This is a genomic window from Streptomyces iranensis, from assembly GCF_017874715.1.
GTDB lineage: Bacteria > Actinomycetota > Actinomycetes > Streptomycetales > Streptomycetaceae > Streptomyces > Streptomyces iranensis.
Genome location: NZ_JAGGLR010000001.1, coordinates 400,963 through 515,181, shown reverse-complemented (window position 1 = coordinate 515,181; position 114,219 = coordinate 400,963). Strand labels below are relative to the sequence as shown.

The 114,219-nt window shown below is 71.9% G+C and carries 91 protein-coding genes and 3 pseudogenes (2 of these 94 cut by a window edge); 46 read left to right on the top strand and 48 right to left on the bottom strand.

What is annotated here, in order from left to right:
* The 4 genes from J2Z30_RS02270 to J2Z30_RS02255 all read left to right on the top strand — a co-directional run.
* Positions 1-764 carry the 3' portion of a carbohydrate ABC transporter permease gene (locus tag J2Z30_RS02270; protein ID WP_044576543.1) on the top strand. Its footprint begins 184 nt before the window's first position, so the window shows 764 of its 948 coding nt (coding positions 185-948); its start codon lies beyond the left edge, outside the window; it ends in the stop codon at positions 762-764.
* The gene (locus J2Z30_RS02265; RefSeq protein WP_245387436.1) at positions 761-1,789 is read left to right on the top strand and encodes a carbohydrate ABC transporter permease; all 1,029 of its coding nucleotides are present in this window, start codon (positions 761-763) and stop codon (positions 1,787-1,789) included. Before J2Z30_RS02270 ends, J2Z30_RS02265 begins: the two co-directional genes overlap by 4 nt.
* A 47-nt stretch (positions 1,790-1,836) precedes the next feature.
* Positions 1,837-2,574: an NADPH-dependent F420 reductase gene (gene npdG, locus J2Z30_RS02260; RefSeq protein WP_044582051.1), complete on the top strand. Its 738-nt coding sequence runs from the start codon at positions 1,837-1,839 to the stop codon at positions 2,572-2,574.
* 136 nt (positions 2,575-2,710) lie between these two features.
* A complete protein-coding gene (locus J2Z30_RS02255; protein ID WP_044576546.1) occupies positions 2,711-2,920 on the top strand; it encodes a hypothetical protein in 210 nt (69 codons plus the stop codon).
* A 306-nt stretch (positions 2,921-3,226) separates the two neighbouring features.
* On the opposite strand, the gene J2Z30_RS02250 is transcribed toward J2Z30_RS02255, so the two are convergent.
* A complete protein-coding gene (locus J2Z30_RS02250; RefSeq protein WP_044576549.1) occupies positions 3,227-4,024 on the bottom strand; it encodes a site-2 protease family protein in 798 nt (265 codons plus the stop codon).
* A gap of 247 nt (positions 4,025-4,271) precedes the next feature.
* On the opposite strand from J2Z30_RS02250, the gene J2Z30_RS02245 reads away from it, so the two are divergent.
* A complete protein-coding gene (locus J2Z30_RS02245; protein WP_044576552.1) occupies positions 4,272-7,706 on the top strand; it encodes an AfsR/SARP family transcriptional regulator in 3,435 nt (1,144 codons plus the stop codon).
* A 133-nt stretch (positions 7,707-7,839) separates the two neighbouring features.
* Here J2Z30_RS02245 and J2Z30_RS02240 read toward each other — a convergent pair whose 3' ends face one another.
* The 3 genes from J2Z30_RS02240 to panB form a co-directional block, all read right to left on the bottom strand.
* A complete protein-coding gene (locus J2Z30_RS02240) occupies positions 7,840-8,664 on the bottom strand; it encodes an ABC transporter permease (protein ID WP_052701634.1) in 825 nt (274 codons plus the stop codon).
* Positions 8,661-9,674, bottom strand: a complete 1,014-nt coding sequence (locus J2Z30_RS02235; protein ID WP_044582053.1) for an ATP-binding cassette domain-containing protein — start codon at positions 9,672-9,674, stop codon at positions 8,661-8,663. The genes J2Z30_RS02240 and J2Z30_RS02235 overlap by 4 nt, the downstream gene beginning before the upstream one ends.
* A gap of 167 nt (positions 9,675-9,841) precedes the next feature.
* A complete protein-coding gene (gene panB, locus J2Z30_RS02230) occupies positions 9,842-10,702 on the bottom strand; it encodes a 3-methyl-2-oxobutanoate hydroxymethyltransferase (RefSeq protein ID WP_044576555.1) in 861 nt (286 codons plus the stop codon).
* 281 nt (positions 10,703-10,983) lie between these two features.
* On the opposite strand from panB, the gene J2Z30_RS02225 reads away from it, so the two are divergent.
* The 4 genes from J2Z30_RS02225 (at position 10,984) to J2Z30_RS02210 (ending at position 15,807) form a co-directional block, all read left to right on the top strand.
* Positions 10,984-12,609 (top strand): MFS transporter, encoded by a 1,626-nt coding sequence (locus J2Z30_RS02225; protein ID WP_044576558.1) that lies wholly within the window; start codon positions 10,984-10,986, stop codon positions 12,607-12,609.
* Positions 12,606-13,214, top strand: a complete 609-nt coding sequence (locus tag J2Z30_RS02220; protein ID WP_044576561.1) for a TetR/AcrR family transcriptional regulator — start codon at positions 12,606-12,608, stop codon at positions 13,212-13,214. The genes J2Z30_RS02225 and J2Z30_RS02220 overlap by 4 nt, the downstream gene beginning before the upstream one ends.
* 177 nt (positions 13,215-13,391) lie before the next feature.
* Positions 13,392-14,417: an endonuclease/exonuclease/phosphatase family protein gene (locus J2Z30_RS02215; protein ID WP_044576564.1), complete on the top strand. Its 1,026-nt coding sequence runs from the start codon at positions 13,392-13,394 to the stop codon at positions 14,415-14,417.
* A 184-nt stretch (positions 14,418-14,601) separates the two neighbouring features.
* Positions 14,602-15,807, top strand: coding sequence for an MFS transporter (locus tag J2Z30_RS02210; protein ID WP_044576565.1), 1,206 nt, complete (start codon positions 14,602-14,604; stop codon positions 15,805-15,807).
* Between the two features lie 353 nt (positions 15,808-16,160).
* On the opposite strand, the gene J2Z30_RS02205 is transcribed toward J2Z30_RS02210, so the two are convergent.
* Entirely contained in the window at positions 16,161-17,915 is a 1,755-nt protein-coding gene (locus tag J2Z30_RS02205; RefSeq protein ID WP_044576568.1) for an NAD+ synthase, read from the bottom strand.
* A 78-nt stretch (positions 17,916-17,993) separates the two neighbouring features.
* Positions 17,994-19,700: a multicopper oxidase family protein gene (locus J2Z30_RS02200; RefSeq protein WP_044576572.1), complete on the bottom strand. Its 1,707-nt coding sequence runs from the start codon at positions 19,698-19,700 to the stop codon at positions 17,994-17,996.
* A gap of 428 nt (positions 19,701-20,128) precedes the next feature.
* On the opposite strand from J2Z30_RS02200, the gene glnA2 reads away from it, so the two are divergent.
* From glnA2 to J2Z30_RS02185, 3 genes are all read left to right on the top strand, one after another.
* Complete coding sequence (glnA2, locus tag J2Z30_RS02195) at positions 20,129-21,490, top strand: gamma-glutamylpolyamine synthetase GlnA2 (RefSeq protein WP_044576574.1); 1,362 nt, start codon at positions 20,129-20,131, stop codon at positions 21,488-21,490.
* Between the two features lie 89 nt (positions 21,491-21,579).
* Complete coding sequence (locus J2Z30_RS02190; protein WP_044576577.1) at positions 21,580-22,206, top strand: maleylpyruvate isomerase family mycothiol-dependent enzyme; 627 nt, start codon at positions 21,580-21,582, stop codon at positions 22,204-22,206.
* A gap of 118 nt (positions 22,207-22,324) precedes the next feature.
* The gene (locus J2Z30_RS02185; protein WP_044576580.1) at positions 22,325-25,546 is read left to right on the top strand and encodes a bifunctional [glutamine synthetase] adenylyltransferase/[glutamine synthetase]-adenylyl-L-tyrosine phosphorylase; all 3,222 of its coding nucleotides are present in this window, start codon (positions 22,325-22,327) and stop codon (positions 25,544-25,546) included.
* Positions 25,547-25,764: 218 nt separating this feature from the next.
* Here the strand turns inward: J2Z30_RS02185 and J2Z30_RS02180 are convergent, their stop codons facing one another.
* From J2Z30_RS02180 to J2Z30_RS02165, 4 genes are all read right to left on the bottom strand, one after another.
* Positions 25,765-26,979, bottom strand: coding sequence for a hypothetical protein (locus J2Z30_RS02180; RefSeq protein WP_044576583.1), 1,215 nt, complete (start codon positions 26,977-26,979; stop codon positions 25,765-25,767).
* Positions 26,976-28,082 (bottom strand): hypothetical protein, encoded by a 1,107-nt coding sequence (locus tag J2Z30_RS02175; RefSeq protein WP_052701635.1) that lies wholly within the window; start codon positions 28,080-28,082, stop codon positions 26,976-26,978. Before J2Z30_RS02175 ends, J2Z30_RS02180 begins: the two co-directional genes overlap by 4 nt.
* 93 nt (positions 28,083-28,175) lie before the next feature.
* Positions 28,176-28,322, bottom strand: a complete 147-nt coding sequence (locus J2Z30_RS02170; RefSeq protein WP_209468500.1) for a hypothetical protein — start codon at positions 28,320-28,322, stop codon at positions 28,176-28,178.
* A gap of 16 nt (positions 28,323-28,338) precedes the next feature.
* Positions 28,339-28,767 (bottom strand): ATP-binding protein, encoded by a 429-nt coding sequence (locus tag J2Z30_RS02165; protein ID WP_044576591.1) that lies wholly within the window; start codon positions 28,765-28,767, stop codon positions 28,339-28,341.
* A 179-nt stretch (positions 28,768-28,946) separates the two neighbouring features.
* On the opposite strand from J2Z30_RS02165, the gene J2Z30_RS02160 reads away from it, so the two are divergent.
* Positions 28,947-29,831 (top strand): helix-turn-helix domain-containing protein, encoded by an 885-nt coding sequence (locus tag J2Z30_RS02160; RefSeq protein ID WP_044576595.1) that lies wholly within the window; start codon positions 28,947-28,949, stop codon positions 29,829-29,831.
* 15 nt (positions 29,832-29,846) lie between these two features.
* Complete coding sequence (locus J2Z30_RS02155) at positions 29,847-30,050, top strand: DUF397 domain-containing protein (RefSeq protein WP_044576597.1); 204 nt, start codon at positions 29,847-29,849, stop codon at positions 30,048-30,050.
* Between the two features lie 408 nt (positions 30,051-30,458).
* Here the strand turns inward: J2Z30_RS02155 and J2Z30_RS02150 are convergent, their stop codons facing one another.
* Positions 30,459-31,163 carry an N-acyl homoserine lactonase family protein gene (locus J2Z30_RS02150; protein ID WP_044576600.1) on the bottom strand — a complete coding sequence of 235 codons (705 nt, stop codon included), beginning with the start codon at positions 31,161-31,163 and terminating at the stop codon, positions 30,459-30,461.
* 361 nt (positions 31,164-31,524) lie between these two features.
* Here J2Z30_RS02150 and J2Z30_RS02145 point away from each other — a divergent pair, with 361 nt between their 5' ends.
* Positions 31,525-32,130: an alpha/beta fold hydrolase gene (locus J2Z30_RS02145; protein ID WP_078956943.1), complete on the top strand. Its 606-nt coding sequence runs from the start codon at positions 31,525-31,527 to the stop codon at positions 32,128-32,130.
* Here J2Z30_RS02145 and J2Z30_RS02140 read toward each other — a convergent pair.
* Complete coding sequence (locus J2Z30_RS02140; RefSeq protein WP_245387435.1) at positions 32,120-32,731, bottom strand: TetR family transcriptional regulator; 612 nt, start codon at positions 32,729-32,731, stop codon at positions 32,120-32,122. The two genes, J2Z30_RS02145 and J2Z30_RS02140, sit on opposite strands and share 11 nt — an antisense overlap.
* Positions 32,732-32,807: 76 nt before the next feature.
* Here J2Z30_RS02140 and J2Z30_RS02135 point away from each other — a divergent pair, with 76 nt between their 5' ends.
* Entirely contained in the window at positions 32,808-33,650 is an 843-nt protein-coding gene (locus J2Z30_RS02135) for an SDR family NAD(P)-dependent oxidoreductase (protein WP_044576608.1), read from the top strand.
* Between the two features lie 21 nt (positions 33,651-33,671).
* On the opposite strand, the pseudogene J2Z30_RS02130 reads toward J2Z30_RS02135, so the two are convergent.
* A pseudogene (locus J2Z30_RS02130) lies at positions 33,672-34,389 on the bottom strand (helix-turn-helix transcriptional regulator); the annotation flags it as partial.
* Between J2Z30_RS02130 and J2Z30_RS02125 the strand changes: the two are divergent.
* Positions 34,376-34,807: pseudogene (locus J2Z30_RS02125) on the top strand (DinB family protein); the annotation flags it as partial. The pseudogenes J2Z30_RS02130 and J2Z30_RS02125 overlap by 14 nt on opposite strands.
* Positions 34,808-34,829: 22 nt before the next feature.
* On the opposite strand, the pseudogene J2Z30_RS49265 reads toward J2Z30_RS02125, so the two are convergent.
* Positions 34,830-35,052, bottom strand: a pseudogene (locus tag J2Z30_RS49265) (N-acyl homoserine lactonase family protein); the annotation flags it as partial.
* On the opposite strand from J2Z30_RS49265, the gene J2Z30_RS02120 reads away from it, so the two are divergent.
* Positions 35,002-35,205 carry a hypothetical protein gene (locus J2Z30_RS02120; protein ID WP_209468499.1) on the top strand — a complete coding sequence of 68 codons (204 nt, stop codon included), beginning with the start codon at positions 35,002-35,004 and terminating at the stop codon, positions 35,203-35,205. The pseudogene J2Z30_RS49265 and the gene J2Z30_RS02120 sit on opposite strands and share 51 nt — an antisense overlap.
* A gap of 63 nt (positions 35,206-35,268) precedes the next feature.
* Here J2Z30_RS02120 and J2Z30_RS02115 read toward each other — a convergent pair whose 3' ends face one another.
* From J2Z30_RS02115 to J2Z30_RS02090, 6 genes are all read right to left on the bottom strand, one after another.
* Entirely contained in the window at positions 35,269-35,928 is a 660-nt protein-coding gene (locus tag J2Z30_RS02115; protein WP_044576615.1) for a helix-turn-helix transcriptional regulator, read from the bottom strand.
* On the bottom strand, positions 35,925-37,085 hold the full coding sequence (locus tag J2Z30_RS02110; RefSeq protein WP_107073373.1) for a threonine synthase: 1,161 nt from the start codon (positions 37,083-37,085) through the stop codon (positions 35,925-35,927). The genes J2Z30_RS02115 and J2Z30_RS02110 overlap by 4 nt, the downstream gene beginning before the upstream one ends.
* Before the next feature lie 85 nt (positions 37,086-37,170).
* The gene (locus J2Z30_RS02105) at positions 37,171-38,091 is read right to left on the bottom strand and encodes an HAD family hydrolase (RefSeq protein WP_078956945.1); all 921 of its coding nucleotides are present in this window, start codon (positions 38,089-38,091) and stop codon (positions 37,171-37,173) included.
* A gap of 142 nt (positions 38,092-38,233) precedes the next feature.
* Entirely contained in the window at positions 38,234-39,082 is an 849-nt protein-coding gene (locus J2Z30_RS02100; RefSeq protein WP_044576618.1) for a phosphatase PAP2 family protein, read from the bottom strand.
* 384 nt (positions 39,083-39,466) lie between these two features.
* The gene (locus J2Z30_RS02095) at positions 39,467-40,516 is read right to left on the bottom strand and encodes a LacI family DNA-binding transcriptional regulator (protein ID WP_044576621.1); all 1,050 of its coding nucleotides are present in this window, start codon (positions 40,514-40,516) and stop codon (positions 39,467-39,469) included.
* A 25-nt stretch (positions 40,517-40,541) separates the two neighbouring features.
* On the bottom strand, positions 40,542-42,212 hold the full coding sequence (locus J2Z30_RS02090; RefSeq protein WP_044576624.1) for a glycoside hydrolase family 13 protein: 1,671 nt from the start codon (positions 42,210-42,212) through the stop codon (positions 40,542-40,544).
* A gap of 263 nt (positions 42,213-42,475) precedes the next feature.
* Between J2Z30_RS02090 and J2Z30_RS02085 the strand changes: the two genes are divergently transcribed.
* Genes J2Z30_RS02085 through J2Z30_RS02070 form a run of 4 tightly spaced genes read left to right on the top strand, consistent with a single transcriptional unit; the run spans position 42,476 to position 46,714 of the window.
* A complete protein-coding gene (locus J2Z30_RS02085) occupies positions 42,476-43,753 on the top strand; it encodes an extracellular solute-binding protein (RefSeq protein ID WP_044576627.1) in 1,278 nt (425 codons plus the stop codon).
* 11 nt (positions 43,754-43,764) lie between these two features.
* Positions 43,765-44,787 carry a carbohydrate ABC transporter permease gene (locus tag J2Z30_RS02080; RefSeq protein ID WP_078956947.1) on the top strand — a complete coding sequence of 341 codons (1,023 nt, stop codon included), beginning with the start codon at positions 43,765-43,767 and terminating at the stop codon, positions 44,785-44,787.
* Between the two features lie 2 nt (positions 44,788-44,789).
* Positions 44,790-45,620 (top strand): sugar ABC transporter permease, encoded by an 831-nt coding sequence (locus J2Z30_RS02075; RefSeq protein ID WP_044576630.1) that lies wholly within the window; start codon positions 44,790-44,792, stop codon positions 45,618-45,620.
* On the top strand, positions 45,617-46,714 hold the full coding sequence (locus J2Z30_RS02070) for a LacI family DNA-binding transcriptional regulator (protein WP_044576633.1): 1,098 nt from the start codon (positions 45,617-45,619) through the stop codon (positions 46,712-46,714). The genes J2Z30_RS02075 and J2Z30_RS02070 overlap by 4 nt, the downstream gene beginning before the upstream one ends.
* On the opposite strand, the gene J2Z30_RS02065 is transcribed toward J2Z30_RS02070, so the two are convergent.
* Positions 46,669-48,132, bottom strand: coding sequence for an AAA-type ATPase lid domain-containing protein (locus J2Z30_RS02065; protein ID WP_044576636.1), 1,464 nt, complete (start codon positions 48,130-48,132; stop codon positions 46,669-46,671). The two genes, J2Z30_RS02070 and J2Z30_RS02065, sit on opposite strands and share 46 nt — an antisense overlap.
* A 209-nt stretch (positions 48,133-48,341) precedes the next feature.
* Between J2Z30_RS02065 and J2Z30_RS02060 the strand changes: the two genes are divergently transcribed.
* The 4 genes from J2Z30_RS02060 to pulA all read left to right on the top strand — a co-directional run bounded on the left by J2Z30_RS02060 (position 48,342) and on the right by pulA (position 54,175).
* The gene (locus tag J2Z30_RS02060; RefSeq protein WP_044576639.1) at positions 48,342-49,367 is read left to right on the top strand and encodes an NAD(P)-dependent alcohol dehydrogenase; all 1,026 of its coding nucleotides are present in this window, start codon (positions 48,342-48,344) and stop codon (positions 49,365-49,367) included.
* A gap of 89 nt (positions 49,368-49,456) precedes the next feature.
* Positions 49,457-49,789, top strand: coding sequence for a putative quinol monooxygenase (locus tag J2Z30_RS02055; protein ID WP_044576642.1), 333 nt, complete (start codon positions 49,457-49,459; stop codon positions 49,787-49,789).
* A gap of 269 nt (positions 49,790-50,058) precedes the next feature.
* Positions 50,059-51,447: an alpha-amylase gene (locus tag J2Z30_RS02050; protein ID WP_044576646.1), complete on the top strand. Its 1,389-nt coding sequence runs from the start codon at positions 50,059-50,061 to the stop codon at positions 51,445-51,447.
* A gap of 43 nt (positions 51,448-51,490) precedes the next feature.
* On the top strand, positions 51,491-54,175 hold the full coding sequence (gene pulA, locus J2Z30_RS02045) for a pullulanase-type alpha-1,6-glucosidase (RefSeq protein ID WP_078956948.1): 2,685 nt from the start codon (positions 51,491-51,493) through the stop codon (positions 54,173-54,175).
* Between the two features lie 499 nt (positions 54,176-54,674).
* Here pulA and J2Z30_RS02040 read toward each other — a convergent pair whose 3' ends face one another.
* From J2Z30_RS02040 to J2Z30_RS02030, 3 genes are all read right to left on the bottom strand, one after another.
* Positions 54,675-56,615 carry a hypothetical protein gene (locus J2Z30_RS02040; RefSeq protein ID WP_044576649.1) on the bottom strand — a complete coding sequence of 647 codons (1,941 nt, stop codon included), beginning with the start codon at positions 56,613-56,615 and terminating at the stop codon, positions 54,675-54,677.
* 402 nt (positions 56,616-57,017) lie between these two features.
* The gene (locus tag J2Z30_RS02035) at positions 57,018-60,152 is read right to left on the bottom strand and encodes an alpha-N-acetylglucosaminidase (protein WP_044576652.1); all 3,135 of its coding nucleotides are present in this window, start codon (positions 60,150-60,152) and stop codon (positions 57,018-57,020) included.
* Between the two features lie 177 nt (positions 60,153-60,329).
* Positions 60,330-60,977, bottom strand: coding sequence for a LuxR C-terminal-related transcriptional regulator (locus J2Z30_RS02030; RefSeq protein ID WP_044576655.1), 648 nt, complete (start codon positions 60,975-60,977; stop codon positions 60,330-60,332).
* A 227-nt stretch (positions 60,978-61,204) separates the two neighbouring features.
* Between J2Z30_RS02030 and J2Z30_RS02025 the strand changes: the two genes are divergently transcribed.
* Positions 61,205-62,596, top strand: a complete 1,392-nt coding sequence (locus J2Z30_RS02025) for a PT domain-containing protein (protein ID WP_308279633.1) — start codon at positions 61,205-61,207, stop codon at positions 62,594-62,596.
* Positions 62,597-62,644: 48 nt separating this feature from the next.
* Here the strand turns inward: J2Z30_RS02025 and J2Z30_RS02020 are convergent, their stop codons facing one another.
* On the bottom strand, positions 62,645-63,925 hold the full coding sequence (locus J2Z30_RS02020; RefSeq protein WP_044576661.1) for a sensor histidine kinase: 1,281 nt from the start codon (positions 63,923-63,925) through the stop codon (positions 62,645-62,647).
* A gap of 238 nt (positions 63,926-64,163) precedes the next feature.
* Here J2Z30_RS02020 and J2Z30_RS02015 point away from each other — a divergent pair, with 238 nt between their 5' ends.
* Complete coding sequence (locus tag J2Z30_RS02015) at positions 64,164-66,359, top strand: MMPL family transporter (protein WP_044576663.1); 2,196 nt, start codon at positions 64,164-64,166, stop codon at positions 66,357-66,359.
* A 227-nt stretch (positions 66,360-66,586) separates the two neighbouring features.
* Here J2Z30_RS02015 and J2Z30_RS02010 read toward each other — a convergent pair whose 3' ends face one another.
* The gene (locus J2Z30_RS02010) at positions 66,587-67,165 is read right to left on the bottom strand and encodes a winged helix-turn-helix domain-containing protein (RefSeq protein ID WP_044576666.1); all 579 of its coding nucleotides are present in this window, start codon (positions 67,163-67,165) and stop codon (positions 66,587-66,589) included.
* 337 nt (positions 67,166-67,502) lie between these two features.
* Here J2Z30_RS02010 and J2Z30_RS02005 point away from each other — a divergent pair, with 337 nt between their 5' ends.
* Positions 67,503-67,874, top strand: a complete 372-nt coding sequence (locus J2Z30_RS02005; protein WP_044576669.1) for a 5-carboxymethyl-2-hydroxymuconate Delta-isomerase — start codon at positions 67,503-67,505, stop codon at positions 67,872-67,874.
* A 132-nt stretch (positions 67,875-68,006) separates the two neighbouring features.
* Complete coding sequence (locus tag J2Z30_RS02000) at positions 68,007-68,450, top strand: SPW repeat protein (RefSeq protein WP_044576671.1); 444 nt, start codon at positions 68,007-68,009, stop codon at positions 68,448-68,450.
* 161 nt (positions 68,451-68,611) lie between these two features.
* Here J2Z30_RS02000 and J2Z30_RS01995 read toward each other — a convergent pair whose 3' ends face one another.
* Positions 68,612-69,337: a DUF2848 domain-containing protein gene (locus tag J2Z30_RS01995; protein WP_044576674.1), complete on the bottom strand. Its 726-nt coding sequence runs from the start codon at positions 69,335-69,337 to the stop codon at positions 68,612-68,614.
* Between the two features lie 288 nt (positions 69,338-69,625).
* Between J2Z30_RS01995 and J2Z30_RS01990 the strand changes: the two genes are divergently transcribed.
* From J2Z30_RS01990 to J2Z30_RS01980, 3 genes are all read left to right on the top strand, one after another.
* On the top strand, positions 69,626-70,981 hold the full coding sequence (locus tag J2Z30_RS01990; protein WP_044576676.1) for an MFS transporter: 1,356 nt from the start codon (positions 69,626-69,628) through the stop codon (positions 70,979-70,981).
* Between the two features lie 222 nt (positions 70,982-71,203).
* The gene (locus tag J2Z30_RS01985) at positions 71,204-72,013 is read left to right on the top strand and encodes a carbon-nitrogen hydrolase family protein (protein ID WP_044576678.1); all 810 of its coding nucleotides are present in this window, start codon (positions 71,204-71,206) and stop codon (positions 72,011-72,013) included.
* Positions 72,010-72,417, top strand: coding sequence for a cupin domain-containing protein (locus J2Z30_RS01980; RefSeq protein WP_245387433.1), 408 nt, complete (start codon positions 72,010-72,012; stop codon positions 72,415-72,417). Before J2Z30_RS01985 ends, J2Z30_RS01980 begins: the two co-directional genes overlap by 4 nt.
* Before the next feature lie 144 nt (positions 72,418-72,561).
* Here J2Z30_RS01980 and J2Z30_RS01975 read toward each other — a convergent pair whose 3' ends face one another.
* From J2Z30_RS01975 to J2Z30_RS01965, 3 genes are read right to left on the bottom strand one after another with little or no spacing between them, the layout of a single operon-like run.
* Positions 72,562-73,194, bottom strand: a complete 633-nt coding sequence (locus J2Z30_RS01975) for a GntR family transcriptional regulator (protein ID WP_044576681.1) — start codon at positions 73,192-73,194, stop codon at positions 72,562-72,564.
* Between the two features lie 44 nt (positions 73,195-73,238).
* Positions 73,239-74,780: a carotenoid oxygenase family protein gene (locus J2Z30_RS01970; protein WP_078956949.1), complete on the bottom strand. Its 1,542-nt coding sequence runs from the start codon at positions 74,778-74,780 to the stop codon at positions 73,239-73,241.
* Positions 74,777-75,832, bottom strand: coding sequence for a medium chain dehydrogenase/reductase family protein (locus J2Z30_RS01965; protein ID WP_044576685.1), 1,056 nt, complete (start codon positions 75,830-75,832; stop codon positions 74,777-74,779). The genes J2Z30_RS01970 and J2Z30_RS01965 overlap by 4 nt, the downstream gene beginning before the upstream one ends.
* Before the next feature lie 120 nt (positions 75,833-75,952).
* On the opposite strand from J2Z30_RS01965, the gene J2Z30_RS01960 reads away from it, so the two are divergent.
* A complete protein-coding gene (locus J2Z30_RS01960; RefSeq protein WP_044576687.1) occupies positions 75,953-76,654 on the top strand; it encodes a TetR/AcrR family transcriptional regulator in 702 nt (233 codons plus the stop codon).
* Positions 76,655-76,737: 83 nt separating this feature from the next.
* Positions 76,738-77,250: an inorganic diphosphatase gene (locus J2Z30_RS01955; RefSeq protein ID WP_044576689.1), complete on the top strand. Its 513-nt coding sequence runs from the start codon at positions 76,738-76,740 to the stop codon at positions 77,248-77,250.
* 46 nt (positions 77,251-77,296) lie between these two features.
* Here the strand turns inward: J2Z30_RS01955 and J2Z30_RS01950 are convergent, their stop codons facing one another.
* Complete coding sequence (locus tag J2Z30_RS01950; protein ID WP_308279630.1) at positions 77,297-79,261, bottom strand: ABC transporter ATP-binding protein; 1,965 nt, start codon at positions 79,259-79,261, stop codon at positions 77,297-77,299.
* Between the two features lie 173 nt (positions 79,262-79,434).
* On the opposite strand from J2Z30_RS01950, the gene J2Z30_RS01945 reads away from it, so the two are divergent.
* The 5 genes from J2Z30_RS01945 (at position 79,435) to J2Z30_RS01925 (ending at position 85,669) form a co-directional block, all read left to right on the top strand.
* Positions 79,435-80,073 (top strand): LysE family translocator, encoded by a 639-nt coding sequence (locus J2Z30_RS01945; RefSeq protein WP_044582062.1) that lies wholly within the window; start codon positions 79,435-79,437, stop codon positions 80,071-80,073.
* A 6-nt stretch (positions 80,074-80,079) separates the two neighbouring features.
* On the top strand, positions 80,080-80,970 hold the full coding sequence (locus J2Z30_RS01940) for a GNAT family N-acetyltransferase (RefSeq protein ID WP_044576691.1): 891 nt from the start codon (positions 80,080-80,082) through the stop codon (positions 80,968-80,970).
* Between the two features lie 347 nt (positions 80,971-81,317).
* Positions 81,318-82,508, top strand: a complete 1,191-nt coding sequence (locus J2Z30_RS01935) for an Ig-like domain-containing protein (RefSeq protein WP_044576693.1) — start codon at positions 81,318-81,320, stop codon at positions 82,506-82,508.
* Between the two features lie 143 nt (positions 82,509-82,651).
* The gene (locus J2Z30_RS01930; RefSeq protein ID WP_044576695.1) at positions 82,652-84,028 is read left to right on the top strand and encodes a hypothetical protein; all 1,377 of its coding nucleotides are present in this window, start codon (positions 82,652-82,654) and stop codon (positions 84,026-84,028) included.
* A gap of 447 nt (positions 84,029-84,475) precedes the next feature.
* On the top strand, positions 84,476-85,669 hold the full coding sequence (locus J2Z30_RS01925) for an Ig-like domain-containing protein (RefSeq protein WP_044576696.1): 1,194 nt from the start codon (positions 84,476-84,478) through the stop codon (positions 85,667-85,669).
* Positions 85,670-85,738: 69 nt separating this feature from the next.
* On the opposite strand, the gene glnA is transcribed toward J2Z30_RS01925, so the two are convergent.
* Positions 85,739-87,148, bottom strand: coding sequence for a type I glutamate--ammonia ligase (glnA, locus tag J2Z30_RS01920; RefSeq protein WP_020871969.1), 1,410 nt, complete (start codon positions 87,146-87,148; stop codon positions 85,739-85,741).
* Positions 87,149-87,403: 255 nt separating this feature from the next.
* On the opposite strand from glnA, the gene J2Z30_RS01915 reads away from it, so the two are divergent.
* The gene (locus tag J2Z30_RS01915; protein ID WP_078956950.1) at positions 87,404-87,871 is read left to right on the top strand and encodes an RDD family protein; all 468 of its coding nucleotides are present in this window, start codon (positions 87,404-87,406) and stop codon (positions 87,869-87,871) included.
* 152 nt (positions 87,872-88,023) lie between these two features.
* Here J2Z30_RS01915 and J2Z30_RS01910 read toward each other — a convergent pair whose 3' ends face one another.
* From J2Z30_RS01910 to lipB, 4 genes are all read right to left on the bottom strand, one after another.
* Positions 88,024-88,704: a DUF4191 domain-containing protein gene (locus J2Z30_RS01910; protein ID WP_044576701.1), complete on the bottom strand. Its 681-nt coding sequence runs from the start codon at positions 88,702-88,704 to the stop codon at positions 88,024-88,026.
* Positions 88,705-88,714: 10 nt separating this feature from the next.
* Positions 88,715-88,912, bottom strand: coding sequence for an SCO2195 family GlnR-regulated protein (locus tag J2Z30_RS01905; RefSeq protein ID WP_044576703.1), 198 nt, complete (start codon positions 88,910-88,912; stop codon positions 88,715-88,717).
* Positions 88,913-89,166: 254 nt separating this feature from the next.
* On the bottom strand, positions 89,167-90,117 hold the full coding sequence (lipA, locus tag J2Z30_RS01900) for a lipoyl synthase (protein WP_044576704.1): 951 nt from the start codon (positions 90,115-90,117) through the stop codon (positions 89,167-89,169).
* Between the two features lie 191 nt (positions 90,118-90,308).
* A complete protein-coding gene (gene lipB, locus J2Z30_RS01895) occupies positions 90,309-91,133 on the bottom strand; it encodes a lipoyl(octanoyl) transferase LipB (RefSeq protein WP_209468497.1) in 825 nt (274 codons plus the stop codon).
* Between the two features lie 205 nt (positions 91,134-91,338).
* Here lipB and J2Z30_RS01890 point away from each other — a divergent pair, with 205 nt between their 5' ends.
* Positions 91,339-93,030, top strand: coding sequence for an NsdA family TPR-like regulatory protein (locus J2Z30_RS01890; protein WP_044576706.1), 1,692 nt, complete (start codon positions 91,339-91,341; stop codon positions 93,028-93,030).
* Positions 93,031-93,073: 43 nt separating this feature from the next.
* Here the strand turns inward: J2Z30_RS01890 and J2Z30_RS01885 are convergent, their stop codons facing one another.
* Positions 93,074-93,835, bottom strand: a complete 762-nt coding sequence (locus J2Z30_RS01885) for an ArsR/SmtB family transcription factor (RefSeq protein ID WP_044576707.1) — start codon at positions 93,833-93,835, stop codon at positions 93,074-93,076.
* Between the two features lie 256 nt (positions 93,836-94,091).
* Between J2Z30_RS01885 and J2Z30_RS01880 the strand changes: the two genes are divergently transcribed.
* Positions 94,092-95,534 (top strand): MFS transporter, encoded by a 1,443-nt coding sequence (locus J2Z30_RS01880; protein ID WP_078956951.1) that lies wholly within the window; start codon positions 94,092-94,094, stop codon positions 95,532-95,534.
* Positions 95,535-95,825: 291 nt separating this feature from the next.
* On the opposite strand, the gene J2Z30_RS01875 is transcribed toward J2Z30_RS01880, so the two are convergent.
* Positions 95,826-97,157 carry an NAD(P)/FAD-dependent oxidoreductase gene (locus J2Z30_RS01875; protein ID WP_044576709.1) on the bottom strand — a complete coding sequence of 444 codons (1,332 nt, stop codon included), beginning with the start codon at positions 97,155-97,157 and terminating at the stop codon, positions 95,826-95,828.
* A 259-nt stretch (positions 97,158-97,416) separates the two neighbouring features.
* Positions 97,417-98,307 (bottom strand): TIGR01777 family oxidoreductase, encoded by an 891-nt coding sequence (locus J2Z30_RS01870; RefSeq protein ID WP_044576711.1) that lies wholly within the window; start codon positions 98,305-98,307, stop codon positions 97,417-97,419.
* A gap of 67 nt (positions 98,308-98,374) precedes the next feature.
* Between J2Z30_RS01870 and J2Z30_RS01865 the strand changes: the two genes are divergently transcribed.
* Positions 98,375-98,914, top strand: a complete 540-nt coding sequence (locus J2Z30_RS01865) for a GNAT family N-acetyltransferase (RefSeq protein ID WP_044582065.1) — start codon at positions 98,375-98,377, stop codon at positions 98,912-98,914.
* Positions 98,915-98,941: 27 nt separating this feature from the next.
* On the opposite strand, the gene J2Z30_RS01860 is transcribed toward J2Z30_RS01865, so the two are convergent.
* On the bottom strand, positions 98,942-99,463 hold the full coding sequence (locus tag J2Z30_RS01860) for a DUF4240 domain-containing protein (RefSeq protein ID WP_078956952.1): 522 nt from the start codon (positions 99,461-99,463) through the stop codon (positions 98,942-98,944).
* Positions 99,464-99,667: 204 nt separating this feature from the next.
* Between J2Z30_RS01860 and J2Z30_RS01855 the strand changes: the two genes are divergently transcribed.
* Positions 99,668-100,594 carry an SDR family oxidoreductase gene (locus J2Z30_RS01855; protein WP_245387432.1) on the top strand — a complete coding sequence of 309 codons (927 nt, stop codon included), beginning with the start codon at positions 99,668-99,670 and terminating at the stop codon, positions 100,592-100,594.
* A 22-nt stretch (positions 100,595-100,616) separates the two neighbouring features.
* On the opposite strand, the gene J2Z30_RS01850 is transcribed toward J2Z30_RS01855, so the two are convergent.
* The 6 genes from J2Z30_RS01850 to J2Z30_RS01825 form a co-directional block, all read right to left on the bottom strand.
* Positions 100,617-101,582 carry a helix-turn-helix transcriptional regulator gene (locus J2Z30_RS01850; protein WP_044576715.1) on the bottom strand — a complete coding sequence of 322 codons (966 nt, stop codon included), beginning with the start codon at positions 101,580-101,582 and terminating at the stop codon, positions 100,617-100,619.
* Between the two features lie 186 nt (positions 101,583-101,768).
* Positions 101,769-104,444 (bottom strand): pyruvate dehydrogenase (acetyl-transferring), homodimeric type, encoded by a 2,676-nt coding sequence (gene aceE, locus J2Z30_RS01845; RefSeq protein WP_044576717.1) that lies wholly within the window; start codon positions 104,442-104,444, stop codon positions 101,769-101,771.
* A 91-nt stretch (positions 104,445-104,535) separates the two neighbouring features.
* Entirely contained in the window at positions 104,536-105,159 is a 624-nt protein-coding gene (locus J2Z30_RS01840) for a GntR family transcriptional regulator (RefSeq protein WP_044576720.1), read from the bottom strand.
* Between the two features lie 117 nt (positions 105,160-105,276).
* Complete coding sequence (sucB, locus tag J2Z30_RS01835; RefSeq protein ID WP_044576722.1) at positions 105,277-107,049, bottom strand: 2-oxoglutarate dehydrogenase, E2 component, dihydrolipoamide succinyltransferase; 1,773 nt, start codon at positions 107,047-107,049, stop codon at positions 105,277-105,279.
* A 51-nt stretch (positions 107,050-107,100) separates the two neighbouring features.
* The gene (gene lpdA / locus J2Z30_RS01830) at positions 107,101-108,489 is read right to left on the bottom strand and encodes a dihydrolipoyl dehydrogenase (protein WP_044576724.1); all 1,389 of its coding nucleotides are present in this window, start codon (positions 108,487-108,489) and stop codon (positions 107,101-107,103) included.
* Positions 108,490-108,937: 448 nt separating this feature from the next.
* Complete coding sequence (locus J2Z30_RS01825) at positions 108,938-110,476, bottom strand: leucyl aminopeptidase (protein ID WP_044576726.1); 1,539 nt, start codon at positions 110,474-110,476, stop codon at positions 108,938-108,940.
* 232 nt (positions 110,477-110,708) lie between these two features.
* Between J2Z30_RS01825 and J2Z30_RS01820 the strand changes: the two genes are divergently transcribed.
* Complete coding sequence (locus J2Z30_RS01820) at positions 110,709-111,680, top strand: adenosylcobinamide-GDP ribazoletransferase (RefSeq protein WP_078956953.1); 972 nt, start codon at positions 110,709-110,711, stop codon at positions 111,678-111,680.
* Between the two features lie 719 nt (positions 111,681-112,399).
* On the opposite strand, the gene cobT is transcribed toward J2Z30_RS01820, so the two are convergent.
* Positions 112,400-113,449, bottom strand: a complete 1,050-nt coding sequence (gene cobT, locus J2Z30_RS01815) for a nicotinate-nucleotide--dimethylbenzimidazole phosphoribosyltransferase (RefSeq protein WP_044576727.1) — start codon at positions 113,447-113,449, stop codon at positions 112,400-112,402.
* A 709-nt stretch (positions 113,450-114,158) separates the two neighbouring features.
* Positions 114,159-114,219, bottom strand: the end of a protein-coding gene (locus J2Z30_RS01810; protein ID WP_044576729.1) for a bifunctional adenosylcobinamide kinase/adenosylcobinamide-phosphate guanylyltransferase. 1,139 nt of this gene lie beyond the right edge of the window; only the last 61 of its 1,200 coding nucleotides appear in the window; its start codon lies off the right edge, out of view; its stop codon occupies positions 114,159-114,161.

The following is a 114,219-nucleotide window of genomic DNA, read 5'->3' as shown; positions in this document are numbered from 1 at the left end:
TCGGCGGGGAGACCAAGCAGGTGTGGGCGGGGCTGTCCAACTACGCCCACGCCCTGGAGGACGACCGGTTCACGGTGGGCTTCGGGCGGGTGCTGCTCTTCGGCGCCGTCCAGATCCCGGTGATGATCGCCTTCGCCACCGGGCTGGCGCTGCTGCTGGACGCGGCGTCCGCGCGCTGGGTCGGCTTCTTCCGGACCGCCTTCTTCCTGCCGTACGGGGTGCCCGGTGTGATCGCCTCGATCCTGTGGGGCTTCCTCTACGTCCCCGGGATCAGCCCGCTGGTGGAGATGGCCGATTCGATCGGCTGGAACGTGGACTTCCTGGGCCGCGGGGCGGTCCTGTGGTCCATTGCCAACATCGTCACCTGGCAGTTCACCGGCTACAACATGCTGGTGCTGATCGCCCAGCTCAAGGCCGTCCCCGGCGAGCTGTACGAGGCGGCGCGGATCGACGGGGCGAGCGCCTGGCAGGTGGCCCGGCACATCAAGCTCCCGCTGATCCGGCCCGCGCTCGTGCTCACCACCGTCTTCAGCCTCATCGGCACCCTCCAGCTCTTCGCCGAGCCGAAGGTGCTCAAACCGCTGAGCAACTCCATCGACTCCGGCTACACCCCCAATCTGGCCGCCTACAACGAGGCGTTCACCAGCAACAACCAGCACATCGCGGCGGCCGAGGCGGTGCTGCTCGCCCTCGTCGCCTGCGTGCTGTCCTTCGGCTTCCTGAGGCTCGTGGGACAGCGGGGGAAGGACGGCGAGAGCGGATGAGCGAGGCGAACGACCCGGCCGGCGGCGTGGTCGCGGGCGAGCCCGGGGGGCCCACGGATGGGCCCACGGATGGGCCCACGGATGGGGCCGCGCGCGGGGGGCCCGAGGCGGCCCCGCCCGGCGACCGGCCCGGCGACCGGCCCGGTGTGGGCCGCCGCCGCGCGGCGAAGGGCCGGGAGGGGCTGCGACCCCCCTTGCGACACCGGATCATCACCGCCTCGCTGCTCACCGTCGCCGCCCTCTACTTCCTGACCCCCGTCTACTGGCTCGTGGTCTCCTCCACCAAGTCCAGCAGCGATCTCTTCGGCACCTTCGGCTTCTGGTTCCACGATCCGCACCCGCTGGACTATCTGCACCGGGTGCTCACCTACGACGACGGCATCTACGTCCGGTGGTTCGCCAACAGCCTGATGTACGCGGGCGTCGGCGCGCTCGCCGCCACCCTGCTGTCGGCCGCGGCCGGCTACGCCCTGGCCAAGTACCGCTTCCCCGGCCGGGAAGGGATCTTCAACGTCATCCTGGCCGGAGTGCTGATCCCGGGCACGGCGCTCGCCCTCCCGCTGTATCTGCTCTTCAGCGAGGTCGGCCTGGCCAACACCTACTGGGCCGTGCTGATCCCCAGCGTGGTCAGCCCGTTCGGGGTCTATCTGTGCCGGATCTACGCGGCCGCCGCCGTGCCGGACTCCCTTCTGGAGGCGGCGCGGATCGACGGCGCGGGGGAGGCCCGGATCTTCTCCACACTGGGGCTGCGGCTGATGACCCCGGCGCTGGTGACCGTCTTCCTGTTCCAGTTCGTGCACATCTGGAACAACTTCTTTCTGCCGCTGGTCATGCTCTCCGACTCAGACCTCTATCCGATCCAGCTCGGTCTGACGTCCTGGCAGGGGTACGCGGACCGGCAGCCGGAGCTGTACCAGTACACGGTCGGTGGGGCCTTTCTGTCCGTTCTGCCGCTGATGGTGCTGATGGGCGTACTCCAGCGGTACTGGCGCACAGGGCTGACGGAGGGGAGTGTCAAAGCGTAAGAGACGTCACCATGAAGGTGGCCGCGGTGCGTGACAGGATCGCCGTCATGACAACTCCTGATGCCACGAACTCCGCGTCCGACGCCCCCGCGAAGAAGGCCCCCGCCAAGGACCCCTGGGACCTCCCCGATGTATCCGGCCTGACCGTCGGTGTCCTCGGCGGCACCGGCGACCAGGGCCGCGGTCTCGCCTACCGGCTGGCCAGGGCCGGCCAGAAGGTGATCATCGGCTCGCGCGCCGCCGAGCGCGCGCAGACCGCGGCGCGGGAGCTGGGCGGCGCGGAGCTCGGCATCGAGGGCGCGGACAACGCGGAGTGCTCGCGCCGCAGCGACATCGTGATCGTCGCGGTCCCGTGGGACGGCCACGCCAAGACGCTGGAGGGGCTGCGCGAGGAGCTCGGCGGCAAGCTGGTGATCGACTGCGTCAACCCGCTGGGCTTCGACAAGAAGGGCGCGTACGCGCTGCGGCCGGAGGAGGGCAGCGCCGCCGAGCAGGCCGCCGCCCTGCTGCCGGACTCCCGCGTCACCGCGGCCTTCCACCACCTCTCGGCCGTGCTGCTCCAGGACCCGGAGGTCGAGCAGATCGACACCGATGTGATGGTCCTGGGCGAGTCGCGCGCCGACACCGATGTGGTCCAGGCGCTCGCGGCCCGCATCCCGGGCATGCGCGGGGTCTTCGCGGGCCGGCTGCGCAACGCCCACCAGGTGGAGTCCCTGGTGGCCAATCTGATCTCGGTCAACCGCCGCTACAAGGCTCACGCGGGCCTGCGCGTCACGGACGTCTGAGGGCGGCCCCGCGGGCTTACGGACACCTGGGGGCCCGGGCTGCTTGGGCTGCCCACACCCGGGGCGCCCGGCCCCTCCGGCAGCGCATGGGGGACAATGGCGGGGAGTGACACACCCCCCGACAGGAGCCGACCCCATGCCCCGCCTCGCCCTCTACACCCTGGCCGTCTGCGTGCTCGCGATCGCCGCGGCCGTCGTGTCCTTCGCGCGGGGGAGCTGGCTCGGCATCGTCTGGATCCTGATCGCCGGTATCTCGTCCAACATGGCCTGGTACTACCTCCGCAAGGCCCGCGCCGAGCGCGCGGACCGCGCGGCCGACCGCGAGAGCACGGGCGCCGCGGGCTGAGGCCGCGGCCGCGGGCCGGAGGCCACGGGGGCGCCTGCGGCGGGCTGTCCCCCTCCCCGCCCCTTCCCACAACTGGGGCTCCGCCCCAGACCCCGCTCCTCAAGCTCCCTCAGCTACCGCTGGGAGGTGCCCCCTGGAGGGGCTGGAAGGCGGGGCCTCGCCCCAGACCCCGGGGCCCAGGGGCGAAGCCCCTGCGGGAACTCCACCGCGTGCGGGGGCTGGGGCGGAGCCCCCTGCCACGCGGCGGAGCCGCAAATCGATGCTGCGGGAAGGGGCGGGGCGGGGAACAGCCCGCCGCGGGCACCCCTAGGCGCGGAATCCGGTGATATCGGGCTCACCCTGCCAGAAGCGGAAGAACTCCTGCCCCCAGTAGGTGTCCCATTCCGATACGCCCAGCGCCCGCATCACCGTGTCGATCGCCTCGAAGAACGCCTGGTTGACCTCGGGTATCCACAGGATCCCGAAGACCGCGAGCAGCCCGAACGGCGCGTACGGCTCGACCTGGCGCCGGATGCGGTAGGAGAGCCACGGCTCGATCACCCCGTACCCGTCCAGGCCCGGCACCGGCAGGAAGTTCAGGATCGCCGCCGTGACCTGGAGCAGTGCCAGGAAGGCGAGCGCGTAGCGGAAGAGCTCCGGCACCCGGTCGGTGGCGCCGAGCCAGAACGGCGCGGTCAGCGCGGCCGCGAACAGCACATTCGTCAGCGGCCCGGCGGCCGAGATCAGGCTGTGCTTCCAGCGTCCCCGGATCCGGTGCCGCTCGATGAACACCGCCCCGCCCGGCAGCCCGATCCCGCCCATGATCACGAAGATCACGGGTAGCACGATGCTCAGCGCCACATGGGTGTACTTCAGCGGGTTGAGGGTCAGATAGCCCTTCGCGCCGATCGTCAGATCCCCGCCGTGCAGCGCGGTGCGCGCATGGGCGTACTCATGCAGACAGAGGGAGACGATCCACCCCGAGACGACGAACAGGAACACGGCGAAGCCGGGGCTCGCGGAGTACTCCGTCCACACGGCCCACGCGGACACGACCATGATCGCGAACAGACCGAGGAAGACGGGGCTGATACGCCGGTCACGGCGGCTGACTGCGGTGGTCATCGGGTGGGGCTCCATACGGGCTGGTGAGGGCTGAGGGGGAAACGACGGACAGTGTGCGTGGAGTTCCGGGCCGGTAGGACCAGATGTGAGCAGCGCCACGCGCCCGCGGACGCCCGTCCTCGACTCGTGACCGTTCCCGTGGCTCGTCACCGTTCCCGTGGCTCGTCACCGTCCCCCCGTCCCGTCACCGTCCCCGCGCGTCCGAGGCCGATGACCCGCCCGGCGGGTCATCCACCAGAATGGGCCCGTGCGCTACGGCATCCTCGGCACCACCCAGGCCCGCCACGACGACGGAACCCCCGTGGACGTCGGCGGGGCGCGGCTGCGCGCGCTGCTGGCGGCGCTCGCGCTGACGCCCGGACGGGCGCGGACCACCGGGGCGCTCATCGGGGAGATCTGGGACACCGATCCGCCCGCTGACGTGCACGGCGCGCTGCAGGCGCTGGTCGGGCGGTTGCGACGGGCGCTCGGCAAGGACGCCGTGGAGTCCGTTCCGGGCGGGTACCGGCTGAGCGCCGACCCCGACGACGTCGATCTGCACCGCTTCGAACGGCTCGCGGATGAGGGCGCCCGTGCCCTCGGCGACGGCGATCCGGCCAAGGCCGTCGATCTGCTCGACGCCGCCCTCGCGCTGTGGCGGGGGCCCGCGCTCAGCGATCTGACCGACGCCACCGCGCCCGCCGCCCGCGCCGAGGCGCGACGGCTGGACGCGCGGCGCGCCCGGCTCGCTGCCGACCTCGCCCTCGGCCGCGCCGACCACGCCCTCCCCACGCTCACCGGGCTCTGCGACGCCCACCCGCTGGACGAGCCGCTGCACGCGCTGCGCATCCGCGCCCTGCGGGACGTGGGGCGGGTGGCGGAGGCGCTGGCCGGGTACGAGGCGATCCGTACGGAGATCGCGGAGCGGCTGGGCGCCGATCCGGGGCCGGAGCTGCGGGCGCTCCACGCCGAGCTGCTGGCGGTGACCGGCGAGGATGCTCCCGGGCCGCCGAGCCCCGGTTCGCCGGAGCCCGTACCGGCCGCCTCCGCCCGCAGCGGCGGTGGCAATCTGCGGGCCAGGCTGACCAGCTTCGTCGGACGCGAGGCCGATCTGGCGGCGCTGCGCGGCGATCTGGCCGAGCACCGGCTGGTCACGCTCCTCGGGCCCGGCGGGGCCGGGAAGACGCGGCTGTCGCAGGAGGCCGCCGAGGCGGTCGCGCCCGGCTGGCCGGACGGGGTGTGGCTGGCCGAGCTCGCGCCCGTGGACGACCCCGAGACCGTGCCGGAGACGGTCCTCAGCGCGCTCGGGGCGCGCGAGACGGTCATCCTCGGCACGGCGGCCGAGGGGCTGCGCGCCGCCACCGACCCGGCCCTGCACGATCCGCGCGCCCGGCTCATCGAGCACTGCGCCCCGCGCCGGATGCTGATCGTGCTCGACAACTGCGAACACCTCGTGGCCGCCGCGGCCCACCTCGCCGAGGCCCTGCTCGCCCAGTGCCCCGGGGTCACCATCCTGGCCACCAGCCGCGAACCCCTCGCCGTCCCGGGCGAGTTGGTGCGTCCTGTGGAGCCGCTGCCCGACCCCGTCGCGCTGCGGCTGCTGCGGGACCGGGGTGCGGCGGCCCGGCCCGGGTTCCGTACCGAGGACGACCCGGCCGCGTGCGCCGAGATCTGCCGCCGCCTCGACGGGCTGCCGCTGGCGATCGAGCTGGCCGCCGCGCGGCTGCGGATGCTCACCCCACGGCAGCTCGCCGACCGGCTGGACGACCGCTTCCGCCTTCTGACCAGCGGCAGCCGTACGGCGCTGCCCCGTCAGCAGACCCTGCGCGCGGTCGTCGACTGGTCCTGGGGCCTGCTCGACGCCCCCGAACGCACCGTGCTCGCCCGGCTGTCCGTCTTCGCGGGCGGCTGCGGGCTGGCCGAGGCGGAGGCGGTGTGCGGAGACGTCGAGGAGCGCACCGAAGCCGTGGACCCTCGCGATGTGGCCGCCCTGCTCGGTTCCCTCATCGATAAATCGCTTGTCGTCACCGCGCCAGGAACGCCACCCGGGACGCCACCCGGAGCGGCACCAGGAACGCCACCCGAAACGGCACCCGAAACGGCACCAGGAACGCCACCCGGGACGGAGCCCGGGGCGGACGCGGAGATGCGCTACCGGCTGCTGGAGACCGTCGCCGAGTACGCGGCGGAGCGGCTGGACGAGTCCGGCGAGCGGGCCGCGGTCGAACGCCGCCATCTGGTCGCCTACCGGGAGCTGGCCCGTACCGCCGATCCGCTGCTGCGCGGCCCGGCGCAGCGCCACTGGCTCCTCCGGCTGGAGACCGAGCACGAGAATCTGCGCACCGCGCTGCGCCGGGCCGTGGCCGCCCGCGACGAGCAGGAGGCGCTGTGCCTGGTGCTCTCGCTCGGCTGGTTCTGGCATCTGCGCGGCCACCGCGTCGAAGGCCACCACTGGGCGACGGCCGCGGCCGAGCTCGGGCCGAGCCCCTTCGCGCCGCCCGCGCTGCCCGCGCCGCCGCTGTACGTCAGCTGTATCGCCGCCCCGCCGCCGATGGAGCCCGAGCTGCTGGAGGAGGCGCGGCGCGGGGTGCGGCTGTTCGCGCTGTCCACCATCGAGGGCGACCTCCAGGCCGTGGTGGGCGACGACACCCAGCGCGAGTTGGAGGGCATCGTCGCCGCCTACCGGCCGGGGCTGCCCCAGACCTGCCGTCTCCCGGGCGTCATGTGGTTCTTCGCGGTGGTCCTCAAGGGTGACTTCGCCCTGCTGCGGGGGATGGCCGACGAGGCGGTGCGCAGCTGCCGTGAGCTGGGCTACGCATGGGAGCTGGCGTTCAACCTCCAGCTGCGGGCCAGGGTCCACAACGAGCGGAGCGCCGAGCACGAGGGCGCGATACGCGACGCCGACGAGGCCCTGGAGATCTTCCGTCGGCTCGGTGACGTATGGGGCACGGCGGAGGCGCTGGCCGGCCGCGGCGAGACCCGGGAGCAGCGCGGCGAGGGCGCGGCCGCGGCCGCGGACTACCGTGCGGCGATCCGCTGCGCTCAGGAGCTCGGGGCCCATGAGCAGGTGCTGTTCCTCCGCTCCCGGCTGGCCGGGATCTTCGTGGAGCTGGGCGACGAGGAGGAGGCCGCCGAGGGCGAGCGGATCCTGCGCGAGGTGATCGGGCAGCGGCAGCACGTGGGCGCCGAGGCGCTGTCGTACGCCCGGATCCATCTGGCGCTGCGCTGCGGGTCCACGGGCCGCCTCGCGGAGGCACGGGCCATTCTCGTCACGTTGCACGGGGAGTTCGAGGGCCGGGCGCTGCGGCTGTTCGCGGGCATGGTGGAGGGGATGCTGGCCTGGCTCGACCTGCTGGAGGGACGGCCGGGCGAGGCCCTGGAGAACGTGCGCGGTGCGCTGGCGAAGTCCGTCGGCCGGATGACGGACCTCATGGCACCGCATATCCCGGTGGCCCAGCTGCTCACCGGGGCCGAGGCGCTGAGCGGCCTCGGCGGCGCCGAGCGGGCCGGGACCGCGGCGCGGCTGGTGGGGGCGTACGACGTGGTGCGCAAGGCGCAGTACTACCGGAGGTCCGCCGTCGAGCGGACGGGCCGGGAGCGCACCGTGGCCGCGGCGCGGGCCGAGCTCGGGGACGCGGCGTACGAGCGGGCCTACGCCGAGGGCACCGGGCTCACCCTGGAGGAGGCCACCGCGCTGCTCTGAGCGGGCCTGCCCGTGGCGCGGCGTACCGCGCTGCTCTGAGCGGCCCGCCCGGGGCCCGGCGTGCGGACATGACAGCTGGCCGGGCGCGTTCCCCGTAGGACGTGCCCGGCCGGTGGCTGGGGCCCGCGGACCGTCAGCTCGTCTTGATGCGGAACCTGCGCACCGCGAGCGGCGCCACGACCACCGTGAGGGCCACCGCCCAGCCCAGGGTCACCGTCACCGGTTCGGCCACCGGGCCATGGCCGCTGGTCAGCGCCCGTGCGGCGTCCGCGAGCCGGGACAGCGGGTTGTACTCGGTGAAGGACCGCAGCCACCCCGGCATGGTGGCGGTCGGGGCGAAGATGGAGGAGCCGAACTGGAGCGGCATCATCACCATGAAGCCCACCCCGCTGACCGCCTGCGGAGTGCTCAGCGACATCCCCAGCAGCATGAAGATCCAGGTCAGCGACGATCCGAAGAGCACGGACAGCGCCACCGCGGCCACCAGCTCCACGGGCCCGGTCTCGAGCTCGAAGCCCATGATGAAGCCCATGATCAGCAGGATGAGGGTGGACACCAGCATCCGGCCGGCCTCCACGATCAGCTTGGCGATCAGCACCGAGGAGCGGGCGATCGGCATGGTGCGGAAGCGGTCCATGACGCCCTTGCTGAAGTCGTCATTGACGCCGATGCCGATCGACATCGCGATGTTGAGCCCGCCCATCGCCATCAGACCGGGAATGAAGTAGTTGACGTACTCGGAGCGGTTGCCGCCCGTCATCGCGCCGCCGAAGACATAGGTGAACAGCAGCGCGAAGACGATTGGCTGGGCCAGGGCGTCGAACATCGCGAACGGTTCGTACCTGATCTGCATGACGTTGCGCCGCACCAGCGCGCCGATGTGGCGCAGATTGGCGCGGGGGCCGATCCGGCCGTCGCTCTTCCCCCGTACGGGCGCGGTCATCGTGGCCGTACTCACGCGGCGACCTCTTCCAGCTTCTTCTCGTCCTGCGGTGTGGACGCCTTCCGGCCGGTGATGGCCAGGAAGACCTCGTCCAGGCTGGGCAGTTGGGTGTGGATCCCGGAGATCGCGAAGCCGCGCGCACCGAGCAGACCGATCAGGGCGGTCAGCTGCTCATCGCTGGCGATGGGCACATTGACCTGGCCCTCCTCGACGTCGGCGATCGCGCCGCCGATGCCGTCGAGCCCCGCCTGGCTGATGGCGCCGACCATGCGGTGCAGCTCATTGGGGTCGGCCGGGCGGATCTGCAGGGTGCGGCCGCCGGTCTTGGCCTTGAGCTCGTGCACCCGGCCGTTGGCGATGACCCTGCCCCGGTCGATCACCGTCAGGTTGTCGGCGAGCTGCTCGGCCTCCTCCATGTACTGCGTGGTCAGCAGCACGGTGGCGCCGTCGGCGACCATCCGCCGGACCTCGTCCCACACCTCGTTGCGGGAGTGCGGGTCCAGACCGGTCGTGGGCTCGTCCAGATAGAGCACCGAGGGCCGGCCGATCATGGACGCGGCCAGGTCGAGCCGGCGGCGCATACCGCCGGAGTAGGTACGCACCCGCCGCTTGCCCGCCTCGGTGAGCGAGAACCGCTCGAGCATGGCGTCCGCCCGCCTCCGCGCCTCCTTGCGGGAGAGATCGAGCAGTCGCCCGATCATGTAGAGGTTCTCCCAGCCGGGGAGCTTCTCGTCGACCGAGGCGTACTGCCCGGTCAGCCCGATGGTGCGGCGCAGCTGCCGGGGCTGGCGCACCACGTCGTACCCGGCCACCACCGCGGTGCCGGCGTCCGGCACCAGCAGGGTGGACAGACACCGGACGACTGTCGTCTTACCGGCGCCATTGGGGCCCAGCACCCCCAGGACGGTGCCCTGCGGCACGTCCAGATCCACTCCGTCGACGGCTTTGGTGTCACCGAAGTGCTTGACCAGCCCCCGAACTTCGACGGCGTTGCCGTCCCTGATCCTGTGTTCCCGTCGCGTCATGCCGCCCACGGTGTCAGCCGTCACCGACAGACCACCGACAAGCGGCAGACAGCCCGCCGACGGGGGAAGATCGGCGGGCTGTCGTTGTACCGCGGTGGCTTGTGGGGCCTAAGCGCTCCGCTGGAAGTGCCGTGATGCGTCGTCGGCCGTCTGCTGCGCCGTCCTGCTCAGTGGAAGGAGTGCTCCTCGGCCGGGTAGGCCCCGCCGACGACGTCCTCCGCGAAGGCCCGCGCCGCGTCGCCCAGACCCTGGCGCAGCTGGGCGTACTGCTTGACGAAGCGCGGCACCCGGCCGTCGGTCATGCCCGCCATGTCCGTCCACACCAGCACCTGGGCGTCGCAGTCCGGACCGGCGCCGATGCCGACGGTGGCGATGTGCAGCGACCGCGTCACCTCGGCGGCCAGCTCGGCCGGGACCAGCTCCAGGACGACCGCGAAGGCGCCCGCGTCCTGGACCGCCTTGGCGTCCCGCAGCAGCTGCTGGGCCGCCTCCTCGCCGCGCCCCTGGACCGGGTAGCCGCCGTAGGCGTTGACGGACTGCGGGGTCAGGCCGATATGCGCCATGACCGGGATGCCGGACTGGACCAGCAGCTCGATCTGATGGGCGGAGCGCTCCCCGCCCTCCAGCTTCACCGCGCCCACGCCCGCCTCCTTGACCAGGCGGGTGGCGTTGCGCAGCGCCTGTACGGGGCCCTCCTGGTACGAGCCGAACGGCAGGTCGCCGACGACGAGGGCGCGCCGGGTGCCGCGGACCACGGCGGCGGACAGCAGCGCCATCTCGTCCATGGTGACGGGCACGGTGGACTCGTAGCCCAGATGGCAGTTGCCCATCGAGTCGCCGACCAGCAGCACCGGGATGCCCGCCTGGTCGAAGACGGACGCGGTCATCGCGTCGTAGGCGGTGAGCATCGGCCACTTCTCGGTGCGGCCCTTGGCGGCCGCGATGTCACGGACGGTGATGCGGCGGGAGCCCGTGCCCCCGTAGAGCGCCTTCTCGGACTGCTTTCGCGCAGGATCGACGTACGTCATCGCTACGGCTCCTGTTCATCATCTCGAGGCGCCCTGACGGCGTCCCCGGACCAACCCCATGCTGGCACGGCTCCTGCCGGGGCGAAAGTGGGCCCGGACCGCGCGGGCGGGTGGCCTTGGCCACCTTTCGCCCTTCCCCGGTTTTTCGCGCGCCTTTCCCCAGCCCTTCGCCAGCCAGCCAGCCAGCCCGCCCGCCCGTCCACGGCCGGTCGGTCCAAAGCCTCGCAAAGATTTTCCAATACGAGACGGTCTCGTATCGTAAGCCGCCTAGCCTGGGCGGCATGGCAAGCCCATCCAGCTCCCAGGGCGCCCCGGCCGGGTCCGGCGTCCCCGAGGCGATCCACCGCAGGCGCTGGGCGATCCTCGTCGTCCTGATGTTCAGCGTGCTGGTCGTCGTCCTCGACAACTCGATACTCAACGTGGCGATGAAGACCATCGCCTCGCCGAAGCCCACCGGTCTCGGCGCCACCCAGAGCCAGCTCGAGTGGGCGATCAACTCCTACACGCTGGTCTTCGCCGGGCTGCTGTTCACCGCGGGGATCCTCGGCGACCGGATCGGCCGTAAGAAGGTCCTGCTCGGCGGGATGGCGGTGTTCGGCATGGGCTCGGTGCTCGCCGCCTTCTCCGGATCGCCCGGTGAACTCATCGGCTTCCGGGCGCTCATGGGTCTTGGCGCCGCGTTCGTGATGCCCGCGACCCTGGCCATCCTGGTCAATGTCTTCGAACGCGAGGAGCAGGCCAAGGCGATCGGCATCTGGGTCGCCGCCGTGGGGCTGGCCATCGCCATCGGCCCGATCACCGGTGGACTGCTGCTCGAGCACTTCTGGTGGGGTTCGGTCTTCTTCGTCAATGTGCCGATCGTGATCGTCGGACTGATCGCGATGGTGGTGCTCGTCCCCGACTCCAGGGACCCCGCGCCCGGCCGGGTGGACCCGCCGGGCGTGCTGCTGTCCGTCGTCGGACTCGTCCTGCTGGTCTACGGCATCATCAAGGGCGGCCAGCTCGCCGACTTCACCGACGCCCAGGTGCTGGGCTCGATCGCCGCCGGGCTCGCCGTCCTGGGCCTGTTCGTGGTGCACGAGAAGCGCAGCGACCACCCGGCCATCGATATCGGCTACTTCCGCAACCCCGCCTTCTCCGCCGCCATCGCCGCCGTCGCCCTGGTCTTCTTCGCCCTCATGGGCGTGACCTTCTTCATGGTCTTCTACACCCAGAGCGTGCGCGGCTACAGCGCCCTCGAATCCGGGCTGCTGATCCTGCCGCTGGCCGTGGCGCAGCTGATCTTCGCCCCGCGGGCCCGGCTGGTCGTCGAGCGGTTCGGCGCCCGCGCGGTGTGCACCTGCGGGATGCTGCTGGTGGCCGCCGCCATGTCGGGATTCCTCCTGCTGGGCGTGGACACCCCGATCGTCGTGCTCGAGGTGCTGTTCTTCGCCCAGGGCACCGGGATGGCACATATCATGCCGCCGGTGACGACCGGGATCATGCAGGCGCTGCCGCGCCAGAAGGCCGGCTCCGGCTCGGCCCTCAACAACACCTTCCGGCAGGTCGGCGGCGCGCTCGGGGTCGCGGTGCTGGGCTCGGTGCTCTCCACCGCCTACCGCGACCGGATGCGGGACACCCTGGCCGCCGTGCCCGGACTGCCCGACTCCGTACAGCGCTCGGCGGGCGAGTCCGTCGAGGCCACCATGGGGGTCGCCGAGAAGCTCGGGCCCAGGGGCCAGGCGCTGGTGGGCCCGGCCCAGGACGCCTTCGTCCACGCCATGCACATCACCGCCCTCGGCTCGGCGGGCGTCGCCGTCCTCGGCGCGCTGGTCGTCCTGGCCTTCCTGCCCGGCAAGGAAGGCTCCGGCCAGGCCCCCGACGACGGGCGGCCGCATTCGCGGGAGGAGGCGTCGGCCGACCGATGACCGCACCGGAGAGCTCCGCGCCCAGGCTCCGTGGCCGCCCCCGCAGCCCCGCCGCCGACGCCGCGATCATCGAGGCCGCGCTGCGGCTGCTGGAGGAGGGCGCCTCGGTCGGCGGTCTTTCGATCGAGGGGATCGCCCGCGAGGCGGGGGTCGGCAAGGCCACCGTCTACCGCCGCTGGCCCGGTAAGGACGCGCTGATGCTCGATGTGCTGCGCTCCCTGGAGGAGCCCAGCCCCGAGCCGACCGGGGCCTCGGTGCGCGACGACCTCGTCGCCATCCTGGAGTTCATGCGCCGGCGCGGGCTCGCCAAGCGCAACTCCGCCCTGCTGCGCAGCGTCATCACCCAGATGCACGCGCACAAGGAGCTGTGGCGGGCCTACGACGAGAACGTCATAGCGGCCCGCCGCGCGAGCCTGCGCGCCGTGCTGCGGCGGGGCCGGGAGAGCGGTGAGATCCGCGCCGATATGGATCTGGAGCTGCTCGCCGACCTCTTCACCGGCCCGATGCTGGCCCGCGCCATGCTCCACGAGTGGAAGCAGCTGCCCGAGGGGCTGGCCGAACGGATCGTCGACACGGTCCTCGAAGGGGTCTCCCCACGCCGCTGAGCGGTTTGTGCCTGTTGTGTCACAACACCCCCTCCCGGGCCGGGATGTGGAACTCGGGGCCGTCGTCGCATCGTCCTCGGTCGGGGAGCACCCCAACCGGGGGCGTCAGGAAAAGCCCTGGTCATCACCTAGGGTCGTAGTCCAAGGCGCGGCAGTTGAGGCAGTGAGGGACAGCGAATGACGCAGGCGCATACGCAGGAGACGGGACAGCTCGGGGGCGCGCCCCAGCAATCGGGCTCCCGGATCGGCCGCCTGTTCGACCGGCTCCGGAACGATCGCGGCATCTGGCGGCGCGGACTGGTGCTGGCGGCGATCGCGGTCCTGCTCGCCCTGGTCATGATCTTCCACGCCGACATCCCCAACCGGGTGGGCAACCTCGGCTCGCTGCTGGAGACCTTCCTGCCCTGGCTGGGCGTGTTCCTTCCGGTGCTGCTGGTGCTCGGTCTGGTGCGGCGGTCGGCGAGCGCCGTGCTGGCGCTGGTGCTGCCCGTCGCCGTCTGGCTGAACCTCTTCGGCGGGCTGATGTTCTCCGACAAGTCCGGCAGCGGCGGTGAGCTGACCGTCGTCACCCACAACGTCAACGCGGAGAACGCCGATCCGACCGGCACCGCGAAGGACGTGGCCGCCTCGGGCGCCGATGTGGTGGCCCTGGAGGAGCTGACGGACTCGGCGGTGCCGACGTACGAACGGGCCCTGACCGGCACCTACCGCTACCACACCGTGCAGGGCACGGTGGGGCTGTGGAGCAAGTACCCGCTGTCCGGCACCAAGCCGGTGGACATCAAGCTGGGCTGGACGCGGGCACTGCGCACCACCGTCGCCACCCCGGGCGGTGAGGTCGGCGTCTATGTGGCGCATCTGCCCTCGGTGCGGGTGAAGTTCAACGCGGGCTTCACCGCCGGGCAGCGCGACGACAGCGCCGAGGCGCTGGGCCAGGCCATCGCCCGGGAGCCGCTGAACAAGGTGATCCTGCTCGGCGATCTGAACGGCACCATGAACGACCGCGCGCTCGCCCCCGTCACCGCGCAGATGCGGTCCGCCCAGGGCGCGGCGGGCGACGGCTTCGGCTTCAGCTGGCCCGCCTCGTTCCCGATGGCGCGGATCGACCAGATCATGGTGCGGGGGCTGGACCCGGTCTCGGCGTGGGCGCTGCCCAGGACCGGCAGCGATCACCTTCCGCTGGCGGCGTCGGTCGACTACTGAGCCTGCGCCCCAGGGTCGCCTGTGCCCCAGGGTCGTCGGGTGACATAGCTCACGGGGCACCCGGCGAGATCTTACGTGCCGTTCATCTTGGGGATCTCCTCGGGAACATTCTGCGTGAGAGACTTTGTTCAGCTAGAGAACATACGCATCCCCGCACGTTTCTCCTTCGTTTGAAAGGTCTCTCATGCCCCTGGCCCTGCTCGCCCTTGCTGTGAGCGCCTTCGGCATTGGTACTACCGAATTCGTGATGATGGGCCTGCTGCCCAACGTCGCGAATGATCTGGACACCTCGGTGCCCACGGCCGGATACCTCGTCTCCGCCTACGCCATCGGAGTCGTGGTGGGCGCTCCGCTGCTGACCGCCCTCGGTTCCCGTATCCCGCGCAAGCGGATGCTCGTGTTGCTCATGGCACTCTTCACGGTGGGCAACCTCGCCTCCGCCCTCGCCCCCAACTTCGGGCTGCTGATCGCGGGCCGGGTGCTCGCCGGGCTGCCCCACGGCGCGTTCTTCGGCGTCGGCGCGGTGGTCGCGGCGCGGCTGGTGACCGAGGACCGGCGGGCCCGCGCGGTCGCCACCATGTTCCTCGGGCTGACCATCGCCAACATCGTCGGCGTCCCCGTGGCCACCCTGCTCGGCCAGCACCTCGGCTGGCGCGCGACCTTCCTCGTCGTCGCCGCGATCGGCGTGGTCGCCATGGCCGCGCTCGCCCGGCTCGTTCCGCAGATCTCCCACGAGCAGCACGGCGGGCTGCGCCAGGAGCTCGGCGCGCTGCGCGACCGCCAGGTGCTGCTGGGGCTGCTCACCGCCGTCTTCGGCTTCGCCGGTGTCTTCGCCGTCTACAGCTACCTCGCCTCGATGATGACCGAGGTCACCGGGTTCGGTGAGTCCACGGTCACCCTGGTGCTGGCGCTGTTCGGCATCGGCATGACGCTGGGTGCCCTGGTCGCCGGTCCGCTCACCGACCGGGCGCTGCGGCCGACGCTCTACGGCTCGCTTGCGGCGCTGGCCGCCATGCTCGTGGCCTTCGACTTCACGGTGCATGTGAAGTGGGCGGCGCTGCTGTCGGTCGTAGTGCTGGGCGCGGTCGGCTTCATGACCACCACCCCGCTCCAGATGCTGGTGATGAACAAGGCCCAGCACGCCCCGACGCTGGCCTCCGCCTCCAACCACTCCGCGTTCAACCTGGCCAACGCCGGTGGCGCGTGGCTGGGCGGCGTCGCCATCGCGGCGGGCTGGGGCTGGACCTCCCCGACGCTGGTCGGTGCGGTGCTCGCGGTGATCGGCCTCGCGATCGCGCTGATCGCGGGGCTGACGGATCGGGCGTCGGCGAGTGGGTCGCGAGTTGTCGCGAGCAGTGAGTCGATGCCGCAGATGTCTGAGGTGGTCTGAGTTACGGGGGGTCGGTGGATCTTTCCCCTCCCCGCCCCTTCCCGTTACCTGGGGCTTCGCCCCTGGCACCCCAGGGGGCCCTGGAACTCCGGGGGTCCCTGGGGCGAAGCCCCTGTTCCGGGGGCTGGGGCGGAGCCCCAGTTTCGGGAAGGGGCGGGTAGGGGAGCAGCCCGCCGCAGGCGTCACGATCCGCCGGACCCAAGCGCTCCGCTGGAAGTGCCCTGAGCTGCCGTCGATCGACTGCGACGCCGTCGTGGCTGGTCGCGCAGTTCCCCGCGCCCCTTCGGGCGCCTCCGAACCGCAGTGCCTTGGCTACGCGGCGGAGCCGCACATCGACACCGGCCCCAGGAACCTCAGACGTGTTCCCGCCAGCGGTTGGTGATGGGCAGTCGGCGGTCCTTGCCGAAGCCCTTCGCGGAGATCTTCGTGCCCGGCGGGTACTGCCGGCGCTTGTACTCGGCGGTGTCCACCATCCGCAGGATCCGGGTCACCAGCGCGTCGTCGTAACCCGCCGCCACGATCTCGGTACGCCCCTGGTCACGGTCGACATACAGCTCCAGGATCCGGTCGAGGACGTCGTAGTCGGGGAGCGAGTCGGTGTCGACCTGGCCGGGGCGCAGCTCGGCGCTCGGCGGCTTGGTGATCGAGTTCTCGGGGATGGGCGGGGTCTGGCCCCGCTCCTCCGCCGCACGGTTACGCCAATTCGACAGCCGGAAGACGGAGGTCTTGTAGACGTCCTTGATCGGGCCGTACGCGCCGACCGAGTCCCCGTAGAGCGTGGAGTAGCCGCAGGCCAGCTCGGACTTGTTGCCCGGGGCGAGGACGATGTGGCCCTCCTGGTTGGAGATCGCCATCAGCATCGTGCCGCGCAGCCGCGACTGGAGGTTCTCCTCGGCCAGCCCGGTGAGGCCCAGGGAGCCCATATAGGCGTCGAACATCGGGGCGATCGGGACCGTGCGGAAGTTCAGCCCGGTGCGCCGCGCCAGCTCGGCGGCGTCGTCGATCGAGTGCTCGGAGGAGTAGCGCGAGGGCATCGCGACGCCGTACACGTTCTGCGCGCCGACCGCGTCACACGCGATGGCCGCGACGAGCGAGGAGTCGATTCCGCCGGAGAGCCCGATCAGCACACTGCGGAATCCGTTCTTCGCCGCATAGGCCCGCAGCCCCACGACCAGCGCCGTGTAGATCTCCTCGTCGTCCCCGAGCCGCTCGGCCTCGCCGCCCGCGAGCTCCGGCTCATAGCGGGGCAGCGGGTCGGCGGAGAGGGCGACGTGGTCGATGCGGAGCCCGTCGTCCACGACCCCCTCGGGGACCGAGCCCGGGTCGGCGGCGGGCAGATCGAGGTCGAGCAGCACACAGCCCTCGGCGAACTGCGGGGCCCGCGCGATGACTTCGCCGTCCCGGTCCACGACGATCGAGTCGCCGTCGAAGACGAGCTCGTCCTGGCCGCCGATCATGGCCAGGTACGCGGTGGTGCAGCCCGCCTCCTGGGCCCGCTTGCGCACCAGGTCCAGCCGGGTGTCGTCCTTCTCCCGCTCGTACGGCGAGGCGTTGATCGACAGCAGCAGCCCGGCCCCCGCCGAGCAGCTGGCCGGCACCCGGCCGCCGTCCTGCCACAGGTCCTCGCAGATGGCGAGCGCCACGTCGACACCGTGGACGCGGACCATGGGCAGGGTGTCGCCGGGCACGAAGTAGCGGAACTCGTCGAAGACGCCGTAGTTCGGCAGATGGTGCTTGGCGAAGGTCAGCACGACCGCGCCCCGGTGCAGCACGGCGCCCGCGTTCTGCGGCGACCCGGCGGGCTGGCCGTAGCGCCGGGCGCGCTCGCTGCGGTCGAGGTAGCCGACGACCACCGGCACCTCGCCCAGCCCCTCGGCGTTCAGCCGCTCGGCGAGCGAGTGCAGCGCGGCGCGCGACGCCTCGACGAAGGACGAGCGAAGCGCCAGGTCCTCGACGGGGTAGCCGGTCAGCACCATCTCGGGGAACGCCACCAGATGGGCGCCCTGCTCGGCGGAGTGCCGGGTCCAGTGGAGTATCGATTCGGTGTTGCCGTCGAGGTCGCCGACGGTCGAGTCGATCTGGTTCAGAGCGAGGCGAAGTTGAGGCACGCGCCCAGTGTAATCGTCTGTCTGACGCGATAGCCGGGGCCGGGGGTGTCTCCCTTCTCACGCCGGTCACGCCTGGCCTCACTTCTGGTAACCGAGGATGGTCATCATCCCGGACTCCGAGTGGTAGACGTTGTGGCAGTGGACCATCCACAGCCCCGGGTTGTCGGCGTCGAGGTCCACGTTCACCTTGTGGTGCGGCAGCAGGACCGTGGTGTCCTTACGGGGGCCGCCGTCCGGCAGCGCGAAGGTGTGGCCGTGCAGATGGACCGGATGCCACATGTCGGTGCCGTTGATGAACGAGATCCGCACCCGCTCGCCCTCCCGTACTGGATAGCGCTGCGAGGGGTCGTACGGCCGGCCGTTGATCGCCCAGTCCCAGCGCCGCATCGAGCCGGTGAGCCGCATCCGGATGATGCGGTCGGGCTCCTTGGGCGTCAGCCGGACGTCCTCCGCCGCCTTCAGCCGGTCCGCGGTGAGTAGCTCGCCGTCCAGCTCCTTGGGGCGCGGGAACTTCACCGGGCTCTTGCCACGGGTGCGCAGCACCGCCATCGCGGACCGCCCCTTGCCCTCGGCGATCACGGCGAGCGGGAAGACCCCGTCCTTGACGGTGACCAGCACGTCGTAGCGCTCGCCCATGCCCAGCAGCAGCGCGTCCGTCTTGGCCGGTACGACGGGGTAGCCGTCGGTGTGGGTGACAGTCATCCGGTGGCCGCCGAGGGCGACGCGGAAGGCGGTGTCGCCGCCCGCGTTGATGATGCGGATACGGACCCGGTCGCCGCGCTTGGCGCGGAAGACCTGCGGGGACTCGGGGCTGCGGCCGTTGACCAGGTAGTAGGGGTAGGTGACATCGCCCGCGTGGCCGCCCAGCAGCCGGCTCTCCATGGGCGCGGCCTTCTTCCGGGCGCCTTTGGTTTTGGCCTTGGGCTTGGGCGTGGGCTTGGCCGTGGGTGTGGCCTTGGCCGTAAGTGTGGCTTTGGCCTTGGCCGTCGCCGTGGGCTTCGCGGTGGCCTTGGCCCCGCGCTTGCCGTCGTCGCCCATCGAGTCGTCGTCCATCGCATGGCCGACCGCGCCGCCCTTGCCCGCGTTGAGCCGCTCGAACTCCTTGTCCGGGGTGCGGCCGCCCACCCCGTCGAGCCAGTCGTCCAGGACGACGACCCACTCCTTGTCGTACTTCAGCGGCTCCTTCGGATCTTCCACGATCAGCGGCGCGTACAGCCCCCGGTCCAGCTGGACGCCCGAGTGCGGATGGATCCAGTACGTGCCCGGGTAGAACGCGGTGAAGCGGTAGTCGAAGGCGGCGCCGGTCTTGATCGGCCGCTGGGTCACTCCGGGGACGCCGTCCATGTCGTTGCGCAGCCGGATGCCGTGCCAGTGCAGCGTGGTGGGCTGCGGCAGGTTGTTGGCGAGGGTGAGCGCGATCGTGTCGCCCGCCGTCACCCGGATCTCCCGGCCCGGCACCTGGTCCTCGTACGCCCAGGACGTCACCTTGCGGGCGCCGATGTCCAGGGTGGTCGCGGTGGCGGTGAGCCGGAAGGTGCGCACCGGGCCGGGGCCCCGTCGCCGCTCGGTCGCGGCGACCTCCGGGCCGTGGGGGGAGACGTACTGCGCCGGGGCGTCGTCCGCGGGCGCGCCGGGTCTGGCGGGGGCGCCCATCGCGTTGCCGTCCACGCCGTCGGGGCCTCCGGCGCGGGGGCGGGGGCCGGGGGAGCCGCAGGCGGCGAGCAGACCGCTGCCCGCGGCGGCGATGCCCGTGCCGAGCACGGCACGGCGAGTCTTTTCGTGCATGAGTCAGTACCCCAATGCTGATGTGTGCCGGATGCGTGAGGGTCGGCGCGTCCACCGCCCCGCCGGGAGGGCGGGCGGCCGACGCGCCGCTCTATGCGCCGCATCAGCGATCGGCTCTGGGGTGAGGGGCTTCTTTGCATCGCCGCCTCCCTCTGACCGTTCAGATCATCATCTGACCGTTTGATCATCGTGATAATCGGCACCCTACCCCCAAGGGGTATGGAGCCCCGGCAGGCGCCACGAAGGGGGCGGAACGGTCGGGTCCGGGACCGGCCGGGTGAAAGTACGATGCACTCATCGTGGTGAGGTGAGGGGAGACCGGGGCGACCGGACGAAACCTCCGTGAAATCCCGCCGCGTGATACTGGGGATGCGGAAGGTGCCCCGCGCCCGCGCAAAGAGCCGTTTGACCTGCAAGGATTGGGGACCATGGATAAGCAGCAGGAGTTCGTGCTCCGCACGCTGGAAGAGCGCGACATCCGGTTCGTGCGGCTCTGGTTCACCGATGTGCTCGGCTTCCTGAAGTCCGTGGCCGTCGCGCCGGCCGAACTCGAAGGCGCCTTCGACGAGGGCATCGGATTCGACGGCTCCGCGATCGAGGGCTTCGCCCGGGTCTACGAGTCCGACATGATCGCCAAGCCGGACCCGGGGACGTTCCAGATCCTGCCCTGGCGCGCCGAGGCCCCCGGGACCGCTCGGATGTTCTGCGACATCCTGATGCCGGACGGCTCCCCGTCCTTCGCCGATCCCCGCTTCGTCCTCAAGCGCATCCTCGCCAAGACCTCTGACCTCGGGTTCACCTTCTACACCCACCCCGAGATCGAGTTCTTCCTGCTCAAGCAGAAGCCGGTGGACGGCAGCCGCCCGGTGCCCGCCGACTCCTCGGGCTACTTCGACCACACCCCGCAGAACATCGGCATGGACTTCCGCCGCCAGGCGATCACCATGCTGGAATCGATGGGCATCTCGGTCGAGTTCTCCCACCACGAGGGTGCCCCCGGCCAGCAGGAGATCGACCTGCGCTACGCCGACGCGCTCTCCACCGCCGACAACATCATGACCTTCCGCCTGGTCATGAAGCAGGTCGCGCTGGAGCAGGGCGTGCAGGCCACCTTCATGCCGAAGCCCTTCTCGGAGTTCCCCGGCTCGGGCATGCACACCCACCTCTCCCTCTTCGAGGGCGACCGCAACGCCTTCTACGAGTCCGGCGCCGAGTTCCAGCTCTCCAAGGTGGGCCGCTCCTTCATCGCGGGGCTGCTGCGCCACGCGGGGGAGATCTCCGCCGTCACCAACCAGTGGGTCAACTCCTACAAGCGCATCTGGGGCGGCTCCAAGCGCACCGCCGGCGCGGGCGGCGAGGCCCCCTCCTACATCTGCTGGGGCCACAACAACCGCTCCGCCCTCGTCCGCGTCCCCCTCTACAAGCCCGGCAAGACCGGCTCCACCCGCGTCGAGGTCCGCTCCCTGGACACCGGCGCCAACCCCTACCTGGCCTACGCGGTCCTCCTCGCCGCCGGCCTCAAGGGCATCGAGGGCGGCTACGAACTCCCGGCCGGCGCCGACGACGACGTCTGGGCCCTCTCCGACGCCGAACGCCGCTCCCTCGGCATCGAGCCCCTCCCGCAGAACCTGGGCGAGGCGATCGACCTGATGGAGCGCAGCGAACTGGTCGCGGAGACGCTCGGGGAGCATGTCTTCGACTTCTTCCTGCGCAACAAGAAGCAGGAGTGGGAGGAGTACCGCTCCGAGGTGACGCCGTTCGAACTGCGGAAGAACCTGCCCGTCCTCTGACGTCTACCAGGCGTCCATAACGGTCGCTTCTGGCTGTGAGAAGCATGAGCTCTTGGACTTATGGCTGAACGGCCGAAACCCTTGAGCTCATGGATCTCATGGACATCAGGAGAGCGATCGCGGCCGAACGCCGTGAGCTGGCGGCGGTGTTGGACGGGCTGACGGACGAGCAGTGGGAGGCGCCCAGTCTGTGTGCGGGGTGGCGGGTGCGGGAGGTGGCGGCGCATATGTCGATGGGGTTTCGGTATCCGCTGCCCGCGGTGTTGTGGGAACTGGCCAAGGCGCGTGGCGGGCTCCACCGGATGACCGACCGGCTCGCCCGTAAGGACGCGGCCGCCGCCTCGACCGGGGAGCTCGCCGCGTTCCTCCGGGACCATGCCCAGCACCCCTGGAAGCCGCCCGTGGGCGGGGTCGAGGCGGCGCTCGGCCACGATGTGATCCACGGGCTGGACATCACCGTCGCGCTCGGGCTCGGGCGCCGGGTGCCCGAGGACCGGCTGCGCGTGTCGCTCGGGACGGTCAACCCCAGGGGGCTGAAGTTCTTCGGGGCCGACCTCGACGGGGTCCGGCTGCGCGCCGACGATCTGGACTGGTCGTACGGCAGCGGGGCCGAGCTGACCGGGGCCGCTCAGGACCTCCTGCTGGTCGCCTATGGGCGCCGGCTCCCGCCGGGGCATCTTCGCGGCGAGCCGCGGGGCCGTTTCGTCGGCGCCTGACCCCGCCCGGACCTGCCGCTTCGCCCTCGGGGTCGCTTAGGCTCGTCAGCGGCGCCTTTGATCACGGGTGTGCGCGTGGTCGAGCGGCGCGGAGTCGACCAGGACGGGAGGCGGCGGGATGGCCGTACCGCAGGGACGCAGGAGCAGCAATATCACCCGGCTGCTGCGGCACGGTTTCACCGACGCCTCGGCCGCGCAGCGGCTGCTGGACGCGCCCGAGCTGGCCGCGGTGCGGAGCGATTCGGTGTTGCTGGAGGCGCTCGGCGCGACCGCCGATCCCGATCTGGCGCTGCTCGGGCTCGTACGGCTCGTCGAGGCGTTGCCCGAGGAGGACGCGGAGGAGAAGGAGGACGGCGGGCAGCGGGCCGGGTCCCGGCAGGCGCTGCTGGACACCCTCGTCACCGCCAAACCGCTGCGCGACCGGCTGCTCGGGGTGCTCGGCGCCTCCGAGGCGCTGGGCGACCACCTCGCCCGCCACCCGGGCGACTGGCACGCCCTGGTGACCTACGAATCGGCCGATCTGCACCCCGCCACCCCCGAGTTCGAGCGGGCCCTGGCCGAGGGGGTGTGGGGCGCCCCCGGGGCGGGGATGCCCCGGGCCGACGCGCTGCGCGTCGCCTACCGCCGGGCGCTGCTGGCCATCGCCGCCCGCGATGTGTGCGGCACCACCGACATCACCCAGACGGCCGCCGAGCTGGCCGACCTGGCGACCGCCACGGTGCGGGCCGCGCTGGAGATCGCGGCCGAGGAGCAGCCGCAGGACGCGGCCGCCTGTCGGCTGGCCGTGATCGGCATGGGCAAATGCGGCGGCCGCGAGCTCAATTACGTCTCCGACGTGGACGTGATCTTCGTGGCGGAGGCCGTCGAGGGCGTCGAGGAGGGTGAGGCGGTACAGGCCGCCACCCGGCTGGCCTCGCGGCTGATGCGCGTCTGCTCCGACGTCACCGTCGAGGGCACCATCTGGCCCGTCGACGCCAACCTCCGCCCCGAGGGGCGCAACGGCCCGCTGGTGCGCACCCTCTCCAGCCATCTGGCGTACTACCAGCGCTGGGCCAAGACCTGGGAGTTCCAGGCGCTGCTGAAGGCACGTCCGATGGCGGGCGACGCCGCGCTCGGGCAGGCGTACGTGGACGCCCTCGCGCCCATGGTCTGGCAGGCCGTCGAGCGCGAGAACTTCATCCCGGACGTCCAGCAGATGCGCCGCCGGGTGGTCGAGAACATCCCCGTGTCCGAGGTCGACCGCGAGCTCAAGCTGGGCCCCGGCGGCCTGCGCGACGTCGAGTTCGCCGTCCAGCTGCTGCAGTTGGTGCACGGGCGGTCCGACGAGTCGCTGCGCAGCGGTACGACGCTGGACGCGCTCGCGGCCCTGGCCGCCGGCGGCTATGTGGGGCGCACCGACGCCGCCGCGCTGGACGACGCGTACCGCTTCCTGCGCACCATGGAGCACCGGCTCCAGCTCTACCGGCTGCGCCGCACCCATCTGATGCCCGAGGGCGAGGCCGACCAGCGCCGTCTCGGCCGGTCGCTGGGGTTCCGCACCGAGCCGGTGGCCGAGCTGGGCACCGCCTGGCGGCGGCACGCGCGCGAAGTGCGGCGGCTGCACGAGAAGCTCTTCTACCGGCCGCTGCTGGACGCCGTCGCCCAGCTCCAGCCCGGTGAGATCCGGCTCAGCTCCGAGGCGGCCGGTCAGCGGCTCACCGCCCTGGGGTACGCGGACCCGGCCGGTGCGCTGCGCCATCTGGAGGCACTGGCGTCCGGGGTGACCCGTAAGGCGGCGATCCAGCGGACGTTGCTGCCCGTGCTGCTGGGCTGGTTCGCCGACTCCGCCGACCCGGACGCCGGGCTGCTGGGCTTCCGCAAGGTCTCGGACGCGCTGGGCAAGACGCCCTGGTACCTGCGGCTGCTGCGCGACGAGGGCGCCGCCGCCGAGAACCTGGCCCGGGTGCTCTCCGCCGGGCGGCTCGCCCCCGACCTGCTGCTGCGCGCCCCCGAGGCGGTCGCCCTGCTCGGCGACCTGGAGGGGCTGCGCCCGCGCGGCAGGGCCCATCTGGAGCAGGAGGTGCTGGCCGCGGTCGGCCGCGCCAACGGCGCCGAGCAGGCGGTCGCGGCGGCGCGCGGGGTGCGGCGGCGCGAGATGTTCCGTACGGCGGCCGCGGACATCATCGAAAGCGCCCGGCTGGCCAACGGCGAGGTGCGCCCGACCGTGAGCTGGCCGCCGTCGGGCGATCAGACACCGGGCCGGGCCGCCGGAGCGGCCGCCCCCGCACCGGCCAAGGCGCCCGAGGTCCCCAGCGCCCTGCGGGCCTCCGAGCCCCATGTGCCGGCCCGGCCCGCCGCCCCCGCCGCCGAACCGCCCGTGGACGACGCGATGCTGATCGACATGGTCGGCGACGCCCTCTCCGATCTGAACGCCGCGACCCTCGCCGGGGCCCTGCGCGCCGCCGTAGGCGACACCTGGGGCGATCAGCTGCCCACCCGCTTCGCCGTCATCGGCCTCGGCCGCTTCGGCGGCCATGAGCTCAGCTACGGCTCGGACGCCGATGTGCTCTTCGTCCACGAGCCGCGTGAGGGGGCCGACGACCAGGAGGCCGCCCGCGCCGCCTTCGCCGTGGCCAACGAGATGCGACGGCTGCTCCAACTCCCCACCGTGGACCCGCCCCTGCTCATCGACGCCGATCTGCGCCCCGAGGGCAAGTCCGGGCCGCTGGTGCGCACCCTCGCCTCCTACGCCGCCTACTACCGCCGCTGGTCGCTGGTCTGGGAGAGCCAGGCGCTGCTGCGCGCCGAGCCGGTGGCGGGCGACCCCGGGCTCGGCGAGCGGTTCATCGAGCTGATCGATCCGCTGCGGTATCCGGCCGAGGGGCTGGGCGAGGACGCGATCCGCGAGATCCGGCGGCTCAAGGCCCGGATGGAGTCCGAGCGGCTGCCGCGCGGGGCCGACCCCACCACCCACGCCAAGCTGGGCCGCGGCGGTCTCAGCGATGTCGAGTGGACCGTCCAGCTGCTCCAGATGCGGCACGGCTGGGCCGAGCCAGGGCTGCGCACCACCCGTACCCGCGAGGCCCTGGCCGCCGCCCACGCCGCCGAGCTGATCTCCACCGAGGACGCCCAGACCCTCGACGAGGCGTGGATCCTCGCCAGCCGCGTCCGCAACGCCGTCATGCTCGTCCGCGGCCGCCCCGGCGACACCTTCCCGACGGACGTCCGCGAACTGGCCGCCGTGGGCCGCCATTTGGGCTACGGCCCCGGTCACGTCGGCGAGATGCTGGAGGACTACCGCCGCACCACCCGCCGGGCGCGGGCGGTGGTGGAGCGGCTCTTCTACGACTACGAGAGCTGAACGAGGATCGGCGCCGCCCACCGGGCACAGGGGGCCCTGACCGGGGCTCCGCCCCGGACCCCGGTCCTCAATCTCCCCCAGCTACCGCTGGGAGGTGCCCCCGGACGGGCTGATTTCAGCCCGTCCGGCGATTGAGGACACGCCCGAAGGGCGGACAGGGGGGCCAGGGGCGGAGCCCCGGAGCCGCCCGCCGCAGGCGTCAAGATCCGCCGGGCCCCCTAGCCGCTCGCGGGCAGGGTGACGCGCAGCGGGCCGCAGCCGATCCGGTCGGCCTCGGCGGCCACATAGCGGGGGAGGATCGTACGGATGTCCCCGGGGCGGCGGCCGTCCTCGGCCCGGACCAGGAAGGTGACCTGGCCGGTCTGGCACTCGGCCTGGAACAGCCCCATATCGTCGCGGACGAAGCCGTATCCGTCCTGCTCACCGACCTTGACCTGATCTTTGGCGCCGTCGTGGGACAGCCGGTCGTAGAGCATCGCGAGCCGGGGGTCCTCGATGGTCATCAGCCGCAGCTCGGGGTGGCCGAAGAGCACATCGCGGTCGCAGGTGCGGACCGGGCCGCCGCCCCGGGTCACCACGGTGGCGCCCCGCCCCTCGTGCTCGAACGCGGCGGGCAGCCGCAGCCCCTTGACGCCGCACATCGCGTCCTTCTTCTCGTCCAGGGCCCGCGGCGGACCGGACATCCGGCGGACCGGGTCGGCGATCTCGCTCGTGCACCCCTCCTCGGCCATGTAGTGGTTGACCAGCTTGACCACGGCGCGGGCGAGCGCGTCGCGGCCCTCGGTGTCCACCTCGTCGTCGTAGACGGTCCAGCCGGTCTCCATGTCGATCACGGTGGGGCCGCTGTTGACGTCCACTCCGCTCGGCCGGCCGATACAGCCGTCGGGCACCGCGAGCCAGGCCCGGGTGTCCGAGGCCATGCCCAGCAGCCCGTCGCCCAGCGGGGTGAGCCGCGCGGACAGGAACTCATCGGCCCACCGGTCGCCCGCGCCGCCGAACCCGGTGTCCAGCTGGTGCGCCTGGACCGTGATCCGCCGTCCGCGCGGCGAGGTCAGCCGGCATTCGCCCGAGGGGCCCTCGCTGCCGATGCGATCGGAGGTGATGGGCACCTCGGACGTCTCGATGTCCCGCTTGCCGTCGAACAGCGCCGCCACATCGTCCTGGGCGAGCGCTCCCCAGCAGGCGCGGTCGTCCGCGAACGGACCCACCCCGGCCCGCCAGGCCACACCGGCGCCGCCGAGCAGCGCGCCCAGGAGGGCTCCGGTCACGGTCATGATGACGGCCAGTCGCGGCCGGGAGCGGGCCACGCGCTGCCAGTGCCACCAGGGGCGGCGCCGCTCGTGCAGCGGCACGCGGGCGCTGCTCTCGCTGCCGTTGTCGCTGCTGTTGTCGCTGCTGTTCTCGTTCCTGTCCTCGTTCTCGGAGTCGTTCATCGGCTGGAACCCCCAGGTGCGACGGGCGCGCAACCGACGCGCCGCGTCACGGCGTTGGCGAAGGCGGCGAAGTACGGAGTTTTCTCGTGCGCGGACGGGGCGAGCATCAGCACGTTGAGCGGGCGCCCCGCGCAGTCGGCCCGTACGACCTTGTAGTCGTCGGCGAAGACCCCTGTACCGCGCCAGCCGCGCGCCGGTGCCTTGCTGCCCGTGGCACCGTCGAACAGCGCGGAGAGCCGCGGCTGGGCGACCATCAGGGCGTCGAAGTACCGGCCGTTGCCGTGGTCCGTCCGCACCGAACAGGACTGGAGATCCCGGGTGACCGTACCGACCTGGTACTCCATGTCGCGGGACGCCTTCTCGCTGAACTCCAGGCCCCTGATCCGGCAGGCCCGGGTGAAGAAGTCCTCATCGTCCTCGGGCAGTGTGGGCATCGGCGAGTCGGCCTCGAGCGGCTTCGCCGGGGCGCAATCCGCCTTCTCCATCGCGCGGTTGGCGGCCGCGACGAGCAACCGGGCCACGGACTGGGAGCCGCCGAGCCCCGCGTCGCCCGACATGGTGTTGTCGCTGTAGACCGACCGCGCCATCGAGTCGAGCGTCACCGTGGTCGGCCGCCCGTCCTCGGTGTCGCAACCCTCGGGCAGCACCAGCAGCGCCTGCCGCCCGTCGGTGGCGCCCGGCAGCCCGTCGGGCAGCGGCATCGACCGGTCGCCGAGGTAGCCGCCGATCCACTCCATGCGCTCCGCGGCGCTCTTGGGCGCGGGCCCGTAGGTGACCGTGATCTCGGTCTCCTCCACGACCTTGCCGCCGTCGCTGCTGTCCGCGCGCTCGGAGTGGAGTGCCACGGTGCACCGCCCGCGCTGGCGCCGTGGTGTCGGCGCGGTCTCCTTGGACGTACGGCCGGCGTTGTCCTCGTCCAGCGCGTCGCCGCTCAGGAAGTCCGGCCCGCTGTCCTCTTTCCACGCACCCCAGCAGTAGGTGTCTTTCCCGTCGAACGGCCAGGTGTCCGTGGCCCAGGTCCCGGCCCCGGCCGCCACCAGCACCGCGACGGCGCCACCGACCAGAACGGCTCGGCGGCGTGCGCCGCCCATCAACTGTTTCATTTACGACCTTCCCCCGTGTGGCCGCCGATCCTACTCAGCGGCTCCGCGCACGAAGTGAAGAGGTCATGGCAATTCCGTAGGCGTCAGCGGCTGTCAGCCGCTGCTCGCGGCGGGCGGGTGGTCGAGCCGCACGCCGATGGTGACGCGCCCCCCGATCGTGACGCCGCCGTCGGCGCGCCGATAGCCGACCGGCGTACTTGAAGGTACGCCCCGACCGCCGCCCCGTATCACGTCGGCCATTGAGCAACTGGACCGCTCATGAACCGGCCCCGTTGACCTGGAACCACACCGCCTTCCCGGGGCCCGGTCCGTGGTGGCAGACGCCCCAGTCGGTGGCGGAGCTGCCGATGATGAGCAGCCCTCGGCCGTTCTCGGCGTCGGCCGTGTCCCGGGCGAGGCTGCGCTGGGCGGGGAGGCCGGGCGCGTCATCGCTCACGAGAACGCGCAGGGCGCCGTACGGTCCCCACTCGGCGTAGAGGGTGACGGGTGCCGAGCAGCCGTTGGTCCGGCAGGCGTTGACGGCATTGGTGACGGCTTCGGAGGTCAGGAGCAGAGCGGTATCCGTTAAGTCGGTGCGGTTCGCGGTGCGCAGGGCGGTGCGGACGGCTTCTCGCGCGGTACGGACCCAGCCGGGGTCGGGCGGGAAGACGAGGGAGAAGTCGGCACGGGGGAGCTGGGTGCTCATGGTGATGTTGCCTCCTTCGGCCAACGGCCGTTGGGCTGACGCCGGTTGGGCGATTCGTCTTCGACGGTAGGGACATTGGTTTAGCTAGCGCAACCTAATGTCGGAAATTCCCCCTCCCGAGTGGACCGCTTGCCCCAAAAGCGGGCAGACTGCGCCTGATCCACGAAGGGAGTCGCGCGATGGGGCTTCGGGCCAACCCGACCCAACGGCAACGACGGCTGGGTGAGGAGCTACGGAAGCTGCGCGAGTCGAGTGGCTTGTCCGCGACGGAGGCGGGAGCCCATGCGGGGCTCGGGCGAGCGCACATGAGTCACATCGAGACGGGTCGCACGGCCATCCCGGAGGAGAAACTACGGGCTCTTGCGGCGGCATACGGTTGCACAAGCCATCCCTTGGTCGATGGGTTGTGTGAGCTGAGTGAGGCCACGGGTCGGGGGTGGTGGTCGCCTTACAAGGCCAGCCACAACGCCCGAGCCCTCGATCTCGCGGAACTGGAGGCGAGTGCCGTGGCGCACCGCTCGTTCCAGTGGATGTACGTGCCGGGTCTGCTCCAGACGGTGGACTACATGCGCTGCCTCTTTGAGAGCGGGCAGCCGGACAGTCCGCAAGCTGTTGACGCGGGTATTGAGTTCCGACAGCGGCGACAGCACGTGCTGGCCGACGGATCGCAGCGCTTCCATGCGGTGATCCATGAGGCCGCCCTCCTGATGAAGTTCGTGCCCGGCGACGTCATGCGCCGCCAGATCGAGCACCTCGTCACCATGGCCGAGCTGCCTCACGTGCGCATTCAGCTGCTGCCGTTCAAGTCGGACGTCAACTCGACGACACCGGGGGCACCTTTCAACATCTTGGACAGTCAGGTCCCCGAACTGAGCACGGTGTACGTCGAGCATCCGGTCTCCTCCGTCTTTCTTGGAGACCGCGAGCATCTGACCCAGTACAACTCGGCCTTCGAGCACCTCAGTGCGGTGGCTCTCCCGCCCGTTGCCCTCCAGGGCGAACGCAAGTGCTATACCGAGAGGGATTCACTCCAGCTCATCCAGCACTTGCTGTACACCTTGTGAAGGGGAGCCCTGGGCATGTCCTGTTGGCGCAAGTCGACTTTCAGCAGTGGTCAAGTCAGCGCGGAGTGTGTCGAGGTCTCGGCGCCCACTCCCGGCCTCATACTCATCCGCGAGAGCGACGACCCGGCGGCCGTCATCACCACGGACCCTGCCCCATGGGCTGCCTTCGTCCGGGGGCTCAAGCGGGGCGATTTCGACCATCTGTCGGGGAGCGTGTGACCGTCGTGGCCGCGTTCCGGTGTTGGGGCCGCCGGTGGTGCGGTGCGGGTTTCGTTTCGCGCCTTCGGCGCCATTGAGCAAGGGGACGGGGGGTGGGGGCGCGGGCCTCGCCGCCGGGTGACGGGCCGGTGGTGGTGCGTCCCGGTGGCGGCTTCTGCGGTCCTGGGCTGAGTCCCGGCCGGACTGACGGCCCCTCCGGGTACCCCTTCCGAAAACGCTTGATCTGAAGCAACTAATCTGTCAAGCGTTTTCCGGAGGGATCCCCCACCCCCCGGCGGTCCGGCATCGGCACAAGCGCGGGAGCCGCCACCGGCCGTGCCACCCACGGCCCGCCGCCCGGCGACGAAAGCGTGAGCCCGGCACCCCCGCCCCCATGCTCAAAGGCGCCGAAGGCGCGAGACGAAACCGTCAGCCCTCCGACGGCTCCCAGACCGCACAGTCGTGGGCGAAAAGGACGCGGCGGGGGTCGAAGTCGAGGAGGCGGTCCAGCCAGGGGCGGTACGGGGGGAGTGGCGGCTCCACGCCATCGAGGGCCGCCCTGCGGGCCAGGTGGTCCGAGCTGAACTCGGAGGCGAAGTCATGCGCCTGACCGGCGAGGATCACCGTGCCATCGGACCGGCGGACGGCCAGTGACTGATGGCCGTCGGTGTGGCCGGGGGTCGGGACGATGCGGACGCCGGGCCAGATCTCGGTCTCACCGTTGAGTTGCTCGTAGCTGGCGCCGGGGAAGTCCACCAGCTCTTCGAACGTATGGCCGCCCCCGCGTGCGGTGGCCAGCTCCACGTCCTGGACCAGGATCGGCGCTCCGGCCAGCAGGGGATTGCCGCCGCAGTGGTCGAAGTGGAGGTGGCAGTTCACGACGAGGGAGACGTCCGCGAGGGCGACCCCGGCCGCCCCCAGCGCGTCCGGCAGGGCGCGGCGGCGCGGGCGGTAGTGCGCCTCGGTCTCGGGGTCGGCGGCGCCGATGCCGGTGTCGAAGAGGACCAGCCCCCGCTCGTGACGCACCAGATAGGCGAGCACCGGCTCGACCCGTGGCCGCGGTCCGCCGGTCTCAGCGGCGGGGCGGACGAAGTAGCCGAGGTCGAGGCGGCGCACGCAGATGTCGTTGGCCATCCCGTCATGGTCGCGCGGTGCGCGGCGTGCTCGCTCGCCGCTCTGCCGAGGGCAGAGCGGCTGGGCCGTTTCTTGCGTGTCCCTCACGGGCCATCAGATGTGCGGGGGGCATTTCCGACGGGAATCGCTCTGCCTGAGGCAGTGGAGCAAGTCAAGTCTTACTTTCGCGGTTCCACATCCCTACATTGGGGATCGGAGCGTTCCAAATCTGGTGCGTTCAAGCAGGGTTGCACTCCTGCTTGCACAGCCCTGCTCAGGTATTCGTTCGACGAGATCAACTGGGGAACGCTCGATATGAGCCGAGAAAGCAACAAGATGGCGATCCAATGTCTGCACCTCCTGGAGAGCTTCGACTTCAGCACTGTACGGACCATGTGCATGCAGGCCGCCACCGTATGGCACAACGACGGCACGGGAGAGCGGACACTGGACGAGAAGGCGATGTATTTCCGTTTTCGCGGGAACCTCATACGACCAGCTCGGCGTCGGGCGTTCGGATCCCATCGACGACGTCTCGCTGCTCACCGTGGACCGATTTCTCGATGAACTCGGCGCGGTCAGCGAAGGTCTCGGTCTGGAAAGACCTCATGTCTACGGACATTCCTGGGGAGCCATGCTCGGCCTTCAGTACGCCGCGGAGCGGAATCCGGACTGGACCAGTCTGATCTGCGCGAACGGACTGGCCAGTGTGAACCGCTTCGAGGCGGAGGTCCGGGATCTCATGAGGGCGCTCCCGGGCGACGTACTGGGCCGCACCTACGGCCGTGAACTGAGGGGCGAGACGAACGATCCCGACTACTGGGCCGCCCAGGGCGAATATGTCCGCGCCTGCGTGCTGCGCACCTCCACGATGCGGCTCGATCCGGAACTCATGAGCATGCTGACCTTCCGGACGATGATCGGGTCCACCGGAAACCGCCTGAGGCCGGGGGCGTCGAAAGGTCGGGGCGCGGGCGTCAGGTGGTGATCGCCGTCATGGCGCGATGAAGAATGTCCTCAAGGGGTGTCCTGGTGTCGGCGTCGCTCGCGGCCCAGCTGGCGAGGGCGGCGTCGACGCAGCCCAGGGCGGCGGCGATCAATGCGGAAGGGCGTGGGTCCAGCTCGTCCGAGGGGTCGGAACCGAGCCGTCGTGCCAACTCCGGCCGCAGAAGCACATGCCAGCGGGCGTTCTTCTCGTGGTGTGCGGCCGCGAGTGCCGGGGCGCCACGGACCAGCCGTGCCAGCTGCCGGCTTCGCTCGGGGTCAGCGGCATAGCGGTCGATCAGCGAACCCAGGGCATGCCGTAGGGCATCCCAGACCTGCTCGTCGTCGGGCCGGGCTCGAAGGGCGACGAGCAGATGTTCCCCCGAGTCCGCGACGTCTCCCAGCAGTGCGTCCTCTTTGGACGCGAAGTAGCGGAAGAACGTACTGCGGGAGATCCCGGCGACCGCGCAGATCTCCTCGACGGTCGTGCTCTCGTATCCCCGCTCAACGCAGAGGTCGAAGGCCATCGCCGACACCTGTGCCTTCATGGCCTGTCGTGCCAGCGCCCGAGCCCCTGTGCGTGCTCCCGTCCGTTCGATCTCCATGGCGTGATGGTACCTTCAACCATAAGTGAAACTGCGTCTCACAAACGGGACTGTGGGTCGGACTGTGGGAGTGGACATGGAACGGACGAAGGTCATCCTGGTGACCGGGGCGAGCGACGGCATCGGCGCGGCCGCGGCACGTCGGCTCGCGCGGGACGGACATGCAGTGATCGTTGTCGGCCGGTCGCCGGAGAAGACGAAGGCTGTCGCCGCCTCGATCGGCGCGGACCACTTCGTGGCCGACTTCACGCGCCTGGACGATGTGCGGCGGCTCGCCGCCGATCTGAACGACCGATACGCCCGGATCGACGTGCTCGCCAACAACGCCGGCGGGGTCTTCGGAGACCGGGCGAAGACCGTCGACGGCTTTGAGAAGACCTTCCAAATCAACCATCTGGCCCCCTTCCTGCTCACGGCACTCCTGATGGACAAGCTGATCGACTCGCAAGCGTCGATCATCCAGACATCGACCCTGCGCGGCGGCCTGGTCCGCAAGCTCGACCTCGACGACCTCGATCACGACAGCAATTACGACGCCGTCCGGGCCTACAACGCGGCCAAGCTTGAGAACGTCCTGTTCACCAAGGAGCTGCACCGCCGATACCACCGGCGGGGGATCTCCGCTGCCGCCTTCTATCCCGGCAACGTCGCGACCAACTTCGGCGCCGAGACCACCAGTCGCCTGATTCGGTTCCTCGCAACCAACCGGCTCTCCCGTTCCCGGCTGCTCACCACCCCGGAAAAGGGGGCCGACCAGATGGTCTGGCTGGCGGGGGGACTCCCTGGCCGCGATTGGACCTCAGGTGAGTTCTATGCGAAGCGTGCGCCGGATAAGCGGCTCAATTCGCTGGCGCTCGACGTCGACCTCGCGCGCGGCCTCTGGGACCGGTCGGAGGAGCTGCTGCGCCGAGCCGGGTGAGCATCCTGGGGGTTGAACTGGTCAGCCTCGTCCCGCCCGGTCGAACCGGGCTGCCCAGTCGCGGAGTTGGCCGACCAGTTCGGCCGGTTCGAGCACGCGGAACTCGGCGCCGAGAGCGCCCAGGGCCAGGGCCGGCCAGTCCAGGGAGTCGGTGGTCATGCTGACCCGGCAGCGTTCGGCGTCCACCTCCTCGACCGTGCTCCACCGCCCGATCCGTTCCACCACGGTCGCGGCCGGGGCGTACACCAGGGCCGCCACCCGGTACGGTCGGGGCAGGTTGCCGATCCCGGCGCGGACGAACTCGGCGGCGTCGGCGGCGGGCAGGGTGCACCAGATACCAGCGGCGCCCGAGGCGGACCAGCCGGTGCGGCTCCACCTGCCGGTCGGTGTGGCGGCCGTCGGCGGCGGTATAGCCGAAGCGCAGCTGTTCGCTGTCCCGGCAGGTCAGTGCGAGTGTGGTGAGCACGCCCGGGTCGATGTCCGCCTGGGCCGGGCTGCCCCAGCCGGCGGGCACGGTCATCGCGCGCAGCGCCTCGACCCGGCGACGCAGCCGGTTGGGCATCACCTGCACCACCTTGGCCAGCACCCGGACCGAGGACTCGGCGATGCCCTCCACCGCGCCCTCCGCCGCGGTGTGCAACCCGACGGCCAGGGCGACCGCCTCATCGTCGTCGATCACCAGTGGCGGCAGCACCGCGCCCGCGGCGAGCTGGTAGCCGCCGTCGACGCCGCGCTGCGCCGGGCTGCGCACCACCGTCAGCGCACTGTGCCTGGGCGGCCTGGTCAAGCACGTCGCCGCGATGGAGCGGATCTGGGTGGACTTCATCCTGGACGGCCCGTCGGCCATGCCCGACTTCACCGCGATGGCCGAGACCGACTTCGCCAAGCGGGCTGACGAGTTCCGGCTGCTGTCCGGCGAGACGCTGGCCAGCGTACTGGCTGAGTACGCGGCGGTGGCCCACCGGACCGACGAGCTGATCGCCGCCCTGCCCGACATGGACGCGACCCAGCCGCTGCCGGAGGCGCCGTGGTTCGAGTCCGGCGTGCGCTGGTCGGCCCGTCAGGTGCTGCTGCACGTCATCGCCGAGACCGCGCAGCACGCCGGGCACGCCGACATCATTCGCGAGTCCCTGGACGGCGCCAAGACCATGGGATGAACGGGAAGTTGAGACGAGAGCGTCAGCCGTCCGACGGCTCCCAGACCGCGCAGTCGTGGGCGAAGAGGACCCGGCGGGGGGCGAAGTCGATGAGGCGGTCCAGCCAGGGGCGGTACGGGGGGGAGGGGAGGCGCCATGCCGTCGAGGGCGGCCCTGCGGGCGAGGTGGTCCGAGGCGAACTCGGAGCCAAAGTCATGGGCCTGACCGGCGAGGATCACCGTGCCGTCGGACTGGCGGACGAGGAGGTCGACGTCCTTCTCGGCGCAGAGCCGCAGGACGACCACCAACTGGCGGGCGTCGTCGATGTGCCGTTGGAGGAGCGGGTCGGTGCTTCCCTCTTGAGGCTGATCGGCGATCTCCCGCAGGCGGGGCAGGATTGCGCCGCACTGGATCGGTGAGAGGCCGGGGCCGTCGTCGTCGGGATGATTGGGCACGCACCGAGGTCTTTTACCGGACAGCGCTCAGGGCGAGCGCAGGTAGTTGTAGACCGTGGCGCGGGAGACCCCCAGCAGTTCGGTGACCACCTGGACGGAGTGCTTCACCTGGAGGTAGCCGCTGGTCTTGAGGGTGCGGACGAGTTCCTTCTTGGCGGGGGTGCCCAGGCTGCGCGGGGTCTGGCCGCGGGCGGCGGCGAATTCCTCGATGACGGTGCGCAGCTCCGCGGCGGTGCGGGCGCGGAGGGTTTCGGTGAGCGGCTGCTCCTGCTCATCGGTCCGGACGAGGTTGTTGAGGCTGCGGGCCACGCTCGCGAAGAGGGAGACGTCCAGGTTGAGGCAGATGGCGGCGACGTACTGGCCCGCGCTGTTCTTGATGCCGATCGAGGTGCTCTTCGCCGGGCGGCCGTCCGGGAAGCGGTTGGCGTAGTTCTGGACGATGTCGGGGAAGCCGGGGTCCCGCATCCGGGCCAGGCCCAGCTCGGTGGCGGGCTGGCCCACCGTCCGGCCGGAGAGATTGCTCTCGATGGCGCGGATGGACTGGTCGCGGTTGCGCAGATCGTGGAGGACCACCTCGCACAGCCCGGGGAACATCCGGCCGAGGCCGACCACGATCTTCTCGGCCTCGCGGAGCAGCAGCTCGTCCTCGGGCCTTCCCGACGTCTCCTGGTGCTTCTCCTCGGTCATCGCTCATCGGCCTCGGGCGCGAAGAGCTCCGTCATCGTCGGCGTCGCCTTCAGACCCGAACCGGTCAGCAGCACCACCGTGGTCTCACCGGGGCGGATCGCGCCCCGGGCCCGGAAGACCTCGATCGCCGCGGCCGCCGTCGCGCTGGTCGGCTCCGCGTACAGCCCCATCGCGGCCAGTCGGCGGACCGCCGCGGCGATCGCGTCCTCCGGGATGGCCGCCATGTCGCCGTCCGAGCGGCGGATGGCGCGCAGCACCTCGGGGAAACGGACGGGTTCGCGGATGGCCGTGCCCTCGGCGATGGTCGGGGCGTGGTCGAACGGCACGGGCGTCTCGGTGCCCGCGCGGAACGCGGCGTGCAGCGGGGCGCAGTGGGCGGGCTGGGCCACCAGCAGCCGGGGGCGGCGGGCGATCTGGCCCGCGGCGAGCAGTTCGGAGAAGCCGAGGTCGCAGCCGAGTACGGTGCTGCCCGCGCCCGCCACGGTCACCACGGCGTCCGGTGCGGTGAAGCCCAGGTCCTCCCACAGCTCGTACGCCAGGGTCTTGGTGCCCTGGAGGAAGAAGGGGTGCCAGTTGTGGCTGGCGTAGTACGTGTGGGCCGACTGGCGCAGCGCCTCCGCTGCGGTGGCGTCCCGGTCGCCCGGCACCAGCTGCACCTTGGCGCCGTAGGCCCGGCTCTGGAGGACCTTCGCGGGGGAGGTGGTGGCGGGGGCGAGGATCCGGGCCCGGATGCCGGCGGCGGCGCAGTACGCGGAGACGGAGGCCCCGCCGTTGCCGGAGCTGTCCTCGATGACCTCCCGTACGCCCCGCTGGGCGAGGAGCGAGATCATCACGCTGGTGCCGCGGTCCTTGAAGCTGCCGGTGGGGCTGAACCACTCCAGCTTGAAGAGAATCCGATCCTCCCCCCAGCTCTTCTCGACCAGCGGGGTGCACCCTTCTCCCAGTGACACCGGGGCGTCGATGCGCACCGGGAGGGCCGCTCGGTAGCGCCACAGTGACCGGGCCCCGGTGTCCACCTGCTCGCGGGTGATGCCGGGCAGTGCGGAGACGGTGAGGGGAGCCCCGTCATCGCCGCACCAGCGAGGGTCTTCGATCGGGTAAGTGGCGCCGGAGCGCTCGTCGACGTAGCGGGGTTCGGATCCTGGTTCAGCTCGCACCTTGGATATTTTGTTTAGTTGTGTAAATCCAGTCAAGGGCGTGACGGGCTGCTCGAGGTCACCGCGAGTGCGGTACGAGGGCCGCTCAAGGGTGGGCGAACAGCGGTTCCAGCACCACCGCGACCCCGTCGTCCTCGTTGGCCGGCGCCACCTCGTCGGCCATCGCCTTCAGATCCGGGTGGGCGTTGCCCATCGCGACCCCGTATCCGGCCCAGCCCAGCAGCGGGATGTCATTGGGCATGTCGCCGAACGCGATCGTCTCGGCGGGGGTGAACCCCATGCGGTCGGCGGCCAGTTGGAGCCCCACCGACTTGTCCGTCCCGGCGGGGAGCACCTCGATCATGCCCTTCTCGGAGTGGGTCACCGCCACCTCGTCCGCGCCCGCCCGCTCCGCGGCCGCCGCGACCAGCCCGTCCGCCACCGTCCGATGGCGCATCAGCACCTTCTCGATCGGTGCCGCCCACAGCTCCTCCCGCTCGGCCAGACCCCACTCCGGGCGCATCCGATCGGTGAAGCGGGAGGTGACGACGAAGCGGTTCTCGGGCGCCGCGGTCACCACGGCGAGTTCCAGCGGCCCCGCGTCCAGCGCCTCCTCGGTGCGCTCCACCACCGACCGGGCCAGCTCCCGGTCCAGCGACGCCGAGACCAGCAGCCGGTCCGCGGAGGCGTCGTACAACTGCGCGCCCTGTCCGCACACCGCGAGCCCCCGGTAGCCGATCGCCACCAGGAACTTCCGGCAGGACGCGGCCGGGCGCCCGGTGACCACCACGTGCCGCGCCCCGGCGGCCCGGACCAGGGCGAGCGCCTCACGGTTGCGCGGCGAGACCGTCAGATCCCCGCCCAGCAGGGTGCCGTCGAGGTCGGTGGCCACCAGCGGGAAGCGGGGCCGCCCGGCGGTACGGGGCCGGGGGAGCAGCGCGCCCGGGGACTCGGAGGCGGATACGGAAGTGGATACCGGGGAAGCGGCAGCGGCAGCGGTAGCGGTGGCGGCGTCGGCGGTGTGCACGGTGACCGGTGGTCCCTTTCGTCACGCTCATCGTGCTCTTTCCGCGTCGAATCAGCGCGACACATGGAGCCCCTGAACCATGTCGGCATGTGAACTCATGTCGACCTTGCGGAACAGAGAATGGCGGCTCCGCCGGGGACGATCAAGCCGTGCAGATCACGGCCACCTGCTTCGGCAGCCGGTACGGCAGCGAGCCGTACCACGCGCACGACAGCACGAAGCCGAAGGAGAGACAGACGACCCCGCCGACCGCGTCCATCCAGAAGTGGTTGGCGGTGGCGACGATCACCAGCAGCGTGGCCGAGGGGTAGAGCAGCCCTAGCGCCTTCACCCACACCGGGCGCGCCAGCGTCGCGATGGTCAGACCGCACCACAGCGACCAGCCGATGTGCATCGAGGGCATCGCCGCGTACTGGTTCGACATATCGGCGAGGTTTCCCGAGGCCATCGAGCCCCAGGTGTTGTGCACCACCACGGTGTCGATGAAGTGGCCGCCGCTCATCAGCCGGGGCGGGGCCAGCGGGAAGAAGTAGTAGCCGAGCAGGGCCACGCCCGTGGTCGCGAAGAGCGCCAGCCGGGTGGCGGCGTAGCGGCCCGGATGCCAGTGGTAGAGCCACACCAGCACGCTGAGCGTCACGATGAAGTGGAGCGTGGCGTAGTAGTAGTTCATGCCCACGATCAGCCAGCTGACCGAGTCGAACGCATGGTTGACACCCCGTTCGAAGGCCATTCCGAACCGGTGCTCCCACTCCCAGATCCAGCTCGCGTTGCGCAGCGCCTCCGGCCGCTGCTCCGGGACGGCGTTGCGGATCAGCGAATAGGTCCAGTAACTGACGGCGATGAGGACGATCTCGAACCAGAGCCGGGGCCTTCTGGGGGTACGCAACCGGTCCATCAGGGTGAGGCCCGGTGCCCGTTCCGCGTCGGTGTCCGCGATGGGTGCCGGGGTGGCTGTTCGGCCTGCCGTGGTCCTGATCGTCGCTCCACCCATAGGGCAACAGTCTGCCAGACGACGCCCACCCGCAGATCATCCATGGCATCGGGTCTTGGTTGCTTATGTCCTGGTCCGGGGGGTCCGTCAAGGGGCGTATGCCCCTATACGTCCACTGGGTGTCGGGCCGCTGGACGAGGCCCCGGGACGGGGGCTTTCCCCTCCCCGCCCCTTCCCGAAACTGGGGCTCCGCCCCAGACCCCGCTCCTCAAACGCCGGAGGGGCTGGAGGGTGGGGCTTTGGGCTGGGAGGTGGGGCTTTGCCCCTGGACCCCGGGGGTCTGGGGCGGAGCCCCAAGTCGGGGGCTGGGGCGGAGCCCCAGTTGTGGGAAGGGGCGGGTAGGGGAACAGCCCGCCGCAGGCGCCATGGTCCCCGGACGGGGCCTCAGCCGCCCCCGGCCGCCCGGCTCCGCGCCTCCACGCCGTGGGCGGAGGCCGTGGAGCCGCGCACCACCAGTTCGGGCAGGAAGACGAACTCGCTGGGCGGCGCCGGGGTGCCGCCGATCTCCTCCAGCAGCGCCCGCACCGCCGCCTGCCCCATCGACTGCACCGGTTTACGGATCGTGGTCAGCGGCGGATCGGTGAAGGCGATCAGCGGGGAGTCGTCGAAGCCGACCACCGAGACGTCCTGAGGGACCGCGAGACCCTGCTGCCGGGCCGCCCGGATGGCACCCAGCGCCATCATGTCGCTCGCGCACACCACCGCCGTACAGCCCCGCTCGATCAGCGCGGTCGCCGCCGCCTGGCCGCCCTCCAGGGTGTACAGCGAATGCTGGATCAGCTCCTCGGACTCGGCCGGGGAGAGCCCCAGCCGGTCCCGCATCGCCTGCTGAAAGCCTTCGATCTTGCGCAGTACGGGTACGAATCGCTTCGGCCCGAGCGCGAGACCGATCCGGGTGTGCCCGAGCGAGACCAGATGGGTGACCGCCAGCCCCATCGCCGCCCGGTCGTCGGGAGAGATGAACGGCGCCCGCACCTTCGGCGAGTAGCCGTCCACCAGCACGAACGGCACACCCTGGCCGCGCAGCTGGTCATAGCGCTGCATATCGGCCGAGGTGTCCGCGTGCAGCCCGGAGACGAAGATGATCCCGGCCACCCCCCGGTCCACCAGCATCTCGGTCAGCTCGTCCTCCGTCGAGCCGCCGGGGGTCTGGGTGGCCAGCACCGGGGTATAGCCCTGCCGGGTGAGCGCCTGCCCGATGACCTGGGCGAGCGCGGGGAAGATCGGGTTCTCCAGCTCGGGCGTGATCAGTCCCACCAGTCCGGCGCTGCGCTGCCGCAGCCGCACCGGCCGCTCATAGCCGAGGACGTCCAGAGCGGCGAGGACGGACTCGCGGGTGGCCGCGGCCACCCCCGGCCTGCCATTGAGGACGCGGCTGACGGTGGCTTCGCTGACCCCCGCCTGGGCTGCGATGTCAGCAAGCCGTGCGGTCATGGAGTGGGACTGTACCGGTCGCGTGTCAGATTGCCCACCACGCGCACGAATCAGGCGGAATGCACACGGTTCCGGCCTTGTACGCAAGCGGCGCCGACGACAGCAGCGCACGCCCCGGAACCGGCAGTTCGACCTCCTCCCCGAGCGTGTTGAGCGTGCACACCAGACCCGGCCGGGACAGCGCGAGCACCCCCGCCGGGGCCTCCAGCCAGCTCATCGGGCCGTCCCCGAGGCCCGGCAGCTCACGGCGGAGCGCCAGCGCGTCGCGGTACAGCTCCAGCGTGGAGCCGGGGTCGCCGGTCTGCGCCTCGACGGACAGCTCGGCCCAGTCCTCCGGCTGGGGCAGCCAGCTGCCGCCGGGGCCGAAGCCGTAGGAGTCGCCGGAGCGGGTCCAGGGCAGGGGCACCCGGCAGCCGTCGCGGAAGCCGTCCTGGCCGTCCTGGCCCTCCTGGCCGTCGGTGGAGGCGCGGAAGAAGGCCGGGTCCTGGCGCAGCTCGTCCGGCAGCTCGGTCACCTCGGGGAGGCCCAGCTCCTCGCCCTGGTAGAGATAGGCCGAGCCGGGCAGCGCCAGGATGAGCAGGGCCGCGGCACGGGCGCGGGCGAGCCCCCGCTCCGGGCCGCCACCGGCTCCGTCGGCGTAGCGGGTGGTGTGCCGGACCACGTCGTGGTTGGAGAGCACCCAGGTGGTGGGGGCGCCGACGGAGCCGGTCGCGGCCAGCGACTCGTCGATCACCTCGCGCATCGCGGCCGCGTCCCACGGGCACTTCAGGAACTGGAAGTTGAACGCCTGGTGCAGCTCGTCGGGGCGTACGTAGAGGGCCAGCCGCTCGGAGGTGGGCGCCCAGGCCTCGGCGACGCCGATCCGGTCGCCGGGGTAGGAGTCCAGCAGCCGGCGCCAGGAGCGGTGGATCTCGTGCACCCCGTCCTGGTCGAAGAACGGCAGCACCTGGGAGCCGATCAGCTTGGCCTGTTCGGTGTGGCCGATGTCGGGCAGCCCGGCGGCCTTGACCATGCCGTGGGCGACATCGATACGGAAGCCGTCCACGCCCAGATCCAGCCAGAAGCGCAGCACCGAGTCGAACTCCGCGCGGACCTCGGGGGAGTCCCAGTTGAGGTCGGGCTGCTGGGGGGCGAAGAGGTGCAGATACCACTCGCCGGGGGTGCCGTCCGGCTCGGTGGTACGGGTCCAGGCGGGGCCGCCGAAGACCGACTCCCAGTCGTTCGGGGGCAGTTCGCCGTGGGCGCCGCGGCCGGGGCGGAAGTGGTAGCGGGCGCGGGCTGCGCCGCCGGGCCGGTCGGCGAGCGCCTCGCGGAACCACGGGTGCTGGTCCGAGCTGTGGTTCGGGACGACGTCCACGATCACCTTCAGCCCCAGCTCATGGGCGGTGCGCACCAGGTCGTCGGCGTCGCCGAGGGTGCCGAAGAGCGGGTCCACGGCGCGGTAGTCCGCCACGTCGTAGCCGCCGTCGGCCTGCGGTGAGGCGTAGAAGGGGGTCAGCCAGACGGCGTCCACACCCAGCCTGGCGAGGTGCGGCAGCCGCTCCCGCGCCCCGCGTAGATCGCCGATCCCGTCGCCGTCGCTGTCGGCGAAGGAGCGTACGTACACCTGGTAGATGACGGCGTCGCGCCACCATCCGTGGCCTTCGGACGGTCGCGCCGGCTCGGTGGCAAGGGAGGTCGTGAGCTCCTGGGTCATGGCGCGAACGTAACAGCTCTGCAATGCCTTGCGGAAGAGCTTGCAGGGCTCGCTGGTGCCCTTCGAGGGTGCTCCGGTCGTGCTGTGAGCGTATGTCAAGCGCCGGAGCGGGAGCGGAGCGGCCACCGCGGGGACACGCGGACGTAACGATGCCGGGCGCCTTGCAGAAATTTGCCGCAAGGTCTTTCGGCGGGCTTGCGGCCCTGTTACGTTCCTCCGCAACCCGGCGCCGCGAGGGAGCGGCCGGCTTTGGAGGAGTTCAGATGCGACGTGGCATAGCGGCCACCGCACTCGTCGCGGCCATGGCGCTCGCGGCGACGGCGTGCGGCGGTGACGACGGCGGCAGCGGCGACAAGAAGTCCGGCGGCCATCTCTCCGGCACCGTGACGTACTGGGACACGTCGAACGACGCGGAGAAGGGCACGTACAAGGAGCTCGCCCTGGGCTTCGAGAAGAAGCACCCCGACGTCAAGGTCAACTACGTCAATGTGCCCTTCGGCGACGCACTGGCCAAGTTCAAGAACGCCGCCGGCTCCGGCGGCTCCGGCGCGCCCGATGTGCTGCGCACCGAGGTGGCCTGGACCCAGGATCTGGCCAACATCGGCTATCTCGCCCCGCTGGACGGCACCCCCGCCCTCGCCGACCAGTCCGACTATCTGCCCAAGGCACTCGCAGGGGCCAGGTTCAAGGGCAAGACCTACGCCGTACCGCAGGTCATCGACACCCTCGGCCTCTTCTACAACAAGAAGATGCTGAAGGACGCCGGGGTCCAGCCGCCCAAGGACTGGACCGAGCTCAAGGCCGCCGCCAAGAAGATCAAGGAGAAGACCGGCAAGACCGGCCTCTATCTGCGCGGCGACGACGCCTACTGGTACCTGCCCTTCATCTACGGCGAGGGCGGCGACCTCCTCGACACCGGGGCCAAGAAGGTCACCATCGACGACGAGCCCGGCATCAAGGCGTTCGCGGCCGCCCGCGACCTGGTCACCTCCAAGGCGGCGGAGACCGACGCCACCGACGGCTGGGACAACATGCAGAACGCCATCAAGAACGGCGACGTCGCGATGACGATCAACGGGCCGTGGGCGATCGAGGACACCCTGGCGGGCAAGGCGTTCAAGGACAAGTCCAACCTCGGGGTGGTCCCGGTCCCGGCCGGCAGCAAGGGCCAGGGCGCCCCGCAGGGCGGCCAGAACCTCACCGTCTACGCCGGATCGAAGAACCTCGACGCCTCCTATGCCTTCGCGCAGTACATGAGCTCGGCCGAGGTGCAGGCCAAGACCACCGAGAAGCTCTCCCTGCTGCCCACCCGCACCTCCGTCTACTCCAACAAGACGGTCGCGGCGAACCCCAATGTGAAGTTCTTCAAGGCCGCTGTCGACAAGGCCGTCGAGCGCCCCTGGATCCCCGAGGGCAACAGCCTCTTCCAGGCGATCCTGGTGCAGTTCCCGGGCGTCCTCACCGGCAAGACCTCGCCGGAGAAGGCCGCCGGCGCGGTCGGAGACGCGTACCGCAAGCTCCTCAAGGGCGACTGGAAGTAGGGCCGGCGACGATGGCTGTCGACACCAGCCGGCCGCTGGACCCGGCCGCGGGCGCGAAGCGCGCCCGCGGCCGGGGCGGCCGGGTTCGCAAGGCCGGCACCCCACCGCCGCGCCGGATCCGCAACGCGCTCGCCCGCCACTGGTACGCCTGGGCCATGGTCGCGCCCGTCGTGCTCGTCATCGGGCTGATCATCGGCTATCCGCTGGTCCGCGGCGTCTATCTGTCGCTGACCGACGCCAACGAGGCCAACGTCGAGCGCACCATCGGGGTCAACCACATCCCCGCCACCTACAAGACGGTCGGCCTCGACAACTTCCAGGCGATCCTGAAGGACCAGGTCTTCTGGGACCGGCTGGGCTGGACCGTCACCTGGACCGTCAGCTGTGTGGCGCTCACCTTCGCCATCGGCCTGGGCCTGGCCGTACTGCTCAACCGGCGGTTCGCCGGGCGCACCCTCTACCGGTCGCTGCTGATCCTGCCGTGGGCCGTCCCCGCCTTCGTCTCCGTCTTCGCCTGGCGGCTGCTCTACAACGAGAAGAACGGCATCCTCAACAAGGTGCTGCACGGCGGCGGGATCGACGCGGTGCCCTGGCTGAACGACCCCACCATGGCCAAGGTCTCGGTGATCGCCGTGAACATCTGGCTCGGGGTGCCGTTCATGCTGGTCGCGCTGCTCGGCGGGCTGCAGTCCATCCCCGGTGAGCTGTACGAGGCCGCCGAGATGGACGGGGCGAGCCCCTGGCAGCGGTTCCGCCACATCACCCTGCCCGGACTGCGCTCGGTCAGCTCCACCGTGATCCTGCTGTCGACCATCTGGACGTTCAACATGTTCCCGGTGATCTTCCTGCTGACCCGCGGCGGACCCGGCGACTCCACCGAGATCCTGGTGACGTACGCCTACCGGCTCTCCTTCGTCAACAGCCCGCGCGACTTCGCCGGCGCCTCGGCCTGGGGTGTGCTGATCCTGCTCATCCTCATGCTCTTCGCGGTGATCTACCGCCGTTCGCTCCGCAAGCAGGGAGAGGTCTGGTAGCCATGCGCGACCAACGACGCGGCCCGCTCGCCTCCGTCGGGCTGCACACCACGCTCGTCATCGCCTCCGCCGTCGCGGTCTTCCCGCCGCTGTGGCTGGTGGTGACCTCGTTCAAGCCCAAGAGCGAGGCGTTCAGCACCGATGTGGTCAAGGACCCGACACTGCGGAACTACCGACACGTCCTGGGCGACACCGAGTTCCTGAGCTGGTTCGGCAACTCGCTGTTCATCGTGGTCATCACCACGCTCCTGGGCGTCTTCGTCGCGGCCACCACCGGCTACGCCGTCAGCCGCTTCCGCTTCCCCGGGATGCGCCCGCTGATGTGGCTGCTGCTGATCACCCAGATGTTCCCGGTGGCCATCCTCATCGTGCCGCTGTACAACATCATGTCGACACTGGGCTGGCTCAACCAGCCGATCTCGCTCATCGTCACCTACCTCACCGTGGCCGTGCCGTTCTGCGCCTGGATGATGAAGGGCTTCTTCGACACCATCCCGGTGGAGATCGACGAATCGGGCCGGGTCGACGGGCTCAACCCCTTCGGGACCTTCTGGCGGCTGGTCGTCCCGCTGGCCAAGCCGGGGCTCGCGGTGACCGCGTTCTACACCTTCATCACCGCCTGGGCCGAGGTGGCCTACGCCTCCGCCTTCATGACGGGGGAGGACAACCTCACGCTCGCGGCGGGGCTCCAGACCTTCGTCAACCAGTACACCTCCGACTGGGGCTCCATGACGGCCGCGGCCGTCATGATCGCCATCCCGGCGGCACTGGTGTTCTCCTGGGCCCAGCGCCATCTCGTGGCGGGGCTCACGGCCGGGGCGACCAAGTCGTGACGAGTCCGTTGGCGGCGGGCCCACCGGGGGCGCCGCCGCGACTCGCCGATATCGCCGCCCAGGCCAAGGTCAGCGAGGCCACCGTCAGCCGGGTGCTCAACGGCAAGGCGGGCGTGGCGGCTGCCACCCGGCAGCGGGTGCTCGCCGCCCTCGACGTCCTCGGCTACGAACGGCCGGTGCGGCTGCGGCGGCGCAGCGCCGGGCTGGTCGGCCTGGTCATCCCGGAGCTGACCAACCCGGTCTTCCCCGCCTTCGCCCAGATCATCGAGCAGGTGCTGGCCGGTCATGGCTACACCCCGATCCTGTGCACCCAGATGCCCGGCGGCGCCACCGAGGACGAACTGGTGGAGCAGCTGGAGGAGCGCGATGTGGCGGGCATCGTCTTCATGTCCGGACTGCACGCCGACACCACGGCCGACCCCGCCCGCTATGCCCGGCTGGCCGGGCGCAAGGTGCCGTTCGTGCTGATCAACGGCTACCACGAGCGCATCCAGGCCACGTTCGTCTCGCCCGACGACCGGGCGGCGGCGCGGATGGCCGTCCGCCACCTGGCCGCCCTCGGCCACCACCGGATCGGCCTCGCGGTGGGGCCCGCCCGCTATGTCCCCGCGCTGCGCAAGGTCGAGGGGTTCCTCGCGGCGAGCGCGGAGCTGCTGGGCCGATCGGCGGACGAGGCACGGGAGTTGGTGCGGCATACGCTCTTCAGCGTCGAGGGCGGGCAGGTGGCGGCGGCCACGCTGCTGGACCAGGGCTGTACGGGCATCGTATGCGGCAGCGATCTGATGGCGCTCGGGGTGATCCGGGAGGCGGCCCGGCGCGGGCTGCGGGTGCCGCACGACATATCGGTGGTCGGTTTCGACGACTCCCCGCTCATCGCCTTCACCGATCCCCCGCTGACCACCGTCCGCCAGCCGGTGCAGTCGATGGCGACGGCGGCGGTGGGGGCGCTGCTGGAGGAGATGGCCGGAAACCCGGTCCAGCACACGGAGTTCGTCTTCCAGCCGGATCTGGTCGTGCGCGGCTCCACGGCGCAGGCGCCGCCGGCCGGTCAGGACCCGGCGCCCCTGCGCCGACCGGGCACCCGGATGCCGTAACGGGCCATCTTGCGGTAGACGGTGGCCCGGCCCATGCCCATCTTCGCCGCCGCCTGCGCCACCGTCGTGCCTGGTTCGGTCAGGCAGCGCACGATCTCGTCCCGTTCGAGAAGCTGCAGCCGGGGCAGGTGGCCGCTCGAGCCGGTGAACACCTCGGCCGGGAGGTGACGGGTGTCGATCACATCCGTCCTCGACGCCGCCTCACGCACTGCCCGGCGCAGCTGCCCGACGTTCTCGGGCCAGTCGTAGGACGTCAGCGCGCGGGCCGCGGCGGGCGTGAACGTCACCGTGGGGCCGCGGTGCCACCGTGCGAAGTGGCGGGCCAGCGGCAGGATGTCGTCGGGGCGGAAGCGCAGCGCGGGCACTTCGACCACGGTGTCGACCAGCGGCCTCAGCACGTCCGGGATCGCGGAGTATCGCCGGGCCGTCACGGCGAACGGCGGCAGACGCCCGGACCCCTCCCCGGCCACCCGGCGCGCCTCGTCGAACAGCCGGGCCAGCTCGGTGGCCGCCCACGCCGGCAGCCGGTCCACACCGGAGACGAGGACGCAGGTGCTGTCCTTGCCCAGCTCGGGGGCCCACAGCGCCAGCCACGCGGCGACGTCGCCGGGCGCGGGTGTGCGGGCGCTGAGCAGGCGTTCCCGCGCCCCGGTCTGCCGACGGGCGGTGGAGACCAGCGCGGTCTTCCCCGCTCCCGGCTCACCGATCACCGCGACGATCCGTCCGCGGGCCGAGGCCGTGCGCGCGGCGGCGACGGCGTCCGTCCAGCCGGGGGAGAGCGCCTGGTGAGCGTGGTCGTGCTGGTGGTACCGGTCGGCGTACACCCGGAACACCTCGCCCCGGGGGGCCGGTGGGACCCTCCGGCCGGTCCCCCGGGCCAGCATGAGCGCAGCCGTGTTCCCGGCGGCGGCTTGCGCAAGGGCCAGCAACAGCTTCGAGGACGAGTCGGACCAAGTGGTGAGGTTGACGCTGCCGACGAGCCCACCGGTCCTCGGGTCGAGCACCGGTGCCGCGGCACAGGTGTAGCCGCGCAGGCCGGTGTAGTAGTGCTCATCCGCTCTCACCAGTGACGGAGCCCGATCCGTCAGGGCCAGGCCGAGCCCGTTGGTGCCCACGTCGCGTTCGGCGAAGGAGAAACCGGGCGCCAGATGGACCCGGTCCAGGGACCGGCTGATCGAGGCGTCGTCGCACACCCGGCACAGCACCAGGCCGTCGCTGTCGGCGATCATCATGCTGACCGCCTCGTTGGCGAGCGTGTCCCGCAGGCCCCGCAGCACCTCATGACCGCACTCGTAGAACAGGGAGGCCGTGTCCACCGAACCGGTGAACACCGGCTGCATCTCCTCCGGCGACAGACCGTAGCGGCGGCTGCGCTGCCACGAAGCCAGCAGGCGTGGGCCCAGGCGGTGGCTGTCCACTTCGACCTCCGTAAGGACAGGGCGACCGTGGTCACGGTACTGCCGGCCGGGGCGGCCCAGTGACGGCAGGTGTCTCGAAGTGAGACACCCGGCACTCGCTGACGTGCGTCGACGCTGCCTAGCGTGCTTGTTCGGACGGGGCCGATCAGTCTCCCCGCGCGCCACCATCCCGATGAACGCGCCACCATCCCGATGAAGGAGAACATTCCATGAAGGCAGTCCAGGTCGTGGGCTACGGCCGGAGCCCGCGCATGGCCGATGTGCCGCATCCGGAGATCACCGGCCCGTACGACGTGATCATCAAGGTCGGCGGGGCGGGCGTGTGCCGCACCGATCTCCACATCCTCGAAGGACAGTGGGCGGACAAGTCCGGGGTGAGCCTGCCTAACACCATCGGGCACGAGAACGCCGGCTGGGTCCATGCGGTCGGCAGCGCGGTCACCAACGTCGCCGAGGGCGACAAGGTCATCGTGCATCCCCTGATCACCTGCGGGTTGTGCCCGGCCTGCCGGGCCGGTGACGACGTCCACTGCGGGCAGAGCCTCTTCCCCGGCATCGACACCCACGGCGGTTACGCCGAGTATCTGAAGACCTCGGCCCGCAGCGTCGTGAAACTCGACGGCTCCCTTGAGCCCGCCGACGTAGCCGCGCTCGCCGACGCGGGGCTCACCGCCTACCACGCGGCGGCCAAGGTCGCCGGCCGGCTGCGCCCCGGGACCAAGTGCGTGATCATCGGCGCGGGAGGGCTCGGACACATCGGCGTACAGGTGCTGAAGGCCATCACGGCGGCCGAACTCATCGTGGTCGACCGCAACCCCGACGCGGTGGAGCTGGCCGTCTCCATAGGCGCCGACCGCGGGGTCGTGGCAAGCGGGGACCAGGTCGAGGAAGTGCTGGAGCTGACGGGCGGGCAGGGCGCCGAGGCGGTCGTCGACTTCGTCGGCGAGGGCGGCGCGACCCGGGACGGCGTCGGCATGCTGCGCCGCGCGGGCGACTACCACGTGGTGGGGTACGGGGAGAACCTCGACATCCCGACGATCGACATCATCTCCGCCGAGATCAATTTCATCGGCAATCTCGTCGGCTCCTACACCGATCTGTGCGAGCTGATGGTGCTCGCCGCACAGGACCGCGTGCGCCTGCACACCACCACGTATCCGCTGGACCGTTTCCAGGAAGCCCTGGACGACCTCGATGCCGGACGGGTCCGCGGACGCGCCGTTCTCGTCCCCTGACCGCCGATCCGGTAACCACCGCCGATCCTGTAACCCGGCCGGTCGCCCACCGGGGGACCGGCTGATCATCACCGACGAAAGGCTTATCGATGATCTTCATCACCGCGAAGTTCCGCGTGCTGCCCGAGGACGCGGACCGCTGGCCCGAGATCGCGGGCGACTTCACCCGGGACACCCGCGCCGAGCCGGGGTGCCTGTGGTTCGACTGGTCCCGCAGCGTCGAGGACCCGGCCGAATACGTTCTGGTCGAGGCGTTCCGCGACGAGGAGGCCGGCGCGGCACACGTCAACTCGCCGCACTTCCGGGCCGCGCAGCGGACACTTCCGCCGCACCTGGTGGAGACCCCGCGGATCGTCAATATGAACGTGCCCCAGGGGGATTGGTCCCTCCTCGGGGAAATGTCCGTCGCGGCCCGGGACTGACGCCCCGTCCTCCGAACCGATCCGACCGGCCGGGCGCGTGAGGCCCGTTGACCGGACCCCCGGCCGGCCGGACCGGAGAACGTGGTTGAACGTAACACCGCCGCAATTACTTGCGAAAGGTCTTGCAACAACAAAAACTCGCGAGTACGGTCCCGTCACCACCCCACCACTGACGTCTTGCAGCAAGAACCTTCAACTGGCCTTACGGGCATGGCGCGTTGCCGTACGAGGCTCGATCGGCACCCCCGAACTCCCCCCACGGAGGAACGATGGCCAGCAGCCGCATACCCCTTGCCACCGCACTCGCCCTCGCGGCGAGCGCGGTGACGCTCGTCGCACTGCCCCAGACCGCGCGGGCGACACCGCCCGGCACCAAGGACGTCACCGCCGAACTCTTCGAGTGGAAGTACGACTCCGTCGCCAAGGAGTGCACCAGCACCCTCGGCCCGGCCGGATACGGCTATGTCGAGGTGTCCCCGGCCACCGAGCACATCCAGGGCGGCCAGTGGTGGACTTCCTACCAGCCCGTCAGCTACAAGATCGCCGGACGGCTCGGCGACCGCACCGCCTTCAAGAACATGATCGACACCTGCCACGCGGCGGGCGTGAAGGTCGTGGCCGACGCCGTCATCAACCACATGTCCGCCGGATCCGGCACCGGCACCGGCGGCTCCTCGTACACCAAGTACGACTACCCCGGGATCTACCAGCCCCAGGACATGGACGACTGCACCGCGCAGATCAGCAACTACCAGGACCGCTGGAATGTGCAGCACTGCGAACTGGTGGGCCTCGCCGACCTGGACACCGGTGAGGAGTACGTCCGCACCCGGCTCGCGCAGTACCTGGGCGACCTGCTCTCGCTCGGCGTGGACGGCTTCCGCATCGACGGGGCCAAGCACATCCCGGCGGACGATCTGGCCGCCGTCAAGAGCAAGTTGAGCGACCCCGGCGTCTACTGGAAGCAGGAGGTCATCTACGGCGACGGCGAGGCGGTCTCCCCGACGGAGTATCTGCGCAACGGCGATGTGCAGGAGTTCCGCTACGGCCGTGACCTCAAGCGGGTGTTCCAGAGCGAGAAGCTGGCCTATCTGAAGAACTTCGGCGAGGGCTGGGGCCATATGGCGAGCGGCCAGTCCGGTGTCTTCGTCGACAACTGGGACACCGAGCGCAACGGCTCCACGCTGACGTACAGAGACGGCGCCGACTACACCCTCGCCAACGTCTTCATGCTGGCCTGGCCGTACGGCTCCCCGGACGTCCACTCCGGCTACGAGTTCAGCGACAACGACGCGGGCCCGCCCAACGGCGGCGCGGTGGGCGCCTGCTACCAGGACGGCTGGAAGTGCCAGCACAAATGGCCCGAGATCATGAGCATGGTCGCCTTCCGCAACACGGCGCGGGGCGCCTCGGTGACCAACTGGTGGGACAACGGCAGCAACGCCATCGCGTTCGGACGCGGCGACAAGGCGTACGTGGCCATCAACCACGAGAGCGGCTCCCTCACCCGGACCTTCCAGACCTCGCTCCCGGCGGGCGGCTACTGCGACGTCCAGAGCGGCAAGTCCGTCACGGTCGACTCCTCGGGCCAGTTCACCGCCACGCTGGGCGCGAACACGGCGGTGGCCCTGCACACGGGCGCCCGTAGCTGTGGCTGACCCCCGACTCCGCCCCTGACCCCTTCAAGGAGCGACCAGCCCCGTGAGATCCCCGAGAGTCCCCCTGTTCCGTACGGCCGCCGCGCTCGCCACCCTGGCGCTGGGCGCGGCGGCCGTGCCCGCCGTTTCGCAGACCGTCCGGGCCACGGCCACGGCCACGGCCACGGCCACCAAGACCCAAGCCGCCACCGCCGAGGCGCAGTGGATCGACCGTGCCACCGTCGTCTGGAAGGTCGGGCACACCGCCGCGACCGCCGAGGAGTTGCGCTCCGCGGGCGGCGGCACGCTGCGGCTGGCCCCGGCCGCCCTGACCGGCGCCCAGAAGGCCGCCTACCCGCACCTGGCCGACCGCCCCGCCTATCGCCTCGACCCGCGCGACCGCGACAAGGCCGCCACGGCGCTGCGCGGCCCGCTCACCGCCGTCCAGCGCGCGGCCGACGACCGCGACCACGTACTGCACCGCACCGAGGTGCAGATCCCCGGTGTGCTGGACGACCTCTACGCCGACCGGGCGCGCCGGGCCCGCCTCGGCCCGGTCTTCCACGGCGGCCGCCCCACCCTCTCCGTCTGGGCGCCGACCGCCCAAGACGTCACGCTCGACCTCGACGGGCGCACCGTCGCCATGCGGCGGGACCCCGGCAGCGGGGTGTGGAGCGTCACCGGGAACCCCGACTGGCGGGACAAGCCGTACCGCTACCGGGTCCGGGTGTGGGCGCCGAGCGTCGGGAAGACCGTCACCAACGAGGTCACCGACCCCTACTCCACCGCGCTGACCGCCGACTCCGCCCGCAGCCTGATCACCGACCTGGCCGATCCCCGGCTCGCCCCCGCCGGCTGGGCGTCGCTGAGGAAGCCCAAGGCCGTCCCGCTGCGCGACGCCCGCATCCAGGAACTGCAGATCCGCGACTTCTCCATCGCGGACCGCACCAGCGCCCACCCCGGCCAGTACCTCGCCTTCACCGACCGCGGCTCGGACGGAATGCGGCACCTCACACGGCTGGCCCGGTCCGGCACCTCGTATGTCCACCTCCTGCCCGCGTTCGACTTCGGCACCGTCCCGGAGCGGCGGTCCGACCAGGCCCGGCCCGGCTGCGATCTGGCCGCCCTGCCCGCCGACTCCGACCAGCAGCAGAAGTGCGTGGCCCAGGCCGCCGACAGGGACGGCTACAACTGGGGCTACGACCCGCTGCACTACACCGTGCCGGAGGGGTCTTACGCGAGTGACCCGGACGGCCCGGCCCGCACCCGCGAGTTCCGGCGGATGGTGCAGGGGCTGGCCCACGCCGGGCTGCGCACCGTCATGGACGTGGTCTACAACCACACCGTGGCCGCGGGGCAGGACGGCAAGTCGGTCCTCGACCGGATCGTGCCCGGCTACTACCAGCGGCTGCTGGACGACGGCGGCGTGGCCACCTCCACCTGCTGCCCCGGCACCGCGCCCGAGCACGCGATGATGGGCAAGCTGGTGGTGGACTCGATCGTCACCTGGGCCAGGCAGTACAAGGTCGACGGCTTCCGCTTCGACCTCATGGGCCACCACCCCAAGGCCAACATCCTGGCCGTGCGCAAGGCCCTCGACGCCCTGACCCCCGCCAAGGACGGGGTGGACGGCAAGTCGATCATCCTCTACGGCGAGGGCTGGAACTTCGGCGAGGCGGCCGACGACGCCCGCTTCGTCCAGGCCACCCAGCGCAACATGGCCGGTACCGGCATCGCCACCTTCAGCGACCGGGCGCGGGACGCGGTGCGCGGCGGCGGGCCGTTCGACGAGGACCCCCGCGTCCAGGGCTTCGCCTCCGGGCTCTTCACTGACCCCAACGGCTCACCGGCCAACGGCGGCCGGGACGAGCAGCGGGCCCGGCTGCTGCACGGCCAGGACCTGATCAAGGTCGGGCTGTCCGGCAACCTCGCCGACTACACCTTCACCGACACCGGCGGACACCGGGTCAAGGGCTCCGAGGTCGACTACAACGGCTCCCCGGCCGGTTACGCCGCCGCCCCCGGCGACGCGCTCGCCTACGCCGACGCCCATGACAACGAGACCCTCTACGACGTGCTCGCCTACAAGCTCCCCGCCACCACCTCGGCCGCCGACCGGGCCAGGGCCCAGGTGGTGGCCCTGGCCACCGCCACCCTCTCCCAGGGCCCGGCGCTCAGCCAGGCCGGTACCGATCTGCTGCGCTCGAAGTCGCTGGACCGCAACTCCTTCGACAGCGGGGACTGGTTCAACGCCATCCATTGGGATTGCGCGTCCGACAACGGCTTCGGCCGGGGGCTGCCCCCGGCGGCGGACAACGAGTCCAAGTGGCCTTACGCCAAACCGCTGTTGACCAACCCGGCCGTACGTCCCGGCTGCTCCGAGAGCACGGGCGCCTCGGCGGCCTACCGGGATCTGCTGCGGATCCGCACCACCGAGAAGGCGTTCAGCCAGACCACGGCGGACGGGGTGCAGCGGGCGCTGTCCTTCCCGCTGTCCGGGACCGGGGAGACACCGGGCGTGATCACCATGCGGCTCGGCCGGCTCGTCGTGGTCTTCAACGCGACCCCGTCCCGGCAGTCGCAGACCGTCCCCGCCCTGGCCGGGGCCCCGTACACCCTCCACCCGGTCCAGGCGCACGGCACCGACGCCACGGTGAGGACGTCCGGCTACGAGCGCGCGACCGGCACCTTCACCGTCCCCGGCCGCACGGTCGCCGTCTACGCGGCGGGGACCGCCGACCGCCGATGACGCCTGCGGCGGCGCTGTTTCCCCTCCCCGCCCCTTCCCGAAACTGGGGCTCCGCCCCAGACCCCGGGCCGGACGCCCCGGATGCGCGCGGGCGCCCGCCCGCCCATCCGCCGTGCCGCCGTGCCGCACGACCAGCCCGCCGGTCCGGGTGCCCACGGCAGCGACGGCCGCCTCGTCGACGCCCGGGGTCCAGCGAAGCCCTTGGCGGCCGCTGTCCTGGCGTGCCAACGCGCCAGGGGGTGTCGGGGCTCCGCCCCCGGACCCGGGGGTCCAGGGGCGGAGCCCCTGGTAGCGGGGAGGGGGAAACCCCACCGGACAACCCCTAGCGCAGGGACCCAGCCGGTCGCCGTTCGTCAGGCGGGCCTTGGGGGCGGCGCGGGCGCCCGAGTTGTGAAGGGGCGTGGGGGCGTGTCGATGTGCGGCTCCGCCGCGTGGGCGCGACCGGCCACGACGGCGTCGCGGACGATCTACGGCAGGTCGGGGCGCTTTCAGCGGAGGGTCAGCGCAGGGGGCCCAGCCGGTCGCCGTTCGTCAGGCGGGCCTTGAGGTCGGCGCGGGCGCCCGCCTTGGCGGGGAGGGTCAGCCCGCGGCCGTAGGAGCGGCCCCGGACGCCGCCGGTGGCGACGATCCCGGTCACCTGGCGGCTTCCGGCGGCCAGCAGATACCAGTGGCCGGACCGGGCCTTCCACAGCACCCCCGCCAGCACCCGCGGCTCGCGCGGGCCGCAGGCGGGGGAGTTGTCGGCCCCGGCCGCGACCGCGCCCGCCTTGCCCCGGCGGGTGTCCCACGGCTGGAACTGGGCCAGCACCTTGCTGCCCGAGCCCCGCCAGGTGTCGGCGCGGGTGCACAGCCAGGCGGCGTGGCCGCCCGCCTCGGGCAGGGCCTGGGCGGCGAACCGCCAGGCGTTGACCGAGCGCACCCCGCGCGCCCGCATCATCGTCAGCCGGCATCCGGTCCTGGCCCAGCTCACCCGGGCCGCCCGCCCCGCCACATCGCGGACTCCGGCGCCGGGGGTGCCGTAGGTGAGCCGGGCCGGGGCCAGTTCGCCGAGGTCGGCCACGAGCCGCGAGCCGAACTGGAGCGCGGGCCAGCCACGGCAGGGGCGCAGCCGCGGAACGGTGCGCACCGGGTCGGTCACGCCGTCCCCGGTGCGGCGCAGCGGGCGCGGCGTCCCGGCCGGGTGCAGCAGGTCCCGCACCCAGGCGTGCCGTACCCAAGGGGCGGTCAGATAGCGGACGTTGCCGTCCGTGCGGCTGAGGACCAGCGCGGTCGAGGTGCCCGCGTCCGCGGCGTCCAGCCGGGCGAAGTCCAGCGCGACCGCGCCGCCCTGGGCCGCCTCCGCGTACCGCGCCACCCGCAGCCCGTCGTACAGCAGCACCACCGTGGCCTGGTCCACCTCGCCCGCGAACAGCAGCTGCGGTGGCCCCGACGGCGGCCCGGACTGTGTGCCCATGGTGGCCGACACCCGCACCGAACCGCCCGGCCGCGCCCAGACGGCCAGCGCGCGGCGCAGCAGCGCGGTGTCCCGGACCCGGTCGCCGCGCGCGGGCCAGGAGGAGAAGTCGGCGCGGGACGCGGTGCGCCAGGTGTCGGGCGCGGCGCGCGTCAACCGGTCCGGGTCCAAGGCCCGTTCGGAGGCCGGATTGCGGGCGTACGAGGGCGCGGCGGCGCCGCTCGGCCCCCAGCCCCGCCCCGGCATCCCCAGCAGCGTGCCGCACACCACCAGCGCCACCACGGCCACCAGCGCCGCCCGCAGATGCTGACGGCGGCGCATCAGATCGGTGGGCCGCGCCTGGAGTGAACACGGGTCGAACTCGGCGGACTCCAGCAGCGAGTCGTCCCGGCTGCCCGCCGGATCCGGCACCGACTCCGCCTCGTCCACCGCGTCCCGCGCGTCGGCGACCCCCGCGGCGCGCAGCAGGGCGCGCGTCTCGTGCTCGTCGAGCTGCTCCAGCTCCAGCAGGACGTAGGCGGCGCGGCCGGGGCCGGACAGCTCCGACAGCGCCTTCTCCAGGGCGAGTTCATCGGCCCCGCCGGAGCGCGGGAACAGCCGCAGCCCGAAGACCTGCGGCAGCGCCGGGGGCCGCCGCCACCAGGGCCGCTGCCGGGCGGCGCGCAGCGCCAGGCGCAGCACCCGCAGCCGCACATAGGCGTAGCCCGTGTCGGCCCCCGGGCCCTTCGTCCCGCGCTGCCAGGGCAGTTCGACATCGGGGTGCGGGTCCGGGTCGGTGCCGTAGCCCCGGTTGCGGGGCAGCGCGCGCTGGGCGAGGGCGTGCGCCGCGAGCACCCGGCGGGTGCGCCCGATGCCCGGCGGCAGGATGAGATACGCGAGCCGCACCAGCCGCGGATAGTGCTCGACGATGGCGGCCTCGGCCTGCTCGACGTCGATCAGGCCGGTGGTTTCGTCGTCGGTGGCGACTGTCGCCTGGTGCTGGTCCACGGTTCGTGAACGAGTGGCGGGCCGGGTTGGTCACCTACGGGTGTCCGGCGGGGCTTGGCGCCCGCGGCGGACTGTTCCCCTCCCGGCCCCTTCCCGAAACTGGGGCTCTGCCCCAGGCCCCGATCCCGGGGCTTGGCCCCCGGACGCCCTTCGGGCGTGTCCTCAAACTCCCCCAGCTACCGCTGGGAGGTGCCCCCTGACGGGCTGAAATCAGCCCCTCCGGCGTTTGAGGAGCGGGGTCTGGGGCGGAGCCCCAGCCCCGCGGCGGAGCCGCATATCGATGCTGTGGAAGGGGCGGGGAGGGGGAAGCATCGATATGCGGCTCCGCCGCGGGGCCCGCCGCAGGCGTACGCGTACCGCCGGACACCCCCTGCGTCCCACCCCGCCACTGACGCCGACCCGCTACGGCGTACTCGTCTTCCAGCCGCTGAACTCGACCGTCCCCCGGGCGCCCGTGCCGCCGTTCGCCGCGGTCATGAAGATTCCGGCGTCCTGGGCGGCCGCCCCGCCAGGGGCCGTCACCGTGGCCACCTTCCGCCAGTTCGCGCCGTCGTCGGTGGACAGCTCGCCGGTGTAGGAGGTGGCGGCGGTGCGGGTCAGCCGCAGTAGTACGGGCGCCTTGACGCCGGTGATCCGCTGGTAGGTGTCCAGCGTGCCGTCGCCGCCCGAGTCGTACGACAGGACGACGCCGTTGGCCGGGGTGACGGAGAGGTTCACAAAGCCGGGGGAGCCCGCCGTGGCGAGGTCGTTGCGGACGATGATCCCGGCCCGCGCCCAGGGCCCGGTGGAGGCCTGGGCGTCCACCTTCACGGTCACGGCCGTGCCGACCGTAAGGACGCCATCGCGGTAGACGGAGCCGAATTCGGCGGTGCCCTTCCACAGATCCTGGCCCGCGCCGTCGATCGCGAACCGCTCGTTCAGCCGGCCGAAGGCCGCACCGCTGTTGGTGACCGTCCGCATCCCCTCCGCCAGCGGTCCGGCGATCCACAGCGTCCCGGTGCGCACGGCCCGCACCCGCTTCTCGCCCCGTGGCCCGTACGTCACGCCCAGCTCGTACGGCAGCGGCTTGAGCGGGTGCTCCAGCGGCTCGTCGGGCGCGGTCGCCCGCCAGCGGACCTCGCCGGTGCCGCCCGCCGGGACGCCCGGCAGCCGGGTCGGCCCGTCCGGGGACGGGTCGAGCCCGGTCACGGTGAGGTCGAAGTCGACGCGGCCGGTGGGGCGCAGCCCGTTGACGTTGCGGAGGGCGGCGGTGAGGGACGCGGAGCCGCCGGGCGGCAGGGTGGCGGGCTCGGCGGTGACGGTCAGCGTGCCCTGGTAGGGGGCCTTGGCCAGCGCCTCGTACACCCGCTGGGCGGTGCGGTGGGCGTCTGCCGTCGGCCGCACGGGGTAGCTCTTGCGCTCCCGCGTCCACGGCTCCTCGACGGCGAACCAGTCGAAGGTGCGCGGCGCGCGGTTCTCCGCCAGCGCGTCCTCCAGCTCGTCCAGATAGGACTGCCACTGGGGGAGGTGGAAGTCGGCGATGAGGCCGCTCCAGTCGCGGTTGGCGTAGTTGGCCAGCTTGCCGCCGTCGGCCGTGGCGCGGTCCGCCCAGGTGGTGATGAGGGTGCGCGCGGCCCGCTCCAGCTGGGCCGACTCCGCCTCGCCGGACGCCATCCGCTTGGCGTCCTCGAGCCACGGGCCGAGCAGGAACCGCCGGTGGGCGCCGGTCATGTCGTCGCTGAGCCGCATCAGCTTGAGCCACAGCCGGGACAGCGTCCGGAAGGCCGTGCGGTCCTTACGGTCGTAGGCGTCCTGGAGCTGCGGGATCAGCTGCCAGGAGCGGTTGGCGAGCGCCTGCCGGGCGATGTCGGTGAGGTCGTGGCGGTAGGCGTCGCTGTCGCGCAGCCCGGCGCGCACGCCCAGCAGCGCCGCGAAGGCCACGTCGAACCCGGCCGGGTCGAAGGCGGGGGTGTGGGTGGCGTAGTTGGTGCCCGAACGCGCGGTCAGGGAGGGCCGGGCGGCGAACACCGAGTCATGCGGGCGGCCGTCCTTGCTGCTGATCTCGTACGCGGTGTCGCGCAGCGCGGCGAAGGCCTCCCGGGCCCTGGTGTCCCGCCCGCCGTAGCGCACATCGGCGTAGGAACGGAACCACTCGGCCCGGTCCACCGCCTCATCCCGCCACGCCAACTCGCTGAACAGCTCGAGCGCGGCCGGATCCCGCTCGACCGCCTCCGGCATATAGGCCGTGCCGACGAGCTTGCTGCCCGGCTTGTCGCGCCATACGGTGAACCGCTTGGTCCACATATGGGTCTTGGCGCCGATCGTGGTGCGGCCGCCGAAGTTGGGGATGGTGCCGAACGCGTACGGCACCGCACCCCAGTCCCGCTCCCGGTCGGTGACGGTGTCCAGGTCCGACAGACCGTCCACGATGAGCATGCGGTCGTGGTCGACGGCGTCCAGCAGATCGCGGCGCGGGTTCTCCTGCCAGCCGAGGATCACCCAGGTGGCGCCGGGGCGGGCGGTCTGGAGCGAGGTCTCCACGGCGCGGGCGGCGTCCGGCACCGGAACGTCACCGGGGTCGCCGCCCTCGTGCAGCAGATCCATCTTGAACAGCTCGGCCTCGCCGAACAGTTCGTCCTGATGGCGGTAGAAGGCGGCGGCCACCTTCCGGAACACCTCGGTGCGCGGATCGAGCCAGTCGGGCCGCCGGAGCCCGTTCCAGTCGCCCTGCGGGACCGTACGGGCCCCCGGGTTGCGGTCCGCGAAGCCGTCCGGGACGGTGCCGAAGTAGCCGGGGAACACAGGCCGCATGCCCAGTTCCCGTAGCCGGTCGGCGATCCGCCGCCCCAGCTCGGTGCGGTTGGCCAGGAGCGCGGTGGACACCGGGCCGCCGTAGCCGCTCATGTTCTGGAGCAGCCACCACGGCTGGTGGGAGGGGGCGGGGAGCCAGGCGCGCGCCTCGTCGTCCGTATAGCCGAAGTCCTGGAGCAGCCGGTGGTAGACACCCTCCTGACCGGCGGTGACCAGCAGTTCGTTGCAGCCGTGCAAGGCCGCGATGTCGATCAGGTGCTCCCAGCGGTCCCAGTCGGCGAACGGCGCGGTGTAGCCGTCATGGGTGTCGTTGAACGCGAAGCGGTGCGGGAGCGCGGTCGAGCGGGTGACGCGCCGGGCGGGCGCGGGCAGTTTCCCCGGCAGGTTCAGCTGATCGCCGGACCAGGTGATCTGGGCGTGGCAGGTGTACTTGAGGTACCAGTGCACCCCGGTGAGCAGCACCGCCGGGCTGGTGCCGGAGACCGTCAGCCGCCCCGCGGACCCGCCGACCTCGAACCGCTCCTCGGCGCCCCGCTTCTCCAGCGCCACCAGCCGGAACTGATCGGTGTGTTCCGGCAGCAGCCGCCGCAGTGCGGCGCGCGCGGGAGCGGTGTCGAATGCGGTCACGGCGGTGTCCTGTACGTCGTGTGGTTCGTCGGCCACCGCGGGGATCCGGCTCCCCAGTGTGGCCCCGGCCCCCAGTGCTCCGGCGGTTCCGATCAGCGTGCGTCTGCTCAGGTCGCTCATGCGCCCCCCAACGGACAACGGCCAATGGGTCATATGGACAAGGCACTTAACCAGCGTTGTGGGGTGGGAGCAATGGGGCGCACGGCGGGCCGGGGCATGGCCGAGCGGCTCCGGCGGGCCGGGTCGCGGCCGACCGGCGCCGGCGGGCCGGGGCCTGGCCGGACGGGCTCACGCGGCTCAGCCCCGGTCGAGGTAGGCCAGCACCGCCAGCACCCGCCGGTTGTTGTCGTCCGACGGCGGCAGGCCGAGCTTGCCGAAGATGTTGGAGGTGTGCTTGGCGACCGCCCGCTCGGTGACGAACAGCTGCGCCGCGATCGCCGTGTTGGACCGCCCCTCCGCCATCAGCTCCATCACCTCCAGCTCCCGTGGCGTCAGCCGCCCCAGCGGCCGGTCCTGGGCGCGCCGGTCCAGCAGCTGCGAGATCACCTGCGGATCCATCGCGGTGCCCCCGGCGGCGACCCGCCGCACCGCGTCGACGAACTGATCGGCGTCGAAGACCCGGTCCTTGAGCAGATAGCCGATGCCGCCGCTGCCGTCCGCGAGCAGCTCCCGCGCGTACAGCTGCTCCACATGCTGCGACAGCACCAGCACCGGCAGCCCCGGCCGCGCCCGCCGCGCCGCCAGCGCACACTGCAGCCCCTCGTCGCTGAACGACGGCGGCAGCCGCACATCCACCACCGCCACGTCCGGCTCCAGCTCCGCCAGCGCCTTGCTCAGCTCGGGCCCGCTCTCCACGGCGGCCACGACCTCGAAGTCGTACGCCTCCAGCATCCGCACCAGCCCGTCCCGCAACAGGAACAGATCCTCGGCGACCACAACACGCACGGCTGCTCCAAGACTTCGTCGGGCCCCTGGGGTGGGGACGTGACCGAATCCGACGAATGTACCGCTGTGCGGTGCGCGGGAGGGGCTCAGCGGCCCGGACGGTCGAGGGCGCCGCTTTTTATGGTGCGGAGGTGGGCGCCCCGCGCGGGGAACCGTTCTGCCGGATTCCGCGTAATGTCCTGTTGACCTGCTGCCGGCCGGGTGGCGGGCGAACGAAGGGGGAGCCGGTGCTGGGTCGGATGCGGGTGATGGTGGGCGTGGCGGTGTCGCTTTCGGTGGCGCTGGTGGCGTGCGGGCCGGAGAAGGAGAAGGAGTGGACGGGGGCGGACCCTTCGAAGGGGTCCGCGGCCGAGGCCGCGCGGTTCGCGCCGTTGGTGCGGCTGGCCAAGGGGGAGTCGCTGTTGCCGATGGACGCGACGCGGTTCATCGGGCGGTCCGCGCTCCGCTTCGACCACGAGGGCTTCTGCCGTGACGAGGGGCCGGTGGCCGATCCGATCGACCCGCGGCGGTTGGGGAGTAAGGACAATTCCTACCAGCACGCGGAGGTGCAGCCGGGGAAGTCGTCGTCCAAGCCGGTGTCCTGCCCCGGACACGGGGATAAGTGGCGCAACTCGACCGAGGCCGACGGCGGTTTCTATCTCGACCCGCCGAAGGAGGTGCGGAAGGGCGAGGGCACTGACGCGCCGGTCTACTGGGAGTACCACAACCACAAGACCGACCCGAAGCGCGCGGCGTACGTCTACTGGTTCTTCTACGCCTACAACAACCTGACCCCGGGCAACCGGCACGAGGGCGACTGGGAGCGCGTCGCGGTCCAGCTGCGCGACGGCAAGCCGGAGGGGGTGACGTTCGCGAAGCACGGCAAGGACACGTGCAGCGTGAAGTGGTCGGAACTGGATCCGCAGGACGGGCATCCGACGGTGTACTCGGCGCGTGGTTCACACGGCTCCTATCCGACCGATAAGAACCAGTGGGTGAACGGCACGCTCGATCGGCCCTCGAAGGGCGGCGCCGAGTGGCGCACTTGGGAGCACGCCCGCGCTGTCAACCGCGAGCCCTGGTGGGGGTACGCCGGGTGGTGGGGGTCGCAGCAGCATGTGAGCGGGTTCAACGGGCCGATGGGCCCGCGGCCGGGGCGTCTGCTGTCGGGCATCTTCACCGACGACAGTTGCGGGCCCGCGGACAAGCCGCCGACGGATCCGCCCAAGGACCAGCCCACAGAACAGCCGACGGGCCAGCCCACAGCACAGCCCACGGACCAGGCCGCGCCCAGGACGAAGGAAGGGGCGATCCGGCGGTACGAGGAGTATCTGCACGCCGTGGGCCGGGAGGACATCAAGACGGTCTGCGAGGTGGCCGGGCCCGCGGCGAAGCAGGCGGAGGACCAGGGGTTCGGTCCATGCACGTCCACGTTCCTCGTCACGTTCCAGATGATCTCGCCTACGCAGAAGAAGGCTCTGCAGACCGCGACGGTCGATCCGCAGAAGATCGTCGTACGAAGCCCTGCCAAGATCGACATTTCGGCGGACGCGGTCAAGGCCTCCGTCACCTTCTCCGAAAACGAGATCGGGACCAGCACCCTGGAGTACATGAAGGACGACTGGTACATCACTGACTGAGCGCGCGCGGCGCGGCGCGTCCCGCCGCCGGATTTCCCCGGCGGCGGGTCATCGGGCGGCGCCCCGCGCCGAGAGGGCGCAGGGGATCTCCATCGTCACCATGGTGGGCCCGCCGGGAGGGCTGCTGACCGCGAGGACCCCGTCGAACGTGCCCAGCCGCCGCTCGACCCCGCTCAGCCCGCCGTCCGGGGTGATCTGGGCGCCGCCGCGGCCGTCGTCGGTCACGGTGACGCGCAGCATGCCGTCCTGGTGGTGGATGTCCAGCCACATCCGCGAGGCGCCCGCGTGCTTGGCCGCGTTGGTCAGCACCTCGCTGACCGCGAAGTACGCCGCCGACTCGACCGGTTCGTCGGGGCGGCCGGTAAGGTCCACGTCCACCTCCACCGGCACCGCCATCCGCAGCGCCAGCGCGCGCACCGCGTCCCCCAGACCGCGCTCGGCCAGTACCGGCGGATGGATGCCGCGGACCAGGTCGCGCAGCTCGGCCAGGGCCTCGGCGGAGTTCGTACGGGCCGCCGCGAGCAGCTCCCTGGCCCTGGCCGGGTCTTTCTCGATCAGCGCCTCCACGGTGCCCAGGCTCATGCCCATCGCCACGAGCCGGGCCTGGGCGCCGTCGTGCAGATCGCGCTCGATGCGGCGCAGTTCGGCGGCGGAGGTGTCCACGGCGTCGTGCCGGGTCTCGGTGAGCCGCAGCACCCGCTGCTCGAGCGCCATATGCGGGGTCGGGTCCAGGAAGGAGCGCGCCAGCAGGAAGTGGCCGCGCAGCAGGACGGGCGAGAGAACCGAGCCGAGGGCGATGAAGCCGACACCGACCGGGACGGCCAGCAGGGCGGTGCCCAGCGAGTCGATGGGCAGGAACGCGTACCAGTAGGTGCCGCCCGCGTCCACGATCGGCTGCCACACCCCGGCGGCCAGTACGAACCCCTCGAGCCCGTACGGCATGAAGACGAAGGCCAGCAGCGCGATGGCGTACCCGGCCGTCATGTCGACCTGGAGCCACAGCAGATCGCGCCAGGTGGCCGGGTCCTTCAGCAGGAAGGTGCACAGCTCCACCTGGCCGGTGACCCCGGAGCGCCGGTCGGCCGGCAGCGGGCGGTACGGCAGCTGGATCCGCACACCGGACCAGGCGGCGGCCAGCAGCCGGCGCCGATTGGCGTGCGCCCGCACCGCGCGGATCAGCGGAGGGGTGGTGAACACCCCGATGCCCAGCGAGATGAAGCTGATCGACAGGATCGTCAGCACGGACAGGGTGATCGACACCAGCGCGAGCCAGGAGACGGCGAACCCCCGTGCGCAGGCCGTCAGCGCTCCACGTGCCCGTGCCCTCATCCGGCTTCCCCCTCGCTGGTCGGAATGTCGTGCCCGCACCGGCGGGCCATCTCAGTGTGTCAGCGGCCCGCCGCCCGGACACGGGGGCCGGACACCGTCCCGGGGTGTACCTGGCACCACCTCCCCGCCTCGCCCTATGGCTCGGCGACAGGGTGGCTGCCCGGCTGGGGCGCGGACCTGCGGTTTTCTAACGTCGTGGCATGACCTGTTCCGTCCGTACCGCACGGGGAGAGACGCCATGAGCGCAACGAGGAAGGGCCTGGCCGTGCGGCTGGGCGGGTGGAGCACCCGCCACCGCAAGACCGCGATCATCGGATGGCTGCTGTTCGTCGTGGTCGTCGCCGTGGTCGGGGGAATGTCGGGGTCCCGGCAGATGACCAACTCCGAGAACAGTGCGGGCGATTCCGCACGCGCCGAGAAGATCCTGGAGGACGCGGGCCTCCAGACCCCGGCCGGCGAGATGGTGATGCTGCGCAGCGACCGCCCGGACGGCTGGCGGGACGCGGCCCGGGACCTCTCGGCGCGGCTGGAGCGGACGGGCGAGACGGCGCGCGTCCAGCCCCCGGTGCGCTCGGAGAACGGCCGGGAGGCACTGATCAGCTTTGAGATGAAGGGCGACCCGGACATGGCCGGGAAGCGGGTCGGGCCGGTCGTCGAGGCGGTGGAGAGGACCGAATCGGCCCATCGGGGCGTCGTGGCCTACGAGTTCGGCGACGCCACCGCCCAGCATCGGCTCGACGACATGCTGACCGACGACTTCAAGAAGGCCGAGCTGACCGCCGTACCGCTGGCGCTGGGCATTCTGCTGGTGGTCTTCGGGGCGCTGGTGGCCGCGCTGCTGCCGGTGCTGCTCGCGGTGACCGCCTGCGTCGGCACCTTCGGGCTGCTCGCCCTCGTCAGCCATCAGCTGCCCCTTTTCGACTCCACCAACTCGGTGATGTTCCTGGTGGGCCTGGCAGTCGGCGTCGACTACTCGCTGTTCTATCTGCGGCGGGAGCGCGATGAGCGGGCCGCGGGCCGGGACGCCGGGACCGCGCTGCGGATCGCGGCCGCCACCAGCGGCCGCGCGGTGCTGATCTCCGGGGTCACGGTCATGCTGGCGATGGCCGGGATGTTCCTGTCCGGGCTGCTGCTGTTCCACGGCTTCGCGGTCGCCACCATCCTGGTCGTGCTGATGGCGATGCTCGGCTCGGTGACCGTGCTGCCCGCGATGCTGTCCTGGCTGGGCGACCGGATCGACGCCGGGCGGGTGCCGCTGCTGAACCGCCGCCGGAAGAAGGGCGTGCACGCCAGCGGGGGTCTCTCCGGCAGGCTGATGCGGCCGGTCCTCGCCAAGCCGAAGCTGTTCGCCGCCGTATCGGGCGTGCTGCTGCTCGTGCTGTGCGCGCCCGCCCTCGGGATGAAGACCGAACAGCTCGGCCTGGAGAAGCAGTTCGGCTCCGACGCCCCCATCACCGTGGCGTACCAGGAGATCACCGGCTCCTTCCCCGGCGGCCCCGCCCCGGCCGAGGTGGTGCTGCGCTCCGACGAGGTGGGCTCCGCCCGTTTCGACGCGGCGGTGGCGGACTTGAAGAAGGAACTCGCCGCGTCCGGGCGGTTCGGGAAGACGGTGGATGTCGAGGCGCACCGTACGGAGGGGGTGGCCCGGATCGAGGTGCCGCTGGCCGGGGACGGTCAGGACGCCACCTCCCGGCGTGCCCTGGACACCCTCAAGGAGGATCTGGTGCCGAGGATCCTCGGACCGGTCTCCGACCAGGCGTACGTGACCGGTGAGCTCGCCTCCAGCCGCGACTTCAACGACCAGCTGAAGACCGACATCGCACCGGTCTTCCTCTTCATCGCCGCCGTGACCTTCGTGCTGATGCTGCTCTGCTTCCGGTCGCTGCCGATCGCGATCGTCTCGATCCTGCTCAACCTGCTGTCGGTGGGCGCCGCGTACGGCACGATGACCGCCGTCTTCCAGCACGGCTGGGGCGCGGAGTGGCTGGGGATGGAGCCGGCCGGGGCGATCGAGGGGTGGATGCCGCTGTTCGTCCTCGTCATCCTCTTCGGACTGTCGATGGACTACCACGTGTTCGTGGTCTCGCGGATCCGGGAGGCCCATGAGCGGGGGCTCGCCACCCGGGACGCGATCCGCGAGGGCATCCGGACCACGGCGGGCTCGGTCACCGGGGCGGCCGCCATCATGGTCGCCGTGTTCGCGGTCTTCGCGCTGCTGCGGATGCAGGACATGCAGCAGATGGGCGTCGGGCTCGCGGTCGCGGTGCTGGTGGACGCCACACTGGTGCGGATGGTGCTGCTGCCGTCGGTGATGGCGCTGCTCGGGGAGCGCAACTGGTATCTGCCGCGCGCCCTGCGGTGGCTGCCGAACGTAAGCCACGGCGAGGAGCCGGTGGAGCGGCCGCGGCCGCCGCTGGTGGGGGCGGGCCGCTGAGGTCGCGGGCCCGCGGAGGTCCTGGACCTGCTGAGGTCCCCGGGCCCGCTGAGGTCCCGGGCCTGTTGAGGGCCTGGCCCCGTCGAGGGCCTGGACCTGCTGAGGTCGCGGGCCCGCTGAGGTCGCGGACCCGCTGGGGTCCCGGATCCGCACCGCACGCGCCCGCCGTGGCGGACAGGCTCCTGGCCTGCCCGCCACGGCGGGCGTTCGCGGGTTGACGAGAGTGGTCAGGCGGTGGGCACGTACTTGTACCCCACCCGCCGCACCGTCACGATCGTCCCCCGGTGCTCGGCACCCATCTTGCGGCGCAGCCGGGCCACATGGACATCGACGGTCCGGCCGTCGCCGACATGGCCGTACCCCCACACCGTGGTCACCAGCTGATCGCGGGTGTGCACCCGGTGCGGATGGGCGACGAGATGGCTCAGCAGCTCGAACTCGAGGTACGTCAGGTCCAGCGGCCGCCCGGCGACCTCGGCGGTCCGCTGGTCGGGGTCGATCCGGATCAGCTCGTCACCCGTCACCGCCGGAACCCCCTCCGTGGGCGGCCCCGCCGCCTCAGGTCCCTGCCGGTCGGCCGGGACCAGCACCAGATAGCCGACCATCGGCGGATGTCCGGGGAGCGCGGGCACGGTGTGCGGGGGAGCGGGCAGCCAGGTGGCGCCGGGGTGCAGCAGGTCGGCGACCGGTGGCACCTCGTCGGGTGCGACGGCTCGCAGCCGCTGGCGGGCGGGTGGGACGGATGGGCTGGTCGGGGCCGCGGGAGCGGAGGCAGAGGCGGACGACAGGCCACGGAGGTTCGTCATGAGGTCAGCTCTTTCGCGCGAGAGGGCGTCAGTGGACGTCGTGCGCGCGGGCTGGGCGGCCGGGCGGAGAGGTCAGCGACCGAGCGAGCGGGCCCGCGCATCGGATGCGCGGCAACACTCGCGGTCGAAGTGGTGCGCCTGCCGGGACGGCCAGAACGGTTCGAGGTCGTAACGACCCGTCGCGATGTCATGGAGGCTGGCCATGGCCCTATTGAAGCAGATACCGGGCCCGGGGCGCTCGGCCGTTGACCGGGAAGAGGTGCGACGATGCCCCGGTAAGAGGCCCCGCGCGGAAAGCTCCGCAGGCCGCCGCGTACCCCTTGAGGAGCGCAAGCCCATGCCGCACATCGTCGTCGAATACTCCGGCACCCTGACCGACGCGTTCGACCGCCCAGGCTTCGGTGCCGCCCTGCACCCCGTGGTCGCCAAGACCGTCGACACGGTTGTGGCGGGTTGCAAGACCCGGTTCCGGCGGATAGAGGAGGCCCATCTCGCGGATGGCGCCGACGACCTCGCCATGATCCATATCGAGGTGTCGATCCTGTCCGGGCGTGACGCGGAGACCAAGCGGGAGCTGTCCGCCGCGGTGGTGGAGGTGGCGCGCGCCCATGTGTCACCGGTGCCGGGGCTGACCGTGCAGACCACCGTCGACGTGCGGGATCTCGACCGGGACTGCTACGAGAAGCACGAGGCGGTCCATCCCGCCTGACGGAGGCGCACGATACACCTTTAAGTGCAAATCCGGCATCTACCTATATGCCAAGGCGAGGCGCACAATGGGGGTGCGGTGTTTTACCGCACTGTGCGGTCAGACTTGCATGGATCGAAGGAGGCGAGTCGAATGGCCGACGTCTCACGTGCGAGAGGCGATATAACGGGCCACCCCGACGTGTCCGAGATGCGGGAGCGCTACGCACGCATGATGGACGCGCGGGACGTTGTCTTCCTCGACGGGCCGGTGCTTCTCGCCGGTCTGTACTTCGCCATCTCTCCCTGGGTGGTGCACTTCTCGGGCACCAGCCCCAACCTCATGGTCAACAACCTCGTCCTCGGTATCACCATCGCCCTGCTGGGGCTCGGCCTCACCACGGCGCCGAGGAGGATGTACAGCCTGTGCTGGGCCATGTCCGCGATCGGTGTATGGATGATCATTTCTCCCTGGGTGGTCGCCCGGGGCGCCGATGCCGGGATGATCGCGAACAATGTCGTCGTGGGTGCCATCACCTGCCTGTTCGGCCTGATCGCAGCCGGCATGGTGATGCGGAAGGGCAGGGAAACCACCTGACCGGACGCTGAATCACCGAACCGTCTGGACAACGGCGAAGGCCGTCCACCGCATACCCTTCGGGGCCGTGCGGCGGACGGCCTTCGCGCGTTGTCCCTGCTCCGGTGCGGGCTCTTGCGCGGACTCTCGTGCGGGCTCTCGTGCGGGCTCTTGCGCGGGTCTCAGCCGATCGGCTCGGGCAGCGGGACCACGTCGTAGGAGCACTCGATGGTCCGGCCGGTGGCCGGGTCGCCCAGTTCCACCCGCCAGCGCCCGGCGAACTGGTCCACGCCCTCGGCCATCGGAATGGTGCCGGAGATCAGCACGGTGCCGGGCACCAGGTCACCGCGTTCGCGCAGCACCTCGACCCAGTACGCGGGCGGCAGCAGCTCGGCCAGGGTGCCGCTCTGCACCTCGGTCTCCTCACCGTCGTGAGTGACCCAGGCGCGGAGCGTCAGATCGTCGAGGCGGGGCGCCACATCGGACAGCCGCCAGGCGCGGGTGGCCAGCACATCGGGGGCCGCGTTCTTGCTCCAGGCCACGCCGTGGACCTCCAGCTCGCGGTCGGTGTGGTCGCAGGCCGCGGTCAGCAGCAGCTCCCCGTCCGCGGCCACGACCAGCGCCCACTCGGCCTCGCCCGAGGTGCGGGCGTGCTGGACGCTGACGCGGCCGGTCTGCTGGGCCAGGTAGGGGGCGACCGGGTAGAGGGCGGGCGTCACGGAGGGTGCGGGCACGCCCAGCTCGGCGAGCTCGGCCACATGGGCGGCCACATCCTCCTGGCTGCGTCCCGCGTAGCCCGCGTTGAGCACCTGGACGACCTCCACGTGGTGCCGGGAGCCATCGGGGAGTTCGAAGGTGAGCGAGGACGGGGCGGACTGTGCTGCGGGCTGTGACGGCTTCGTTGTCATGGGTGCTGTGCTCTCCAGGGCGCGGTGGGGCTTGGGGGGCTTGTGGGGCTTGGGGGCTTGGGGGGCGGGCTGCGGTTTCCGCGCTTGCCGAGCGGTCACCCGCTGCCGCGGGTGGCCGCGCTTTTCGCGGTTTCGAAGCGGTTAACTTCCTCCGGAGGGGTTGCGCATACGCTTGGTATACAAGAAGTATGCCGGAAGGCCGATCCGCGCAACCCCCACCCCCTCGCACCACCACGAAAACGCCACGTACCATCCCGTAAGCCTCATGCACCACCTCGAGGACGGAATATGCAGCCCACCGCATCGAGCGCACCGCCACCCCGGGCCGACCGGTCCGGGGTCCGTCGCGCCTTCGTCGCCAGCCTCACCGGCACCGCCCTGGAGTGGTACGACTTCGCCGTCTACTCCGCCGCCGCGGCCCTGGTCTTCGGCGATCTCTTCTTCCCCTCCAAGGACCCCACCACCGGCACCCTGCTGGCGTTCTCCACCTACGCCGTCGGCTATGTCTCCCGGCCGCTGGGCGGCTTCGTCTTCGGCCGGCTCGGCGATGTCATCGGCCGCAAGAAGGTGCTCATCGCGACGCTCGTGCTCATCGGCGGCGCCACACTGCTGATCGGGCTGCTGCCCACCTACGCCACGGTCGGGGTCGCGGCCCCGGCCGCGCTGGTGCTGCTGCGTTTCGCGCAGGGCGTCGGCGTCGGCGGCGAGTGGGGCGGTGCGGTGCTGCTGTCCAGCGAGTTCGGCGATCCGCGGCGGCGCGGCTTCTACGCCTCCGCCGCCCAGGTCGGCCCGCCGGCGGGCAATCTGCTGGCCAACGGCGTCCTGGCAGCGCTGGGCGCGGCGCTGACGGAGGACCAGTTCACCAACTGGGGCTGGCGGGTGGCGTTCCTGCTCTCCGGGCTTCTGGTGGTGTTCGGTCTGTGGATCCGCGCCAAGCTGGAGGAGACCCCGGTCTTCAAGGCGATGGAGGCCGCGCAGGACCGCCCGGAGGCGCCGCTGCGCGAGGTGTTCACCACCCAGCCGAGGGCGCTGACCGCCGCGATCCTCTGCCGGGTCGCCCCCGATGTGCTGTACGCGATGTTCACCGTCTTCGTGCTCACCTACGCCACCAAGGAACTCGACATGTCGCGCGGCTCGGCGCTCACCGCCGTGCTGATCGGGTCCTCGCTGCAGATCGTGCTCATCCCGCTGGCCGGGGCGCTCTCGGACCGGGTCAACCGGCGGCTGCTGTACGTGGGGGCCGCCGTGGCCGCCGGGGTCTGGCCGTTCCTGTTCTTCCCGCTGGTCGCGGACGGCAGTTGGGCGCTGCTCACCCTCGGGGTCGTCGGCGCGCTGGTGATCCACTCGCTGATGTACGGACCGCAGGCGGCCTTCATCGCCGAGCAGTTCTCCCCGCGGCTGCGCTACACCGGGTCCTCGCTCGCCTACACCCTCGCCGGGCTCATCGGCGGCGCGATCGCGCCGCTGCTCTTCACCACGCTGCTCGGGGCCTATCACGCCTGGGTGCCGCTGGCCGTCTACATCGCGATCACGGCCGCGGTCACGGTGGCAGGCCTCTGGCTGGGCCGGGACCCGTCCACCGCCGAGGAGGAGGAACCGGAGCCGCTCCCCGTCGGCCACACTGCCTCCACGAAGGTGTCCTGACCGCCGTCCTGTCCCGTCCCGTCCTATCCCGTCCCGCCTCGCCCCGCTGCGCGGAGCTGTAAAGCGAGCCGTACCGGGGAAGGGGCGGGATGAGGCCGCGTACCCTGCCGAGATCACGCACCCCGACCGCACTCCGACGCTCCCGACCAGGGCCGCACTCCGACGTTCCCGACCGGGACCGCACTCCGACCCTCCGACCAGGAAATGAGGCAAGCACCCGCCATGCCCCTCCGCATCGCACTGAGCCAGATCACCACGGGCCCGGACCCGGCGTCGAACCTCGCCCTGCTGCGCGAGGAGACCCAGCGGGCGGCGGCTGCCGGGGCGCGCCTGGTCGCCTTCCCGGAGGCGGCCATGGCCTGCTTCGGCACCCGGCTCGGCCCCATCGCCGAACCGCTGGACGGTCCCTGGGCCACCGAGGTCCGGCAGATCGCGAAGGACGCCGGGCTGGTGGTCGTGGCCGGGATGTTCACCCCGGCGCCCGACGGCCGGGTGACCAACACCCTGCTGGCCACCGGCCCGGGGGTGGAGACCTCCTACGACAAGATCCATCTGTATGACGCCTTCGGCTTCGCCGAGTCCAAGACCGTGGCCCCGGGCTCCGAGGTGGTGACCTTCGACCTGGACGGCGTCCGGATCGGCCTGGCCACCTGCTACGACGTACGGTTCCCCGAGCTCTTCCGGGCCCACGCCGACGCGGGCGCGGTGCTCTCCCTGCTGCCGGCCTCCTGGGGCGCGGGGCCCGGTAAGCGCGAGCAGTGGGAGCTGCTGACCCGGGCGCGGGCACTCGACGCCACCGTATGGCTGGCGGCCGTGGGCCAGGCCGACCCGGAGGCGTCCGGCGTGACCGCCGCGACCTCCGCCCCCACCGGTATCGGCCACAGCGCCCTGATCGGCCCCGACGGCACCGTACGTGAGCGGCTGGACGCGGGGCCGGGGCTGCTGGTGGGGGAGGTGGACACCGAGGAGGTCACCGCGGTGCGCCGCACGGTGTCCGTCCTGGCCAACCGCAAGCTGGGCGGACAGTCATGAGCGAGGCCGGGCGTACGTCCATGAGCGGCAGCGGCAGCGGCAGCGGCGGGGCCAAGCCGGAGCACGAGTTCCATCTGCCCGCCGCGCCCTGGCAGCGGCCGCCGGGCGCGGCCGCGGGGGTCAGCGAACAGATCCTCGCCGCGGACGGGAGCGGTACCCACACCACCGCCCTGGTGCGCTGGGAGCCGGGGACGGACACCTCCCCGTCCGGGGTCGTCCGCCACGACGGCTGGGAGGAGGTCTATCTCCTCGAGGGCAGCATGCGCGATCTGACCCTGGGGGAGACCTTCTCGCGCGGCTTCTACGCCTGTCGGCCGCCGGGGATGCCGCATGGCCCCTGGGTCTCCGAGGAGGGCGTCACCATGCTGGTGATCACCTATCCGGAGACGACAGCCGGTCGGTGACGCACCCCTGGGCGGAGGCTCGCTCCCGGGCGGTGACACACCCCTGGGCGGTGGCTCGCTCCCAGGCGGTGACTCATCCCCGGGCGGTGGCTCGCTCCCGGGCGGTGGCTCATCCCAGGCGGTGGCTCATCCCCGGGCGGTGGTTCACCCGGCGAGCAGCACCTTCAGCGTTGACCCCAGATGGGCGCTGATCGCCGCGCGGGCCGCCTCCGGGTCCCCGGCGGCCACCGCGTCCAGGATCGCCCGGTGCTCGCCGAGCACCTCCTCCTGGCGGCCGGTCTGGGTGTAGAGGGCCACCACCCCGGCCCGGATCTGGCGGCTGCGCAGCCCGTCGTAGTGCCGGTTGAGGAGTTCATTGCCCACTGCGGCGATCATGGTCGCGTGGAAGAGGTGGTCCACGGCGATGAACTCCTTGGCCTGCTCCGGCCCCATCAGCTCGCGCTGCCGCTCCAGCAGCTCCGTAAGCTTCTCGACCGGCACCGTGCCCGCCTCGATGGTCCGCTCGGCGGCGTGGCGCTCGACGATCCCGCGCAGCTCCATCAGCTCGGTGATCTCCCGGCCGGAGAGCGGGGCGATATGCGCACCCCGCTTGGGGACCAGCTGGACCAGATCCTCGGCTGCCAGCAGGAGCAGGGCCTCACGGATCGGGGTCCGGGAGATGCCGATCCGGTCGGCGATCTCCTGCTCGGTGAGGAACCTGCCCTGCATGTCGGGATCGGTCAGCACGGTCTCCTTGAGGAACGCGTACGCCTTTTCTCGTCCGGACTGCGCTGGCACTGGGCCCCCATGCTGCTTCGCATACAACTCGTATACGAAAATTATCACGGACCGGTGGCAGCGTTGGGGTGGTCGGGTATCCAGGAGCCGTGGATGCCCGCGGGGACGCGGTGGGGCAGCTCCACGATAGCCACGGGGGCGGCCGTGATGTCCCGGGCGTCCAGGACGATCAGCTCGGAGACGTCACGGCGGAGATCGCTGACGACGGTCAGCAGATAGCCGTCGTCCTCGCTCCCCCCGCCGCCCCCGGATGCCTCGCCCGCGTATCCGTCAGTGCTTCCGGCGGCGGGCACGAACACCGCCTCCCCGGGCATCCGGCCCGGTCCGGTCGGCGCTATCTGCCGGGCCCCGGTGGCCGCGTCGTACTTGACCAGTGCGTACTCCTCCAGTCCGCTCCCGGGGAAGGCGACGGCGTAGGCATAGCGGCTGGGCCGCCCCAGCAAGCTGTCGTTGATCGTGGGGAACTCGGTGACCAGGTCGTCCAGCGGCTCCTCCCGCGCGGTGCCCGATGCGGGGTCCAGGATCCAGCGGTGGTGCAGGGAGCCGACCAGCGGGACGGCGGCGTGGCCCGGGGCGCCGGTCCACCACTTCCAGGAGGTCTCCCAGGCGGTGCGGTCATAGCGCGGCCCCTCGATGACGACGCGGCCCGCCGGATCCTCATAGGCGTTGGCGATGTGCAGCAGGGCGCCGGGCTCCACCTCGCACCAGGTGACTCGGGGCGGCCCGGTGCGCGGCATGATCCCGATGCGCGGCCGGTAGCCGTCGGACCAGCGATAGGGGATCCCGGACCGCTCGGCGGGGTCGAAGACGACCGGCAGATCCAGCCACACCACATAGCGCTCGGTCAGCCCGAAGTCGTGCATCAGCGAGGGCCCCGCGCCCTCAATGGTCTCCTCGCGGACGATATGGCCGTCGCGCGACGCCACGTAGTGGACGAGGTGGGGCGGTAACGGGGAGTACGAGAAGAAGTGCAGCTCCCCGGTGACCGGATCCTCCTTTGGATGCGCCGTCATGGCCCGGTTCAGCTTTCCGCCGAAGTCATAGGCGCCGACGGTGGCCAGCTCGGGGGTCAACTCATAGGGGAGGTTGGCCTCCTGGAGGGCCAGGATGCGGCCCGCGTGCTTGATCACATGGGTGCCGGCGACGCTGGCGGCGAGATCCTCCGCACCGTCCGCACCCCCGTCACCCGTGACCGCGCCCTCGCCGCCCGCGGCCGCCCCCTCGCCGTTCGCTGCCGCCCTGGCGTCGTGGAGGGCCGGTGTGCGCACCCAGCGGTTGCGGTACCACTCCGCTCTTCCCTCGCACAGCCGCAGCCCGTGGACCATGCCGCTGCCCTTGAACCAGTGCGAGGGCACCACTCCGGGCGGGGGATTGTGGCCGTTGCGCAGATAGCGGCCGGTCAGCTCGGGAGGGAGGGAGCCGTGCACGGTGAGGCCCCAGACGGTGGACTCCACCGCCACCGGGGCGTAATGGCCGCTGATATAGGGCGGCTTGGCGGACTCGTCGGGCTTGGCGGGGTCGCCGGGCTTGGCGGGCTTGGCGGGACCGGCGGGATTGGCGGATGTGCCGAAGAACCGGTCGCTCATCGCGCGTCCTCCTCGCCGCTCCGGCGGGTGTCCTCGTCCGCGACCAGGACCACCTTTCCGGCGACGGTGCCGGACTCGGCCAGCCGCATCGCCTTCGCGGCGTCGGAAAGCGGAATCCTCGCCGCCACCAGTGCGGTGAACTCGCCCTTCGCCATCAGCTCCAGCACCTGCCCCAGGTCGGCGCGGATCCGCCCCTGGAAGGCGGCCAGGCGCCGCCGCCCGGCCCAGAGGTTGAAGAAATGCGCCCGCCGTCCGTTCGGCAGCAGGTTCCACAGGGCCAGCCGGGCGAGGAGCTTGAGCACCGGGGCCCGCGAGGAGCCGGGGACGTCCCGGGTGGCCGCCGTGCCGTAGGAGACCAGCGTGCCGCCGCGGGCGAGCAGCCGGAAGGAGTCCACGATGCCGTCGCCGCCGATGTGGTCGAAGACCGCGTCGACCCCGCCCGGCGCCAACGCCCGCACCCGGGCGGGCAGATCCGGATCGCGGTAGTCGAGCGGGGTGGCGCCGAGGGCGTGCACCGCGTCGTGATGGCGGGGCGAGGCGGTGCCGATGACCTTGATGCCCGAGTGGCGGGCGAGCTGGACCAGGGTGGTGCCCACCCCGCCGTTCGCCCCGTGGACCAGCACGGTCATCCCGGGGCGCACCTTGGCCACGCGGTGGAGCATCTGCCAGGCCGTGATCCCGTTGACCACCACCGTCTCGGCCTCCGCCGCGTCCACCCCCTCGGGGACCGCCACCAGATCGCCCGCGTCGACGAGGGTGTGACTGGCCCAGCCGCCGATCTTCGTGAGCGCCGCGAACCGGCGCCCCCGCAGGGCCTGATCCACCCCGGGGCCGGTCGAGACCACCGTGCCCACCAGGTCATAGCCGGGCACGAAGGGGAACGGCGGCTGGTCGTAGTACTTCCCGCGGCGCATCTGCTGCTCCGCGAAGGAGACCCCCGACGCCTCGACGGCCACCAGCGCCTGCCCGGGACCGGGCTCGGGCAGCGGGCGGGTGCGGAGCTCGAGCCCCTCGGGCTCCACCTGGCCCGGCAGAACGACTTCGGTGAGCATGGCTGACCTCGTTTCGATGTGAGGCGTTCTCGCTGTTGTGAGAACTTCTAACCAAACAATGAACCTGTTACTCTCGAGGTGTCAAGTCCGAATTCGAAGACCCGCACGGGAGGCGCGTCCATGGCGACAGCACGGCGAGAGCGCTATCGCAAACAGACCCGGGAGGAGGCCAAGGCCGTGGCCCTTGCCCAGCTGGCCGAGTCGGGCACGGCGGGCATCTCGGTGAACGCGATCGCGAAGGCGATGGGGATGACCGGCCCCGCGCTCTACCGCTATTTCGCGAGCCGGGACGAGCTGCTGACCGAGCTGATTACCGACACCTACCGCGATCTGGCCGAAACCCTCGCCCAGGCCGTCGCCGACGCCGCCCCCGCCGACCGCTTCCGCGCCATGGCCCGCGCCTTGCGCGACTGGGCGAAGCGCCAGCCGGACCGCTATCTGCTCATCTACGGCACCCCGGTGCCCGGTTACCACGCGCCGCCGGAGACCACCGAGATCGCGGGCGGGCTGATGCGCACCATCTTCGACGCCTGCTCCACCGTCGGCGATGCCGATGGCGCCACCGCGCACGGCGCCACCACGAGCCACGAGCAGCAGCCCCTCACCGAGCTCGAGGCCGAGCTGGCGCGCCATCTCGAGGGCGCGGGCGCCTGGGGGCCCGGGGAGGAGCCCGGCGGTGAGCTGAAGGGCCGTGCGCTGCGCACCTGGACCCGGCTCCACGGCGTGATCAGCCTTGATGTGCAAGGCCAGTTCACGGGCATGGGCTTCGATCCGTCGGTCCTCTTCGAGGCCGAGATCGACGCCCTGGTGCGGGGCAGCTGAAGTGCCCCGGTCCGAGCTGCCCGCCCGGCGGGCTCGGCGCACACTGGAGGGACACCGGAGCGCGACGGGGAGCGGAGGCGGCGATGGAGCAGGGTGAGTTCGATGTGGTCGTGGAGATCCCGGAGGGGTCCCGCAACAAGTACGAGATGGACCATGAGACCGGCCGGATCCGGCTGGACCGGATGCTGTTCACCTCGACGAAGTACCCGGCCGACTACGGCTATGTCGACCACACCCTCGGCCGGGACGGCGATCCGCTGGACGCCCTCGTCACCGTCGCCGAGCCGACCTTCCCCGGCTGTGTGATCCTCTGCCGGGCCATCGGCATGTACTGCATGCGCGACGAGCAGGGCCCGGACGAGAAGATCCTCTGCGTCCCGGCCCATGACCCGCGCTACGTCGGCGTGCAGGACATCGACGACGTCCCCGAATTCGACCGTAAGGAGATCACCCACTTCTTCGAGGTCTACAAGGACCTCGAGCCCGGCAAGTCCGTCGAGGGCTCCCACTGGGAGGGCCGCGACCGGGCCTACGCCGAGATAGCCGCCTCCCGCGCCCGCGCGGCCGCCGAAACCGGCCGGTTCCAGAGCCCCTGAGCGGGACCGGCAGCACCGTGGCCCCGAGCATGAGCAGGGCCGACACTCAGGGCGCCGCCTCGCGCGGCGCCGGCACCCCGCGGTCGTTCTCCGGCACTCCATGCTCGTTCCCCGGCACCCCGCGGTCGTTCTGCAGCTCCCACAGCTCCCGGAACAGCCCGGGGCACCCCGTCAGCTCCGCGAACGTGCCCTGCTGGATCACCCGCCCCCGCTCCAGCACCACGATCCGGTCGGCCACGGCCACGTTCGCCAGCCGGTGCGTCACCAGGACCACGGCGCGGTCCTCCGCCATCCGCCGCAGCCCCGCGAAGATCCGGTGCTCGGCACGGGCGTCCAGCGCGCTGGTGGGCTCGTCCATCACCAGCAGCCCCGCGGGCCGGTGGAACGCGCGGGCCAGCGCGATGCGCTGCCACTGCCCACCCGACAGCTCCACCCCGCCCCACCACTGCCGGGCGAGCAGGGTGTCCAGCCCGCTGCGCAGCCCGTCCACCACCTCATGCGCCCCGGAGTGGACCGCCGCCTCCCGGACCCGCTCGTCCCCGCCGTGCGGCTGGCCGAGGGTGATGTTGTCGCGGGCGGACAGCGGCCAGTGCGCGTAGTCCTGCGGAACGACCGCCGTATGCCGCCACATCGCCTGCGGATCCAGCTCCGCCACGCCCACGCCGTCCCAGGTCACCATGCCCTTGGTGGGCAGATAGAGCCCGGTCAGCAGCTTGCTCAGGGTGGTCTTGCCCGAGCCGTTCTCCCCGACCAGTGCGAGCACCTCGCCCCGCCGCACCTCGAGCGTGACCTCGTCCAGGGCCGGAGCGTCGGACTCCGGATAGGCGTACGTCAGCCCCTCGGCCCTGATGACCCGCGGCGCCGCCGGGACCAGGGCGCCGCGCCGCATCCGGTGCCCGCCCGCCTCCTCGATGAACTCCGCCCAGTCGTCCAGATACAGCCCCGTACGGAACAGTCGCGTCCCATAGCCGACCATCCCCTGGAGCGAGGCGCCGACCGTCCGCAGCGCGAACACCGCCGTACCCGCCGACGCCACCGACATCTGCCCCGCGCCCAGCAGCAGCGCCAGCGACGCCCAGACCAGCCCGGACGCCACCCCTCCGGCCAGCGCCCCCAGCACCGCGTACCGCGCGCCCCGGTGCACCGCCTTGTCGGTGGCCGCGTCCACCCGCGCCCCGATGGCCCGGTACCGCTTCAGCAGAAACTCCGCCATCGTTCCGGAGCGGAGCTGATCGGCGATGTCCTTGTCCACCATGTACCAGCGCAGCAGCCCGAGCGTGCGCCGGTCCGCGCTGATCGCACGACTGGTCTCGTACTGCACCCGGGCCGCCTTCATCCCCGCGATCCCCTGCGGCAGCGCGGCCAGCAGCAACAGCGGCAGCAGCGCCGGATGCAGCACGGTGACCACGCCCGCCGCCGCGATCAGCGACGAGAGACACGCCATGAGCTGCTGCGACTCGGTGATCAGATCCCGCGCCACCTCGGCACCCCGGTCCGCCGCGTCCCACTTGTCGTTGAACCCGGGGTTGTCGTACGCCGCCAGCTCGGCGTTGATCGCCGCGTCCAGCATCTGGGTCTCGGCCTCCCGGGAGATCCGCGGGGAGAGCCGGCTGGAGATGTTGCCGACCGCGATCCCCAGCAGCGCCCGCAGCCCGGCCGCCCCCGCCAGCACGACGATCGAGGGCAGCGCGTCCCGGAGCCGGTCGGTGATGTGGCCGGACGAGATGAGCGCCGTGATCGTGCCGGTGGTGGCCAGCAGCCCGAACGCCTCGAAGAACCCCGACAGCGCCTGGCACACCACCAGCGCCACTACCGCCGTACGGTCCACCTTCCAGGCCAACGCCAGGGAGCGGCACACCAGTTGGGGCAGTCGGCCGGCCATGGCCCGGGTGGTGACGGGGTGCTTCTCCAAGGCCGTCAGCGAGGGCGGCCGGAACCGTAACTCCTCGCCGGGCCGCTCGGCCGCCGGTTCCGGTGGCTGTTCCGCCTGTTCCGTGGTTCGAGACGTCACAAATCCCCCCTGAGAGTGTGTTTTCCATTCGGTATGCATCAGACTGCCGCAGACCGGGACCCGGGCGCCCGGGGTTTACGGCGAGGTCCACCGAACGTGGAGCGCCTCCGGTGCGTCACGCGACCGGGAAAAGCGCTGGAGCCGCGCGCCGTTCGCGTGCTTCGATGCGCTTCATGGTGTCCATCGACCGACTGTTCGCCTTCGCGGCCATGTCCTTCCTGCTGATCGTGATCCCCGGTCCGAGCGTGCTCTTCGTGGTCGGCCGGGCACTGGCCCAGGGCCGCCGCGCCGCGCTGACCACGGTCGTCGGCAATACGCTCGGGGCGTATGCACTGGTCGTCGCCGTGGCGCTGGGCGTCGGATCCGTGGTGGAGCGCTCGGTCCTGGTCTTCACCGCGCTGAAGCTGGTGGGCGCCGCGTATCTGGTGTACCTGGGAGTCAAGGCGGTACGGCGGCGCCGCTCGCTGCAGGCCGCCTTCACCGGCGACGGCCCCGCCCACGGGGGCCTGCGGACGCTGTGGGAGGGGTTCGCGGTCGGTGTGGCCAACCCCAAGACGATCGTGTTCTTCGCCGCCGTACTGCCCCAGTTCGTCGACCGCGAGCAGGGACATGTCGTGCCGCAGATGCTGCTGCTCGGGCTGGTCTTCAACGCCATCGCGGTGATCTCCGACAGCGTCTGGGGCCTGGCCGCGGCCACCGCCCGCACCTGGTTCGCCCGCTCCCCGCGGCGCCTCGCCATGGTCGGCGGCGTCGGCGGACTCTCCATGATCGGCCTCGGCGTCACCGTCGCCGCGACCGGCCGTGCGGACTAGTCCCGTATGGACTCCGTCCGGGTCAGACCGCTGTGCTCCGACGACCTCCCCTCCGCCGAACGCGCCTCGGCCACCACCTTCCTCGAGGCCGACTGCCGCAGCAGGAGAGTCGGCGAACCCGAGCCCCGGCCCCGCCCGGCCGCCGCCTCCCGGCAGTGGATCGACCGGATGCGCCACTTCCTCATCGAGGATCCCGGCGGCTGTTGGGTCGCCGTGGACGAATCCGAAGGCGACGACGGTGTCATCGGCTTCGCCATCTCCCAGAACCGCGGCCCGTTCTGGTTCCTCGCCACCTACGGTGTGCTCCCCGGCCGCCAGGCCAAGGGCATCGGCCGACGCCTCATGGACGCCGCCCTGGCCCATGCCGACGGCCGCCAGGGAATGTTCTCCTCCACCGTCCACCCCGGGGCGACCCGGCGCTATCGCCTCGCCGGGTTCTCGCTCCATCCCCAGATGCGCATGGTCGGCACCGTCGACCGCGCCACCCTCCCCGCCATCACCGGCGTCCGTGAGGGACGGGACGACGACATCGACTGGATGAACCACCTCGACCGGCGCCTGCGCGGCGCCGGCCACGGCCCCGACCACACCTATATGCGGGGCACCCTGCGGCTCGTCGTCTCCCGCGCCTACGGCAGGCCGGGCTATGTCTACATCGACGACCAGGGCCGCGCCGCCCTCCTCGCCGCCGCCCAGCCGGCCACCGCCCAGGATCTGCTGTGGGAGGCCCTGGCCACCTCCAGCGGCGACACCCTCGTCAACTGCATCACCCCGGCCAACGAATGGGCGGTCGACGTCGGCCTGGCCGCCCGTCTCGACATCGGCCAGGAGGGCTATCTGGCCCTCCGTGCCATGCCGCCTCCGGCGCCCTACCTGGCCAGCGGCCACTTCCTCTGACGTCACGCCACGTCACGCCACGTCACGCCACGCGCCCAGCGTGCGCGGGCAGTTGATGGCTGTGCACGCGCGCCGCGCACGGGGTGGGAGGTGCGCTGGGGGAGGGGGTGGGTGCTGCGCCGTATGGGGTAATTCGGGGGCGTATCCATGGTGTTGGTGACGTGTCGCGCGCCTACTGGTGCTACAGACCGGTGGGTTTCACATCTGCCGGGGGACGGCGAGGCGCGCATCCAGCCTCGAACGCCGTAAGCGCGCACCCCCAACCCCTGATGCGCCGCCACGCGTCGCGGTCACGGCCCCGCGTGGCGAGTAACGGCCCACCACTCCACCCCACTTGGAGGGCCATCATGGCTTCACCCACGATCACCCTGGTCACGGCGGCACCGAACCCCGCCGTGTCCGGGCAGTCGGTCACGCTCACCGCCACCGTGATACCGGTCGGCGCCGGAACGCCCACGGGTACCGTCACCTTCGTGGTCAGCGGCGGTCCCACCCTGAACGGGACGCTGTCCGGCGGGACCGCCTCGGTCACCGCGAGCGGTCTGGGCGTCGGCACCCACATCGTCACCGCCACCTACAACGGCGACGCCAACTTCACCCCGTCCACCGGCACCACGGCCGTCGTCGTGATCCAGGCGTCGACGACGACCTCGGTGGTGTCGGCGCCGGATCCGTCGACGCTGGGGCAGCCGGTGACGTTCACCGCCACGGTCACGCCGGTCGCGCCCGGTGCGGGCGTCCCGACCGGCACGGTCACCTTCGTCATCAGCGGCAGCGGGGGCGGTACGTTCACCCAGCCGCTGTCGGGAGGCATGGCCACGCTCACTCTCGGCACCCTCGGCGTCGGCAGCCACACCGTGGTCGCCATCTACGGCGGCGACGCCGACTTCCTGCCGTCCACCGGCACCGACACCCACACCGTGACCCCCGGGCCCGCGGCCACGACCACGACGCTGATGTCCTCGGTGAACCCGTCCGCGTTCGGGCAGCCGGTGACGTTCACCGCCACGGTCACGCCGAACCCGCCGGCCACCGGGGTCCCGACCGGCACGGTCACCTTCGTGATCAGCGGCAGCGGGGGCGGTTCGTTCACCCAGCCCCTGTCGGGCGGCACGGCGACGTTCACCACCGGCGGCCTGGGCACGGGCTCGCACACCGTGACGGCCAACTACGGCGGTGACGCGAACTTCGCCGCGTCGTCGTCGGCCGCGCTCACGCAGGTGGTGAACCCGGCGGTGTCGAGGACCTCGATCAGCTCCAACCCCAACCCGGCCGCGGAGGGCGCGGAGATCGACTTCGTCGCCTTCGTGGAAGCCATCCCGCCCGGTGACGGCACCCCGACGGGCACGGTCACCTTCACCCTCACCGATGGTTCGACCACCATCACCACCGAGCAGACCGTGGACGCCTTCGGATTCGCCTTCCTCACCGTGGGACTGACGGAAGGCGAATGGGACGTCAGCGCGGTCTACTCGGGCGACGCCAACTTCGGAGCCTCGGGCGTCTCCGAGTACACACAGGTCGTCACCGGCGCCTAGGCCACGATCACAGCCACGATCACGGCCACGGCCTGATCGCACAGCACTGGGCCCCGCCACTGCCCGAGAGGGGCGGTGGCGGGGCCCAGCCATGCGCGGCGCCGAGGGACATCCCGACGCATAGATGCCCTCTATGCGGGTAAATGCGAAGTGTGTCCGGCAAGACGCCGCGATGGGGCACGCTCCTGCTGGCCGTCCTCGTCGCTCTGACGGCGGTGTTGCTCACCGCCGGGGGCGCCCATGCCGAAACGGATGTGAACAAGATCGGCAAGGCGCTGCGCAGCAGTCCCGTGTACGTCGACCCCGGCGCCTCCGACGCCCTGAGCGCCGGACAGGCCCGTGCCCTGGTGGCACACATCCGCAAGGCGGATGTGCCGGTCTACGTGGCCGTTCTGCCGGACAGCCCCGCGTACGGCGGTGAGCGCGTCTTCGGGCGGCTGCGCGCCGCCGTCGACCGCCCCGGCGTCTACGCGGTGGCACTCGGCTCCTCCTTCGGGGCGGCCTCCGACACCTCGGTGCTGCCCGGACGCACCTCGCAGGCGCTGGCGGAGCGGAACCTGCGGCAGCACCCGCACGACCTCGCCGCGGTCCTGAACGGCTTCGTGACCGACACGGCCACCGCGATCCACGACCGGACCGGCCAGGGGAGCGGCGGCGACCAGGGCGCGCGGGGCTCCACCCTGTCGGTGGGGGACGCGGTGGCGGTGCTGATCGTCCTGGCCGTCGTCGGCGGAAGCGGCCTGTACATGCTGCGGCGCACCCGCAAGCAGCGCCGCGAGCGCGAACGGGCCGAGCTGGAGCAGGTGCGCGGCGCGGTCGAGGAGGACATCACCGCGTACGGCGAGAAGCTCAGCGGGACCCGCTTCGACCCCGCCGACCCGGCGTCCACCCCCGAGATGGCGGACGACTACGGCCGCGCCCTGGACGCCTACGAGGAGGCGAAGGCCAGGTCCGCCGCCGCCCGGCGGCCCGAGGACGTACGGCCGGTGACCGAGGCGCTGGAGGAGGGCCGCTTCGCGCTGGCGGTGCTCGAAGCCCGCCGCGAGGGCGGCGCGCTGCCCCAGCGGCGTCCTCCGTGCTTCTTCGACCCGCGCCACGGCCCCTCGGTCCGGGACGTTCCGTGGGCGCCCCCGGGCGGCACCCAGCGCTCCGTACCCGCCTGCGCCGCCGACGCCACCCGCATCGACGACGGCCGCTACCCGGACGCCCGCACCGTCCCGGTCGGCGGCGACCGGCGCCGTCCGTACTGGGACGCGGGTCCGGCCTACGGGCCCTGGGCGAGCGGCTACTTCGGCGGCTACGGCTCGATGCTGCTGCCCGGACTGCTGGTCGGCACGCTGCTGGGCGGGTCCCTCGGCCCCGACTACGGGACCGGTGGGTTCGACGGTGGCTTCGGCGACGGCGGGGACGGCGGCGACTCCGGCGGTGGCTTCGACGACGGCGGTTTCGGCGGCGGCTTCGGCGACGGCGGCGGCTTCGGCGACGGCGGTGGCTTCGGAGGCGGCTTCGGCGACGGCTGACCCCCGGGCCCCGCACTCCCGGGCCCCGCACTCCCGGGCCCCCGCACTCCCGGGCCCCCGCACCCCCGGGCCCCGCACCCCCGAGCCCCGCACCCCCGCGCCCTCGTGTGCACACGGCACACGCATGTGCGCGATGCGTACGCGGTGCTCTGACCGTGGGGAACGCGCGCCGCACGGGGCGGATGGTGTGCGCGAGGAGGGCCGGCGAGCGCTGCGCTATATGGGGTAATTCGGCGTCATATCTATGGCGTTGGTGGCGAGCCACGCGCCTACTGGTGCTACAGACCGGTGGGTTCCACATCTGCCGGGGGACGGTGAAGCGGGTATGTACCCGCGTCGATCGCCGTACGTGCGCACCCCCTAGCCTCCGATACGCCGCCACGCCCGGCTTATGGCAACGCGTGGCGAGTAACGGCCCACCACCCCACGCCATTTGGAGGGCCTGTCATGGCTTCACCCACGATCACCCTGGTCACGGTGGTTCCGACCCCGGCGGTGTCCGGCCAGTCGGTCACGCTCACCGCCACCGTGATACCGCTCGGTACCGGCACCCCCACCGGCACCGTCACGTTCGTCGTCACCGGTGGCCCCACCCTCACGGGGACGCTGTCGGGCGGCACGACCTCGGTCACCGTCCCGGCGGGGCTGAGCGTCGGAGTCCACCCCGTCACCGCCACCTACAGCGGTGACGTCAACTTCACCGCCTCCACCGGCACCAATGTCATCGTCGTCATCCAGGCGTCGACGACGACCTCGGTGGTGTCGGCGCCGGATCCGTCGACGCTGGGGCAGCCGGTGACGTTCACCGCCACGGTGACGCCGGTCGCGCCCGGTGCGGGCGTCCCGACCGGCACGGTCACCTTCATCATCAGCGGCTCCGGGGGCGGTACGTTCGTCCAGCCGCTGGTGGGGGGCGTGGCGACGCTCACCCTCAGCACCCTCGGCGTCGGCAGCCACACCGTGGTCGCCACGTACAGCGGCGACGCCAACTTCCTGCCGTCCGTCGGCACCGACACGCAGACCGTGAATCCCACGCCGGCCGCGACGACGACCACGGTGACGTCCTCGGTGAACCCGTCCGTGTTCGGGCAGCCCGTGACGTTCACCGTCACGGTGACCCCGAACCCGCCCGCGAGCGGGACCCCGACCGGTACGGTCACCATCATGGTCAGCGGCACCGGGGGCGGTACGGTCGTCAAGGCGCTGATGGGCGGCACGGCGTCGCACACCTTCACCAACCTGGGCACCGGCGCGCACACCGTGACGGCCACCTACAGCGGTGACGCCAACTTCGCCGCATCGTCCGGGGCACTGCCCACGCAGGCGGTGAACAAGGCGTTGACGACCACTACGGCCAGCTCCAACCCCAACCCCTCCACGGTGGGGCAGGACGTCACCTACGTCGCCTTCGTGCAGCCCGTGCCCCCCGGGGCGGGCGCCCCTACCGGAACGGTCACCTTCACCGTCACCGACGGGACGAACACCGTCACCGGCAGCGGCAGCGTGAACGCCTCCGGGTTCGCCTTCTTCACCGACACCTCCGCCAGCCTGCCCGCGGGCGGCTACACCATCACCGCGGTCTACCCCGGTGACGCCAACTTCAGCGGGTCGACCGGAACCAACAACCAGACCATCGTCTGACCGAACAGCACTGAGCCCCGCCGCCGCCCGAGGGGCGGTGGCGGGGCTCAGCCACGCTCAGACGTCGGCTCACACGTCGAAGTAGAGCTCGAACTCGTGCGGGTGCGGACGCAGCTGCAGCGGGGCGATCTCGTTGGTGCGCTTGTAGTCGATCCAGGTCTCGATCAGGTCGGAGGTGAAGACACCGCCCTGGAGAAGGAACTCGTGGTCGGCCTCGAGGGAGTCGAGGACGGCCGGGAGGGAGGTCGGGACCTGCGGGACGCCCGCGTGCTCCTCGGGGGCGAGCTCGTAGAGGTCCTTGTCGATCGGCTCGGCCGGCTCGATCTTGTTCTTGATGCCGTCCAGACCCGCGAGGAGCAGGGCGGAGAAGGCCAGGTACGGGTTGCCGGAGGAGTCCGGGGCGCGGAACTCGACGCGCTTGGCCTTCGGGTTGGAGCCGGTGATCGGGATACGCATCGCGGCGGAGCGGTTACGCTGCGAGTACACCAGGTTGACCGGCGCCTCGAAGCCCGGGACCAGCCGGTGGTAGGAGTTCACCGTCGGGTTGGTGAAGGCCAGCAGCGACGGGGCGTGCTTGAGGATGCCGCCGATGTAGTAGCGGGCGGTGTCCGACAGGCCCGCGTAGCCCTGCTCGTCGTAGAAGAGCGGGGAGCCGCCCTGCCACAGCGACTGGTGGACGTGCATCCCCGAGCCGTTGTCGCCGAAGATCGGCTTCGGCATGAAGGTCGCGGTCTTGCCGTTCTGCCACGCCACGTTCTTGACGATGTACTTGAACAGCATCAGGTCGTCGGCCGCGGCCAGCAGCGTGTTGAACTTGTAGTTGATCTCGGCCTGGCCGGCGGTGCCCACCTCGTGGTGCTGGCGCTCGACCTGGAGGCCGGACTTGTTCAGCTCGAGGCTGATCTCGGCGCGCAGGTCGGCGAAGTGGTCGACCGGCGGGGTCGGGAAGTAGCCGCCCTTGTAGCGGACCTTGTAGCCACGGTTGTCCTGAAGCGCACCGGTGTTCCAGGCGCCCGCCTCGGAGTCGATGTGGTAGAAGGCCTCGTTCGCCTTGGTCTCGAAGCGGACGCTGTCGAAGACGTAGAACTCCGCCTCCGGACCGAAGTACGCGGTGTCCGCGATGCCGGTGGAGGCGAGGTACGCCTCGGCCTTACGGGCGATGTTCCGCGGGTCACGGCTGTACTGCTCGCCCGTGATCGGGTCGTGGATGAAGAAGTTGATGTTGAGGGTCTTGTCCCGGCGGAACGGGTCGACACGCGCCGTGGAGAGGTCGGCACGCAGGGCCATGTCCGACTCGTGGATCGCCTGGAAGCCCCGGATCGACGAGCCGTCGAAGGCCAGCTCCTCGTTCGGGTCGAACGCCTCCGCCGGTACGGTGAAGTGCTGCATGACGCCGGGAAGGTCACAGAAGCGGACGTCGACGAACTTCACGTCCTCGTCCGAGATGAACTTCCGAGCGTCGTCGGCGTTCTGGAACATCCAACTCCTCCTAGCCCGGCCGCGGTGGGACGGGGATATGTCCGGTGGCGCGATTCCATGTGCGGTGGCGCGCTCCCGCCGACCATAAGCAGACGGGATTTCCCGGGCATGACCCATTTGTTTCACCCAGGTTAACCGGCTCGAGGGTGGCTGCGGGAACCTTATGGCCTCGGAAAAGGCGCCATACGGGGGCGCGGGAACCGCTGGGAAGGGGTCCGGCCGGGGGAACGTATGCGGTCGCAGTAACGTAGACGAGTGGACAAGAGGCAAGCAATCGGATCGTGGCTTTCCGGGCCCCGCGCGGCCGCCGAGGAGATGGGCGTCGACTTCGGCTACCGGGGCCAGGGCCTCGGTCTTCCCGAGAGCGGACCGGGCTCCATCGCGCCGCTGGGACGCCGTTTCGGGGCGGTTTTCATCGACTGGGGCCTGTGCCTGCTCGTCTCCTACGCGCTGCTGTCCGGCCGTAACGCCCAGGTCGCCGGGAACTGGGCGCTGCTGGTCTTCCTGGTGCTGAGCCTGGTCACCGTGGGCACCGTCGGCGCCACCCCCGGCAAGCTGCTGCTGAAGCTGCGGGTCGTCGGCGAGGGCGGGGCGCGGCTGAGCCTGCCGCGGGCCGTGCTGCGCAGTGTGCTGCTGGTGCTGGTCATCCCGGCGGTGGTCTGGGACCGGGACACCCGCGGGCTGCACGACCGGCTCTCCCGCGCGGTGCAGATCAGGGTCTGAGGCGCGCGCGGTGCAGATCAGGGTCTGAGCCCGCGGATGCAGATCAGGGTCTGAGCGCGCGGATTGCGTACAACTGCGTTACACACGAAACGGCGGCCCCGGAGTCTCTCTCCGCGGCCGCCGTCCTGTATCCGTTTCGGTGAGGGAGGCGCTCAGCGCCCCTTCGGCATCCGCATCCCCTTGGGCATCGGGCCCTTTGGAATCGGCATGTTGCTCATCAGGTCGCCCAGCGCGCGCAGCCGGTCGTTCACCACCGTGACCTGCGCGCCCGGCAGCACCCGCGGGAGCTTCAGCAGCGTGGTGCGGAGCTTCTTGATCTCGACCTGGCCCTCGCCGGAGCCGACGATCACGTCGTGGACCGGGACCTCCGCGACGATGCGCGCCATCTTCTTCTTCTCGGCGGCCAGCATGCCCTTGAGCCGGTTCGGGTTGCCCTCGGCGACCAGCACGACGCCCGCCTTGCCCACCGCGCGGTGGATGACGTCCTGGTTGCGGTTCATCGCCACCGCGGGGGTCACCGACCAGCCGCGGCCCACGTTCTCCAGCACCGCCGCCGCCGCGCCCGGCTGGCCCTCCATCTGTCCGAAGGCGGCCCGCTCGGCACGGCGGCCGAAAATGATCGCCATCGCGAGGAAGGCCAGGACGAAGCCCAGGATGCCCAGGAAGATCGGGTGGCCGATCCAGAAGCCGATCGCGAGAAGGACACCGAAGGTGACAATCCCCACGCCGGCGACGACAAGTGTGACCTTCGGGTCGACCCGTTTGGTCATCTTGTAGGTCAGGGCGATCTGCTTCAGCCGCCCGGGGTTCTCGGATGTTTCCTTCCTCGCCATACAGCGAAGTTTACGTGGCCTGGGAAGCCCCGGTGGACACGGCCTCCAGCACGTGTTCGGCCTCGTCCCGGTCCTTGGCCCGGCGCCGGTCCTCGAGCACGGCCGTCCAGGCGTTGCGGCGGGCGGTGCGCTGCCCGCCGCGCAACAGCAGGCCTTCCAGGGCGAGGAGCGCGTCGGTGACGGACGGGCGTACGGGCGCAGCCGGCATGGATACCCCTCGGAAGCGGCGGATGATTGCTACGCACTACGTATAAGCAGTGGGTGGCTCAATCGTTACCCAATGGTGTTACCAGTGCGTGACTGGCCGGTCAAACACCGATGAAGCCCTGCTGTGGCCCGTATTCCACCCTTGACCTGCGGCTTTCGCGGAGCCCTCGAATCTGTGTGTGCTCGCAATCACACAGCGTGTTGCTCACACGGCCGACCGCCGACGGAACGTGATGGCGGAGCGGCGACGGAGAGTCAGACAGCCTGAGAAGTCACCGCGACATTGCGCCGCTCGATGGCCTGCTGGTACAGACGGCCGGCGCGGTACGAGGAGCGGACCAGCGGGCCGGACATGACACCGGCGTAACCGATCTCCTCCGCCTCCTCCTTGAGCTCCACGAACTCCTGGGGCTTCACCCAGCGCTCCACGGGGTGGTGCCGCGGGGACGGCCGCAGGTACTGGGTGATGGTGATCAGCTCGCAGCCCGCGTCATGGAGGTCCTGGAGCGCCTGGCTGATCTCCTCGCGCTCCTCGCCCATGCCCAGGATCAGGTTGGACTTGGTGACCAGACCGGCCTCGCGCGCCTTGGTGATCACCTCGAGCGAGCGCTCGTAACGGAAGCCGGGGCGGATGCGCTTGAAGATCCGCGGGACCGTCTCGACGTTGTGCGCGAGCACCTCGGGACGGGCCGAGAAGACCTCGGCGAGCTGCTCGGGGACCGCGTTGAAGTCCGGGATCAGCAGCTCCACGCCGGTGTCCGGCATCAGGGAGTGGATCTGGCGCACGGTCTCCGCGTAGAGCCAGGCGCCGCCGTCCTCCAGATCGTCACGGGCCACACCGGTGATGGTCGCGTACTTCAGCTCCATGGTGCGTACGGATTCGGCCACCCGGCGCGGTTCGTCGCGGTCCAGCGCCTGCGGCTTGCCGGTGTCGATCTGGCAGAAGTCGCAGCGCCGGGTGCACTGGTCGCCGCCGATGAGGAAGGTGGCCTCGCGGTCCTCCCAGCACTCATAGATGTTCGGACAGCCCGCCTCCTGGCACACGGTGTGCAGGCCCTCCCGCTTCACCAGGCCGTGCAGCTCGGTGTACTCGGGGCCCATCTTCGCCCGGGTCTTGATCCACTCGGGCTTGCGCTCGATGGGGGTCTGGCTGTTCCGGACCTCCAGGCGCAGCATCTTGCGTCCGTCGGGTGCGACTGCGGACACGTCCGGCACTCCTCTTTGCTCGACTCTGCTTGGCGGCTCGGCGTGGCGAGTTTGCCGGCGGGCTTTCGAATCGTCGGCGGTCACCAGGGTACGCCCGTGGTTCGTACGGTTTTACGTCCAGGGCAACCGAACGCTGCGAGGACGCATTCCCGCAAGGGCCGTCCCGGAACGGTCGGAACGGCCCGGGAGGGTCAGACCGCTCGCGGCAGCGGGACGGAGGCCTCCAGAACGTCCCGCAGATGCCGCTCGACCACCGGCAGCACCTCGGCGATCGGCACATCCCGGCCCAGCTCCTCCGAGAGCGAGGTCACACCCGCGTCCCGGATGCCGCACGGCACGATCCGGTCGAACCAGGTGTTGTCCGGATTGCAGTTGAGCGAGAAGCCGTGCATCGTCACGCCCTTGGCGATCCGCACCCCGATGGCGGCCAGCTTGCGGTCCTCGCGGCGCTGCCCGGCGTTGGACGGGGCGTACTCCGGCCCGTTCAGCCGTGCGTCGAACTCCTCGTCCTCCAGCCGCGGGTCGAAGTCCAGCTTCAGCCCGCCGAGCGCGGGGCGCTGGTCCACCGGGTCGCCCAGCACCCACACCCCGCTGCGGCCCTCGATCCGGGTGGTCGCCAGACCGAACTCCGCACAGGTGCGCAACAGCGCGTCCTCCAGGCGGCGGACATGCGCGATGACGTCCACCGGGCGCGGCAGCTTGAGGATCGGATAGCCGACCAGCTGGCCGGGGCCATGCCAGGTGATCTTGCCGCCGCGGTCCACGTCCACCACCGGGGTGCCGTCCAGCGGGCGCTCACTGTCGGCCGTGCGCCGCCCCGCCGTGTAGACCGGGGGGTGCTCCAGCAGCAGGCAGGTGTCGGGGATCTCGTCCGCGAAGCGGGCCGCGTGCACCCGGCGCTGCTCCTGCCACGCCTCCTCGTAGTCCACGGCGTCCGAGCCGAAGCCCAGGTGGACGTAAGCCAGCGCCGGTGAACCGGGGGCCGACCCCGGGGAAGACGTGGTCACGGCGGTCACGGCAAGCTCCTTCTCGACCCGCGTCGGATGGGGAGGCGGAGCCTCGCGGCGGCGCCCCCGCCACTGTACGACCGTGTCCCCTTACGTCCGCACCCGGCTCGTTCTCACACGATCGGATGAATGCCGCCGGACGGCCGCGATCAGCCCTCGAGCGGCGGTTACATTCGCGCCGTTCCACAGAGCGATCAGGGAGACCGGCAGGCTGATGACGGAACGACCCCCGCAGCGCATTCCCAATCGTCAGCTCGCCGCGCTCATCGCCGAGGCGGGCTTCTCCAACGCCGGGCTCGCCCGGCGGGTGGACCAGCTCGGACTGGAGCACGGCCTGGACCTGCGGTACGACAAGACATCGGTGACACGGTGGCTGCGCGGACAGCAGCCGCGCGGCACCACCCCGGCGCTGATCGCCGAGGTGTTCACCCGGCGGCTGGGACGCCGGCTGACCGCCCAGGACCTGGGCCTGGACGCATGTGCCCCCGTCTACGCGGGGCTGGAGTTCGCCGCCACCCCGCAGGAGGCGGTGGACATCGTCAGCGGGCTGTGGCGCAAGGACTCCGGGAGCCATGCGGAGCTGCGGAAGATCGCGTTCACCCCGGCGGGTCTTGTCGTCCCCAGCCGCGACTGGCTGATCGGACGGCCCGACGACCGGGTGGCGCGCGGCGATCCACCGCCGGGGGCCGCTCCGGCGGGGGCGGCGGTCGGAGCCGGGGCCGGGCCGGGGGCCGGTGCCGCCGGGGCGGCCGGAGCCGGGACCGGGCGGCTGCCCGCGCAGGGCGGCCGGGCGGGCGGCCCGCTGGGCGGCCCTGCGGGGGCGGCAGTGGGGCGCGCGGTCGGTCAGGGCGCCCCTGGCGCTCACGGTGCCCAGGGATCTCACGGCACCCATGGCACCCATGGCCCGCACGGTGCCCACGGCTCGCACGGCGCCCATGGCCCTCAGGGCCGGGCGCCGCTGCCCCGCCAGCGGCGCCACGACCGCGACCGGCGCGGTCCGGGCTACCGGGTGACCAGCGGCGACATCGCGGCACTGCGCTCGGTCGGGGAGCTGTTCGCGACCCTGGACCAGACGTACGGCGGCGGCCACGCCCGGCAGGCCCTGGTGCGCTATCTCGAGCACGAGGGCGAGCCGATGCTGCGCGGCTCGTACAACGAGGCGACAGGGCGGCGGCTGTTCGGCGCGATCGCCGATCTGACCCGGCTGGCCGGATGGACCTCGTTCGACATCGCCGCCCACGGCCTGGCGCAGCGCTACTTCGTGCAGGCGCTGCGGCTGGCGCAGGCGGCCGGGGACCGCACATACGGCAGCTATGTGCTGGTCACGATGAGCCGCCAGGCCGTCTATCTCGGCCATGGGCGGGAAGCCGTGCAACTGGCCCGGGTGGCCCAGCAGGGGGTCGGCGGCGGCGCCCCGCCGGTGCTGCAGTCGCTGCTGCACGCGATCGAGGCGCGTGGCCACGGCGTGCTGGGCGAGGTGCGTGCGTGCACCGCCTCGCTCGCCCGCGCCGAGCGGTCGCTGGAGGCGGCCCGGCCGGGGGACGAGGTGCCGTACTGGGCGCGGCTGTTCGACGAGGCGCAGCTGGCCGACGAATTCGGCCACTGCCACCGCGATCTGCAGCAGTACCGCGCCGCCGCCCAGCACGCGGAGCGCTCCCTCCAGCTCCACGGCGCCGGTTTCGCGCGCAGCCGGCTGTTCTGCCGGGTGGTGCTGGCGACGGCGCGGCTGGGCCTCGGCGAGCTGGAGCAGGCGTGCCAGCTGGGCGCGGAGGCGGCGCAGCAGGCGTCGGAGATGCGGTCGGTGCGGGCGGCGGAGTACGTACGCGACTTCGAGCGCCGCCTGGAGCCGTACCGCGACGCGGCACCGGTGCGGGGCTACCGGGAGCGGGTGGCGGCGCTGGGGTAGGGGCGGCCGGGATACGGCGGCCGGGGTGGGGACCTGCCGCCGCTCAGGCGTCCAGCACGACGCCGAAGGTGCGCTCCAGGCCGGTGCGGCCGGCATCGGTCAGGTTGATCACGCGGCGGCGGCTGCCACGGCGGATCCAGTCCAGCGCGAAGAGCCGGTCCGTCAGGGCGGCTCCCAGCGCCCCGGCGAGGTGGTGGCGCTGCTCGGTCCAGTCCACGCAGTAGCGGATCAGCTGGCGGCGCCCGGCGAGCTCGTCCGCGTCCACGCCGAACGCCGCCAGCTCCGCGCGCCCCGGGGCCGTCAGCCGGTACGTGGTGTCCTTGCCCGGGGCGGAGAGCCGGTCGCCCTCCGCCGTCTCGGGGTGGAAGCACCCGTCGCCGCCCTCCAGCACCCCGCGCTCCAGCAGCGACGTCATCAGGGCCACGCCGAGGGCGCCCGCGACATGGTCGTAGCAGGTGCGCGCCCGGCGCAGGGCGTGGGCGTGGGTGCTCTGCCGCAACGAGGTGACGGGCAGCGGCGGGGCGATCCTGGCCAGCGCCTCGAGCGCCTCACCGACGGCGGGACCGGTCAGCCGGTAGTACCGATGCCGCCCATGCCGCTCGACCCGCACCACCCCGGCCTCCAGCAACTTGGCCAGATGCCCACTCACCGTGGACGCGCTGACCCCGGCCTCACCGGCCAGCACACTGGCGGGCAGCGCACGCCCCTCCAGCAGCGCCCGCAGGACGCGGGCACGGGACGGGTCGGCGATCGCGGCGGCCGCGCGAGCGATGTCGGCGTCACGGGCATCCGTGGTGGTGGCCATGGCTCCAGCGTAGGACGGGGTCGTTTCGGCCAGGGCCGAAGTGTGGCGGGGTGGCCCGTGCGTCCTCGGCGGCGCGGGCCGCGGCGTGGCGTTCGGCCCGCGCGCTTTGCGCTGTGCGCGTCGGGTCGGGCCGCGGGCTCCGAGACGCCCGGGGCCGGGCAGGCCGGGCAGGTCGGGCAGGCCGGGGGCAGGGGGCGCGTCCTGGGCACACCACGATTCGGTCCGTACCGAAGGGATCAGGAGTGAGGCTGGAGGCATGAGGACGTACCGCTCCACACACCGGCCTCCGCGATCCTCGGACCCGCCCGTGGCGGGTGCCGTGCGGAAGGGCCCGCTGCTTGCCATCTGCCTCGGCTACTTCCTGGTCATCCTCGATGTCACCGTCGTCAACGTGGCCGTGCCCCGCATCGGGGCCGGGCTGGGGGCCGGGCAGGGGGCGCTGCAGTGGATCGTGGACGGGTACACGCTCGTCTTCGCCGGGCTGTTGCTGCTCTGCGGTGGGCTGGGGGACCGGCTGGGCCATCGGCGGGTGTTCCTCGCCGGGCTCGGGCTGTTCACGGTGGCCTCCGCCGCATGCGCGCTCGCGCCGACCGCCGGCTTTCTGGTCGGCGCGCGGCTGGCGCAGGGGGCCGGGGCGGCGACCATGGTGCCCGCCTCGCTCGCGCTGCTGGGGGCGCTGCATCCCGAACCCGGGGCGCGGGCGCGGGCGTTCGGGGTGTGGGGCGGGATCGCGGGGGTCGCCGCCGCGGCCGGCCCGGTGCTCGGCGGGGTGCTGGTGTGGGGCGTGGGCTGGCGGACCGTGTTCCTCGTCAACATCCCGCTGGGTGCGCTCGCCATCTGGCTCACCGTCCGCCATGTGCCCGCCACGCGCCCGCGCGCGGAGCGTCCGCCGCTGGACCTCGCCGCCCAGCTCACCGGCGTTGTCGCGGTGGCCGCCCTGACGGCCGGGCTGAACGAGGCGGGCGGCCGCGGCTGGACCGATCCGCTGGTGCTCGGCGCGCTGGCGGCGGCGCCGCTCGCGGGGGCGCTGTTCCTGTGGCTGGAGCGGCGCACGGCGGCGCCCGCGCTGCCGCCGCGGCTGCTGACCGGTTTCCGCTTCCCGGCCGCCCTGGCCGTAGGGGTGCTGCTCAACCTCGGCTTCTACGGGCTGCTCTTCCTCACCACCCTCTACTTCCAGCGCCACCGGGGCTGGGACCCGCTCGCCACCGGTCTGGCGCTGCTGCCGATGGGCGCGCTGGTGGCCGCCGCCTCGCCGCTGTCCGGGCGGGTCGCGGCGCGCGTCGGCACCCATGTCCCGGCCGTGGCCGGGCTATTGACCGGGGCCGTAGGGCTGCTCGGCTGGGCGGCGGTGGGCCCGCATACGCCGTATGCGCTGCTGGTCGTACCGCTGCTGCTGACCGGGTTCGGCACCTCGTTCACCATGCCGTCGGCGACGATCGCCGCGATGGAGGCCGCGCCGTACGGGGTGCGCGGCGCGGCGTCGGGCGCGTTCAACGCGGCGCGTCAACTGGGCAGCGCCATCGGCGTGGCCCTGTTCGGAACCCTCGCGGCAGCGTCCGCGAACTCCGCCTTCTACGCGGGGATGCGGCTGTCCGCCGTGATCGCGGCCGGATGCTTCGTGTGCGGCGCGATCCTGGCGGCGCTGTCGGGGCCCGCCGCCCGCACCGTGCCCAACGCCGCAGCTACGGACGCGTCTTGACGCATAGTCGCGCATCGCGCGAGCCCCAACGGCCGTGCTGCCCTGCGGCCGGGCCCCAGGCCGCCACGAAGGCACGACCCGGGCCCGGCACCGGAACTCGCACCGGGCCCGGCTTCTGGCGGGGGGTTGAAGCCGGGCGGGCCGTGCGGGCGTGAGCTGTACCGGAGCCTGAGCCCTCGCGGGCGCGCCGCGGGGCAGGCCGCCGTGGCTCGGGTGCCGGTCTTTCCTGGCCGCGGGCCGTGACCGGGAGCCTGACCTCAGCGGTGAGCCCCGCAGGGCTGGTGCCCCTCGTCAGGCCGCCGCGGCGGGCAGAGTGCCCGAATTCGCGCCGGAGCCCGAGTCGGGTGGGGCGCCGAAGTCGCTGAGGACCGCTCGGGCGGCTCGGCGGCCGGAGGCCAGGGCGCCTTGGACCGTGCTGGAGTCGCGGTGGTCGCCGCAGACGTACAGCCCGGAGAGCAGCCGCACCGGGCGGCGCGGGTCGTGGGGTGCGGGCATGGCCGGGACGGCGTACGGGTCGTGGTGGGCGGCCAGCAGGTCCCAGGCCGCCGTCGGCGTTCCGTACACCGCCGCCAGTTGGGCCCGGACGGCCCGGTCGAGCTCGGCGGTCGGCAGCGCGGCGGAGGCGCCCAGCACCGTGGAGGTGATCAGCACCCGGCCGGGCGGGGTGCGCGAGGGGTCCACCTCGCTGGCCACCATCGTGTGGGCCACCGGGCCCCCGCCGCCCGCGGCGAGTATCAGCGCGGGCTCGCGCAGCGGCGGCCGGTCGGCGGTGTGGTGCACCACCGTGACCGGGTGGAAGGCCGGCACCCGCAGTCCGGGCAGCAGCCCGGCCGCGTCGTGCGCCCCGGTGGCCACCAGCACCGCACGGCAGCCGAACTCGCCGTGTTCGGCGGTGGCCACGGCGGTGGTGGAGGCCGATACGGCCCGGACGCCCGTACGGACCGTCCCCGGCGGCAGCGCGGCCGCGAGCAGTTCGGGGACGGTGGACGCGCCGCCCGCCGGGAGGCAGAGGCGGCCGCGCGCGTAACCGCGCAGCGCGAGGTCCGCGCAGCGGCTGGAGGTGGTGAGGTCCGGGTCGCTCAGCAGTGAGACGAGCAGCGGACGCAGCACCCCCTCGACCGTACGAGCAGGTAGGCCCCGCCCCCCCAGGGTCTCGGAGACCGGCCGGTCGGGGCGGGCGAGCAGGCGGTCCGCGGGCAGGGCGGCGAGCCTGCCGAGCGCGGCACCGAGTCGGGCCTGATCGAGCCCGCTGCCGAGCGGCGCGCGGGCGGCGTTCGCGAGGGCGCGTGCCGTGGTGAATGCGCCCCTCATGCTCCGGGGGGTGTCCACCCGGTACGTACGGCCCTCGCTGTGGACCAGCACCCCCTGGGCGAAGGGGCGCAGGGCGAGGGCGCCGAGCCCCGGAGTGCGCCGCAGCTCCGGGAACGAGGTGTTCATCAGATGGCTGGTGCGGTCCAGCCGGAAGCCGTCCACGGTCTCGGTGGTCATCCGTCCGCCCACGTGGGGCGCGGCCTCGAGCACCGTGACCGCGACTCCCGCGCCGGTCAGCCGATGGGCCGCGGCCAGTCCCGCGAGCCCGGCGCCGACGATGACGACGTCCGTGCGGTGCGCGCGCTTGAGCACGTGTCCTCCCCGAGGTCGGTGAGTCCGTCACGGGGGCTGCTGCCCCGACCGGCGGTCCGGATGCGTGGGTGTCCCGCGAGTCGGCTCGGCGAGACGGTCTTGACAGTACGGACAAAAACGGTCGATGCCAGACGCGCATCGACCGGGCACGGGCGCACACCGGTCGCACACCAGTCGCACACCGTCATCGAATGGTCCGCGGCCGGAGGAGGAGAGAGCGTGAGGGAGAGCGGGAGGGGGCGCGGAGCGCCCAACTCCCTTATCCGAGCGCCGCCTTGATCGCCCCTTCCACATGCGGGCAGGCGAACGTGAAGCCGGTGTCCAGAAGGCGGCGAGGGATGGCCCGGACGCTGCCGAGGACGTCCCCGGACATCTCGCCCAGGGCGATCCGCAGCGCGGGCGCGGGGACCGAGAAGAGCGTGGGGCGGCCCAGCGCCCGGCCCATGGCGGCCGTGATCTCGCGGTTGGTCACCGGCGTCGGCGCGGTGAGGTTGACCGGCCCGCTGAGCTCGGGCGTGTCGAGGATGTGGCGCAGCGCGGCGACGTGGTCCCGCAGCGCGATGAAGCTCCAGTACTGCCGGCCGCTGCCCATCCGCCCGCCGAGCCCCAGCTTGAACAAGGGGAAGAGCTTCCCCCACGCCCCGCCCTCGGCGGAGACCACCAGACCGGTCCGGGCGAAGACCGTACGGACACCCGCCTCCTGCGCCGCGGTCGCCGCCTCCTCCCAGTCCTGGCAGAGATCCGGAAGGAAACCGTGGCCGGGGGGCGCACTCTCGTCGACCGCGCGCTCCCCGGTGTCACCGTAGAACCCCACCGCGCTACCGCTCACCAGCACCCGCGGCGGGGTGTCCAGCGAGGCGATCGCCTCGGCGATGGCGGCGGTGCCCAGCACCCGGCTGTCCCGGATCTCCTTCTTGTACGCGTCGGTCCAGCGCCGGTCGCCGACGCCCGCGCCCGCGAGATGGACCACGGCCTCACAGCCCATCAGCCCGGAGGTGTCCACCCACTGCCGCCGCGGGTCCCACTCCACCTCGTCCTCCGCACGCGGCGAACGCCGCACCAGACGCACCACCTGGTGGCCGTCCTCGCGCAGCGAGCGGACGAGTGCCGTGCCGATGAGCCCGGAGGAACCGGTGACCGCGATACGCATGGCCCCATCCTGCCCTCGATCACGGGAGGGATGTCGGACAACGGGCGGGCGTGGCACAGTGATCCGCATGCCCCAGCCCTACGACCTGCCCCAACCGTCCCAACCGTCCCAGCGGTCCGAGCTGATCATCCGACCCGCCGTGCTCGACGACGACACGGCGCTGGCCGAGCTCGACCGCCGTACCTGGTCGCCCCTGCACGCCGTACAGCCGAAGCCACAGCCGCCGTACGACCCCTTCTTCACGCTCCACAACCGCGTCGAGCAGATCCTCGCGGCCGAGCTCGCCGGGTCTGCCGTCGGCTACCTACGGCTCGTGCCGCCGACCCCGCTGGCCTGCAACGCCCATGTCCGCCAGATACAGGGGCTCGCGGTGGACGAGCGGGTGCGGGGGAAGGGCGTGGCGCGGGCGCTGCTCGGCGCCGCGTACCAGGAGGCACGGCGGCAGGGCGCGACCCGCATGACCCTGCGGGTGCTGGGCCACAACACGCCCGCACGGCGGCTGTACGCGTCGGAGGGGTTCGTGGTGGAGGGCGTGTTGCCGGGGGAGTTCCTGCTGGAGGGGGAGTACGTGGACGATGTGCTGATGGGGCGCCCGCTGGACCGCTGAGGCGCTGCCGAGCGCAGGGCGGTCACATCAGGCCCTGAAGCGCTCCCACAGCCGCGGATACCGCTCCGCCAGCACCGCCTCGCTCTCGAAGTCGAGGGGCTCCCCGACCGGTTCCCGGGGCGTGGGCGGGAGCCCCAGCTCCGGCAGGGGCGCGCCGGTCAGCCGCTCGTACGCCTCGTCCGCCGCGTACCCCAGGTCCTCGCAGTCGCCGTCCACCTGCTCGTCGAAGTCCTCGAGCAGCTCGGCGAGCCCGTCCGGATCGTGCAGCGCGCCCTCGAAGATCTCCCGGCCCTGGCCGATCAGCCAGTAGCGGAACGCCTCGAAGGCGTCGTCGCTGACCCCGCCGAGCAGCACCCAGGCGGCGCCCCACACATCCCAGCGGTACGCCCGGTTGGAGCGGGCCTCGAAGTGCCGGGCGAAGTCCAGCACCGCGTCGGGGTCGAGCCGTGACAGCTGCTCGACGAGCAGGTCGGACTGGTCCTCGGGGTCGCCGTCCGCGGCCTCCCGAGCGCTGTCGACCAGCCCCCAGAACTCCGTCTCGTCCATCATCACGGGACCAGGATCGGCCCTCCCGCGCACCCCCGCACGCGGAACGGGCCGGATGCGGCCGTCCCGCAATACCGGACAGCAGGTGTCGGGTTTCCCTGCGAAGGTCGACCCGTGACCGACCCGTGGTCGACGGGTGGTCGACCCAGGTCGACCACGTCACGGTCGGCCACGTCACCCGACACGGCATTCCACCGAGAGGACGTATTGGACGTGAGCACACAGGGCGCACTGGCGGGCCGGGTCGCGCTCGTCGCGGGGGCGACGCGCGGCGCGGGCCGGGCGATGGCCGTCGAGCTGGGGGCGGCCGGGGCCACCGTCTACGCGACGGGACGCACCACCCGGGATTCGGTCAGCGAGGTGGGGCGGGCCACCGAGACCATCGAGGAGACGGCGGAGCTGATCACGGCCGCCGGCGGCACGGGCATCGCGGTGCCGACCGACCACCTCGAGCCCGAGCGGGTCCGGGCGCTGGTGGAGCGGATCGACCGGGAGCAGGGCCGGCTGGACGTCCTGGTCAACGACGTATGGGGCGGTGAGGCGCTGATCGAGTTCGGCAAGAAGACGTGGCAGACGAATCTGGCGGGCGGGCTGCGGATGCTCCGGCTCGGCGTCGAGACCCACCTCATCACCAGCTACTACGCGCTGCCGCTGCTGATCCGGAACCCGGGCGGGCTGGTGGTCGAGGTGACCGACGGAAGCGAGGAGTTCAACAAGACGTACCGGCTGAACCTCTTCTACGACCTCGCCAAGAACGCCCCGATCCGTACCGCCTTCGGGCTCGCGGAGGAGCTGAAGGAGTTCGACGGCACGGCGGTCAGTGTCTCGCCGGGCTTTCTGCGCTCCGAGCAGATGCTGGACCACTTCGGGGTGACGGAGGAGAACTGGCGGGACGCGGCGGAGCAGGAGCCGCACTTCGCCATCGCCGAGTCGCCGCACTTCGTCGGGCGCGCGGTCGCCGCGCTCGCCGCCGACCCGGACCGGGCGCGGTGGAACGGCAGGTCCGTCTTCAGCGGGGAGCTGGCCGAGGTCTACGGCTTCACCGATCTGGACGGCTCGCGGCCGGACGCGTTCGGCTACTTCCGGGACGTCGTCTTCGGCGGTAAGGAGGGCACGGCGGCCGACTACCGATAGGGCTGCGCCTTGTCCGTACGGCTCATCGGTACCGCTCCGCCGTACGGCGCGCCGCCTCCGCGAAGAGCGCCCGCAGCTCCGGCGGCCCCAGCACCTCCGCGTCCGGGCCGAGCCCGAGCAGCTGGGCCAGGGCGACCTCGTACGACTCGACGGGCAGGGTGACGGTGAGCCGCCCCTGCCCGTCGGGCTCCCCGGCCTCGCGAACGGCCTCCTCGGCCGCCACCCGGTCCGTGACATGCGGCAGCCGCCGGGCCCCGGCCGGGGTCAGCCGTACGACGGCCCGCTCCCGCAGGATCGAGCGGGCGAACTGCTCGGCCCGCTCCTCCCAGAAGGCGGGCAGGTCGAACTCCTCGTGCCGGGTGAAGCGGGCGCCGGTCGGTTCTACGGCGGCGAAACGATCCACCCGGTACACCCGGAAGCCGCCCTCCGCGCGGGCCGCGAGATACCAGACGCCCGCCTTGAGCACGAGTCCGTACGGTTCCAGCTCCCGCCGGACCTCCGCGTCCCGGCGCCGGTAGCGGACGGCGATCCGCAGATCGTCCCAGACCGCGTCGGCGATGCCCGGCAGCAGCTCAGGTGCCTCCGGCTCGCGCCACCAGCCCGGGGCGTCGAGGTGGAACCGCTGGGCCACCGTATGGGAGGCGTCCCGCAGCTCGGGGAGCAGCGCGGCGGACACCTTCAGCCGGGCGGCGGAGGCGGCGTCCGCGAGCCCCATCTCGCGCAGCGCGGAGGGCACACCGGACAGGAACAGCGCCTCGGCCTCGGTCCGCCCGAGGCCGGTCAGCCGGGTGCGGTAGCCGCCGACGAGCCGATAGCCCCCGGCCCGGCCCCGGTCCGCGTAGACCGGGATCCCCGCCTCGGACAGCGCGGCCGCGTCCCGCGTCACGGTGCGCTCGGAGACCTCCAGCTCCCGCGCCAGCTCGGCCCCCGTGATCGAGGGCCGGGCCTGGAGCAGAAGCACCATCTTGATGAGCCGGGCAGCACGCACGGCCCCATGATGCCGTGCCCTCCGGGCGCGTGCCGGGCCATGGCCTGCGGCGGCTCTTTCCCCTACCCGCCCCTTCCCACAACCAGGGGCGGAGCCCCTGGTTGTGGGAAGGGGCGGGTAGGGGAAAGCATCGATGTGCGGCTCCGCCGCGTGGCCCGCCGCAGGCGTCACCGGGCGGCGGCGCCGTCAGATGCCGTAGCGTTCCGCGGCCTCCTTGGGGGCCGTGGCGCGGACCGCACTCTGGCGGGCGAGGCGGGACAGGGCGGCCACCACGATGGCCGGGGCGTCCACGCCGAAGTGGCGGCGGGCGGCCTCGCGGGTGTCGGAGAGGCCGAAGCCGTCCGTGCCCAGCGAGTACCAGTCCTGCTCGACCCACTGGCTGATCTGGTCGGGGACGGCGCGCATCCAGTCGCTGACGGCGAGGACCGGGCCCGGTGCGCCTGCCAGGGCACGGGTGACGTACGGGACCCGGTCTTCGCCCTTGAGCTGCGCCGCGTCACAGGACAGGGCGTCGCGGCGCAGCTCGCTCCAGGAGGTGGCGGACCACACGTCGGCGGCCACGCCCCAGTCGTCGGCGAGGAGTTTCTGGGCCTCCAGCGTCCAGTGGACGGCGGTGCCGGAGGCGAGGAGCTGGATGCGGGGGGAGTCCTCGGCCGGGGCCGTGGCCTCCTGGTAGCGGTACAGGCCCTTGACGATGCCCTCCTCGACGCCTTCGCCCGCAGGCATCGGCGGCTGGACCTTGGTCTCGTTGTAGACCGTCAGGTAGTAGAAGACGTCCTCGGCCCCGGGGCCGTACATCCGCCGCAGACCCTCCCGCACGATCACGCCGATCTCGTAGGCGAACGCCGGGTCGTAGGCGAGCGCCGCCGGGTTGGTGGAGGCGATCAGCGGGGAGTGGCCGTCGGCGTGCTGGAGGCCCTCGCCGGTCATCGTCGTACGGCCCGCCGTGGCGCCGATGAGGAAGCCGCGGCCGAGCTGGTCGGCCAGCGCCCACATCTGGTCGGCGGTGCGCTGCCAGCCGAACATCGAGTAGAAGATGTAGAAGGGGATCATCGGCTCGCCGTGGGTCGCGTACGACGTCGCGGCGGCGGTGAAGTCGGCCATTGAACCGGCCTCGGTGATCCCCTCGTTGAGGATCTGACCGTTCGCGGCCTCCTTGTAGTACAGGAGCTGATCGCGGTCGACCGGGTCGTAGGTCTGGCCGAGCGGGGAGTAGATCCCGGCGGTGGGGAAGAGCGACTCCATGCCGAAGGTCCGCGCCTCGTCCGGCACGATCGGCACCCAGCGCTTCCCGGTCTCCTTCTCCCGCATCAGGTCCTTGACCAGCCGGACGAAGGCCATGGTGGTGGCGATCTCCTGGCTGCCGGAGCCCTTGGCGAGCGCCTGGAACGGCTTCGCGGACGGCTCGGGCAGGGCCACCGGGTGGACCCGGCGGGCCGGGGCCGGGCCGCCGAGGGCCGCGCGGCGCTCCTGGAGGTAGCGCACCTCGGGGGAGCCGGGGCCGGGGTGGACGTACGGCACGAGGGCGTCATCCAGCTCGCTGTCCGGGATGGGCAGTTCGAGGAGGTCCCGCATGGCGCGGAACTCCTTGCCCGTCAGCTTCTTCATCTGGTGGTTGGCGTTGCGCGACTCGAAGCCGGGGCCCAGCGTCCAGCCCTTGACGGTCTGGGCGAGGACGACGGTCGGGGCGCCCTTGTGCTCCACGGCCGCGCGGTACGCCGCGTACACCTTGCGGGGCTCATGGCCCGCGCGCGAGGTGTGGAAACACTCGGTGAGCTTGGCGTCGGTGAGCCCCTGCGCCAGCCGGGCCAGCTCCGGGTCGGCGCCGAAGAAGTGCTCGCGGATGTAGGCCGCGTCGCGGGTCGCGTACGTCTGGAACTGGCCGTCCGGGACCTCGCGCAGCCGGCGGGCCAGCGCGCCCGAGGCGTCCAGCGCGAACAGCTCGTCCCAGGCGGAGCCCCACAGCGACTTGATCACGTTCCAGCCCGCCGCGCGGAACTGGGCCTCCAGCTCCTGCACGATCTTGAAGTTGGCCCGCACCGGGCCGTCGAGGCGCTGGAGGTTGCAGTTGATGACGAAGGTGAGGTTGTCCAGGCCCTCGCGCCCGGCCAGGGCGAGCGCGGCCGTCGACTCCGGCTCGTCCATCTCGCCGTCCCCGAGGAACGCCCATACGTGGGAGTTCGCGGTGTCCTTGATGCCGCGCGCCGCCAGATAGCGGTTGAAGCGGGCCTGGTAGATCGCGGAGATCGGGCCGAGCCCCATCGAGACGGTGGGGAACTCCCACAGCCACGGCAGCCGGCGCGGATGCGGATAGGACGGCAGACCGTCGCCGCCCGCCTCGCGGCGGAAGTGGTCCAGGTGGTGCTCGGTCAGCCGCCCGTCCAGGAAGGCGCGGGCGTAGATGCCGGGGGAGGCGTGGCCCTGGATGTAGAGCTGGTCGCCGCTGCCGTCCGCCTCCTTGCCCCGGAAGAAGTGCTGGAAGCCCGTCTCGTAGAGCCAGGCGGCGGAGGCGAAGGTGGCGATGTGACCGCCGAGGCCGTCACGGCTGCCGCGGGTGACCATCGCCGCCGCGTTCCACCGGTTCCAGGCGGTGATGCGGCGCTCCATGGCCTCGTCGCCCGGGAACGCGGGCTCGGCGGCGGTCGGGATGGTGTTCAGGTAGTCCGACTCCAGCAGGGGCGGCAGCGCGAGCCCGGCGCTCTCGGCGCGCTCCAGGGTGCGGCGCATGAGGTACGAGGCGCGGTGCGACCCGGCCGCCCGGGTGACGGCGTCCAGGGAGGCGCCCCATTCGGCGGTCTCCTCGGGGTCACGGTCGGGAAGCTGGTCGAGCGCACTCGGCTGCGTGCGTGCGAGATCGGTCATGAGGCAACCGTAAGACTGATCGATGATCGATCAAAGACCCTCCAAGGAAAAAGTGCTCCGTAAGCCGAAATTGGCATTCCGTGCCGCGAAACTAGGCACGCGGTGCACAGCCGAGGACATGTTCCTTGACCAGTTCGCCGACCCGCGGATCCCCCCGCTTGAAGGCGTCCACCACCGCCTGGTGCTCCTCGGCGTACGACTGCTGGACGGTGCCCAGCCAGCGGATCGACAGGGTCGTCCAGATCTCGATGCCCAGCGACTCCCAGGTGTGCAGCAGCACGCTGTTGCCCGACGCCCGCACCAGCTCCCGGTGGAACGCCACGGTGTGCCGGACCTGCGCCTCCCCGTCGGCCGTGCGGTCCGCCTCGTACAGCGCCCGCACCTCGGGCTCCAGGGCGGAGGTGTCCTCGGCCAGCACGGGCGCGGCCAGCTCCGCCGCCATCTGCTCGAGCCCGGCCCGCACCGGATAGATCTCCTCCAGGTCGGCGGCGGTAAGATTCCGCACCCGGACGCCCTTGTTCGGCGCCGACTCGATCAGCCGCAGCGACTCCAGCTCCCGCAGCGCCTCCCGCACGGGCGTCTGGCTGACCTCCAGCTCGGTGGCGATCCGGCGCTCCACGATCCGCTCGCCCGGCTTCCAGCGGCCGCTGACGATGCCCTCCACGATGTGCTCGCGGATCTGCTCGCGCAGCGAGTGGACGACGGGGGCGGCCATGGGGGACTCCTTAGAACCAGCGGTGAACAGCTGCCATTATCCCGGCTGTGCGGTAAGGAAAACCGCGCCCCGCACGGGAAGCCCGTGCGGGGCGCGGCAGGGAAACCGAGGTGGGGATCAGAGCCCGAGGTCCACCTCGAACTCGCCGGCCTCCAGGATCTCCTTGACGGCCGTCAGGTAGCGGGCCGCGTCGGCGCCGTCCACCAGGCGGTGGTCGTAGGAGAGCGCCACGTACGTCATGTCGCGCACCGCGATGGTCTCGCCCAGCTCCGGGTGGGTGATGACCACCGGGCGCTTGACGGTCGCGCCGATGCCCAGGATGGCGACCTGGTTCGGCGGCACGATGATCGTGTCGAACAGCGCACCGCGCGAGCCGGTGTTGCTGATCGTGAAGGTGGCGCCGGACACCTCGTCCGGGGTGATCTTGTTGGAGCGGACCTTGCCCGCCAGCTCCGCCGTCTTCTTGGACAGACCGGCGATGTTGAGGTCGCCGGCGTTCTTGATGACCGGGGTCATCAGGCCCTTCTCGGCGTCCACCGCGATCCCGACGTTCTCCACGTCGAAGTACGTGATGGTGTTGTCGTCCTCGTTGATCCGGGCGTTGATGGCCGGGTGGGCCTTCAGCGCCTGGACGGCGGCCTTCACGAAGAACGGCATCGGCGAGAGCTTGACGCCCTCGCGCTGGGCGAACGCCTCCTTGGCTCGGGCGCGCAGCCGCATGACCTTGGTGACGTCCACCTCGACCACGCTGGTCAGCTGGGCCTGGCTGTGCAGGGCCTTCATCATGTTGTCGCCGATGACCTTGCGCATCCGCGGCATCTTGATGGTCTGGCCGCGCAGCGGGGACACCTCCTGCGGGGCGGCCTTCGGCGCGGCGGCGGCCGGTGCCTGGGCCTGGGCCTGGGCGGCGGCCTTGGCGGCCTCCGCGGCGGCGATGACGTCCTGCTTGCGGATGCGGCCGCCGACGCCGGTGCCCTTGACCGTGGACAGGGCCACGTTGTTCTCGGCGGCGAGCTTGCGCACCAGCGGGGTGACGTAGGCGCCCTCGGCCTCGGGGGCCGCGGGAGCCGGGATGGTGGCGGCCGGAGCCGGGGCGGGCGCCGGAGCGGCTGGGGCGGGCTCGGGGGCGACCGGCTCCGGGGTGACGGCCTGCGGCGCCGGGGCGCTCGGGGCCTGCGGGGCCGGGGCGGGCGCCGGGGCCTCCTGGACCGGCTCGGGAGCCGGGGCGGGGGCGGCCGGGGCCTCGGCGGGCGCGGCGGCCGGAGCGGCACCCGCGGCGCCGATCACGGCCAGCTTGGCGCCGACCTCGGCGGTCTCGTCCTCGCCGACCAGGATCTCCAGCAGGGTGCCCGCGACCGGGGCCGGGATCTCGGTGTCGACCTTGTCGGTGGAGACCTCGAGCAGCGGCTCATCGGCCTCGACGGACTCGCCGACCTCCTTGAGCCAGCGGGTGACGGTGCCCTCGGTCACGCTCTCGCCGAGCGCGGGAAGGACCACGTCGGTGCCCTCGGCGCCACCGGCCGGAGCGGCGGCGGCAGGGGCGGGGGCCTCGGCGGCGGGCGCCGGGGCGGGCTCGGGCTGAGCCGCCGGAGCGGGCTCGGCCGCGGGGGCGGGCTCGGCCGCGGGGGCGGGGGCTTCGGCCGGGGCCGCGCCGCCGTCGTCGATGACGGCCAGCTCGGCGCCGACCTCGACCGTCTCGTCCTCGGCCACCTTGATGGACGTCAGCACACCGGCCGAGGGGGCCGGGATCTCGGTGTCGACCTTGTCGGTCGACACCTCGAGCAGGGGCTCGTCGGCCTCGACGCGCTCACCTTCGGCCTTGAGCCAGCGGGTGACGGTGCCCTCGGTCACGCTCTCGCCGAGCGCCGGCAGGGTTACGGAAACCGCCATGGTGTTCGGTTGCTCCTTAACGATCTTTGGATGGTTCGCGCTCGGGATGAGTCAGTCGTGGGAGTGCAGCGGCTTGCCGGCCAGGGCCAGGTGGGCCTCGCCGAGCGCCTCGTTCTGGGTCGGGTGGGCGTGGACGAGCTGCGCGACCTCGGCCGGCAGCGCCTCCCAGTTGTAGATCAGCTGAGCCTCGCCGACCTGCTCGCCCATCCGGTCACCGACCATGTGGACGCCGACGACGGCACCGTCCCGTACCTGTACGAGCTTGATCTCGCCCGCGGTCTTGAGGATCTTGCTCTTGCCGTTGCCCGCGAGGTTGTACTTCAGGGCGACGACCTTGTCCGCACCGTACAGCTCCTTGGCCTTGGCCTCGGTGATGCCGACGGAGGCGACCTCGGGGTGGCAGTAGGTCACCCGCGGCACGCCGTCGTAGTCGACCGGCACCGGGTTCAGACCGCCCAGCCGCTCGGCCACCAGCATGCCCTCGGCGAAGCCGACGTGGGCCAGCTGGAGGGTGGGGACCAGGTCGCCGACGGCGGAGATGGTCGGCACGTTGGTCCGCATGTACTCGTCGACGAGGACATAGCCGCGGTCCATGGCGACCCCGGCCTCCTCGTAGCCGAGCCCCTGCGAGACCGGGCCGCGGCCCACGGCCACCAGCAGCAGCTCGGCCTCGAAGGTCTTGCCGTTCTCCAGCGAGACCTTGACGCCGTCGGCGGTGTACTCCACGCCCGAGAAGCGGGAGCCGAGGGAGAAGTTGATGCCGCGCTTACGGAAGGCGCGCTCCAGCAGCTTGGAGCTGTTCTCGTCCTCGACCGGGACGAGGTGGGGAAGCGCCTCGACGATGGTGATGTCGGCCCCGAAGGACTTCCACGCGGAGGCGAACTCGACGCCGATGACGCCGCCGCCCAGCACGATCGCGGACTTCGGCACGCGGTCGAGCACCAGCGCGTGGTCGGAGGAGATGACGCGGTTGCCGTCGATCTCCAGGCCGGGCAGGGACTTCGGCACCGAACCGGTGGCCAGCAGGATGTGGCGGCCGGTGTAGCGCTCGCCGTTCACATCGACGGAGGTCGGGGAGGACAGCCGGCCCTCACCCGTCACATAGGTGACCTTGCGGGAGGCGATCAGGCCCTGCAGACCCTTGTAGAGGCCCGAGACCACGCCGTCCTTGTACTTGTGCACACCCTCGATGTCGATGCCCTCGAAGGTGGTCTTCACACCGAATTCCGAGCCCTCGCGGGCCTGGTCGGCGAGCTCACCGGCGTGCAGCAGCGCCTTGGTGGGGATGCAGCCACGGTGCAGACAGGTGCCGCCCAGCTTGTCCTTCTCGATCAGGGCGACGTCCAGACCCAGCTGCGCCGCGCGCAGGGCAGCGGCGTAACCGCCGCTACCGCCTCCGAGGATCACTAGGTCGAAAACGGTGCTGGCGTCGTTCGCCACGTCACGTCCTCCATGCATGGTGCGCCGGGGCCGGCCCTTGGTCGGCCGGGCGGCGGCGTGTGTTCGGCCGCTTCTTACGTCGGCCCTGGTGTCGGTGGCCCTGTCCTGCCGGGACAACATCTTCGCACTTGTTGGGAGGAGGCGGGACGCGGGGCCGCTGTGTGAGAAATCTCCACACCCCAGTTCAGGGGTTACTGCTGCGTATCCGGAACGCGAAGCCCCGTCGATTTCGTTGAGGGCGAAATCGACGGGACTTTCGGCCTATGGCGGCGCGCGTCTCATACGGTCGCGAAGCGTTGCCGCGACATGTCGCTGTGTCGCGGGGCCAGGGTCTCCTGGCTGGGGCTAGGGGTCACCTGGCGTTTGGGGCGGGGCCTCGGGACCTCGGGCCTTCGGGGCCTCGGGTTCTTGGGCTCGGGTCTGGGTCCTGGGGTTCTGGGGCCCCGGCTCAGCCGAGGTCGCCGTCGGCGGTGCGCTCGGCCAGCCGGACCAGGGTGCGTACCGCGGCGCCCGTGCCGCCCTTGGGGGTGTAGCCGAACGGACCGGATTCGTTGAAGGCCGGACCCGCGATGTCCAGGTGGCCCCAGGTGATCCCGTCCGCCACGAACTCCTTCAGGAAGATGCCGGCCACCAGACCGCTACCCATGCGCTCGCCCAGGTTCGCCAGATCGGCGACCGGCGAGTCGATGCCCTTACGGAGGTGGTCGGGCAGCGGCATCGGCCAGGACTGCTCACCGACCTCGCCCGCGACCTCGTGGAGCGTGGTGCGGAACGCCTCGTCGTTCGTCATGATCCCGAACGTGCGGTTGCCCAGCGCGAGGACCATCGCACCGGTCAGCGTCGCCACGTCCACGATCGCGTCCGGCTTCTCCTCACCGGCGCGGGTGATCGCGTCGGCGAGCACCAGCCGGCCCTCGGCGTCGGTGTTCAGCACCTCGACGGTCTTGCCGCTGTACATCGACAGCACATCGCCGGGGCGGGTGGCCGAACCCGACGGCATGTTCTCGGCCAGCGCCAGCCAGCCCGTCAGATTGACCCGCAGGCCCAGCTTCGCGGCGGTGACGACCGCGGCGAACACGGCGGCGGCACCGCTCATGTCGCACTTCATCGTCTCGTTGTGACCGGCCGGCTTGAGGGAGATGCCGCCCGAGTCATAGGTGATGCCCTTGCCCACCAGGGCGAGCGTCTTCTCGGCCTTGGGGTGGGTGTACGCGATCCGGACCAGCCGCGGCGGGGCCTCCGAGCCCTGGCCGACGCCGAGGATGCCGCCGTACCCGCCCTTCTTGAGCGCCTTCTCGTCCAGCACCTCGGCCTTGAGGCCGTGCTCCTTCGCGGCCGCGACCGCCTCGGCCGCGAAGACGGCCGGGTTGAGGAGGTTGGACGGGGTGTTGATCAGGTCGCGGGCGCGGTTGACCTCCGAGACGAGGGCGGCGGCGCGCTCGACGGCCGCCTTGTACGCCTTGTCGCGCGGCTTGCCGCCGACGAGGGCGACCTCGGCGAGCGGCCCGTTGTTCTTCTTGTCCTTGTCCTTGTCCTTGGCGTTGCCGCCGTTGCCGTTGCTCTTGTCGTACGTGTACGCCCCGAGCAGCGCGCCCTCGGCCACGGCGGTGGCGTCGGCCGGGTCCTCGATCGGCAGCGCGAACGCGCCCTTCTTCGAACCGGACAGCGCGCGGGCGGCCGCGCCCGCGGCCCGGCGCAGCGTCTCGGCGTCATAGCCGTCGTCCTTGGCCGGGACCTCGCCCAGCCCGACCGCCAGCACGACCGGGGCCTTGAGGCCTGACGCGGCGGGCAGTTTGGTCACCTCGCCCTCGGCGCCGGTCGCGCCGAGCGTCTCCAGAACGGCGGCCAGCTTCCCGCCGAACGCCTTGTCCACGGCCTCGGCGCCGACAGCGACGACGGGGCCCTTGGCCCCCTTCGCCACACCGACGACGACGGCGTCCGCGCGCAGTGCCGCGGCGGACGAGGTGCTGAGAGTCAGAGCAGTCACAGTGGTCGGGTCCCTCTTCCGGTAGTTCGTCGGCCGTCATGGATTGGTTGGCCGCGCCCCTCCGCATCGTATGCCTAGGCCCTATTCAGGGCTCAGTTCTCCCCCGGCCGGCGCTGGGAGGTGCGCCCGTGCCGGAAGTACCAAGCGCTGGGCGCGCCTTGGCACTCAGGCCTCAGCAGGGGCGTGCCCTGGGGCTTACCCGCTACGGGTGGCCGGGATAGCCTTCCGCGCGATGGACACCACGCCGGAGCCGCCGCAGCCGCGATCGCAGCCGTCCGCACGCCCGCCGGAGCCCGAGCCCGAGCGGCCGGAGGGCTCTGAGCCCTCCGCGCCCTCCGCGCCCTCCGAGGGCGCGGAGCAGCAGCAGCCCGACCGGCCGGAGCATCCGCCGCGGCCCGACTACGATCCGCCGCCCGCGCACGCTCCGCGGGCCCCCTGGGGCGACGGGGTCCGCTTCGCGTTCGGCACGCTCACGGTGCTGCCCGTACGGGGCACACGGTGGGACCGGGAGGCGGCGCACGCGGGGATGCTGTGCGCTCCGCTGGCCGGGCTGGCCGTGGGGCTGTGCGCGGCCGCGGTGGGCGGGGTGTTGCTGTTCCTGGGCGGCGGGCCGCTGCTCGCGGCCGTCGCCACCGCCGCGATACCCGCCGTACTGACCCGCGGCCTCCACCTCGACGGGCTCGCCGACACCGCGGACGGACTCGGCAGCGGCAAGCCCGCCGAGGACGCGCTGCGCATCATGAAGCGGTCGGACATCGGGCCGTTCGGCGTGATCACACTGCTGTTCGTCCTGCTCGGGCAGGTGGCGGCCCTGGCCGAGCTCTACGGGCAGGACTGGGCGCACGGCGCGGTCGGGGCGGCCGTGGCCGGTGTCGCCGCGCGCTGCGCCCTGACGCTGGCGGCCCGTGTGGGGGTTCCGGCGGCGCGCCCGGAGGGGCTGGGCGCGGCGGTCGCGGGCAGCGTGCCGTGGCGTTCCGCCGGTGTCGTGGCGGCGGTGACGGTGGTCGGCTGCGCGGTGGCGGCTGTCCCCTTCGGCCCGTACGCCGTCGTCCTCAACGCCTTCGCCGCACTGGCCGCCCTGGCGGCCGCCGAACTCCTCCTGCACCACTGCCACCGCCGTCTCGGCGGGGTGACCGGCGATGTCTTCGGCGCGCTGGCGGAAACGGCCGCCACGACCGCCCTGGTAATCCTGACCTTCGGCTAGGGCCTGCCCCTATGGGGTGTCCGGCGGACCACACGACGGAGCCGCAAATGGACGCTTTCCTAATCCCGCCCCTTCCCACAGCGACGATACGCGGCCCCACCGCGTGGCAGGGGGCTTCGCCCCTGGCCCCCGGGGGTTGAGGAGCCGATCGTCGCGCCGTGAGCACCTGCGCCGACGGGCTGGTCGCGGTCGGTGCGCCGGTGCGGCGGATGGCCGTGCGCATCCTGGTCGGCTGGCGGGGGTCCGGGGGGAGCCCTGGGGTTTGCCCTGTTGCTGGACCCTGGGGGGGTGACGTGCCGATGGTCGTGCCGTGAGCGCCTGTGCCGGTGGGCTGGTGGTGGTCGGTGCGCCGGTGTGGGCGGATGACCGCGCACTTCTCGGTCACCTGGCCGGGGTCCGGGGATAGCGCCGGGGTTCGCGCTGTTGCCGGACCCCGGGGGGTTGACGTGCCGTCGGTCGTGCCGTGAGCACTTGTGCCGGTGGGCTGGTGGTGGTCGGTGCGCCGGTGTGGCGGATGGCCGTGCGCTTCGTGGTCGGCTGGCGGGGTCCGGGGGAGCTCTGGGGTTCGCCCCGTCGCCGGACCCCGGGGGTTGACGAGCCGACCGTCGGGCGCGGTCAGTCCATCGGTCAGGGCGCCGGGGTCTGGGGCGGAGCCCAGTTGTGGGAAGGGGCGGGGAGGGGAACAGCCCGCCGCAGGCGTCAAGCCCCGCCGGACACCCCTAGTCGTCGCGCTCCGGGAGTTCCGCGTGCAGGGCCGCGGCCGCCTGCACGAGCGGCAGGGCGAGCAGCGCGCCCGTGCCCTCGCCGATCGTGACGCCGTGGTCGAGCAGCGGGGTGAGGGCGATCCGGTCGAGGGCCTTCTCCTGGCCCGGTTCGCCGCTGGCCTGACCGGCCAGCCACCAGTCCGGGGCGCGGAACGCCACCCGCTGGGCGACCAGCGCGCAGGCCGCCGAGACGACGCCGTCGAGGATCACCGGCGTACGGCGTACGGCGCTCTGCAGCAGGAAGCCGGTGATCGCGGCGAGGTCGGCACCGCCGACGGTGGCCAGCAGCTGGAGCTGATCGCCGAGCACGGGGCGGGCGCGGCGCAGCCCGTCGCGGATGGCGGCGCACTTGCGCATCCAGGCGAGGTCGTCGATGGCGGCCCCGCCGCGGCCGGTGACCACGGACGCGTCCGTACCGCACAGCGCGGCGACGAGCGTGGCCGCGGCGGTGGTGCCGCCGACGCTGAGGTCGCCGAGGACGAGCAGGTCCGTGCCGGAGTCCGCCTCTTCGTCGGCGATGGCCATCCCGGCGCGGAAGGCCCGCTCGGCCTCGTCCAGGGTGAGCGCGTCCTCGACGTCGATCCGGCCGGACCCACGGCGTACGCGGTGGCGGGTGACGTCTTCGGGAAGGTCCTCGGGGTCGCAGTCCAGGGCCATGTCGATGACGCGGACGGGCGTGCCGAGACGGGCGGCGAGGATGGCGGCCGGGCTCTCGCCGTCGAGCACGGCGCGGACCAGACGGTGGGTGCTCCTGGCGGGGCGGGCGGAGACGCCGAGGTCGGAGACGCCGTGGTCGCCCGCGAAGAGGACGACGCGGGGCTGCTCGATGGGCTTGACCGGCACCCGCTGCTGAGCGGCGGCCAGCCACTCGCCCAGTTCGTCCAGCCGCCCGAGCGCACCCGGCGGCAACGCGAGCCGCTCGCGGCGCTCCTCGGCGTCACGCCGGATGCCCCCGTCGGGGCGCTCGATCAGGTCGACGAAGTCATCGAGATTGAGAGCACTCACCTGGCGAACCCTACCGGGCGCCCCGGGAACCGGTACGGCGTCCGTCCGTTGAGCCCCGCGCGGGCCCCGCGCGGCCCCTGCGCGGGGGCAGTCCGGGCCGGGTCGGGCCGGGTCGGGCCGGGCCGGGGCCTGCGTCGGCCGACTCGGTTCGGTCGGCTGCGGCGCCGTCTCGCGCCTTCGGCGCAATTGAGCAGCGGGGGAGGGGGTGGGGGGCGCGGGCCGCGTTGCCGGGCGCCGGGCCGGTGGGGCGCGGGGACCGTGGCGGCTCGGGCCTACGGGGGCTGGGACCCTTGCCGGAGTGCCGGAGTGCCGGAGTGCCGGAGTGCCGGAGTGCCGGAGTGCCGGAGTGCCGGGCCATCGGGGCGCCGGGGGTCCGGGGTACCCCTGCGAAAACGTTTGACAAATTAGTTGCGCCAGATCAAGTGTTTTCGAGAGGGGTACCCCGGAGGGGCCGCCCTGGGACCACCGGCTCGCAGTCCGGAGGGAGCTCGGCCGTCGAGGCGGGTAGCCGCTACCGGCGTCCACGACCGCCGACCCGGCGCCCGGCGGCGGCGCCGCGCCCCCGCCCCCCTGCCCCGCTGCTCAATTGCGCCGAAGGCGCGAGACGAAAGCCGCACTCAACCAAGCCGAGCAGCCCCCGCGAGGCGCCCCACGTGCCCGCACGCCCCATGTGCCCGCGTGCCCGCACGCCCCGCACCCCCGCCCGCGATCAGCCGCGCAGCGGCAAGGGCTGACCCGCCACCACCAACAGCACCTGCTCGCACTCCTCG

Excerpts from the sequence above, each read along its gene's own strand:
- J2Z30_RS02265 (WP_245387436.1), top strand. The coding sequence starts at position 761 with ATGAGCGAGGCGAACGACCCGGCCGGCGGCGTGGTCGCGGGCGAGCCC.
- npdG (WP_044582051.1), top strand. The coding sequence starts at position 1,837 with ATGACAACTCCTGATGCCACGAACTCCGCGTCCGACGCCCCCGCGAAG.
- J2Z30_RS02255 (WP_044576546.1), top strand. The coding sequence starts at position 2,711 with ATGCCCCGCCTCGCCCTCTACACCCTGGCCGTCTGCGTGCTCGCGATC.
- J2Z30_RS02250 (WP_044576549.1), bottom strand. The coding sequence starts at position 4,024 with ATGACCACCGCAGTCAGCCGCCGTGACCGGCGTATCAGCCCCGTCTTC.
- J2Z30_RS02235 (WP_044582053.1), bottom strand. The coding sequence starts at position 9,674 with ATGACGCGACGGGAACACAGGATCAGGGACGGCAACGCCGTCGAAGTT.
- panB (WP_044576555.1), bottom strand. The coding sequence starts at position 10,702 with ATGACGTACGTCGATCCTGCGCGAAAGCAGTCCGAGAAGGCGCTCTAC.
- J2Z30_RS02225 (WP_044576558.1), top strand. The coding sequence starts at position 10,984 with ATGGCAAGCCCATCCAGCTCCCAGGGCGCCCCGGCCGGGTCCGGCGTC.
- J2Z30_RS02220 (WP_044576561.1), top strand. The coding sequence starts at position 12,606 with ATGACCGCACCGGAGAGCTCCGCGCCCAGGCTCCGTGGCCGCCCCCGC.
- J2Z30_RS02215 (WP_044576564.1), top strand. The coding sequence starts at position 13,392 with ATGACGCAGGCGCATACGCAGGAGACGGGACAGCTCGGGGGCGCGCCC.
- J2Z30_RS02210 (WP_044576565.1), top strand. The coding sequence starts at position 14,602 with ATGCCCCTGGCCCTGCTCGCCCTTGCTGTGAGCGCCTTCGGCATTGGT.
- J2Z30_RS02200 (WP_044576572.1), bottom strand. The coding sequence starts at position 19,700 with ATGCACGAAAAGACTCGCCGTGCCGTGCTCGGCACGGGCATCGCCGCC.
- glnA2 (WP_044576574.1), top strand. The coding sequence starts at position 20,129 with ATGGATAAGCAGCAGGAGTTCGTGCTCCGCACGCTGGAAGAGCGCGAC.
- J2Z30_RS02190 (WP_044576577.1), top strand. The coding sequence starts at position 21,580 with ATGGATCTCATGGACATCAGGAGAGCGATCGCGGCCGAACGCCGTGAG.
- J2Z30_RS02185 (WP_044576580.1), top strand. The coding sequence starts at position 22,325 with ATGGCCGTACCGCAGGGACGCAGGAGCAGCAATATCACCCGGCTGCTG.
- J2Z30_RS02180 (WP_044576583.1), bottom strand. The coding sequence starts at position 26,979 with ATGAACGACTCCGAGAACGAGGACAGGAACGAGAACAGCAGCGACAAC.
- J2Z30_RS02175 (WP_052701635.1), bottom strand. The coding sequence starts at position 28,082 with ATGAAACAGTTGATGGGCGGCGCACGCCGCCGAGCCGTTCTGGTCGGT.
- J2Z30_RS02170 (WP_209468500.1), bottom strand. The coding sequence starts at position 28,322 with ATGGCCGACGTGATACGGGGCGGCGGTCGGGGCGTACCTTCAAGTACG.
- J2Z30_RS02165 (WP_044576591.1), bottom strand. The coding sequence starts at position 28,767 with ATGAGCACCCAGCTCCCCCGTGCCGACTTCTCCCTCGTCTTCCCGCCC.
- J2Z30_RS02160 (WP_044576595.1), top strand. The coding sequence starts at position 28,947 with ATGGGGCTTCGGGCCAACCCGACCCAACGGCAACGACGGCTGGGTGAG.
- J2Z30_RS02155 (WP_044576597.1), top strand. The coding sequence starts at position 29,847 with ATGTCCTGTTGGCGCAAGTCGACTTTCAGCAGTGGTCAAGTCAGCGCG.
- J2Z30_RS02150 (WP_044576600.1), bottom strand. The coding sequence starts at position 31,163 with ATGGCCAACGACATCTGCGTGCGCCGCCTCGACCTCGGCTACTTCGTC.
- J2Z30_RS02140 (WP_245387435.1), bottom strand. The coding sequence starts at position 32,731 with ATGGAGATCGAACGGACGGGAGCACGCACAGGGGCTCGGGCGCTGGCA.
- J2Z30_RS02135 (WP_044576608.1), top strand. The coding sequence starts at position 32,808 with ATGGAACGGACGAAGGTCATCCTGGTGACCGGGGCGAGCGACGGCATC.
- J2Z30_RS02120 (WP_209468499.1), top strand. The coding sequence starts at position 35,002 with ATGGGCCTGACCGGCGAGGATCACCGTGCCGTCGGACTGGCGGACGAG.
- J2Z30_RS02115 (WP_044576615.1), bottom strand. The coding sequence starts at position 35,928 with ATGACCGAGGAGAAGCACCAGGAGACGTCGGGAAGGCCCGAGGACGAG.
- J2Z30_RS02100 (WP_044576618.1), bottom strand. The coding sequence starts at position 39,082 with ATGGGTGGAGCGACGATCAGGACCACGGCAGGCCGAACAGCCACCCCG.
- J2Z30_RS02095 (WP_044576621.1), bottom strand. The coding sequence starts at position 40,516 with ATGACCGCACGGCTTGCTGACATCGCAGCCCAGGCGGGGGTCAGCGAA.
- J2Z30_RS02090 (WP_044576624.1), bottom strand. The coding sequence starts at position 42,212 with ATGACCCAGGAGCTCACGACCTCCCTTGCCACCGAGCCGGCGCGACCG.
- J2Z30_RS02085 (WP_044576627.1), top strand. The coding sequence starts at position 42,476 with ATGCGACGTGGCATAGCGGCCACCGCACTCGTCGCGGCCATGGCGCTC.
- J2Z30_RS02080 (WP_078956947.1), top strand. The coding sequence starts at position 43,765 with ATGGCTGTCGACACCAGCCGGCCGCTGGACCCGGCCGCGGGCGCGAAG.
- J2Z30_RS02075 (WP_044576630.1), top strand. The coding sequence starts at position 44,790 with ATGCGCGACCAACGACGCGGCCCGCTCGCCTCCGTCGGGCTGCACACC.
- J2Z30_RS02060 (WP_044576639.1), top strand. The coding sequence starts at position 48,342 with ATGAAGGCAGTCCAGGTCGTGGGCTACGGCCGGAGCCCGCGCATGGCC.
- J2Z30_RS02055 (WP_044576642.1), top strand. The coding sequence starts at position 49,457 with ATGATCTTCATCACCGCGAAGTTCCGCGTGCTGCCCGAGGACGCGGAC.
- J2Z30_RS02050 (WP_044576646.1), top strand. The coding sequence starts at position 50,059 with ATGGCCAGCAGCCGCATACCCCTTGCCACCGCACTCGCCCTCGCGGCG.
- J2Z30_RS02035 (WP_044576652.1), bottom strand. The coding sequence starts at position 60,152 with ATGAGCGACCTGAGCAGACGCACGCTGATCGGAACCGCCGGAGCACTG.
- J2Z30_RS02020 (WP_044576661.1), bottom strand. The coding sequence starts at position 63,925 with ATGAGGGCACGGGCACGTGGAGCGCTGACGGCCTGCGCACGGGGGTTC.
- J2Z30_RS02015 (WP_044576663.1), top strand. The coding sequence starts at position 64,164 with ATGAGCGCAACGAGGAAGGGCCTGGCCGTGCGGCTGGGCGGGTGGAGC.
- J2Z30_RS02010 (WP_044576666.1), bottom strand. The coding sequence starts at position 67,165 with ATGACGAACCTCCGTGGCCTGTCGTCCGCCTCTGCCTCCGCTCCCGCG.
- J2Z30_RS02005 (WP_044576669.1), top strand. The coding sequence starts at position 67,503 with ATGCCGCACATCGTCGTCGAATACTCCGGCACCCTGACCGACGCGTTC.
- J2Z30_RS02000 (WP_044576671.1), top strand. The coding sequence starts at position 68,007 with ATGGCCGACGTCTCACGTGCGAGAGGCGATATAACGGGCCACCCCGAC.
- J2Z30_RS01995 (WP_044576674.1), bottom strand. The coding sequence starts at position 69,337 with ATGACAACGAAGCCGTCACAGCCCGCAGCACAGTCCGCCCCGTCCTCG.
- J2Z30_RS01990 (WP_044576676.1), top strand. The coding sequence starts at position 69,626 with ATGCAGCCCACCGCATCGAGCGCACCGCCACCCCGGGCCGACCGGTCC.
- J2Z30_RS01985 (WP_044576678.1), top strand. The coding sequence starts at position 71,204 with ATGCCCCTCCGCATCGCACTGAGCCAGATCACCACGGGCCCGGACCCG.
- J2Z30_RS01980 (WP_245387433.1), top strand. The coding sequence starts at position 72,010 with ATGAGCGAGGCCGGGCGTACGTCCATGAGCGGCAGCGGCAGCGGCAGC.
- J2Z30_RS01970 (WP_078956949.1), bottom strand. The coding sequence starts at position 74,780 with ATGAGCGACCGGTTCTTCGGCACATCCGCCAATCCCGCCGGTCCCGCC.
- J2Z30_RS01965 (WP_044576685.1), bottom strand. The coding sequence starts at position 75,832 with ATGCTCACCGAAGTCGTTCTGCCGGGCCAGGTGGAGCCCGAGGGGCTC.
- J2Z30_RS01960 (WP_044576687.1), top strand. The coding sequence starts at position 75,953 with ATGGCGACAGCACGGCGAGAGCGCTATCGCAAACAGACCCGGGAGGAG.
- J2Z30_RS01955 (WP_044576689.1), top strand. The coding sequence starts at position 76,738 with ATGGAGCAGGGTGAGTTCGATGTGGTCGTGGAGATCCCGGAGGGGTCC.
- J2Z30_RS01945 (WP_044582062.1), top strand. The coding sequence starts at position 79,435 with ATGGTGTCCATCGACCGACTGTTCGCCTTCGCGGCCATGTCCTTCCTG.
- J2Z30_RS01940 (WP_044576691.1), top strand. The coding sequence starts at position 80,080 with ATGGACTCCGTCCGGGTCAGACCGCTGTGCTCCGACGACCTCCCCTCC.
- J2Z30_RS01935 (WP_044576693.1), top strand. The coding sequence starts at position 81,318 with ATGGCTTCACCCACGATCACCCTGGTCACGGCGGCACCGAACCCCGCC.
- J2Z30_RS01930 (WP_044576695.1), top strand. The coding sequence starts at position 82,652 with ATGCGAAGTGTGTCCGGCAAGACGCCGCGATGGGGCACGCTCCTGCTG.
- J2Z30_RS01925 (WP_044576696.1), top strand. The coding sequence starts at position 84,476 with ATGGCTTCACCCACGATCACCCTGGTCACGGTGGTTCCGACCCCGGCG.
- glnA (WP_020871969.1), bottom strand. The coding sequence starts at position 87,148 with ATGTTCCAGAACGCCGACGACGCTCGGAAGTTCATCTCGGACGAGGAC.
- J2Z30_RS01910 (WP_044576701.1), bottom strand. The coding sequence starts at position 88,704 with ATGGCGAGGAAGGAAACATCCGAGAACCCCGGGCGGCTGAAGCAGATC.
- J2Z30_RS01905 (WP_044576703.1), bottom strand. The coding sequence starts at position 88,912 with ATGCCGGCTGCGCCCGTACGCCCGTCCGTCACCGACGCGCTCCTCGCC.
- J2Z30_RS01890 (WP_044576706.1), top strand. The coding sequence starts at position 91,339 with ATGACGGAACGACCCCCGCAGCGCATTCCCAATCGTCAGCTCGCCGCG.
- J2Z30_RS01885 (WP_044576707.1), bottom strand. The coding sequence starts at position 93,835 with ATGGCCACCACCACGGATGCCCGTGACGCCGACATCGCTCGCGCGGCC.
- J2Z30_RS01880 (WP_078956951.1), top strand. The coding sequence starts at position 94,092 with ATGAGGACGTACCGCTCCACACACCGGCCTCCGCGATCCTCGGACCCG.
- J2Z30_RS01870 (WP_044576711.1), bottom strand. The coding sequence starts at position 98,307 with ATGCGTATCGCGGTCACCGGTTCCTCCGGGCTCATCGGCACGGCACTC.
- J2Z30_RS01865 (WP_044582065.1), top strand. The coding sequence starts at position 98,375 with ATGCCCCAGCCCTACGACCTGCCCCAACCGTCCCAACCGTCCCAGCGG.
- J2Z30_RS01860 (WP_078956952.1), bottom strand. The coding sequence starts at position 99,463 with ATGATGGACGAGACGGAGTTCTGGGGGCTGGTCGACAGCGCTCGGGAG.
- aceE (WP_044576717.1), bottom strand. The coding sequence starts at position 104,444 with ATGACCGATCTCGCACGCACGCAGCCGAGTGCGCTCGACCAGCTTCCC.
- J2Z30_RS01840 (WP_044576720.1), bottom strand. The coding sequence starts at position 105,159 with ATGGCCGCCCCCGTCGTCCACTCGCTGCGCGAGCAGATCCGCGAGCAC.
- sucB (WP_044576722.1), bottom strand. The coding sequence starts at position 107,049 with ATGGCGGTTTCCGTAACCCTGCCGGCGCTCGGCGAGAGCGTGACCGAG.
- J2Z30_RS01820 (WP_078956953.1), top strand. The coding sequence starts at position 110,709 with ATGGACACCACGCCGGAGCCGCCGCAGCCGCGATCGCAGCCGTCCGCA.